At 32.9% G+C, this 115,343-nt stretch carries 122 protein-coding genes, 2 tRNA genes, 1 pseudogene and 2 other annotated features (1 of these 127 running past the window's edge); of the genes and pseudogenes, 111 read left to right on the top strand and 14 right to left on the bottom strand.

Going from position 1 to position 115,343, the window contains the following annotated elements:
- From nrdD to CBF36_RS05005, 6 genes are all read left to right on the top strand, one after another.
- Positions 1-1,203 carry the 3' portion of an anaerobic ribonucleoside-triphosphate reductase gene (gene nrdD / locus CBF36_RS05030; protein ID WP_416340694.1) on the top strand. It extends 960 nt beyond the left edge of the window, so only the last 1,203 of its 2,163 coding nucleotides appear in the window; its start codon lies off the left edge, out of view; it ends in the stop codon at positions 1,201-1,203.
- Between the two features lie 49 nt (positions 1,204-1,252).
- Positions 1,253-1,831 (top strand): anaerobic ribonucleoside-triphosphate reductase activating protein, encoded by a 579-nt coding sequence (gene nrdG, locus CBF36_RS05025; protein ID WP_125957157.1) that lies wholly within the window; start codon positions 1,253-1,255, stop codon positions 1,829-1,831.
- A gap of 105 nt (positions 1,832-1,936) precedes the next feature.
- Positions 1,937-2,707 (top strand): hypothetical protein, encoded by a 771-nt coding sequence (locus CBF36_RS05020; RefSeq protein WP_125957156.1) that lies wholly within the window; start codon positions 1,937-1,939, stop codon positions 2,705-2,707.
- Between the two features lie 490 nt (positions 2,708-3,197).
- Positions 3,198-4,283, top strand: a complete 1,086-nt coding sequence (locus CBF36_RS05015) for a M42 family metallopeptidase (protein WP_125957154.1) — start codon at positions 3,198-3,200, stop codon at positions 4,281-4,283.
- A gap of 173 nt (positions 4,284-4,456) precedes the next feature.
- Positions 4,457-5,191 carry an MBL fold metallo-hydrolase gene (locus tag CBF36_RS05010; protein ID WP_125957153.1) on the top strand — a complete coding sequence of 245 codons (735 nt, stop codon included), beginning with the start codon at positions 4,457-4,459 and terminating at the stop codon, positions 5,189-5,191.
- A gap of 12 nt (positions 5,192-5,203) precedes the next feature.
- Positions 5,204-6,211, top strand: coding sequence for a lipoate--protein ligase (locus CBF36_RS05005; RefSeq protein WP_125957151.1), 1,008 nt, complete (start codon positions 5,204-5,206; stop codon positions 6,209-6,211).
- Positions 6,212-6,255: 44 nt separating this feature from the next.
- On the opposite strand, the gene CBF36_RS05000 is transcribed toward CBF36_RS05005, so the two are convergent.
- The 3 genes from CBF36_RS05000 to CBF36_RS04990 all read right to left on the bottom strand — a co-directional run bounded on the left by CBF36_RS05000 (position 6,256) and on the right by CBF36_RS04990 (position 8,200).
- Positions 6,256-7,263 carry a peptidylprolyl isomerase gene (locus CBF36_RS05000; RefSeq protein ID WP_125957149.1) on the bottom strand — a complete coding sequence of 336 codons (1,008 nt, stop codon included), beginning with the start codon at positions 7,261-7,263 and terminating at the stop codon, positions 6,256-6,258.
- Between the two features lie 131 nt (positions 7,264-7,394).
- A complete protein-coding gene (locus tag CBF36_RS04995) occupies positions 7,395-7,775 on the bottom strand; it encodes a YtxH domain-containing protein (RefSeq protein ID WP_125957147.1) in 381 nt (126 codons plus the stop codon).
- The gene (locus CBF36_RS04990; protein WP_125957145.1) at positions 7,772-8,200 is read right to left on the bottom strand and encodes an HIT family protein; all 429 of its coding nucleotides are present in this window, start codon (positions 8,198-8,200) and stop codon (positions 7,772-7,774) included. The genes CBF36_RS04995 and CBF36_RS04990 overlap by 4 nt, the downstream gene beginning before the upstream one ends.
- Positions 8,201-8,347: 147 nt before the next feature.
- Between CBF36_RS04990 and CBF36_RS04985 the strand changes: the two genes are divergently transcribed.
- The 4 genes from CBF36_RS04985 to trmB all read left to right on the top strand — a co-directional run bounded on the left by CBF36_RS04985 (position 8,348) and on the right by trmB (position 11,894).
- On the top strand, positions 8,348-9,082 hold the full coding sequence (locus CBF36_RS04985) for an ABC transporter ATP-binding protein (RefSeq protein WP_125957143.1): 735 nt from the start codon (positions 8,348-8,350) through the stop codon (positions 9,080-9,082).
- Positions 9,082-10,311, top strand: a complete 1,230-nt coding sequence (locus tag CBF36_RS04980) for an ABC transporter permease (protein ID WP_125957141.1) — start codon at positions 9,082-9,084, stop codon at positions 10,309-10,311. Before CBF36_RS04985 ends, CBF36_RS04980 begins: the two co-directional genes overlap by 1 nt.
- Positions 10,312-10,415: 104 nt before the next feature.
- Positions 10,416-11,195, top strand: coding sequence for a phosphotransferase family protein (locus CBF36_RS04975; RefSeq protein WP_125957139.1), 780 nt, complete (start codon positions 10,416-10,418; stop codon positions 11,193-11,195).
- 54 nt (positions 11,196-11,249) lie between these two features.
- Positions 11,250-11,894: a tRNA (guanosine(46)-N7)-methyltransferase TrmB gene (trmB, locus tag CBF36_RS04970; protein WP_125957137.1), complete on the top strand. Its 645-nt coding sequence runs from the start codon at positions 11,250-11,252 to the stop codon at positions 11,892-11,894.
- 39 nt (positions 11,895-11,933) lie between these two features.
- Here trmB and dhaS read toward each other — a convergent pair whose 3' ends face one another.
- Positions 11,934-12,473, bottom strand: coding sequence for a dihydroxyacetone kinase transcriptional activator DhaS (gene dhaS / locus CBF36_RS04965; RefSeq protein WP_125957136.1), 540 nt, complete (start codon positions 12,471-12,473; stop codon positions 11,934-11,936).
- Positions 12,474-12,638: 165 nt separating this feature from the next.
- Here dhaS and dhaK point away from each other — a divergent pair, with 165 nt between their 5' ends.
- The 6 genes from dhaK (at position 12,639) to CBF36_RS04935 (ending at position 17,238) form a co-directional block, all read left to right on the top strand.
- On the top strand, positions 12,639-13,628 hold the full coding sequence (dhaK, locus tag CBF36_RS04960; RefSeq protein ID WP_125957134.1) for a dihydroxyacetone kinase subunit DhaK: 990 nt from the start codon (positions 12,639-12,641) through the stop codon (positions 13,626-13,628).
- A gap of 16 nt (positions 13,629-13,644) precedes the next feature.
- The gene (gene dhaL, locus CBF36_RS04955; protein ID WP_125957132.1) at positions 13,645-14,223 is read left to right on the top strand and encodes a dihydroxyacetone kinase subunit DhaL; all 579 of its coding nucleotides are present in this window, start codon (positions 13,645-13,647) and stop codon (positions 14,221-14,223) included.
- Positions 14,224-14,592, top strand: coding sequence for a dihydroxyacetone kinase phosphoryl donor subunit DhaM (dhaM, locus tag CBF36_RS04950; RefSeq protein ID WP_125957131.1), 369 nt, complete (start codon positions 14,224-14,226; stop codon positions 14,590-14,592). It abuts the gene before it with no gap.
- A 15-nt stretch (positions 14,593-14,607) separates the two neighbouring features.
- The gene (locus CBF36_RS04945) at positions 14,608-15,741 is read left to right on the top strand and encodes a glycerol dehydrogenase (protein WP_125957129.1); all 1,134 of its coding nucleotides are present in this window, start codon (positions 14,608-14,610) and stop codon (positions 15,739-15,741) included.
- Between the two features lie 101 nt (positions 15,742-15,842).
- Positions 15,843-16,835: a DhaKLM operon coactivator DhaQ gene (dhaQ, locus tag CBF36_RS04940; protein WP_125957127.1), complete on the top strand. Its 993-nt coding sequence runs from the start codon at positions 15,843-15,845 to the stop codon at positions 16,833-16,835.
- 202 nt (positions 16,836-17,037) lie between these two features.
- Positions 17,038-17,238, top strand: a complete 201-nt coding sequence (locus CBF36_RS04935; protein ID WP_125957125.1) for a cold-shock protein — start codon at positions 17,038-17,040, stop codon at positions 17,236-17,238.
- 36 nt (positions 17,239-17,274) lie between these two features.
- On the opposite strand, the gene CBF36_RS04930 is transcribed toward CBF36_RS04935, so the two are convergent.
- A complete protein-coding gene (locus CBF36_RS04930) occupies positions 17,275-17,946 on the bottom strand; it encodes a pentapeptide repeat-containing protein (RefSeq protein WP_165865385.1) in 672 nt (223 codons plus the stop codon).
- Between the two features lie 132 nt (positions 17,947-18,078).
- Positions 18,079-18,215, top strand: a sequence feature (ribosomal protein L20 leader region).
- Between the two features lie 25 nt (positions 18,216-18,240).
- Between CBF36_RS04930 and infC the strand changes: the two genes are divergently transcribed.
- The 3 genes from infC (at position 18,241) to rplT (ending at position 19,414) form a co-directional block, all read left to right on the top strand.
- Positions 18,241-18,762, top strand: coding sequence for a translation initiation factor IF-3 (gene infC / locus CBF36_RS04925; protein WP_071456383.1), 522 nt, complete (start codon positions 18,241-18,243; stop codon positions 18,760-18,762).
- 25 nt (positions 18,763-18,787) lie between these two features.
- The gene (rpmI, locus tag CBF36_RS04920; protein WP_071456384.1) at positions 18,788-18,988 is read left to right on the top strand and encodes a 50S ribosomal protein L35; all 201 of its coding nucleotides are present in this window, start codon (positions 18,788-18,790) and stop codon (positions 18,986-18,988) included.
- 66 nt (positions 18,989-19,054) lie between these two features.
- Complete coding sequence (gene rplT, locus CBF36_RS04915) at positions 19,055-19,414, top strand: 50S ribosomal protein L20 (protein ID WP_071456385.1); 360 nt, start codon at positions 19,055-19,057, stop codon at positions 19,412-19,414.
- A gap of 108 nt (positions 19,415-19,522) precedes the next feature.
- Here rplT and CBF36_RS04910 read toward each other — a convergent pair whose 3' ends face one another.
- Positions 19,523-21,442, bottom strand: a complete 1,920-nt coding sequence (locus CBF36_RS04910; RefSeq protein ID WP_125957121.1) for a fructose-1,6-bisphosphatase — start codon at positions 21,440-21,442, stop codon at positions 19,523-19,525.
- A gap of 140 nt (positions 21,443-21,582) precedes the next feature.
- On the opposite strand from CBF36_RS04910, the gene CBF36_RS04905 reads away from it, so the two are divergent.
- On the top strand, positions 21,583-22,284 hold the full coding sequence (locus CBF36_RS04905) for an O-methyltransferase (protein ID WP_125957120.1): 702 nt from the start codon (positions 21,583-21,585) through the stop codon (positions 22,282-22,284).
- A gap of 72 nt (positions 22,285-22,356) precedes the next feature.
- Here the strand turns inward: CBF36_RS04905 and CBF36_RS04900 are convergent.
- Positions 22,357-22,430, bottom strand: a tRNA-Arg gene (locus CBF36_RS04900).
- 272 nt (positions 22,431-22,702) lie between these two features.
- Here CBF36_RS04900 and CBF36_RS04895 point away from each other — a divergent pair.
- The 15 genes from CBF36_RS04895 (at position 22,703) to recN (ending at position 33,760) form a co-directional block, all read left to right on the top strand.
- On the top strand, positions 22,703-23,317 hold the full coding sequence (locus tag CBF36_RS04895; RefSeq protein WP_165865384.1) for a TetR/AcrR family transcriptional regulator: 615 nt from the start codon (positions 22,703-22,705) through the stop codon (positions 23,315-23,317).
- A 76-nt stretch (positions 23,318-23,393) separates the two neighbouring features.
- Positions 23,394-23,464: a sequence feature (ribosomal protein L21 leader region), on the top strand.
- Between the two features lie 20 nt (positions 23,465-23,484).
- Positions 23,485-23,793: a 50S ribosomal protein L21 gene (gene rplU, locus CBF36_RS04890; protein WP_071456389.1), complete on the top strand. Its 309-nt coding sequence runs from the start codon at positions 23,485-23,487 to the stop codon at positions 23,791-23,793.
- A 22-nt stretch (positions 23,794-23,815) separates the two neighbouring features.
- On the top strand, positions 23,816-24,163 hold the full coding sequence (locus CBF36_RS04885) for a ribosomal-processing cysteine protease Prp (RefSeq protein ID WP_125957117.1): 348 nt from the start codon (positions 23,816-23,818) through the stop codon (positions 24,161-24,163).
- The gene (gene rpmA, locus CBF36_RS04880) at positions 24,157-24,441 is read left to right on the top strand and encodes a 50S ribosomal protein L27 (RefSeq protein WP_071456391.1); all 285 of its coding nucleotides are present in this window, start codon (positions 24,157-24,159) and stop codon (positions 24,439-24,441) included. Before CBF36_RS04885 ends, rpmA begins: the two co-directional genes overlap by 7 nt.
- 118 nt (positions 24,442-24,559) lie before the next feature.
- Positions 24,560-25,624 (top strand): M24 family metallopeptidase, encoded by a 1,065-nt coding sequence (locus CBF36_RS04875; protein ID WP_125957115.1) that lies wholly within the window; start codon positions 24,560-24,562, stop codon positions 25,622-25,624.
- A 37-nt stretch (positions 25,625-25,661) separates the two neighbouring features.
- Positions 25,662-26,219, top strand: a complete 558-nt coding sequence (gene efp / locus CBF36_RS04870) for an elongation factor P (RefSeq protein WP_125957114.1) — start codon at positions 25,662-25,664, stop codon at positions 26,217-26,219.
- 24 nt (positions 26,220-26,243) lie between these two features.
- Positions 26,244-26,672, top strand: a complete 429-nt coding sequence (locus CBF36_RS04865; RefSeq protein ID WP_125957112.1) for an Asp23/Gls24 family envelope stress response protein — start codon at positions 26,244-26,246, stop codon at positions 26,670-26,672.
- 1 nt (position 26,673) lies between these two features.
- The gene (gene nusB, locus CBF36_RS04860) at positions 26,674-27,117 is read left to right on the top strand and encodes a transcription antitermination factor NusB (protein WP_243637978.1); all 444 of its coding nucleotides are present in this window, start codon (positions 26,674-26,676) and stop codon (positions 27,115-27,117) included.
- 331 nt (positions 27,118-27,448) lie between these two features.
- Entirely contained in the window at positions 27,449-28,303 is an 855-nt protein-coding gene (gene folD / locus CBF36_RS04855) for a bifunctional methylenetetrahydrofolate dehydrogenase/methenyltetrahydrofolate cyclohydrolase FolD (protein ID WP_125957110.1), read from the top strand.
- An 8-nt stretch (positions 28,304-28,311) separates the two neighbouring features.
- On the top strand, positions 28,312-29,658 hold the full coding sequence (xseA, locus tag CBF36_RS04850) for an exodeoxyribonuclease VII large subunit (RefSeq protein ID WP_125957184.1): 1,347 nt from the start codon (positions 28,312-28,314) through the stop codon (positions 29,656-29,658).
- Complete coding sequence (locus CBF36_RS04845; RefSeq protein WP_125957108.1) at positions 29,655-29,882, top strand: exodeoxyribonuclease VII small subunit; 228 nt, start codon at positions 29,655-29,657, stop codon at positions 29,880-29,882. Before xseA ends, CBF36_RS04845 begins: the two co-directional genes overlap by 4 nt.
- Positions 29,883-29,884: 2 nt before the next feature.
- On the top strand, positions 29,885-30,784 hold the full coding sequence (locus CBF36_RS04840) for a polyprenyl synthetase family protein (RefSeq protein ID WP_207854465.1): 900 nt from the start codon (positions 29,885-29,887) through the stop codon (positions 30,782-30,784).
- Positions 30,781-31,608 carry a TlyA family RNA methyltransferase gene (locus CBF36_RS04835; RefSeq protein ID WP_125957107.1) on the top strand — a complete coding sequence of 276 codons (828 nt, stop codon included), beginning with the start codon at positions 30,781-30,783 and terminating at the stop codon, positions 31,606-31,608. The genes CBF36_RS04840 and CBF36_RS04835 overlap by 4 nt, the downstream gene beginning before the upstream one ends.
- A 12-nt stretch (positions 31,609-31,620) precedes the next feature.
- The gene (locus CBF36_RS04830; protein ID WP_125957105.1) at positions 31,621-32,067 is read left to right on the top strand and encodes an arginine repressor; all 447 of its coding nucleotides are present in this window, start codon (positions 31,621-31,623) and stop codon (positions 32,065-32,067) included.
- A 16-nt stretch (positions 32,068-32,083) separates the two neighbouring features.
- The gene (gene recN / locus CBF36_RS04825; protein WP_125957103.1) at positions 32,084-33,760 is read left to right on the top strand and encodes a DNA repair protein RecN; all 1,677 of its coding nucleotides are present in this window, start codon (positions 32,084-32,086) and stop codon (positions 33,758-33,760) included.
- A gap of 28 nt (positions 33,761-33,788) precedes the next feature.
- Here recN and CBF36_RS04820 read toward each other — a convergent pair whose 3' ends face one another.
- Positions 33,789-33,908: a DUF4044 domain-containing protein gene (locus CBF36_RS04820; protein WP_125957102.1), complete on the bottom strand. Its 120-nt coding sequence runs from the start codon at positions 33,906-33,908 to the stop codon at positions 33,789-33,791.
- Positions 33,909-34,077: 169 nt separating this feature from the next.
- Between CBF36_RS04820 and CBF36_RS04815 the strand changes: the two genes are divergently transcribed.
- The 20 genes and pseudogenes from CBF36_RS04815 to CBF36_RS04720 all read left to right on the top strand — a co-directional run bounded on the left by CBF36_RS04815 (position 34,078) and on the right by CBF36_RS04720 (position 54,423).
- Positions 34,078-34,452 carry a DUF3397 domain-containing protein gene (locus CBF36_RS04815; RefSeq protein ID WP_125957100.1) on the top strand — a complete coding sequence of 125 codons (375 nt, stop codon included), beginning with the start codon at positions 34,078-34,080 and terminating at the stop codon, positions 34,450-34,452.
- Between the two features lie 146 nt (positions 34,453-34,598).
- Positions 34,599-35,030 (top strand): division/cell wall cluster transcriptional repressor MraZ, encoded by a 432-nt coding sequence (gene mraZ / locus CBF36_RS04810; protein ID WP_125957098.1) that lies wholly within the window; start codon positions 34,599-34,601, stop codon positions 35,028-35,030.
- Positions 35,031-35,050: 20 nt separating this feature from the next.
- A complete protein-coding gene (gene rsmH / locus CBF36_RS04805; protein WP_125957096.1) occupies positions 35,051-36,016 on the top strand; it encodes a 16S rRNA (cytosine(1402)-N(4))-methyltransferase RsmH in 966 nt (321 codons plus the stop codon).
- Position 36,017: 1 nt separating this feature from the next.
- Complete coding sequence (locus CBF36_RS04800) at positions 36,018-36,407, top strand: cell division protein FtsL (protein WP_125957094.1); 390 nt, start codon at positions 36,018-36,020, stop codon at positions 36,405-36,407.
- Complete coding sequence (locus CBF36_RS04795) at positions 36,407-38,299, top strand: penicillin-binding transpeptidase domain-containing protein (protein ID WP_125957092.1); 1,893 nt, start codon at positions 36,407-36,409, stop codon at positions 38,297-38,299. The genes CBF36_RS04800 and CBF36_RS04795 overlap by 1 nt, the downstream gene beginning before the upstream one ends.
- Before the next feature lies 1 nt (position 38,300).
- Positions 38,301-39,269 (top strand): phospho-N-acetylmuramoyl-pentapeptide-transferase, encoded by a 969-nt coding sequence (gene mraY / locus CBF36_RS04790; RefSeq protein ID WP_125957090.1) that lies wholly within the window; start codon positions 38,301-38,303, stop codon positions 39,267-39,269.
- Positions 39,270-39,282: 13 nt separating this feature from the next.
- A complete protein-coding gene (gene murD, locus CBF36_RS04785; protein WP_125957088.1) occupies positions 39,283-40,644 on the top strand; it encodes a UDP-N-acetylmuramoyl-L-alanine--D-glutamate ligase in 1,362 nt (453 codons plus the stop codon).
- A gap of 2 nt (positions 40,645-40,646) precedes the next feature.
- Complete coding sequence (gene murG / locus CBF36_RS04780) at positions 40,647-41,735, top strand: undecaprenyldiphospho-muramoylpentapeptide beta-N-acetylglucosaminyltransferase (RefSeq protein ID WP_125957087.1); 1,089 nt, start codon at positions 40,647-40,649, stop codon at positions 41,733-41,735.
- A 21-nt stretch (positions 41,736-41,756) separates the two neighbouring features.
- A complete protein-coding gene (locus tag CBF36_RS04775) occupies positions 41,757-42,683 on the top strand; it encodes a cell division protein FtsQ/DivIB (protein ID WP_125957085.1) in 927 nt (308 codons plus the stop codon).
- A 131-nt stretch (positions 42,684-42,814) separates the two neighbouring features.
- Entirely contained in the window at positions 42,815-44,155 is a 1,341-nt protein-coding gene (gene ftsA, locus CBF36_RS04770) for a cell division protein FtsA (protein WP_125957083.1), read from the top strand.
- A gap of 21 nt (positions 44,156-44,176) precedes the next feature.
- A pseudogene (gene ftsZ / locus CBF36_RS04765) lies at positions 44,177-45,151 on the top strand (cell division protein FtsZ); the annotation flags it as partial.
- Between the two features lie 307 nt (positions 45,152-45,458).
- Positions 45,459-46,145, top strand: coding sequence for a YggS family pyridoxal phosphate-dependent enzyme (locus tag CBF36_RS04760; RefSeq protein ID WP_243637977.1), 687 nt, complete (start codon positions 45,459-45,461; stop codon positions 46,143-46,145).
- Positions 46,146-46,160: 15 nt separating this feature from the next.
- Positions 46,161-46,772, top strand: a complete 612-nt coding sequence (locus CBF36_RS04755; protein WP_125957080.1) for a cell division protein SepF — start codon at positions 46,161-46,163, stop codon at positions 46,770-46,772.
- Positions 46,773-46,790: 18 nt separating this feature from the next.
- Positions 46,791-47,054, top strand: a complete 264-nt coding sequence (locus CBF36_RS04750) for a YggT family protein (RefSeq protein ID WP_243637979.1) — start codon at positions 46,791-46,793, stop codon at positions 47,052-47,054.
- 18 nt (positions 47,055-47,072) lie between these two features.
- Entirely contained in the window at positions 47,073-47,855 is a 783-nt protein-coding gene (locus CBF36_RS04745; protein ID WP_125957078.1) for a YlmH family RNA-binding protein, read from the top strand.
- Positions 47,856-47,869: 14 nt separating this feature from the next.
- On the top strand, positions 47,870-48,688 hold the full coding sequence (locus CBF36_RS04740; protein ID WP_125957077.1) for a DivIVA domain-containing protein: 819 nt from the start codon (positions 47,870-47,872) through the stop codon (positions 48,686-48,688).
- Positions 48,689-48,955: 267 nt separating this feature from the next.
- Positions 48,956-51,742, top strand: a complete 2,787-nt coding sequence (ileS, locus tag CBF36_RS04735) for an isoleucine--tRNA ligase (protein ID WP_125957075.1) — start codon at positions 48,956-48,958, stop codon at positions 51,740-51,742.
- A gap of 88 nt (positions 51,743-51,830) precedes the next feature.
- Positions 51,831-52,214: a DUF4430 domain-containing protein gene (locus CBF36_RS04730; RefSeq protein WP_165865383.1), complete on the top strand. Its 384-nt coding sequence runs from the start codon at positions 51,831-51,833 to the stop codon at positions 52,212-52,214.
- A 13-nt stretch (positions 52,215-52,227) separates the two neighbouring features.
- Positions 52,228-52,743 (top strand): ECF transporter S component, encoded by a 516-nt coding sequence (locus CBF36_RS04725; protein ID WP_243637976.1) that lies wholly within the window; start codon positions 52,228-52,230, stop codon positions 52,741-52,743.
- 246 nt (positions 52,744-52,989) lie between these two features.
- A complete protein-coding gene (locus tag CBF36_RS04720; protein ID WP_125957072.1) occupies positions 52,990-54,423 on the top strand; it encodes a 6-phospho-beta-glucosidase in 1,434 nt (477 codons plus the stop codon).
- Positions 54,424-54,520: 97 nt separating this feature from the next.
- Here CBF36_RS04720 and CBF36_RS04715 read toward each other — a convergent pair whose 3' ends face one another.
- Positions 54,521-55,495, bottom strand: coding sequence for a LacI family DNA-binding transcriptional regulator (locus CBF36_RS04715; protein WP_165865382.1), 975 nt, complete (start codon positions 55,493-55,495; stop codon positions 54,521-54,523).
- Between the two features lie 101 nt (positions 55,496-55,596).
- Between CBF36_RS04715 and CBF36_RS04710 the strand changes: the two genes are divergently transcribed.
- The 17 genes from CBF36_RS04710 (at position 55,597) to CBF36_RS04640 (ending at position 70,585) form a co-directional block, all read left to right on the top strand.
- Positions 55,597-57,027 (top strand): 6-phospho-beta-glucosidase, encoded by a 1,431-nt coding sequence (locus CBF36_RS04710; protein ID WP_125957068.1) that lies wholly within the window; start codon positions 55,597-55,599, stop codon positions 57,025-57,027.
- Between the two features lie 257 nt (positions 57,028-57,284).
- Positions 57,285-59,159, top strand: a complete 1,875-nt coding sequence (locus CBF36_RS04705; RefSeq protein WP_125957067.1) for a beta-glucoside-specific PTS transporter subunit IIABC — start codon at positions 57,285-57,287, stop codon at positions 59,157-59,159.
- 112 nt (positions 59,160-59,271) lie between these two features.
- Complete coding sequence (gene licT, locus CBF36_RS04700) at positions 59,272-60,108, top strand: BglG family transcription antiterminator LicT (RefSeq protein ID WP_125957065.1); 837 nt, start codon at positions 59,272-59,274, stop codon at positions 60,106-60,108.
- A 78-nt stretch (positions 60,109-60,186) separates the two neighbouring features.
- Positions 60,187-61,815, top strand: a complete 1,629-nt coding sequence (locus tag CBF36_RS04695) for a sensor histidine kinase (protein WP_125957063.1) — start codon at positions 60,187-60,189, stop codon at positions 61,813-61,815.
- Positions 61,793-62,551, top strand: coding sequence for a response regulator transcription factor (locus tag CBF36_RS04690; RefSeq protein WP_125957061.1), 759 nt, complete (start codon positions 61,793-61,795; stop codon positions 62,549-62,551). The genes CBF36_RS04695 and CBF36_RS04690 overlap by 23 nt, the downstream gene beginning before the upstream one ends.
- A 94-nt stretch (positions 62,552-62,645) precedes the next feature.
- Positions 62,646-63,677 (top strand): ABC transporter substrate-binding protein, encoded by a 1,032-nt coding sequence (locus CBF36_RS04685; RefSeq protein ID WP_125957059.1) that lies wholly within the window; start codon positions 62,646-62,648, stop codon positions 63,675-63,677.
- 10 nt (positions 63,678-63,687) lie between these two features.
- Entirely contained in the window at positions 63,688-64,767 is a 1,080-nt protein-coding gene (locus CBF36_RS04680) for an ABC transporter ATP-binding protein (protein WP_125957057.1), read from the top strand.
- Between the two features lies 1 nt (position 64,768).
- Complete coding sequence (locus tag CBF36_RS04675) at positions 64,769-66,430, top strand: ABC transporter permease (protein ID WP_125957055.1); 1,662 nt, start codon at positions 64,769-64,771, stop codon at positions 66,428-66,430.
- A gap of 239 nt (positions 66,431-66,669) precedes the next feature.
- Positions 66,670-66,879: a hypothetical protein gene (locus CBF36_RS12365; RefSeq protein ID WP_207854464.1), complete on the top strand. Its 210-nt coding sequence runs from the start codon at positions 66,670-66,672 to the stop codon at positions 66,877-66,879.
- Positions 66,843-67,124, top strand: coding sequence for a biotin-independent malonate decarboxylase subunit gamma (locus CBF36_RS12360; RefSeq protein ID WP_207854462.1), 282 nt, complete (start codon positions 66,843-66,845; stop codon positions 67,122-67,124). Before CBF36_RS12365 ends, CBF36_RS12360 begins: the two co-directional genes overlap by 37 nt.
- A 9-nt stretch (positions 67,125-67,133) precedes the next feature.
- Positions 67,134-67,382: a hypothetical protein gene (locus tag CBF36_RS12355; RefSeq protein ID WP_207854460.1), complete on the top strand. Its 249-nt coding sequence runs from the start codon at positions 67,134-67,136 to the stop codon at positions 67,380-67,382.
- Positions 67,370-67,771 (top strand): phosphoribosyl-dephospho-CoA transferase MdcG domain-containing protein, encoded by a 402-nt coding sequence (locus CBF36_RS04665; RefSeq protein WP_125957053.1) that lies wholly within the window; start codon positions 67,370-67,372, stop codon positions 67,769-67,771. Before CBF36_RS12355 ends, CBF36_RS04665 begins: the two co-directional genes overlap by 13 nt.
- 395 nt (positions 67,772-68,166) lie before the next feature.
- Positions 68,167-68,922: a cytochrome c biogenesis CcdA family protein gene (locus CBF36_RS04660; RefSeq protein ID WP_207854457.1), complete on the top strand. Its 756-nt coding sequence runs from the start codon at positions 68,167-68,169 to the stop codon at positions 68,920-68,922.
- 10 nt (positions 68,923-68,932) lie between these two features.
- Positions 68,933-69,502, top strand: a complete 570-nt coding sequence (locus CBF36_RS04655; protein WP_125957050.1) for a TlpA family protein disulfide reductase — start codon at positions 68,933-68,935, stop codon at positions 69,500-69,502.
- Positions 69,499-69,957 (top strand): hypothetical protein, encoded by a 459-nt coding sequence (locus CBF36_RS04650; protein WP_125957048.1) that lies wholly within the window; start codon positions 69,499-69,501, stop codon positions 69,955-69,957. The genes CBF36_RS04655 and CBF36_RS04650 overlap by 4 nt, the downstream gene beginning before the upstream one ends.
- A gap of 137 nt (positions 69,958-70,094) precedes the next feature.
- Positions 70,095-70,382 carry a hypothetical protein gene (locus CBF36_RS04645; RefSeq protein ID WP_207854455.1) on the top strand — a complete coding sequence of 96 codons (288 nt, stop codon included), beginning with the start codon at positions 70,095-70,097 and terminating at the stop codon, positions 70,380-70,382.
- A gap of 2 nt (positions 70,383-70,384) precedes the next feature.
- Positions 70,385-70,585 carry a helix-turn-helix transcriptional regulator gene (locus CBF36_RS04640; RefSeq protein WP_125957045.1) on the top strand — a complete coding sequence of 67 codons (201 nt, stop codon included), beginning with the start codon at positions 70,385-70,387 and terminating at the stop codon, positions 70,583-70,585.
- A gap of 189 nt (positions 70,586-70,774) precedes the next feature.
- Here CBF36_RS04640 and CBF36_RS04635 read toward each other — a convergent pair whose 3' ends face one another.
- Entirely contained in the window at positions 70,775-71,380 is a 606-nt protein-coding gene (locus CBF36_RS04635; protein WP_125957043.1) for an FUSC family protein, read from the bottom strand.
- A gap of 15 nt (positions 71,381-71,395) precedes the next feature.
- On the bottom strand, positions 71,396-72,025 hold the full coding sequence (locus tag CBF36_RS04630; protein WP_125957041.1) for a lipoprotein: 630 nt from the start codon (positions 72,023-72,025) through the stop codon (positions 71,396-71,398).
- Positions 72,026-72,145: 120 nt separating this feature from the next.
- Between CBF36_RS04630 and CBF36_RS04625 the strand changes: the two genes are divergently transcribed.
- From CBF36_RS04625 to thiI, 18 genes are all read left to right on the top strand, one after another.
- Positions 72,146-73,108, top strand: coding sequence for an aromatic acid exporter family protein (locus tag CBF36_RS04625; RefSeq protein ID WP_125957040.1), 963 nt, complete (start codon positions 72,146-72,148; stop codon positions 73,106-73,108).
- A gap of 124 nt (positions 73,109-73,232) precedes the next feature.
- Entirely contained in the window at positions 73,233-73,793 is a 561-nt protein-coding gene (locus CBF36_RS04620; protein ID WP_125957038.1) for a hypothetical protein, read from the top strand.
- A 5-nt stretch (positions 73,794-73,798) separates the two neighbouring features.
- Positions 73,799-74,536, top strand: a complete 738-nt coding sequence (locus CBF36_RS04615) for a M15 family metallopeptidase (protein ID WP_125957036.1) — start codon at positions 73,799-73,801, stop codon at positions 74,534-74,536.
- 7 nt (positions 74,537-74,543) lie between these two features.
- Positions 74,544-75,173: a glycoside hydrolase family 73 protein gene (locus CBF36_RS04610; protein WP_125957034.1), complete on the top strand. Its 630-nt coding sequence runs from the start codon at positions 74,544-74,546 to the stop codon at positions 75,171-75,173.
- Between the two features lie 55 nt (positions 75,174-75,228).
- The gene (locus CBF36_RS04605; RefSeq protein WP_125957033.1) at positions 75,229-75,924 is read left to right on the top strand and encodes a beta/alpha barrel domain-containing protein; all 696 of its coding nucleotides are present in this window, start codon (positions 75,229-75,231) and stop codon (positions 75,922-75,924) included.
- Positions 75,925-76,060: 136 nt separating this feature from the next.
- Complete coding sequence (locus tag CBF36_RS04600; protein ID WP_125957031.1) at positions 76,061-76,450, top strand: DUF1149 family protein; 390 nt, start codon at positions 76,061-76,063, stop codon at positions 76,448-76,450.
- Positions 76,451-76,604: 154 nt separating this feature from the next.
- Entirely contained in the window at positions 76,605-77,921 is a 1,317-nt protein-coding gene (locus CBF36_RS04595; protein ID WP_125957029.1) for a coiled-coil domain-containing protein, read from the top strand.
- Positions 77,922-77,952: 31 nt separating this feature from the next.
- Positions 77,953-80,127, top strand: coding sequence for a Tex family protein (locus CBF36_RS04590; protein WP_125957028.1), 2,175 nt, complete (start codon positions 77,953-77,955; stop codon positions 80,125-80,127).
- 13 nt (positions 80,128-80,140) lie between these two features.
- Entirely contained in the window at positions 80,141-80,587 is a 447-nt protein-coding gene (locus tag CBF36_RS04585; RefSeq protein ID WP_125957026.1) for a SprT family protein, read from the top strand.
- A gap of 54 nt (positions 80,588-80,641) precedes the next feature.
- A tRNA-Leu gene (locus CBF36_RS04580) sits at positions 80,642-80,727 on the top strand.
- A 65-nt stretch (positions 80,728-80,792) separates the two neighbouring features.
- Entirely contained in the window at positions 80,793-81,620 is an 828-nt protein-coding gene (locus tag CBF36_RS04575; RefSeq protein ID WP_125957025.1) for a DUF72 domain-containing protein, read from the top strand.
- 159 nt (positions 81,621-81,779) lie between these two features.
- Positions 81,780-82,547, top strand: coding sequence for an ABC transporter ATP-binding protein (locus tag CBF36_RS04570; protein ID WP_165865381.1), 768 nt, complete (start codon positions 81,780-81,782; stop codon positions 82,545-82,547).
- Positions 82,544-83,221, top strand: coding sequence for a methionine ABC transporter permease (locus tag CBF36_RS04565; RefSeq protein WP_125957021.1), 678 nt, complete (start codon positions 82,544-82,546; stop codon positions 83,219-83,221). The genes CBF36_RS04570 and CBF36_RS04565 overlap by 4 nt, the downstream gene beginning before the upstream one ends.
- Positions 83,221-84,048: a MetQ/NlpA family ABC transporter substrate-binding protein gene (locus CBF36_RS04560; protein WP_125957019.1), complete on the top strand. Its 828-nt coding sequence runs from the start codon at positions 83,221-83,223 to the stop codon at positions 84,046-84,048. The genes CBF36_RS04565 and CBF36_RS04560 overlap by 1 nt, the downstream gene beginning before the upstream one ends.
- Before the next feature lie 72 nt (positions 84,049-84,120).
- Positions 84,121-84,513: an OsmC family protein gene (locus CBF36_RS04555; RefSeq protein WP_125957017.1), complete on the top strand. Its 393-nt coding sequence runs from the start codon at positions 84,121-84,123 to the stop codon at positions 84,511-84,513.
- Between the two features lie 351 nt (positions 84,514-84,864).
- On the top strand, positions 84,865-86,589 hold the full coding sequence (locus CBF36_RS04550) for a septation ring formation regulator EzrA (RefSeq protein ID WP_125957015.1): 1,725 nt from the start codon (positions 84,865-84,867) through the stop codon (positions 86,587-86,589).
- A gap of 122 nt (positions 86,590-86,711) precedes the next feature.
- A complete protein-coding gene (locus tag CBF36_RS04545) occupies positions 86,712-87,863 on the top strand; it encodes a cysteine desulfurase family protein (RefSeq protein WP_125957014.1) in 1,152 nt (383 codons plus the stop codon).
- A 12-nt stretch (positions 87,864-87,875) separates the two neighbouring features.
- The gene (thiI, locus tag CBF36_RS04540) at positions 87,876-89,093 is read left to right on the top strand and encodes a tRNA uracil 4-sulfurtransferase ThiI (protein ID WP_125957012.1); all 1,218 of its coding nucleotides are present in this window, start codon (positions 87,876-87,878) and stop codon (positions 89,091-89,093) included.
- A gap of 40 nt (positions 89,094-89,133) precedes the next feature.
- Here thiI and CBF36_RS04535 read toward each other — a convergent pair whose 3' ends face one another.
- Positions 89,134-90,372, bottom strand: a complete 1,239-nt coding sequence (locus CBF36_RS04535; RefSeq protein ID WP_125957011.1) for an aminopeptidase — start codon at positions 90,370-90,372, stop codon at positions 89,134-89,136.
- A gap of 262 nt (positions 90,373-90,634) precedes the next feature.
- Here CBF36_RS04535 and CBF36_RS04530 point away from each other — a divergent pair, with 262 nt between their 5' ends.
- Positions 90,635-91,204 carry a TetR/AcrR family transcriptional regulator gene (locus CBF36_RS04530; protein WP_165865380.1) on the top strand — a complete coding sequence of 190 codons (570 nt, stop codon included), beginning with the start codon at positions 90,635-90,637 and terminating at the stop codon, positions 91,202-91,204.
- 32 nt (positions 91,205-91,236) lie between these two features.
- On the opposite strand, the gene CBF36_RS04525 is transcribed toward CBF36_RS04530, so the two are convergent.
- Positions 91,237-91,683, bottom strand: coding sequence for a flavodoxin (locus tag CBF36_RS04525; RefSeq protein WP_125957007.1), 447 nt, complete (start codon positions 91,681-91,683; stop codon positions 91,237-91,239).
- A 151-nt stretch (positions 91,684-91,834) separates the two neighbouring features.
- On the opposite strand from CBF36_RS04525, the gene map reads away from it, so the two are divergent.
- Together map and CBF36_RS04515 are read left to right on the top strand one after the other, a co-directional pair.
- Positions 91,835-92,587: a type I methionyl aminopeptidase gene (gene map / locus CBF36_RS04520; protein WP_125957005.1), complete on the top strand. Its 753-nt coding sequence runs from the start codon at positions 91,835-91,837 to the stop codon at positions 92,585-92,587.
- Between the two features lie 14 nt (positions 92,588-92,601).
- The gene (locus tag CBF36_RS04515) at positions 92,602-93,543 is read left to right on the top strand and encodes a YihY/virulence factor BrkB family protein (protein WP_125957004.1); all 942 of its coding nucleotides are present in this window, start codon (positions 92,602-92,604) and stop codon (positions 93,541-93,543) included.
- 4 nt (positions 93,544-93,547) lie between these two features.
- Here CBF36_RS04515 and CBF36_RS04510 read toward each other — a convergent pair whose 3' ends face one another.
- Positions 93,548-94,678, bottom strand: coding sequence for a glycosyltransferase family 4 protein (locus CBF36_RS04510; protein WP_125957002.1), 1,131 nt, complete (start codon positions 94,676-94,678; stop codon positions 93,548-93,550).
- A 194-nt stretch (positions 94,679-94,872) separates the two neighbouring features.
- Between CBF36_RS04510 and CBF36_RS04505 the strand changes: the two genes are divergently transcribed.
- The 18 genes from CBF36_RS04505 (at position 94,873) to CBF36_RS04420 (ending at position 115,266) form a co-directional block, all read left to right on the top strand.
- Positions 94,873-96,018, top strand: coding sequence for an LCP family protein (locus tag CBF36_RS04505; RefSeq protein ID WP_125957000.1), 1,146 nt, complete (start codon positions 94,873-94,875; stop codon positions 96,016-96,018).
- A 178-nt stretch (positions 96,019-96,196) separates the two neighbouring features.
- Positions 96,197-97,225, top strand: a complete 1,029-nt coding sequence (locus CBF36_RS04500; RefSeq protein WP_125957174.1) for an ABC transporter ATP-binding protein — start codon at positions 96,197-96,199, stop codon at positions 97,223-97,225.
- Complete coding sequence (locus CBF36_RS04495) at positions 97,206-98,339, top strand: CDP-glycerol glycerophosphotransferase family protein (RefSeq protein ID WP_125956999.1); 1,134 nt, start codon at positions 97,206-97,208, stop codon at positions 98,337-98,339. The genes CBF36_RS04500 and CBF36_RS04495 overlap by 20 nt, the downstream gene beginning before the upstream one ends.
- Positions 98,336-99,076 carry a WecB/TagA/CpsF family glycosyltransferase gene (locus CBF36_RS04490; protein WP_125956997.1) on the top strand — a complete coding sequence of 247 codons (741 nt, stop codon included), beginning with the start codon at positions 98,336-98,338 and terminating at the stop codon, positions 99,074-99,076. The genes CBF36_RS04495 and CBF36_RS04490 overlap by 4 nt, the downstream gene beginning before the upstream one ends.
- A gap of 13 nt (positions 99,077-99,089) precedes the next feature.
- Positions 99,090-99,905 (top strand): ABC transporter permease, encoded by an 816-nt coding sequence (locus CBF36_RS04485; RefSeq protein ID WP_125956996.1) that lies wholly within the window; start codon positions 99,090-99,092, stop codon positions 99,903-99,905.
- Between the two features lie 12 nt (positions 99,906-99,917).
- The gene (locus CBF36_RS04480; protein WP_125956994.1) at positions 99,918-101,093 is read left to right on the top strand and encodes a CDP-glycerol glycerophosphotransferase family protein; all 1,176 of its coding nucleotides are present in this window, start codon (positions 99,918-99,920) and stop codon (positions 101,091-101,093) included.
- The gene (locus tag CBF36_RS04475) at positions 101,090-104,611 is read left to right on the top strand and encodes a CDP-glycerol glycerophosphotransferase family protein (RefSeq protein WP_125956993.1); all 3,522 of its coding nucleotides are present in this window, start codon (positions 101,090-101,092) and stop codon (positions 104,609-104,611) included. The genes CBF36_RS04480 and CBF36_RS04475 overlap by 4 nt, the downstream gene beginning before the upstream one ends.
- Before the next feature lie 111 nt (positions 104,612-104,722).
- Entirely contained in the window at positions 104,723-105,595 is an 873-nt protein-coding gene (locus tag CBF36_RS04470; protein WP_125956991.1) for a YveK family protein, read from the top strand.
- A gap of 22 nt (positions 105,596-105,617) precedes the next feature.
- Positions 105,618-106,334, top strand: a complete 717-nt coding sequence (locus CBF36_RS04465) for a CpsD/CapB family tyrosine-protein kinase (RefSeq protein WP_125956989.1) — start codon at positions 105,618-105,620, stop codon at positions 106,332-106,334.
- A gap of 16 nt (positions 106,335-106,350) precedes the next feature.
- Entirely contained in the window at positions 106,351-107,115 is a 765-nt protein-coding gene (locus CBF36_RS04460; RefSeq protein WP_333502253.1) for a tyrosine-protein phosphatase, read from the top strand.
- A gap of 36 nt (positions 107,116-107,151) precedes the next feature.
- Positions 107,152-108,951 (top strand): polysaccharide biosynthesis protein, encoded by a 1,800-nt coding sequence (locus CBF36_RS04455; RefSeq protein ID WP_125957171.1) that lies wholly within the window; start codon positions 107,152-107,154, stop codon positions 108,949-108,951.
- Between the two features lie 2 nt (positions 108,952-108,953).
- Positions 108,954-109,571, top strand: a complete 618-nt coding sequence (locus CBF36_RS04450; protein WP_125956988.1) for a sugar transferase — start codon at positions 108,954-108,956, stop codon at positions 109,569-109,571.
- Positions 109,571-110,452 carry an NAD-dependent epimerase/dehydratase family protein gene (locus CBF36_RS04445; RefSeq protein ID WP_125956986.1) on the top strand — a complete coding sequence of 294 codons (882 nt, stop codon included), beginning with the start codon at positions 109,571-109,573 and terminating at the stop codon, positions 110,450-110,452. The genes CBF36_RS04450 and CBF36_RS04445 overlap by 1 nt, the downstream gene beginning before the upstream one ends.
- 1 nt (position 110,453) lies before the next feature.
- The gene (locus tag CBF36_RS04440) at positions 110,454-111,578 is read left to right on the top strand and encodes a glycosyltransferase (protein WP_125956984.1); all 1,125 of its coding nucleotides are present in this window, start codon (positions 110,454-110,456) and stop codon (positions 111,576-111,578) included.
- A 105-nt stretch (positions 111,579-111,683) separates the two neighbouring features.
- Positions 111,684-112,607: a glycosyltransferase family 2 protein gene (locus CBF36_RS04435; protein ID WP_165865379.1), complete on the top strand. Its 924-nt coding sequence runs from the start codon at positions 111,684-111,686 to the stop codon at positions 112,605-112,607.
- Positions 112,607-113,641, top strand: coding sequence for an EpsG family protein (locus CBF36_RS04430; RefSeq protein ID WP_125956981.1), 1,035 nt, complete (start codon positions 112,607-112,609; stop codon positions 113,639-113,641). Before CBF36_RS04435 ends, CBF36_RS04430 begins: the two co-directional genes overlap by 1 nt.
- A gap of 19 nt (positions 113,642-113,660) precedes the next feature.
- On the top strand, positions 113,661-114,710 hold the full coding sequence (locus tag CBF36_RS04425; RefSeq protein ID WP_125956979.1) for a hypothetical protein: 1,050 nt from the start codon (positions 113,661-113,663) through the stop codon (positions 114,708-114,710).
- Between the two features lie 19 nt (positions 114,711-114,729).
- On the top strand, positions 114,730-115,266 hold the full coding sequence (locus CBF36_RS04420) for an oligosaccharide flippase family protein (protein ID WP_125956978.1): 537 nt from the start codon (positions 114,730-114,732) through the stop codon (positions 115,264-115,266).
- The last annotated feature ends 77 nt before the right edge of the window (positions 115,267-115,343 follow it).

Here is a 115,343-nt window from a genome sequence, read left to right as displayed (position 1 = left end):
CAACGAGCTATTTTCTTAAATCGTATTAAAGGTCTTGGGGGAGAACATCGTACAGCGATTTTTCCAAAATTAATTTTTACGATTAAAGATGGTGTTAACTTGAAACCAAGTGATCCAAATTATGATATTAAAGAGTTAGCATTAGAATGTGCGACTAAAAGAATGTATCCTGATGTATTGAATTACGATAAAATTGTTGAATTAACTGGTAGTTTTAAAGTACCAATGGGATGTCGATCATTTTTACAAGGATGGAAAGATGAGACAGGTAAAGAAGTTAATGCTGGACGTATGAATCTAGGAGTAGTCACATTGAATTTACCACGTATCGCATTGGAAGCTGATGGTGACATAGAAAAATTTTGGTCATTATTAGATGAGCGTTTATCTATTGCCAAAGATGCGTTAGTTTTTCGTGTGAAACGATGCAAAGAAGCAACACCAGCAAATGCGCCTATTTTATATATGTATGGTGCTTTTGGAGAACGTTTAAATAAAGATGAATCTGTCGATGAGTTATTTAAAAATAAACGTGCGACAGTGTCATTGGGTTATATTGGATTATATGAGGTAGCATCTTCATTCTTTGGTGGTCAGTGGGAAAATAATAAAGAGGCCAAGGAATTTACTTTAGATATTTTAAAATGTTTGAAACAGCATACAGATGACTGGGGAGATGAGTATGGATACCATTTTAGTGTTTATTCAACACCTAGTGAAAGTTTAACAGATCGTTTTTGCAGTTTAGATAAGAAAAAATTTGGTGAGATTGAAAACATTACAGACAAAGAATACTATACAAATAGTTTTCATTATGATGTGAGAAAAAATCCTACGCCATTTGAAAAATTAGATTTTGAAAAAGATTACCCTAAATATTGTTCAGGTGGATTTATTCATTACTGTGAATATCCGGTCTTGCAACAAAATAGAAAAGCATTAGAAGCTGTGTGGGACTATGCTTATGATAAAGTTGGCTACCTTGGAACAAATACCCCTATTGATCATTGTTATGAGTGTGGATTTGAAGGAGATTTTAATCCAACTGAACGAGGATTTGAATGTCCACAATGTCACAATAATGACCCTAAAACGTGTGATGTGGTTAAGCGAACTTGCGGTTATCTTGGAAATCCACAAGCAAGACCAATGGTACATGGTAGACACAAAGAGATATCATCACGAGTAAAACACATGAAATAAAAAAGAGTACCTAACTCTTTTTTATTTTGTTAAAGGAGTTTAGTAGGTAATGAAAAATCCAAAACCAAAAGAGTGGACCTCAAAAGACTACAGTCAAGGATATGTTGCAGACTATAAGCCATTTATGTTTGTAGATGGGGAAGGGGTTCGCTGTAGTATTTATGTTAGTGGGTGTTTATTTGCCTGCAAAGGATGTTTTAACAGAGCCATTCAAAATTTTAAATACGGCACACCTTATACCAAAGAGTTAGAAGATAAAATAATCGATGATTTGTCTCATGACTATGTACAAGGTTTGACCTTGCTTGGAGGAGAACCTTTTTTAAATACAGAGGTTTGCCTATCATTAGTTAGACGGGTTAGACGTGAATTTGGTGATACAAAAGATATTTGGTCATGGACAGGCTATACATATGAAGAACTTTTAGAAGAAACGGATGATAAGTTAGAGCTTTTAAATTATATCGATGTATTAGTTGATGGTCGATTTGAGTTGGAAAAACGGGATTTAACTTTGCAATTTCGTGGAAGTAGTAATCAACGAATTATCGATGTCCCACAATCCTTGGTTGAATCTAATGTGGTTATTTGGGAAAAATGTTTAGATAAAGAAGCTTATTTTCGTTGAAATGGATGAATGCGCATAGTATTCATCTTTTTTTTACGATTTTATCCTTAAAAAGTTAAAAGTATTTGTGATAATAAACCTATTAAACCATTAGGAGTGGGTCAAATGATTGTCACAATTAACCTATATTCAGAAATATCTCAAGAGCTGCAAGCGAAAATAACATTAGAACAAGAAATTATCAACCAATTAAAACCGGCTATTGGTGAAGTTAAGACACTTATTTTATTTGATAACAAGACCATTCACACAGAGTCCTTGTTTCAACAAGCGTTTAGTAGTCTATCGAACATATTATATAGTCAGGATATAAATGATTACAAAAAGGTTATTGAAGGTAGTGACTCGATTATTTTGTTTTCTGATTTATTAACCAATAAAAAAAATAGTTATCAGCCTTTTTTTCATCAAGTGAGTGAAAATCAAAGAATCATTTTTGACGGAAGTGTGGAAACCATAAAAATAGCCCTAAGTGGTGATGATAAACCTTATGCTATTTGTCTTAAGGAAACGCAATTACCTGATTTATTATCTTTACCTCAAACAGTTGTCTCTAATATGTTACCTTCAGAAATTCTCACTGACCCTTTATTTGAAGAGGTTCCAATGGTCATTGTTTATCGTGAGACAGGTGCAGGATATGTTTATCATAATGAAGAATTATTCAGTTTAACCACAAATGAATTAGATGTGACAAAATTAAGTCATGAAGGATTTTTATTTGGCTTAGCAAGAGGGATTTCTGATAAAGAAAACACAACGGAATTTATTGTAAAGCAGGGGCTAATTTGCGCTATATCTTCTATTGGTAAACAAGATGTTGTATTTGATGAACATTATTTCGATGATAAAATTAATGTGATAAAAATAGCATAAAAAAGGGGCAATAAGCCTCTTTTTTTATGCATTAAGGGATAGAGTAACCTTGTTTTACTTTGGTTAGAATATAATGATGATCACCTAAAGATTAAATTTATTCAAATATTAGATTGTTTCCTAATTTATCGATACTAATCCGTTTATATGGTTAAAAAGCATGTATCGCAGTGAAATCAGTTTTTTCTTCAGTAATACTATCAAATAAAAAATGATTTTAAGTAGCTGATACGATCGTTATATCTTTATTAATTAATAGTAAATGTAATACATGATGGAGTGATTTATCTGGTTCAATCAACATAATCTTCATATTTTTATCTCCTTGCTTTTATGATTATATGAGTAGTATAAATAAAAATAATAAGTTTCACATAGGGCTAGAGTTGGAAAAAATGTCAGACTTTAAAAGAACAGTTATCGTTCTTTTTATATTTCGGTTAAAAATGTTATACTAAAGTTAGTGAAAAAATAAAATGAGGTGACTGGTTTGTTAGATAAACAAGAAGAATTATTTTTAAAAGAATTAACAGATGCAAAAGGCGTACCTGGTAATGAAACACAGGTGACAGAACTATTTAAAAAATATGCTGAGCCATATGCTGATAAATTATTGTTTGATGGATTAGGTGGGATTAATGCACGCCACATTGGTGATAAAGAAGGCCCACGTGTGTTAATTTCTGGACATATGGATGAAGTTGGATTTATGGTGACTAAAGTTACTGATAAAGGCTTTATCGAATTCCAAACATTAGGTGGTTGGTGGGGTCAAGTAATGTTGGCTCAACAAGTGACTATCACAACGTCTAATGGAAAAGAAATTCATGGTGTGATTGGTTCAAAACCACCGCATGTTTTGTCTGCTGAAGCGAGAAAACAACCATACGATATTGCAGATATGTTTATAGATATTGGCGCAACAAGTAAAGAAGAAGCAAGTGAGTGGGGAATTAAACCAGGAGATATGATTACTCCTTACATTGAGTACAAACGATTAAATGACTCAAAATATTTATTAGCAAAAGCATGGGACAATCGTATCGGAACTGCTGTCTCATTAAAAGTATTAGAAAATTTGGCTAAAGAAGGTCATCCAAATATTTTATTTGCTGGTAGCAATGTGCAAGAGGAAGTTGGGTTACGTGGTGCTAGAACAAGTACTCATTTAGTCAATCCTGATATTGCGTTTGCTCTTGATACAGGGACTGCTGGAGACACACCAGGTATGACACCAAAAGAAGCAGATTCTGTATTAGGTGAAGGCCCACAGATTTTAATTTTTGATGCATCAATGATTCCACATAGAAAACTACGTGATTTTGTCATTGAGGTGGCAGAAGAGCTTGATATTCCATTCCAATACACTGTTATCACAGGTGGAGGAACTGATGCTGGAATGCAACATTTAACACGTAATGGTGTGCCATCACTTGCTATTACAGTGGCAACTCGTTACTTACATTCACACACATCTATTATTCATGAAGATGATTATTTGAATACAGTGAAATTAGTGACTGAAGTGGTAAGACGATTAGACGCTGATAAAGTAAAAGAATTAACATCTTACTAAATGAAATAAACAGGTACATAAAAGTATCTGTTTATTTTTTATAAAGAACAAAATTGTTTTAAAAAATGATTTATATCGAATGATTTTAGGAATTAGTTGATAATATTATCAAAGTATTTGTATCTTTTATTGACTAGTCGTAGGATAATATTGTATGGAAAGGAAGTTGTATTATGGATATCACTGTATTAGGCTATTGGGGAGGTTATCCCTATCAAGGAGAAGGAACAACATCGTACCTTATCCAATCAGATGATTTTTCATTGTTATTAGATGCTGGAAGTTCAACACTTGTTAGGTTAGAGGAAAAGTTAGATCCTTTGACGTTAGATGTTGTTCTCTTGACTCATTACCATCATGACCACATGGCAGATTTAGGTGTTTTACAATATTTACGTCAATTAAAACCGACAAACCCTGTGGAAGAATTGCCAATATATGGTCATACTGAAAACATGGAAAAATTTAACGAGTTAACCATGACAGGTATTTCAAAGGGAATTGCCTATCACGAAACGCAAGAGCTTGAACTTGGTCCATTTTTAATAACGTTTAAACGTACGATTCACCCTGTTCCTTGTTTTGCAACAAGAATTGTCGAAAAAAGTACAGGTAAAGTATTTGTATTTACAGCAGATACAGGCTATTTTGAAGGGTTATCTGATTTTTGTCATGAGGCTGATTTGTTAATTACTGATACCTATTTTTTAGAAGGTAATGAACATCATAAAGCACACTTAACAACTAAAGAAACTGGCGAATTAGCCAAACAAGCCGACGTAAAACAAGTGGTTATTAGCCATTTAAATCAATCACTTGATTTAAATGAAGTCTTAAAACAGACGCAATATTATGCTGAAGATATTCCAATTCAACTTGCAAAAATTAACTTAAACATAACATTATAAGGAGATGTACCGATGATCTATGTATCAAATGAAGAAATAACAGACCCACGAATTAACTTAGCGATTGAAACATTTTTATTACAAGAGATGCCTGTAGATGAGCCAATTTTATTATTTTATATCAACGAGCCATCTATTATTATCGGACGTAATCAAAATACGATTGAAGAAATTAATATGGATTACGTTGAAGATAATGGTATTCATGTGGTTCGTCGTTTAAGTGGTGGTGGAGCAGTTTATCACGATGAAGGAAATTTAAACTTTAGTTTTATTATGCCAGATGATGGCGAATCATTCAGAAATTTTGCTAAAGTGACTCAACCGATTATTGACGCACTTCATGAGCTAGGAGTTGAAGGAGCAGAATTAAAAGGAAGAAATGATTTAGTGATTGATGATAAAAAATTCTCTGGAAATGCGATGTATGCAACGAATGGTCGTATGTTTGCTCATGGGACCTTGATGTTCGATAGTGATGTGAATGAAGTTGTAAATGCACTAAAGGTGAGAAAAGATAAGATTGAGTCAAAAGGAATTAAATCAATTCGTTCTCGTGTGACTAATATTAAGCCCTTTTTATCTGATGACTATCAATATATGTCAACAAAAGATTTTAGAAAAGAAATTTTATTAAAAATCTTTGAAACAACCGATATTAATGATGTAAATGAATACAAATTAACAGAAGAAGATTGGAAAAAAATCAATGCTATCTCTGATAAATTATATCGTAATTGGGATTGGAACTATGGTCGTTCGCCTGAATTTGACATTGTACGTCGTAAGAGATACCCAATTGGTTCAATTGAAGCAAAGATGAATGTATCAGATGGTGAAATTAAAGACATTCGTATCTTTGGCGATTTCTTCGGTTTAGGTCAGATTGCTGATGTAGAAGACATTCTTACAGGAATAAAATATGATAAAGAGTCTATTACAAAAGCTGTTGAAAAAATTGATGTTAAAAAATATTTTGGAAATATTGAATCAAGTGATTTAATTGAATTATTATATTAATAAAAAAACGTACTCCTCAAAAATGAGAGAGTACGCTTTTTTTGTTATTTAGTTGATTCAGTTGTTTCTTCTTTGCTAGAATCAGTTGATTTAGTTTCTTTAGAATCAGATGTCTTGCTGTCACTTGTTTTTGTTTCTTTTTGTGGTAAGTATGGTGTTAAAATATTTTTGTATTGTTCATCTTTAATGTTAACATTTGCTTTTTCTAACTCTTTACCGATAACTTCTTGTTGGAAAGTAGGATCAGACATTTTAGTTTGTTCAAAAATTTCTTTTAATTCTTTTTCATAAGGTTTATAGTCGTTACCTTTTTGTTTGTTTTTCACCATCTTCACGATGTAATAAGAATCAGCACCAGTTTGTTGGTTTTGAACGGTGATTAAATCAGATATTTTACCATCTTCTAATTTGTAAGCTGCTTCTTTTACTTCTGTAGGAACAGTTACACCAGTAGGTTCAGTTGTAGCAGTTGAGTCAAATTTCACTTTTCCGCCATCTTCTTTAGTCACAGTATCTTGTGAATCACTTTTAGCTACTTTAGCAAAGTCTTCACCATCATTCACTTTTTTCAACGCTTTTTCAGCACTTTCTTTAGAATCAAATGCCATGATTTGTGTTTCTACTTGTGGATGATATGTTTTCCAAGTTTCTTTAAGATCAGCATCTGTTACTTTGATGTGAGATTTTAACATTTCTTGGAAAGCTAAACTTTGTTTAATATTATCTTTAAATTGATTAGCTGTCATATTATTTTGTTTAAGTAATGCTTCAAAGGCTTTTTTTCCACCGTTTTGTTTTTCATAAGATGCGTATTGTTTATCAATTTCTTTTTGATCAACTTTACTACCATAATCATCTAAAGTAATTTTTTGAATAATCATGTTAACCAATGTTTCAGATGAAGTAGAACTTTTTTTCAATTCATCGAAAAATTGAGTATCAGTAATTTTTCCACCTTTCATTGTTACAATATCTTTACCGCCAGAACAACCTGCTAAAGTAACCATACTTAATAGTGCAACAGCGGCTAATTTGAATTTTTTGTTTTTCATTTTGAGTCTCCAATCTAATTTTCAGTAAATATTATGAATCTTCATAAACATGTTTATTATTATACCATAAAAAGAATTAAACGAAACGGTTATATAAAAAGTTAATAAGAATTTATAAATAATTTAAGACTTTATTGTTCAAGAGCATCTCGAAATTCGGTGATATCTTGTTCAATTTTAGCTAATTGTTCTTTGATTTGGTCAATTCTTGGTTTAGCTTTAAACTCAAACTTTTTAAGACTTTTTGTTGTTTCTTTTTCGAAAACAGGTAATAATTCTTGTGACAAGGCTGTTAATTGATTAGCTTGTATCTTTGTGGTATCAATTTGATTACTTAATGATAGAAGAAAGTTTATATCTGCTTCAATTTTATTAGTGATTAATCGTTGTGTTTCTTTCCCAGATCGTGGGGCTAGTAAAAGGGCTGTACCACCACAAATAGCGCCTCCAACTAAAAATCCTTTAATAAATTTTTTTCCTGAAAAAGAGTTGTTCTTCTCTTTCTTTTTCATTTTATAATCTCCTTGTTAATGGAATGCGCAATTGAAGCCATCTCTTCTTTTGAGTATTTTGCACCGTTGTCTGCAAAAGTCATTGAAAAATCATCTTCTTTTCCGTATCTTGGAATAAGATGAACATGCGAGTGAAACACGCTTTGATAAGCAGCTTCTTTGTTATTATTAACCATATTTAATCCAACCATATCAGGAAAGGCTTTTTCAAGAGCGCGTGCGATTTTAGGGATTCTAGTAAAAACGTCTGATGCTAATGTTTCATCATATTCAAAAATGTCAGTGACATGTTTTTTAGGAATCACTAAAGTGTGTCCTTTTGTGGTTTGAGTAATGTCTAAAAAGGCATATACCAAATCGTCTTCATATACAGGGTAACTAGGTATTTCTTTTTCTATTATTTTGCAAAAAATACAATCAGTCATACTTTATTCCTCCTATGTTTATCAGCTTTCTGTTCTAGTGTACCATTATCACAATTGAATGAAAAGTTAGGACAATGAATATTAAAATAAGTAAGTAAACGAACGATATATGATATAATCAGTCTAGTATGTATTGGAGGAAAAATAATGAGTTTAAAAATAGAAAATTTAACAGGAGGCTATGGCCATGTTCCTGTTTTAAAATCAGTCAATTTTGAAGTGAAATCTGGTGAAATGGTTGGATTAATTGGTCTTAATGGTGCAGGTAAAAGTACGACCATAAAACATATTATTGGTTTACTTAATGCACAAAAAGGAAAAATTACCATTGATGATGAGACCATTTTTAATGCCCCAGAATCCTATCGAAAAAAAATAGGCTTTATACCAGAAAGTCCAATATTGTATGATGAATTGACATTAAGAGAACATATTGAAGTAACGGCGATGGCGTATGATATTCCAAAAGAGGAAGCCTTAAAACGTGCGGAGTACTTATTAAAATTATTTCGGTTAGAGAATAAACTGGACTGGTTTCCAACGCATTTTTCAAAAGGGATGAAACAAAAAGTCATGGTATTGTGTGCTTTTTTGACAGAGCCAAGTTTGTATATCATAGATGAACCATTTTTAGGATTAGATCCTTTAGCCATTAATGCCCTACTTGAATTGATGAATGAAATGAAACAACAAGGTGCAGCTATTTTGATGTCTACTCATATTTTAGCTACGGCTGAAATATATTGTGATCGTTTTGTTGTCTTACATAATGGTGAGGTTAGAGCCAATGGGACAATGGAGGAATTACGTGAAGAGTTTCATCTCCCGGACTCTTCTTTAGATGACATTTATTTATCTCTTACTAAAGAGGAGGGAAAATAATGTCAGAGTTTTATAAACTACGTCTAGCCAAGCATCAAAAGCGAATGCTTCGTTATTTAAAATATGTGATGAATGATCATTTTATCTTAATTTGTATGGTGGGACTAGGTGGTTTTGGATACTATTATTCCGAATATTTGAAAACATTAACACCCAAAATTTCTTGGATGCCTTTTGTTGTAATCGCACTTTGGTTTGTCAGTCTATTTTTAGGGCAATTGAGTACTTTAATGCAAGAAGCAGATATGGTATTTTTACTACCAAAAGAAAGAGCGATGACAAGCTATTTAAAAAAGAGTTTGAACTACTCAACGATTTTGCCAGTGATTAGTTTGTCTTTAATAGTTGGAGTGACGTTTCCTTTAGTGGTTGCAACAAGATCAGTGACGTTTTCTATGGCTTTATTCATTATTGCGAGTTTGATTGCATTAAAATATGCTGATTTATGGATACAGTTGGAGTCGCTCTATCTTAATACAGAAAAAAAAGTGACAACGCATCGATTAGTATGGTGTGTAGGTGCTTTACTGGGGCTTTTTTCGAGTTTATTTTTATCATTTTATATCGGAACAGCCATTTCAATTATTGTGAGTATCGTGTTAGTTATATTAGCAAAGCAGACTTTGAAAACAAGTCAGTTGAATTGGGAAAAGAGTGTTCATATAGAAAGAAAAAGAATGAAACGAATCTATTCGTTCTTTAATTTATTTACAGATGTTCCAGGGTTATCATCAGACGTTAGGAGAAGAAAGTATTTAGATGGTTTGTTAAATAAAATTAAGAAGATCTCAGAGAATACGTATCTTTATCTATATGCAAGAGTTGCTTCTAGAAGTTCAGAATATAGTAGCCTGACATTACGTTTAGTTGTTGTGGGCGCCATCCTGTTATTTTTTACTCAGTCATTTTGGCTAATGGCTATACTAGGAAGTTTGTTTATCTATCTATTAGGATTTCAATTAATTCCAATGTATCATGCATTTGACTATATGTTGATGACTCAGCTATATCCCATTTCGCCTAAACAAAAATCAGGTGCGGTTTTATCCATAATAAGAAGTGTGCTGATTATCATGACAATTATTTATGGCGTGATTGTCTTGATTGCACTACCTAATAAACTAGATGCAATGAAATTATTTGGGGTATTTGTTGTGGTTTGTTTCGTGTTATCGTGGGGCTATCTTCCTATGAGACTAAAAAAAATTGAAAAAAATGCAAATAGATGAAAAACTTCAATAGAAATGTGTTATACTAAATTTTCGTAATCCCGTAGTGGAACAGTGGAATGATGGTAAAGGTGAGTAAAGGACAGTTATGGAGAGTAATAAACATGTTTAATTTTGATAAAAACTGGAATCTCCAACCAATAAAAGGAGATACCGGAAAAGCTTATAAAGGTATGAAAGAAAATGAGAGAGTCTTTATTAAGCGTAATTCTACTCCTTTTTTAGCCGCTTTATCTCGTGAAGGATTAACGCCAAAATTACTTTGGACTAAAAGAACAAGTAATGGGGACATATTAACTGCACAAGAATGGTTAGAAGGACGACAATTAGAGATAGAAGAGCTCTCTAATAATGAAGATGTAGCACATATGTTGCGGTATCTTCATCAATCAGAGTCGTTGAAGTCAATGCTTAAAAGAATGGATGGTGCAGAAAAATCAGCTTTTGATTTTTTGAAAGACTATGTAACTGATTTACCTAAAGAGTTGAAAAATGATGAATATTTAATGCGTGTTTTTCGCTATCTAGAGAATCACTTACCATCTTATGCATCAATTGGATTTGTTGCGTGTCATGGTGACGCTATCCATAATAATTGGATGCTTGCGTCAAATGGAGAATTGTACTTAGTTGATTGGGATTACTCTGTTTTATCTGATCCAGCTTATGATTTGGGAACCATATTAGGTCAATATGTTTCTAAAAAAGAATGGGCAGAGTGGTTGGAAATGTATGGTACACCAGTTGATGATGAGTTATTGGAGCGGGTCAATTGGTATGCAGGAATGAATTTACTGCAACAAATTAAGAGAAGTTATTACCGAGAAGAATATAAACAAATGTCAAACTATGTTTCATTATTAAAAAAATTATATGATGTATAAGTAGCTCTTTGACTTAAAAGTCAAGGGGCTATTTTATAGAGAAAGGAATCCGTTATGCGATTAAGAAACAAACCAGGTGCAATGGAGACAATTAAAGACAATTCACAGTATATTTTAACAGATGGCAGCTTGTGGAAAGGTAAATGGCAAGAACGTTTTGCAAAAGAACAACCCATTCATATAGAAGTGGGGAGTGGAAAAGGGCAATTTATTGTCGAAATGGCAAAAGCTCATCCTGATATTAACTATGTGAGTATTGAACTTCAAACAAACGCCATGATTTCAGTATTAGAAAAACAATTGGTTGAGCAGTTACCTAATTTGCAATTATTATTAGTCAATGGAGCAGATTTAACTGATTTTTTTGCAGAAGGTGAAGTTTCTCAAATTTATTTGAATTTCTCTGATCCTTGGCCAAAGAAAAAGCATGCTAAAAGACGACTAACTTATAAAACATTTTTAAAAACCTATGAAACTATCTCAAAATCAGGTGCACAACTTCACTTTAAAACGGATAATCAAGGTTTATTTGAATACTCATTAGCTAGTTTGTCTCAATATGGTATGGTTTTAAATCAAGTGTGGCTTGACTTACATGGTAGCGATTATGAAGGCAATATTATGACAGAGTATGAGGAAAAGTTTTCTGCTAAGGGGCAACCAATTTATCGATTAGAAGCAACCTTTAAAGAGAAATAGTAAAAACATCTTTGCGGATAAAAAACGCAAAGATGTTTTTTAGTTATCTCTGATGAGAAAAGATAATTGAGTAGTAATAGATGAAGTGAGTTGTTCTTTTGGTGTTTGACAATCATGAAACAACCAATTTTTAATGACACCTGTCACAGCAAATGCATAAAAATCAGCCGTTTCTTCGGATTGGGTTTGTTTCACCGTTTCTTTTTTTGGATGGGTGATTAAGTATAAAATAAATTGTTGTAGTTGAATCGATAATTGAGCATCAAAAACATAGGACTCCAGTAACGTCTTTTGGTAAAACAATTTATTTTTTTTGAAATAATCAACCAATCGTTTAATAATCACTGTCCAGTGATCATAGTTGATAAAATGTTCCACAATTTCAGTGAGTTCTTGTTGATAAATCCAAATAATCAAATCTTCTTTGTCTGTAAAATGATCGTAAAAGGTTTGTCTACGATATTCAGCGTTAGACATGATATCTTTTATGGATATTTTTTGATAGGGAGTCGTCTTTAATAAATCTTTTAATGAATAGGCGATGACTTTTTTTGTGATTAAAGAACCCGTTGACGCCATGAGAGACCTCCTTTAGTTGACCTTGTCTATAGAATAACAAGCTAAAACGAAAAAGACAAATGCGATTTATTTTTGAAAGCGGACACATTTTTAAAACTGTCCATTACGAAGAAAGCCTTTTCTTTATATAATACAGACATAGATAAGAAAACGGAGGAAGCGACGATGAAAAAAATAATTAATCAAACAGATGACATATTAAATGAAATGCTTGAAGGACTCTCTTACGCTTATAGTGATTTAGTCACACGAGTTCCAGGAACAAACGTTATTGCTAAAAAGACTATTTCTGGTAACAAAGTCGGTGTCGTAAGTGGTGGAGGAAGTGGTCATGAGCCTGCACATGCTGGATTTGTTGGAAAAGGGATGTTAAGTGCCGCTGTTTGTGGAGAAATTTTCACATCGCCTACCCCAGACCAAGTACTGGAAGGAATTAAAGCAGCTGATGATGGTGCTGGAGTATTACTCGTCATTAAAAATTATTCTGGTGACGTGATGAATTTTGAAATGGCAAAAGATTTAGCTGAAATGGAAGGTATTGAAGTTGAAACAGTTTTAGTAGATGACGACATTGCGGTTGAAGACAGCACATACACAGCTGGAAGACGTGGTGTGGCAGGAACTATTTTTGTTCATAAAATTTTAGGGCATGCGGCTGAAAGTGGTAAAACATTAGCTGAGATAAAAGAAATTGGGGACAAATTAGTCAAAGAAATTAAAACACTAGGTGTTGCATTAACTGGTGCAACAGTTCCTGCAGTAGGAAAACCTGGATTTGTTTTAGAAGAAGATGAAATTGAATTTGGAGTTGGTATTCATGGTGAACCTGGATATCGTAAAGAAAAATTACAATCATCAAGAAAATTAGCTGAAGAATTAGTTGGGAAATTAAAAGATGAATTTAACTGGAAGTCTGGAGATAAATACGGTGTGTTAGTGAATGGCTTAGGTGGAACACCATTAATGGAACAATTTGTTTTCATGAATGATGTAAAGGCTTTACTTGAAGAAGATGGTTTAGTAGTTGATTTCAAAAAAGTGGGCGATGTGATGACATCAATTGATATGGAAGGTTTGTCGTTAACCATGATTCACTTAGATACACCAGAATGGACAGAAGCTTTGAAAGCACCTGTTACAACTATTGCGTGGTAAAAAAGGAGAGACATATATGGAAACAAAACAAGTGATAAATTGGTTACAACTATTTACAGATAAAGTAGGTGAAAATAAAGCTTATTTAAGTGAGTTAGATACACCTATTGGAGATGGTGATCACGGAGCTAATATGGCTCGTGGGACAAGCGAAATGATGAAAGCTATCGAAGAAAAAAATCCCGAAACACCAACAGAGGTTTTTAAGTTAGCAGCGATGACATTAATCAGTAAAGTTGGTGGAGCTTCTGGTCCGTTATATGGTTCAGCTTTTATGGGAATGACAAAAGCCTCAATGAAATCGGATGATTTAGTGACGATTTTAGAAGGTGGCATGAGTGAGATTCAAAAACGAGGAAAAAGTGAGCCAGGTGAAAAAACAATGCTTGATACTTGGTCACGTGTTATTGAGTCACTTAAAGAAGGCTCTTTAACAGAAGAGAAAATTAAAGAAATTTCTGAAATCACAAAAGAAATGAAAGCAACAAAAGGACGTGCCTCTTATTTAGGTGAGCGTTCTATCGGTCACATTGATCCAGGAGCTATGTCAAGTAGTTACCTATTTGAAGCTATGATAGAAGCAGGAGTGAAATAGATGAGTTTAGGAATCGTATTAGTCTCACATGTAGCAGAGATTACAACGGGTATTACACGTTTAATCAGAGAAGTAGCGAAAGATGTCTCGATTACGACAGCTGGTGGTTTGGAAGATAATGGTATTGGAACAAGTTTTGATACGATTATGTCAGCGTTTGAAGAAAATGAGGCAGACACTATTCTAGCGTTTTACGATCTAGGAAGTGCCAAAATGAATTTAGAATTAGCAATGGACATGACAGATAAAAATGTCATTTTATATGATACAGCATTAGTTGAAAGTAGTTATACAGCGGCCGCGTTAATACAAGCTGGTGCTGATCTAAAAACCATTGAAGAACAATTAAGCGAATTAAAGGTAAAATAACTAGGGGGAAAAATCATGAGAAAAGCATTTATTAGTCCATCAAAATATGTACAAGGCGAAGATGAATTACTGAACTTAGGTTATTATGTTAAAACATATGGAAAGACAGCTCTTTTAATCGCACATCAAGACGATATTAATCGTGTGCAAGAAAAATTAGACAAAACAGCAGAAAAATTTGGTATTACATTTATTCCAAGTCATTTCAACGGTGAATGTTCACGCAAAGAAGTAGCGAGATTACAGGCGTTTGCTAAAGAAAATGAAGCAGATTGTGTGATTGGTTTAGGTGGAGGAAAAGCCATTGATACCTCAAAATGTGTGGCTGAAGGAGATAACTTAATTATCGTGCCAACAATTGCCGCAACTGATGCGCCAACAAGCCATTCAGCTGTTTTATACACTGAAGATGGTGAGTTTGATGATTATGCTTACTTTAAACAAAGTCCAAGTGTGGTAATGGTTGATACAACTATTATTGCAAACGCACCAACAAGATTTTTAGTATCAGGTATGGGAGATGCGTTATCGACATTATTTGAAGCACGTGCAACAGCTAATTCATTTTCAAATGTTAATGCCGGCTTACCAAATGGTTATGTGACAAAAGAAACAGCACCTGCTAAAAATACAATTGCAGCCTATACATTAGCTAAAGTATGTTACGAAACATTACTTGAAAATGGCTACAGTGCCAAAATAGCCTGTGATAATAATGTAGTAACACCAGCATTAGAAAACATTGTTGAAACAAATATCTTGTTATCTGGTTTAGGATTTGAAAGTAGTGGTTTAGCAGCAGTACATGCAATTCATGATGGATTAACTGCTTTAGAAGGAACTCATTCATATTTCCATGGTGAAAAAGTTGCTTTTAGTGTGATTTGCCAATTAGTATTAGAAAATGCGTCACAAAAAGAATTACATGAAGTGCTTGATTTTAGTTTGTCAATTGGTTTACCAGTTTGTTTAGAAGACATTGGAGTAGAAAGCATTACGTTTGAAGAAGCAATGGAAGTAGCTGAAAAAGCGTGCATCCCAGAAGAATCAATTCATTCTATGCCTTTCCCTATTGTTGAAGAAGAAGTCGCTGCAGCGATTATTGCGGCAGATAAAATTGGTCGTGATTACAAAGCAAAACATAAATAATAATAAAAAATGATTGAAACAGTCAGAATGCCCTATATTCTGGCTGTTTATTTTATATACTTGTGATAGACTAGGAAAGGAAAAAAGAAAAGGGGGATGTTATGACACGAATTATTAATAAGCCAAAAGATACTGTCTCGCAAGTTTTGAATGGTGTGGCATACATTCATCAAGATATCTTACAAAGAGTTCCTAAGACAGGTATATTATTACGTAAAGATAAAACCTCAAATAAAGTGTCGATCATTAGTGGTGGAGGAAGTGGACATGAGCCAGCTCATTTTGGCTATATTGGAGAAAATATGTTAGATGCTTCAGTTAGTGGTCCTTTATTTATTCCACCAACAGCTGAAGAAGTATTTGAAGCTATTAAAAAAACAGATCAAGGGTTAGGCGTTTTACTGATTATTAAAAACTTTGAAGCTGATGTAACCAATTTTTTGAAAGCAAAAGAGATGGCAGTAAAAGCAGGTCATAAAGTGGGGCATGTAATTGTTAACGATGATTGTTCTGTTGAAACAGGTAGTTTTGAAAAAAGACGGCGTGGTGTCGCAGGGACTGTGTTTGTTCATAAAATACTTGGTGCAGCGGCAAGTGAAGGGAAAAGTATTGCCGAGTTAGTTAAGTTAGGAGAAACAGTTGTTCAATCGATGAATAGCTTAGGTGTTGCCCTATCCAGTGGAACAAGCTTAACGGGTGATAAAATTAATTTTGATTTGGAAAAGGATATGATTTCTTTTGGAATCGGAATACATGGAGAGAAAGGCTATCGAAGTGAACCATTCTATTCATCAGAACATTTAGCTAACGAATTAATTAATAAATTACTTGTTCAGTATGAGGATTACACGGATAAAAAGTTTGCTATATTAATTAACGGATTAGGTACGACAACGATTATGGAGCAATATGTCTTCTCTAATGATGTGAGACGATTACTTGATTTGGAAGATGTCGAAATTGTATTTGCCAAGACAGGTAATTATATGACATCAACAGATATGGCTGGTATATCTTTAACCTTTTTAGAAATAGTTGAGGAAAAATGGTTAGATTACTTAAAAATGACAACGAATGCCTTTGCTTGGTCATAATTTAGAAAAAACATCTAAAATCATACGATTAATTAAAAAAAGAGTTGTATTATTTAAAAGTCTATGTTATATTAATAAGCGTAGTATATTTGATTCGTTTTAGGAAAATTAACATTCTGTTTACATTTCTCCTATTAAGCGTCACATTTATTGCAATAAAATATGCGTACATGATTACGCGATAATAAGGAGGAAACACAACATGGCAAACGGAACTGTAAAATGGTTTAACGCTGAAAAAGGTTTTGGTTTTATCACTCAAGAAGGTGGAGAAGATGTATTTGCACATTTCTCAGCTATCCAAGGTGAAGGATTCAAAACTTTAGAAGAAGGTCAAGAAGTGACTTTTGATGTTGAAGAAGGTCAACGTGGACTTCAAGCAACTAACATCGTTAAAGCTTAATTCTAACTTTAAAAGACAAAACCACTTAAGGTAAACTTAAGTGGTTTTTTTATTGTCAACTGTATCTAAGGGTTCGTCTAGTACAAGGCCAAGTGCCAACCCAATATTAATAATTTGATCAAGGTTAATAATCAAACCACGTATTTTATCAGGAGAAAAGTAAAGTTGTTCAAACTGACAACTTGATAGATTTAATGTAGTGAGTGATGTATTTACCCAAGTCGTTTTATTTAAAAAACAATGGGATAATTCTAAGTGTTTCCAATCCATATCTGAAAACTCAGAAGAAATCAAATCACATTGAGTAAGAGATGTGTATCTGATTTTAGCAAAATTAAAAGAAGCGTAGTGCATAGAGCAATCAATAAACTGGCAATGGTTTATATAAGAATCAGCAAAATTGACACCAGTCAGTCGACAATTTTTAAATACGACACGGTGGAACGAACTATTTATCCATTCCGTGTTTGAAAAATCACAGCCATCAAATACAGTGTCGCTTATTTCGATGGCATCACATACTTGATTAGAAAAATAAACTTTGTTCCAAATATTTTTATCAATAATTAATCGATTAATTTGATCATGCTGTTCATAGGTTGTGTCTTCAAACCATAATTTTTCTAATAAAATGTCAGATAAATTAGGTGGAAATGTCGTTGCTTGAGTCAACTGTGTTTCTTGTATCATCGGTTGTTTTATTTTCATACAGTACATCCTTTCTATTCTCTAATAGATATCATACAATATTTAAATTAAAAGTATAGAATAGACGACTAATAATTAATCAAAAAAGTTGTTGACTTTTATATTTGATTCTTATACAATAAAGAAGTTGAGAAATTAAAGCAGAAGCACCCGCTTCTCGCCTGAACAATAAAAAGTTGTTGGGCTAGATAACGTTTAGTTTTGATATGATATCAAATACTATTTTGGTGCGGGGTCTTTATTTATAAAGAACTCGTTTTTTTCTGTGTTTTTCTCTAAAAAATTCGGAGGTGAATGACCATAGCTAAAGATAATATGGTGAATGACGGCATTCGTGCAAGAGAACTACGTTTAATTGCAGTAGACGGAGAACAGCTAGGTGTTAAATCTAAAGTAGAAGCTTTAAGAATTGCTCAAGAGGCAAATCTTGATCTAGTTTTAGTATCACCAAACGCTAAACCACCAGTTGCAAAAATCATGGATTATGGAAAATTCCGTTTTGAGCAACAGAAAAAGGAACGCGAAGCCCGTAAAAAACAAAAAGTCATTAATGTGAAAGAGGTTCGTTTGAGCCCAACAATCGATGTCAATGATTTTAATACCAAATTGCGTAACGCGCGTAAATTCCTTGAAAAAGGTGATAAAGTGAAAGCTTCTATCCGATTTAAAGGTCGTGCGATTACCCATAAAGAAATTGGTCAGAACGTCTTAAATCGCTTAGCAGATGAAACAAATGATATTTCAGTTGTGGAACAAAAAGCGAAAATGGATGGTAGAAGTATGTTTATCATGCTTGCACCAAAAACAGATAAGTAGGTAAAAATCTGAGGAGGAAAATAACATGCCAAAAATGAAAACACACCGTGGATTAGCAAAACGTGTAAAACGTACTGGTGGTGGAGGTCTTAAAAGACATCGCGCATTTACTAGTCACCGTTTCCATGGAAAAACTAAAAAACAACGTCGTCAATTACGCCGTCCAGCAATGGTATCAAAAGGCGACTACAAACGTATTCGTCAACAATTGACTCGCATGAAATAATTTTTAGTTCCTGATAATAGCTAAAAATATATACTGAAATAATGAACAACTCAAGGAGGAATTATCATGGCACGTGTAAAAGGTGGAACAGTAACTCGCCAACGTCGTAAAAAAGTGCTTAAGTTAGCTAAAGGCTACTATGGCTCAAAACATACATTATATAAAACAGCAAAAGAACAAGTGATGACTTCTTATACATACGCATTTAGAGATCGTCGTCAAACAAAACGTAACTTCCGTAAATTATGGATTGCTCGTATTAACGCAGCAGCTCGTATGAATGGTTTAAGTTACTCTAAATTCATGCATGGTTTAAAATTAGCAAACATTGATATGAACCGTAAAATGTTAGCTGATATTGCTATCCATGATGCAGAAGCATTTACAACATTAGCTGACCAAGCAAAAGCAGCATTAGCTAAATAATAATGATTATTAATCTAGAAGATGTATATTTTCTAGATTTTTTTATATGAAAAGCACATACTTTTTTTAGGTGAAATAACCTTAAAGAAGTATGTGCTTGTTTTTTTATTAATAAGTTAAGTAATTCAATAATTTGTTTAAGTCATTAATTTGCTCTTGTAAGCTTGCTCCGATTGTAGTATCTCTTACGTATTTTCTTTCCACAGGTCTATCCACAATTCGTTTGATTGAAGCAATATCATCGTTTTGTAAAATAACATCTTCTATAGAAGAAAAAGGCTTATGGGCAACCAGCTGCATACCATAAGAATTATATAAAAGAGTATAGCCGGCGATACCAGTTGTTTTTTGATAAGGTTTTGAAAAGCCACCATCAATTACCAACATCTTTCCGCCTGCTTTAATAGGCGTTTCTCCTTTAATCTCTTTTACAGGAGTATGACCATTTATAAGGTGGCTATCTTCCTTGTGAAGACCAAATTCAGAAAGGATAAAAGCAATCGTTTCTTGACGCTCTCTCAGCTTATAATAAGCATTTTTTTCTTCTACGTGAGTTTCTTTGTCTTCGATAAAATACCGTTCAAAAGTTGTCATTTCTTTTTTTCCAAATAATGACGAATTTTCTCCTGACCATAAATACCAAAGTAAATCTGTGTCGATATCGTTATGACTATGTGGATTAGCGTAAGCTCTTCTTAAGCTGGTTTCAAAAAAATCTAATAGATATTTCCCTTTATACGAATGTCCGTTGATATGGAACGCTTTTAATGAACCGTCTTGATTTAAAGGGACGCATCCATGAATAAGTAAATTGTCGTTGTAAACAAGATACATATTGCCTTTTTTTACTAGAAAATCAGTGTGCCGTTTTAGTTTTTCAGAATGAATAAAATTTTGCATTAATCGCTCGATAATTTCTTCTTCTTCAACTGTTAATTTAGCGGGATTATTAGGATCCACTGTCATAAAACAGGTATTAGTTAAAGCATACTTTTTCCCTTTTAAATGAATGGATAAATCAGTGTAGTCGACAGTTGTTAAAAGTTTTCTATGATCCATATTAAACTCTTGTCGCCTAGAAACTAATTGTTCTTCCAATTTAAATTGTAAAATCGCAGCAGCTTGGTGCATTTTTGTTGTTTCTAATATCTCTTCGTTTGATGAGGTGGTTTCAGGTGTTGTCTTAGGTCGAAACATAGGGTTATCTAGATAATATTTTTCCGCATAGGTTAGTAATGGTCGTAAGTTAATGCCGTAAGTATCCTCAATAATATCTAAATTATTATATCTTGCAGAAATACGAATGATGTTCATCATACAAAGAGGAGAGCCTGCTGCAGCCCCAATCCAAATGATATCATGGTTTCCCCATTGGATATCGACTGAATGGTAATTAATTAAAGCATCAATAATTTTATCTGGTTCTGGTCCTCTATCATAAATGTCACCAACAACGTGTAAATGGTCTACCACTAAACGTTGGATGGTGTAACATAAATCAATAATTAAAGCATTTCCTTGTTTAAGAGTTAAGACATCAGAAATAATTTGGTTATAGTATTCTTCTTTATCTGCATTTGATTTTACTTGATAAAGTAATTCTTCAATGATATATGAAAAACGTTTTGGTAAAGATTTCCTTAATTTAGAGCGAGTGTATTTACTCGCACTAAATTTTATTAAGCGAACGAGTTGGTCGATTGTCTGTCTATACCAATCAGTGTTGATTTGTTTTTCAATATGTTTCAATTTTTGTTCAGGATAATAAATAAGAGAAGCAAGTGTTTGCTTTTCATCATGAGTTAATTCGTTATTAAATACTTCATTAATTTTTTCCTTAACGTTACCCGATCCATTTCTTAATAGATGTTGGAAGGCATTAAATTCCCCATGTAAATCACTAACAAAGTGCTCCGTTCCTTTAGGTAAATTTTGAATCGCTTTCAAATTTATGATTTCGCTAATGATGTTTTCTTTGCTACCGTGTTGTTTATAAAGTAAATCAAGATATTTGTTTTGTTCTATCATATAACCTAAACCTTTTCTTTTTTAATTAATAGTAGTCTATCATACACTATTAGTCAATGTATACCAATTGGTAAAAAACACCTAATTGTCAAATGATAAAAAAATTTGTATAATTTGAAAGGATTGGATAGGTGATAAAAATGAGAAATGAAATGATGTATCGTCCGGTATTAAAAGATGAAATAATCGAGTTAATTCGACATAGACAACCAGAAATTGGTGGTAAAGTAGGCGATATTCAAACTGAAGCTAAAGAAACAGGTGTTCCGGTCATTCCTAATGAAACAGCCACGTTTTTACGTTTTTTCTTAAAACAAATTAAAGCAAAAAATGTTTTAGAAATAGGCACAGCTATCGGCTTTTCTGCTAGTTTGATGATAGAGGCGATGGGAAAAGATAGTCATGTGACAACGATTGATCGATTTGATGTCATGATTAGGCGAGCAAAAAATACCTTTGAAAAATTAGAAATTGAAGACCAAGTGACGTTACTAGAAGGTGACGCAAAAGATATATTAGGAACACTTGATGGACCATACGATTTTATTTTTATGGATAGCGCAAAGTCGAAGTATATTGAGTTTTTACCAGAATGTTTAAGGCTAGTAAAAACAGGTGGGGTCATTATGATTGATGACGTGTTTCAAGCTGGAACAGTCATGCATGATATAAAAGATATCCCTAAGAGTCAGCGAACGATTTATCGAAAATTGAATAAATTATACGATGCTGTACTAGGGAATGATGATTTATCTGTCACGATTCTTCCTTTAGGGGATGGTGTATTGATGATTTCAAAAGAAGTGGATGACGTACAATTAACGATTGATGAAGGAATGTGATATAGGCACATTCTTTTTTATTGTTCTCAAAAAAAACCAACTGATAAACAAATTATCAGTTGGTTTAAATAACGTCGCAGGAGGGATTCGAACCCCCGACCGTTCGCTTAGAAGGCGAATGCTCTATCCAGCTGAGCTACTGCGACTGGATGTATAAGTAGTATTGGTTGTTTTAAACAACAGAATAATCATAAACAATTTTTAAAGAATAGTCAACTGTTTTTTTAATAAAATTTTATGTTATAAAAAAACCCTGTCTAAAAGGAAAATTAAAAGAAAAAATGGATGATAAACAAACGAAAATTAAAAATACTAGACAAAAAGTAGAAGTATGATGTATACTTACAAAAGTATTGTTGATATTATGGGGAAATTAAACAATATAACAATTAATTTAGGTGTAAGGGGAATATACAATATGGGGAAAATTGATCCACGAGTCATTAAAACTCGTAAAAAACTAAGACAAGCTTTTTTAGATTTGTTAAAAACACGTAGTTTAAGTGAAATGAACATTAAAGATTTAACAAATCAAGCAGGTGTTACCAGAGGGACTTTTTATTTACATTACCGAGATAAAGATACTTTTATCGAAACAATCATGGAAGAAATTATTGAAGATTTCTATGAATCAGTAGTGGAATACGTTCCTTACCAAGGTGATGAAGAGAAACAAATTCCACGAATCGTTTTAGATCGTGTGTTTGCTTATATTGGTAATTCACCAGAATTCTTTGTAACGTTACTAAATGAGAACGATGCAGAAGACTACCGAGTATTGTTTAGTGAGCGTTTATACGACTATGTATTAGCTCATGTGAACTATGGTAACTCTATCCCAGTTAGAAAAATGCCAAAAGAATTAGTGAATAACTTCGTCGTTTACTCATTACTAGGTATTTCGAATGCATGGGTGAGTGAAGGTCAAATTTATGCTAATCATTATATTGCAGCGATGGTATCAAAAATGTATCGCTCGGAATTGTTTATTGAAGTTGGGTTATCTGACTTTTTTGTATCTGAAACAATCTAATATTACGGAGAATGGTCAAAAGTTATTGACTATTCTCTTTTTTTTTGGTAGGATGTTAATGTTGTATTTGTGTGCACCACAACTACAACCGCACGAAACAAGTATTAAGAACATTAGTCGCTTGTGACGGCGAGTCTAAGTAAAGAAGAAGGAGGTGCGGAACAAACATGTACGCTATTGTAAAAACTGGTGGAAAACAAGTTAAAGTAGAAGTAGGTCAAGCAATTTACGTTGAAAAATTAGACGTAGAAGCTGGCGGTAAAGTTGTGTTTGATGAAGTCGTTTTAGTAGGTGGAGAATCAACAAAAGTTGGAACACCACTTGTTGAAGGAGCAACTGTTGAAGGAACTGTTGAAAAACAAGGAAAACAAAAGAAAGTTGTAACTTACAAATATAAACCTAAAAAAGACAGTCATCGTAAACAAGGTCATCGTCAACCTTATACAAAAGTTATGATTGAAGCAATTAATGCCTAATTTTTAGAAAGTAGGTATGCTTGTGATACAGGCTAAATTTAAGCAAACTGAGACCGGTGACTTTTTATCATTTGAAATGGATGGACATGCTGAATCAGGTCCTTATGGATACGATATAGTGTGTGCAGCAGCATCTGCTTTGTCAATTAATACCATAAACAGTATTAACGAACTAGCAGACTATACGCCCATTTACGAAATGGAGTCAGGATATCTTTATTTTGAAAGATTGGATTCTTTATCAGATAAACAAATTGATATAACAAATTTATTGGTTCACAGTTTATTAATTGGGCTACGCTCAATTAAAGCTGATAATCAAGCATTTATACAAGTTAAACTCAGTCAAGGAGGTGCAAATCCATGTTAAAAATGAATTTACAATTATTCGCCCATAAAAAAGGTGGAGGTTCTACTACTAACGGTCGTGACTCAAGATCAAAACGTTTAGGTGCTAAACGTGCTGATGGTCAAACTGTATCAGGTGGATCAATTTTATACCGTCAACGCGGAACAAAAATTTATCCAGGTGAAAACGTTGGTCGTGGTGGAGATGATACATTGTATGCAAAAGTAGACGGTGTGGTTCGTTTCGAACGCAAAGGTCGCGAAAAAACACAAGTATCAGTTTATCCAGTGGCTAAATAATTAAACTATTGAGCAGCTTATTCGTTGGAATAGGCTGCTTTTTTTGTTTCGTTTGATTTTATTTCCTTAATAAGTTTGTTATAATAAAAAGTAGCATAATGAAAAGAGGGCGACGTAAATGATGGAACGTGTAGAAAAATTACGAAGTAAAATGGTGGAACGTGGAATAGATAGTTTTTTAATTACTAATTCATATAATTTGAGATATTTAACAGGCTTTACAGGGACAACAGGTATTGCTTTGATTACATTAGATCAAGCGTATTTTATTACAGATTTTAGATACACTGAACAAGCGGCTGAGCAATGTGTAGGATATGAGATTGTTAAAAATGTTGAACCTGCTTTTAACGTTGCTGCTGATTTAGTGAATCAATCTAAAGTTCAAAATATGGCTTTTGAAGAACAAACAGTATCGTTTTTCCAATATACTGTGTTAGAAGAATTAGTAGACGTTGATTTAATACCTGTAACAGGCGTAATCGAAACATTACGTGAAGTAAAAGACATTGCTGAAATTGAAACCATTCGTAAAGCGTGTCAAATCGCAGACGCTGCGTTTGAACATATTTTAACTTACATCAAACCAGGAATGACTGAAATACAAGTAGCGAATGAATTAGACTTTTATATGAGAAGTTTAGGAGCAAGTGGTGTGTCATTTGATACAATTGTTGCAAGTGGATTACGTTCAGCTATGCCACATGGTGTTGCAAGTGATAAAGTTATCGAAGTTGGCGATTTTATTACGATTGATTTTGGTTGCTACTATAATGGATATGTTTCTGATATGACAAGAACGATTTCTTTAGGTGAACCAAGCGAAAAATTGAAAGAAATTTATCAAATTGTCAAAGAAGCGCAACAATTGGTTTTAGATACAGCTAAGCCAGGTATGACGGGTATTGAATTAGATGCAGTCGCAAGAGATTATATTAGTGAAAAAGGATATGGCGAAGCTTTTGGTCACTCAACAGGACATGGTATTGGGTTAGAAATTCATGAAGGACCAAATGTCTCTAAATTAGCTGAAAAAGCGTTTGTTCCAGGAAATGTTATCACAAATGAACCAGGAATTTATTTACCAGGAATTGGTGGGGTTCGAATTGAAGATGATATGTTAGTGACAGAAGATGGCATTGACCGATTGACACACTCTCCAAAAGAGCTTATTATTTTATAGATAATTCATGTGAAAAACAATATTTTAGGAGGCCGTTATGATATCAGTTAATGATTTAAAAACAGGCTTAACGATTGAAGTAGATGGTAATATTTATCGTGTCATTGAATTTCAACATGTTAAACCAGGAAAAGGTGCAGCGTTTGTTCGAACAAAATTAAAAAATTTACGAAATGGAAGTACTGCTGAGAAAACATTTCGTGGTGGAGAAAAAGTAGCTAAAGCGCAAATAGATAACAAAAAAATGCAGTATCTTTATGAATCTGGAGGCAGTTATGTCTTTATGGATATGGATACTTATGAGCAATTAGAATTACCACACGAACAAATAGCAGAAGAATTAAATTACTTATTAGAAAATAGCGAATGTCATATTATGATGTATGGAACAGAAACTATTGGAATTAATCTTCCAAATACGGTAGAATTAGAAGTCAAAGAAACAGAACCAGGAATTAAAGGGGACACATCATCAGGAGGGTCAAAACCTGCTGTTATGGAAACAGACCTTGTTGTCCAAGTGCCATTCTTTATTAATGCTGGGGACCGTTTGATTATTAATACATCCGATGGGTCATATGTTTCTCGTGCATAGTGATAAAGTAAAGGAGGAAGTTTAATGTCAGAAAATAAAAATTTGGTATTAAGTAACCAAAATCAAGCGATTGACGGAGAAATTGTTGTTGCTCCTGAAGTAATAGAAGTTATTGTAGGTATTGCTGCATCAAAAGTATCTGGTGTTTATGGCATGCGCGGTAACTTAGCATCTAATGTTGCAGAACTTTTTGGAAGTTCCGTTCATGATAAAGGTGTCTATCTAACAAACGATGAGGGCAAAATAAAAATTGATTTATATTGTTTCTTAAATTATGGCGTATCTGTACCTAAAACAGCGATTGATATGCAAGAAAAAGTGAAACAACAAGTCCTTTATATGACAGATTTGGAAATAGAAGAAGTAAACGTGCATGTTGTTGGGGTAGTACCTGAAAAAACAACATTGCCAGATTTAAATGAATTATTCGATTCAGAAGATGAGGAAGATTAGAGTGGGATTAACAAGACACCAATTAAGAGAAGTAGCTTTTCAAACGATTTTTTCAATGATGTATCAAGAAGATGCTGCGATTATTGATTCAATCAGTTATACATTATCACTAATGGATGAGAGTTTTGAGTTAGAGGAAGAAGATTTAGTGATTCCAACTTATTTAGAAGTGGTAGTAACTGGAATTATGGAGAAACAAAGCTCACTTGATGAAGTGATTGAAAAACATTTAAAAGGATGGAAAATTAATCGTTTAGCTAAAGCTGATTTGATTATTTTACGTCTAGCGATTTTTGAAATGCTATATTTAAAAGATATACCTAACAAAGTATCATTGAATGAGGCGCTTGAATTAGCTAAAACGTACAGCGATGACGAATCGAAACGTTTTATTAATGGTGTTTTGTCATCAGTATTAGAAGATATAGAAACAGAAACGGTTTAAGCATAACAGACAAAAAGATTAATTTCTTTTTGTCTTTTTAAATAAGCTATCATGAATTGTTGTAAGTAAATGTTAATAGCTAGTGTAATATGCTTCAGTGTAAAATAAAGTAGATAATATTTTTATCTAACGTAAATAGAAATGAAAGTATTCAGTAATTTTTATTGTTGAAATATAAATTCATAGTATAATAAGAACTAATTATGATAAGATGACTTTTAACTAAGGAATGTTATCATAATTAGTTTTTTTATTAAACGAGATGATATTTTCTATTAAAAAAAGCTTATGATACAATAAAATGAAATGAAAAAATGAGGGGATGGAGACTATGGCAGTAATTTTAGACGGGAAAGCATTAGCAAACAAAATGCAAGAAGATTTAGCCAATGAAGTGACAGAATGGAAAAATAAAGGTTATCGTATACCAACACTTGTGGTCATTTTAATCGGAGAAGATAGTGCAAGCAAGGTATATGTTAAAAATAAAGAGAAATCAGCACAAAAAATAGGATTTAATTCAATTGTGAGACGATTAGATGACTCAATTAAGGAAGAAGAGCTTTTATTAATTATTGAATCATACAATCAAGATGATTCAGTAGATGGTATTTTAGTTCAGCTACCATTACCAAAACATATAGATGAAGAAAAAGTATTATTAGCCATTGATCCTAGAAAGGATGTTGATGGATTCCATCCATTAAATGTTGGTAAGTTATTTGTGGGAGATCCAGACATGCATCCATGTACTCCATACGGCATTATTACGTTATTAAAAGAACACCAGATTGACTTAGTTGGTAAAAAAGTTGTGATTATCGGTCGAAGTAATATCGTCGGTAAACCTTTGATGCATATGATGTTAAATGAAGATGCGACTGTGACAATTGCCCATTCAAAAACAAAAAATTTGAAAGATGAAACGCTAACGGCAGACGTGTTGGTAGCAGCAATTGGACAAGCCGAATTTATCACATCAGATTATGTGAAAGAAGGAGCTGTTGTGGTTGATGTTGGAATGAATCGTAATAGTGAGGGCAAATTAGTAGGAGACGTTGATTACCAAGATGTATTGCCAAAAGTTAGTGCCATCACACCTGTTCCAGGAGGGGTTGGACCGATGACTATTACGATGTTAATGGAACAAACCATGAACCAAGGAAGAAAGCATTGTGGTGAATAAAAAGAATGATAGAAAAGAATTACTTAACAGTAACAGCATTAACAAAATATTTAAAACGAAAATTTGAAGCAGATCCTTATTTGGAGCAAGTTTATTTAACTGGTGAGGTCTCGAATTTTAGACCTAGAGCAAACAGTCATCAATATTTTAGTTTGAAGGATGAAAAAGCTAAATTATCTGCGGTGATGTTTAAAGGTGCTTATCAAAAATTAAAATTTCAACCAGAAGAAGGTATGAAAGTTTTAGTAGTTGGTCGAATTTCGCTTTATGAAGCGTCAGGAAATTATCAAATTTATATCGATCATATGGAGCCAGATGGTGTAGGAGCACTTTATCAAGCTTATGAACAGCTTAAAAATTCGCTAAATCAAGAAGGGTTATTTAAAGAAAGTCATAAACAACCGCTAGTTAAATATCCTAAACGTATAGCAGTTGTCACTAGCCCTAGCGGTGCGGTGATTAAAGATATTATGACAACTGTTCAAAGACGTTATCCGATTGCACAACTTGTTCTATTTCCAACAAAAGTTCAAGGGGACGATGCCTCTAAGGAAATTGCTCAACGGATTAGGGAAATCAATGAGATAGGAAATTTTGATACCATGATTGTTGGTCGTGGTGGAGGTTCTATTGAGGATTTATGGTCTTTTAATACGGAGGAGGTTGTAAGAGCGGTATTTGAATCAAGAACGCCTGTTATTTCATCTGTCGGGCATGAAACAGATACGACACTGACTGATTTAGTGGCCGATGTTAGAGCTGCAACACCCACTGCAGCTGCCGAATTAGCAGTTCCTGTATTAAAAGAAGAGCTAATAAAAATTCGCGAAAAACAAATGCGTTTATACAATGCATTAAATAATCAGTTGAAACATAAACGGGCTAACTACGATAAATTAAGTCAGTCAGTGATGTTTAAGCAACCGAATAGATTATACGAAGCCTTTTACTTACAATTAGATGGTTTAGACAGACGTTTGAAACAAACCATCACAAATACATTGCATGAAAAACAAACACAGTGGCAAAAGCAATCTGAAAAATTAATGCTTAAAAATCCTTCAGAACAAATAAAAAGACGTCATCAAGAGCTTACTTTTTTTGAGCAAACACTTAATCGTTCGATGCAACAGCTGTTACTTAATAAAGAAAAGCATTTTTATCAAGCGGCTGAATCACTTGATTTATTAAGTCCTTTAAAAACAATGAGCAGAGGATATAGTTATGTTACGAAACAACAACATATTGTAAAAAGCGTATCAGATGTTAAAATTGAAGATGAAGTGACGTTAAATGTGTCAGATGGTAAAATAATAACAATTGTAAAAGAAATAGAAAGCGATGGGATGATATGACCAAAGAAAAACAAACGTTTGAAGAATCAATGGAAGAGTTAGAAACGATTATTAAAGGACTTGAATCAGGAGATGTTCCATTAGAAATAGCTTTAGAAAAATTTCAACGTGGTGTAGAATTAAGTAAGCAGTGCCAAGAAACATTAGCTAATGCCGAAAAGACCTTAACAAAAGTCATGAGTCATGATGGTCAAGAAATAGAGTTTGAAGCTAAAGGAGAGTAATGATGACAAATTATTCTAATTTTGTCGCAATGAATGCACCAAAGATTGAACAAAGCATCTGTGAGTTTCTTCAGGAAGAAACGATTGGAGAAGAATTAACTAAGTCAATGATTTATTCTATTAAAGCGGGTGGGAAAAAGTTTCGACCACTTCTTTTTTTAGCAACGTTAGATGTATTTGATTACTCTATTACACAAGCTGAGTACAATGTGGCGAGTTCACTTGAAATGATTCATACCTATTCGTTGATTCATGATGATTTGCCAGCGATGGATGATGATGACTTACGTCGCGGAATGCCGACAAACCATATTGAATTTGGAGAAGCACTGGCTATCTTGGCAGGAGACGGGTTGTTAACTGAAGCGTTTCACTTATTATCTTTGGCTGATATTGAGCCTAAAAAGCTAGTTAACATCATGGGGATATTATCTGCTAGTGCTGGTACAAAAGGGATGATTGCAGGACAAGTAGAAGATATACAGGCTGAAAATAGGCAAGTTTCTTTGGAAGAGTTACAGCAAATTCATGAGAAAAAAACAGGAGCGCTAATAAAAAGTGCTGTTGAAATGGCTTGTATTATAGCGGACGTTAACATCTTTGTTCAAGGCAAACTAGAACAGTATGCAACATCTTTAGGAATTGCCTTTCAAATTCGTGATGATTTACTCGATGTTATTGGAGATGAAACGTTAATCGGTAAACACACAGGTAGTGATGAAAAGCTAAACAAATCAACCTATGTATCATTATTGGGATTATCTGGTGCTAAAGAAGCTTTTTATGAGCAATGTGATAAGGCACAAGAAGCGTTGAACCAAGTAAAATTAGAACTAAATCAATCGATAAATAGTTTGACGTTATTAGATGAAATACTAAAAGAATTGAAGGAAATAGCATGAAAGAAAAAGTAGGTAAAGAACGTGTCGATGTTCTTTTAGTGCAACAAGGACTATGTGAAACAAGAGAAAAAGCAAAACGGACAGTCATGGCTGGTTTAGTTTGCGATGAAAAAAATATCCGCTATGATAAACCTGGAGAAAAAATTCCGACTACAACGGAGCTTAGGTTAAAGGGCCAAGTATTGAAGTATGTGTCTCGAGGTGGTTTGAAATTAGAAAAAGCAATCGAAGTGTTTGATATTGATTTTTCAAATCGAATCTTATTGGATATTGGTTCCTCAACAGGAGGATTCACTGATGTTGCCTTACAAAACGGAGCAATGATGAGTTACGCTCTAGATGTTGGTTCTAACCAACTTGCGTGGAAGCTAAGACAAGATGAACGCGTTGAGGTCATGGAGAAAACGAACTTTAGGTATTCTAAGTTATCTGACTTTAAGTTAGGTCAGCCAAACATTGCAACCATTGACGTGTCATTTATTTCATTAAAACTGATTATTCCGGTTTTACGTGATATTATTTCTTCAAACGGAGAAGTTGTGGCATTGATTAAACCACAATTCGAAGCTGGAAAAGAGCAAGTAGGGAAAAAAGGGATTGTTCGAGATAAAAAGGTGCATGTCGATGTATTAAATACTATGATAAACATGATGACTGAGTCAAAATTTGATGTTTTACAATTAGATTATTCTCCAATTACTGGTGGGGAAGGAAATATAGAGTTTCTAGCCTATTTGAAACCTTGTGAAAAAACTGGTGAATATCTAGGCAATGAAACACCAATAGAATTAGTTGAAAGAGCCCACAATCACTTGAATGGATAAGAGAGGTCGATTATGAGAAAGTCTGAACGACAAAAACTAATTAAAAAAATAATATTCGAAGAAAACGTTGGAAAACAAGAAGAATTGGTTATGTTGCTAAAGGAAAGAGGTATCCCTGTGACTCAAGCAACCGTTTCACGTGATATTAAAGAACTTAATTTGATTAAACAAGTTGATGATCAAGGGGAATTTAAATATATTTTACCCAAAAATGACACAACAGAGAAACGTCGATTAGAAAAAATGATGGAGACGTCTTTTATCAAAATTGATACAATGGATAATTTAGTTAACCTACAATTGGAACCAGGTGTGGGGGTTATTATTGGAAAATTAGTAGAATTTGTTTATGAAGACAGCTTGTTTACAGTTGTTGCAAATGACGATAAATTATTGATTATTACTCGAACCAACGAGCAAGCACGTATGTTAGAAAGAGAAATTTTATCTATGACATAATGAGGTGATTAGTGACATGATTCAAGAATTAACTGTTCAAGATTTTGCCATCATTTCTAATTTGACGATTCCTTTTAAAGAAGGTATGACTGTTTTGACAGGGGAAACGGGTGCTGGTAAATCTATTATAATTGATGCTATGGGACTGATAGTTGGTGGCCGTGGATCGGCTGATTATATAAGAGATGGGGCAGAAAAATGTCGCATCGAGGGATCGTTTTTTGTTTCGGATAATCAACAAGTCTCTTTGTTTTTAGAAAATAATGGCATAGAACCATCTGATGGGCAATTAGTGATTCAACGTGAGATTTATCGCTCAGGTAGAAATAACTGTCGCATTAATGGGCAGCTAGTCACAACGAAAACGTTAAGAGAGATTGGCCCTTATATTGTAGATATTCATGGTCAAAATGAACACCAAGAATTAATGCAAGTTCAAAATCATTTACATTTATTAGATCAATATGCTCCAGAAGATCTTAGAGTGAATTTAATAAGTTATCAGGAAAAATTTCGTCAGTATGTGTCGTTGAAAGAACAGGTTACAAATATGTTGAATAATGAGAAAGAATTTGTTCAGCGAATGGATATGTTAACCTTTCAGTATAAAGAGATAGAGTCTGCTCAGTTAATGGTGGGTGAAGAAGAATCATTAATTGAAGAACGACGTAAATTAATGAACTTTCAAAAAATTATGGATTCATTAAAAAAAGCCCATCAATACCTTGATAATGATGAGTTAAATGCTGTAACACTTAGTGGGTCTGCAATGAGTGAGATGGAGCAAATTGAATCGATTGATGATGAGTATGCTGAAACAACAGAATTATTAAGAACAGCTTATTACTCATTACAAGAAGCAACTGGACGAGTGAGCAATTCTTTGGAACAATTAGAGATGGATGATGAACGCTTAATTGTGGTTGAAAACCGCTTGGATATTATTAGGCAATTAAAAAGAAAATATGGGGAAACAGTTGAAGAGATTATTTCCTATTTTAATGATATTTCTGAAGAGTTATCAACAAAATTAAACAGCACAACAGATGTTTCAAAGCTACAAGAAGAACTTATTATAATGAAGAATGAATTGGATTGTTTAGCTGATAGCTTAAGTCAACAGCGTCATGAAGTTGCTAAACAATTAGAAAAAAACATTATGAAGCAATTAGCCAGTCTTTATATGGAGCAAGCTGTATTTAAAGTAAACTTTTCTGCAACAGATTTAACGATAAATGGAAAAGATCGAATTGAATTTTACATGTCTACTAACGTTGGGGAATCGTTGAAACCGTTAGCTAAAATCGTATCAGGTGGAGAGTTATCGCGTATTATGTTGGCTTTGAAGACTATTTTTTCTGCAACGCAATCAATTACAAGTATTGTCTTTGATGAAGTCGATACAGGAGTAAGTGGACGCGTTGCTCAAGCCATTGCAGAAAAAATTCATCAGATAGGTGAACAGTCGCAAGTACTATGTATTACTCACTTACCACAAGTCGCAGCCATAGCAGATACGCAATATTTTATTCGAAAATTAGTAAAAGATAATCGAACTCAAACCAAAGTAAGTGAATTATCAGAAGATGAACGAATTGATGAGATAGCTAGAATGCTATCTGGCGCAGATGTAACAGATTTAACAAGGGAACACGCTAAAGAACTATTATCCTTAGCTAAAAAAGACCACTAACTAATGAAAAAGTTAGTGGTTTTTCTGTTTAAATAAGTCCTAAAGCGGCTAAAGAGGATAATACAATTCCTCCGACAGTTACAATAAGCATAATCCATATTACAACTTTAGTGACTTTACTGAATGTTGATTTTGGTTTTTTATCCATTGTTTAGTATTCACTCCAATTTTATAGTCATTACAGTATATTTTACAATGAGGTTTATAAAAATAGCAAGAAAATCAATAAAATGTAAAAAAATGCTTAAATAAATTGAAAGACTGGGATGTAATGCTTATAATGGAGGTATTATAATGTCGATGAAGGGATAAAAAACATGCCAAATTTCACAGTAGCGCTATTTTTTTGGTACTTATTTCCAGTGATAGTGATGATTGCAAGTAATTTACTTGTAAAAAAAACAAATATTGATAAAAAATATGGTATAAAAGCACCTGATATAGCAACACCATTCTTTTTTGTGGGCATTCACTTTGTATCAAAAGGAACATTGGGAAGTAGCTTTTTAGCGTACGTCTTTTTAATGATCTTTTTTATCGGAATGTTTGTTGCGATAATGTTTGCTTATTATTTTCATGATATTAATTATAAACGCTATTTTAAAATATTATGGCGTATTTCTTTTTTAGTAACGTTAATGATTTATGTTGTATTAATTATCGGTAGTATTATTCTGTTTTTAAAACGGTAGAGTGCGTCTTCTTTAGTTAGAAGATGCTTTTTTTATAATTATTTAAAATCTATGATAAATTATAATTTTTTTTATAAGAATGTGGTAGAAAGTGGGGTAATGTGGTAGACTGAAACTATTGAGTGGCAGTGTGAGGTGACCAAGTTATGTTTATGGGAGAATTCCAGCATAATATTGACTCAAAAGGACGTCTAATCGTACCCTCTAAACTTAGAGATTCTCTTGGTGAAAGGTTTATTGTAACCAGAGGAATGGATGGATGTCTATTTGGCTATACGTTAGAGTCATGGGAAACCTTAGAAGAAAGTATGAAAAACATGCCACTTACTAAAAAAGATGCTAGGACATTCGTTCGATTCTTTTATTCCGCTGCTACTGAGTGTGAAATAGATAAACAAGGACGTATAAATATCCCTGCTAAATTAAGAGAATTTGCAGGACTGGAAAAACCTTGTGTCATTATTGGTGTATCCGATCGAATCGAAATTTGGAGCGAAGAACGCTGGAGTGCTTTTTCTAAAGAAGCTGAAGAAAATTTTGATGACATTGCGGAAGGGCTAATTGATTTTGGAATATAAGCAAATAATGGAGAATGAATATGTCAGAAACATTTAAACATGTCACAGTTTTATTAAAAGAAACAGTGGATGGATTAAACATAAAATCTAATGGAATATATATAGACTGCACGTTGGGAGGTGCTGGACACAGCCAGTATCTGTTGTCTCAGCTATCTAATGAAGGACATTTATTTGCCTTCGACCAAGATGAGCGTGCTATTGAACATGCACAAAAATTTTTATCAGATGAAATTGAACAGGGAAAAGTGACGTTTGTAAAAAGTAATTTTCGTTATCTAAAAGAAAAAATGAATGAACTAGGTGTGACTCAAGTAGATGGAATATTATATGATTTAGGAGTATCTTCTCCGCAATTAGATGAAGCTGAAAGAGGATTTAGCTATCATCAAGATGCACCACTGGATATGCGGATGGATCAAACTAGTTCATTAACAGCTAGAGAAGTCGTGAACGAGTACACGTATGAGCAACTAGTTAAAATATTTTTCCGATATGGTGAAGAAAAATTCTCAAAACAAGTCGCACGATTGATTGAGAAAAAGCGAGTAGAACAGCCGATTGAAACAACTGGTGAGTTAGTTGATATTATTAAAGATGCCATACCAGCTCCTGCCAGACGAAAAGGTGGGCATCCTGCTAAACGTATTTTTCAAGCCATTCGTATAGAAGTCAATAGTGAATTGGATGTTATAGGAGAAACACTTGAACAGGCCATTGATTTATTAAAACCAGCTGGTCGCATTAGTGTGATTACGTTCCATTCATTGGAAGATAAATTAGTTAAGAATATTTTTAAAGAATATAGTACCCCTCAAGATTTACCACCTGGACTGCCAATTGTACCAGTTGAGTATCAACCAGACATTAAGTTGGTTAATAGAAAACCCATTGTGGCATCAGAAGAGGAACTTGAAATGAACAATCGATCACGTAGTGCTAAGTTGCGTATTATCGAAAAAATAACTCCTGAAAGGGTGGATTAACATGTCTCTGCCAGAAAAGCAAAGTCCAATTACATATGATAATTCTCCAGTTAACTCACCTAAAGAGGAGAATAAGACATTGGAAGAATATCAAGCACCCATACTTCCACAAAGTAAATTAAAAAAAGTGACGAAATTAGAAAAATTTATTTTTACCGTATTTATTGCGACATTTTTATGTTTAGCCGTTGCCACAATTCGTATGACAACCTATATTAATCGAGAAGAAGAAGCTATATCTTCTATTCAAGCTGAAAAAAAACAAATGCAACAAGACATTGATACGCTTGATCAAGAAAGAAATGAATTACAACGAACTGAGCGTTTGAAGAAAGTTGCTGAGTCTGCAGGAATGCAAATGCATGATGAGAATATAAGGAAAATCAAATGATGAAAAAAATTAAACAGTTTTTTATAACGATAAACAAAAAAATACAAGAAAAGAGTTTAACACCAGCAGGCAATAGAAAAAAAGTGGGGGTTATCCTGTTTTATACTTCTATTGCCGTTTTTGTTTTGATATCTTTACGTTTCGTTTATATCATAACAGTTGGTAAAGTGGGTTCGCAAAGTCTTGATTCGGAAAGACAAAAAATATATCAAGGAAGTAGCGTTATAAAGGCAAAACGTGGAACCATTTTCGATCGTAATGGGCTACCACTTGCTGAAGATGCTACTTCTTATTCGTTATATGCTGAACTTGATAAAGACTATAAAGGGATTAATAATGTTGAGTTGTTTGTCCATGAAAAAGACCACGATAAAATTGCTGATATTTTAAATAAATATACAGGGATTGATAAAGAGTTAGTCTTAGAGCAGTTAACACCTAAGAAAAACAAAAGTGGAAAGTTAATAACGAATGTAGAATTTGGCTCTAAAGGAAAGAATCTCAGTTTAGAAACCAAAAATAATATTGAAGAAGCACTAAAAAAAGAAAATATTACTGGTATTTACTTTAAAGAACATCCAGATAGACTCTATCCTAACGGCAAATTTGCGTCTTACTTTATCGGTTATGCACAACCAGAAGATACGGATAAAGAAAACAGCAAATTAAGTGGAAAAAATGGATTAGGTATTGAGAATGCATATGATAATATTTTAAAAGGAGAAGATGGGTTTAAATATTATCAAAAAGACAGTAAAGGAAATGAGCTTCCTGGAACTGAAGTGATAGATAAACAAGCAAAAGATGGACAAGATATCTACACAACGTTAGATACTAATTTACAAACACGATTAGAAGATGTAATGGACAGTGTTAATGAAAAGGCGCACCCAGAAGATATGACCGCTATTTTAATGGATGCTAAAACAGGAGATATTTTAGCAGCATCACAACGTCCAACCTTTGATCCACAAACAAAAGAAGGCTTATATAAAGAAAAAGGTCAGCCAGATCCTGTTTGGGAAAATCTACTTGTTCAACGTCCATATGAGCCAGGTTCAACGATGAAAGTATTTACTGTCGCTGCTGCCATTGATTCAGGAAAATTTCCGTACAATGAAACTTTTAATTCTGGTCGAACTCAATTATATGATGCGACAATTAGTGACTGGATTCCAACCGGGAAAGGACCTTTAACTTACAGACAAGCTTTAGCTTGGTCAAGTAACGTTGGGATGGTTAATTTGGAGCAAAAAATGGGCTCGATTTGGCCAGAGTATTTAGAGCGTTTTGGTTTTGGTCATTCAACAGAGTCTGGATTGCCACTTGAAGCAGCTGGGAGTATTAGTGATAGTAACCCAGTAGATATGGCGATGACAGCGTTTGGTCAAGCAATATCTGTAACCAATATTCAAATGATGCAAGCTTATACAGCCATCACAAATGAAGGTAAAATGTTAAAACCAAGATATATAAAAAAAATAGTGGATAAAAATGGAAAAGAAAAAGAAACGAAAGTACAAGTTGTTGGAGAACCAATCAAAGCTGCAACGGCGAAAACAGTTCTTGAGTACATGCAAGATACGGTAAATGATGAAATATATGGAACAGGTTATGGTATTTATAATATTGATGGGGTGAACGTTTCTGCCAAAACAGGGACAGCCCAAATATTTGAAAATGGTCAACTTCTAACAGGAGCAAATGATTACATTTATTCAGTGGTTCAAATTGCACCAACAGAAAATCCTGAATACATTATGTACGTCACAATGAAAAAACCAGTGATTACAGGAGAATTTGGTTCACCGTCAGAATTAATTGCAGAAATATCAAACGGTATGCTAAAACATGCATTTAAAGTAGATACCACAACGGATAAAGGAGAGTAACATGAACGGAGTAGAAATATTAATACCACTGTCATTGGCTATAGCTTTTGTATTTATGGTTATGCCACTATTTATAGGGTATTTTAAAATGAAAAAAATGGGGCAAGCCATTCGTGAAGAAGGACCTGAAGGACATCTTGCTAAATCAGGAACACCAACTATGGGAGGAGTTGTTTTTCTAACAAGTATTCTATTAACTTCTCTCATTGTGGGCGCTTGGCAAAAAGAAATGACTTTTTCTTTTTGGAGTATATTATTTATTATGTTTTTATATGGATTACTAGGTTTTTTAGATGATTTTATTAAAGTTTTCAAAAAAAGAAATTTAGGGTTAAATTCAAAACAGAAATTGATTGGCCAAATTGTTGGAGGAATCATTCTTTATGCTGTAATGAAGTCGAATGGTGTAACAGATGAATTATTTATCCCACTGATTGGCAATGTTAATTTTGGCTTTTTATATGGATTGTTTGCTGTGATTTGGTTGGTCGGGTTTTCCAATGCAGTGAATTTAACAGATGGTATTGATGGTTTAGTATCTGGTTTAGGGATGATTTCTTTTGGAACTTATGCCATTATTGCATACAAGCAAGAACAATTTGCTATTGAATTAATCTGTTTAGCAACAGTTGGTGCATTATTTGGCTTTTTAGTCTTTAATAAAAAACCAGCCAAGATATTTATGGGAGATGTAGGCTCTCTTGCACTAGGTGGAATGCTAGCAACTATTTCTATCTTATTGCATCAAGAATGGACATTATTATTGGTTGGTTTAGTTTATGTGTTGGAAACATTAAGTGTGATGATGCAAGTCACATCATTTAAATTAACAGGGAAACGTATCTTTAAAATGTCTCCTATTCACCATCATTTTGAATTAAGTGGTTGGTCTGAATGGAAAATAGATATTGTTTTTTGGATAGTAGGATTAGTGATGTCAGCTTTGACATTAGGCATTTTATATAATTAAGGAGATAGCAAGGATGAAACAGTCAAAACGTTATGCAAATGAAAAGATATTAGTGTTAGGTCTAGCTAGAAGTGGTGTTGCAGCAGCAAAATTATTACACGAGCTAGGAGCATTTGTTACTGTCAATGATGCGAAAAAATTAGAAGATAATAAAGAAGCACAAGAATTATTAGAGGCAGGTATAACAGTCATTACTGATGGTCATCCTTTAGACCTTCTTGATGAAGGGTTCTCTCTTATTGTAAAAAACCCAGGGATTCCTTATACGAATCCTATTCTCGAAAAAGCAATAAAGAAACATATTCCAATTATTACTGAAGTGGAGTTAGCTTATCAAGTATCAGAAGCACCATTTATAGGAATTACAGGAACAAATGGTAAGACAACAACGACGACAATGATTAAACAAATCATTGATACATATCAACCGAATAAAGCACTATTAGCTGGAAATATTGGGTTTCCTGCTAGTGATGTGGTTGTAAAGGCAACAAAGAACAATGTGCTAGTAACAGAGCTATCAAGTTTTCAATTAATGGGAATTGATGAGTTTCGACCTAGAATAGCTGTCATAACCAATATTTATGAAGCGCATATTGACTATCATGGAACGCGTGATGAATACGTTAAAGCCAAGTGGCGTATACAAAGAAATATGACAAAAGATGATACGTTGATTTTAAATGGAGATTTACCAGAGTTAGTGTCATTATCACAAGAATCAAACGCCTCTATTGTTTATTTTTCTGTTACAAAAAAAGTCAATGGTGCGTATCTAGAAAATGGTTGTCTAATGTATCAAGATGACAAAATAATGGAAGCAAGTGAATTAGGTGTTCCCGGCTCGCATAATGTTGAGAATGCTCTAGCAGCAATTTGTGTGACAAAAGTCTCGGGCGTTGATAATGAATCAATCAAAAAAAGTTTGTCACTTTTCTCAGGTGTTCCTCATCGAACAGAATATATCGGAACATATGATGGAGTCAAAGTGTATAATGACTCAAAAGCAACGAATATTTTAGCAGCAAAAAAAGCTATTAGTGGGTTTGATAATGAACAATTAGTATTGATTGCTGGAGGGCTTGATAGAGGAAATTCTTTTGATGAATTTATTCCAACGATTGAGCGACTAAAAGCCATAATATTATTAGGCGAAACAAAAGAGAAACTAAAAGAAGCTGCTGAAAAAGCACAAGTATCAGAAATTATTTGTGTTAATAACATGAAAGAAGCAGTGAAAGAAGCGTTAAAAGTGGCACAGTCAGAGGATACGATTCTTTTGTCACCGGCATGTGCTAGTTGGGATATGTATCCTAACTTTGAAACTCGTGGGGAAGAATTTGTAGCAGAAATAACTAAGCAAGTAGGGAAATAATAATGAAAGTATTAGTATCAGGTGGAGGAACAGGTGGACATATTTATCCAGCTATTTCTATTGTTCGCTATATTAAAGAAAAATACCCAGATTCAGAATTTTTATATATTGGAACAGAAAAAGGTTTAGAAAGTAAGTTAGTACCTAATCAACATATTCCATTTAAAACAATTGAAATTCAAGGGTTTTATAGAACGTTAACGTTAAAAAATTTTAAAACAGTGTATTTATTTTTAACAAGTATTAAACAAGCTAAAAAATATATTAAAGAATTTCAACCTGATATTGTGATTGGAACAGGCGGATATGTTTGTGGATCGGTTGTTTATGCAGCGAGTAAATTAAATATTCCAACAATTATTCATGAACAAAATAGCGTTGCAGGTATGACGAATAAGTTTTTATCAAAATATGTTGATAAAGTAGGGATTTGTTTTACTGATGCTGCCGAGTATTTTCCAAAAGAAAAAGTTGCACTAGTAGGGAATCCTCGAGCTCAAGAAGTGATGATGGTAGACAAAAAAGAGGTATTAGAGGAATATGGTTTGGATTCTGATAAACCTACTATCGTTATTTTTGGTGGCAGCCGTGGAGCTCAAACTATTAATAACGCGATGAAAGAAGCATTACCATTATTTAAAGGAAAACCATATCAGGTATTATATGCTTCTGGGACTATTTATTTTGATGAATTTAAAGAAAAAGAAGAGCTAATTAAGCAATTAACTAATGTAACAGTAGTGCCATATATTGATAATATGATTGACGTTTTAATCAATGTAGAAGCATTAGTCGGAAGAGCCGGTGCGACTAGTATGGCAGAAATTACAGCGTTAGGATTACCTTCTATATTAGTTCCTAGTCCTAATGTTACAGATGATCATCAAACAAAAAATGCTAAAAGTCTTGTTGATAAGCAAGCAGCATTGATGATTAAAGATAGTGAACTGACAGGTAAATCGTTGGTTGAGCAAGTAGACAAGTTAATGTTAGATGATAATTATAGACAAACTATGGCAAAAGCATCAAAGGCTGAAGGGATTCCTGATGCGATGGATCGATTGTATGGTTTGATTCAGGAACTAACCTAATTTAAGGAGGGCTAGTAAGGGATGTCAAACAAAAAAGAGGATGATAAAGGGGAAAATCAAACTAATCATAATTTGATAAAATCATCCAAAACGGAAATAAGCAAAAAGCAAGAAAATAGATTACCAGCCAAAACAAAACCTATTAATAAGTTATCTCCATTTCAAGGTTTAACACCTAAAGAAGAAAAACGATTAACGAGAAGATTAACAACTATTTTGGTAACTTTGACCATAGGAATATTAATTACACTGTATATCATTTCACCATTAAGTAAGCTTCAAGGAATTACGATTCAAGGTGTTGATAAAGCAGATACTCAGTCGATTGTGAAGTCTAGTCAATTAACTGTAGGAGATAATTTATGGTCACAGTATTTTAATAAATCTGAAGATATGAAACGCATCGTGAAAGACAATCCAAGAGTAAAAACAGCAAGTTTAAAAATCACACAATTTAATCATTTTTATATTAAAGTGACAGAATATGATGTTGTAGCTGTTTTATCAAAGGACAATCAAATGTATCCTGTTTTATCAAATGGGAAAATATTATCCGAAGTAGCACAAGAATCTGAAAAAAACTTACCTCAATTAATTAATTTTAAAGAAGGCGAAGGATTAGATTCGTTATTAAAATCTTACGAAAAATTTACACCAAAAATGAAATCAGAAATAATGTCAATTGAATCACAAGCAACTAAAACAAATCCATTTAGAATCAAGTTAAATATGAAAGATGGTAATCAAGTAATCGGATTATCAACAACAATAGCAGATAAATTGGTTTTTTATGATAAAATTGTAGCAGAAATGAAAACAAAAGGCGTTATTGATATGGAAGCAGGGAAAACAGGCGTCTTTTCCTATCCATTTGAGACGCAAGATAGTAGTGTAAGTGATGGTTTATCGGACGAAAATTCCAGTGAAAGTACAAATAATGGTTTTTAACGTTCAGAAAAAAAACTAGCAAATGTGGTATTCTTCTTTATTTCATAGTACTATTTATGATAGAATGGTGTGAGGTATTATGCATATAATAAAGGAAGACTTTGTTAGAATTATAGGAGGGAAGACCTTTCATGGCAAAAACAGGAATATATGTAAGTCTTGACATCGGAACAACATCAATAAAAGTTGTTGTTGCTGAGTACATAGAAAATCAAATTAACATTATTGGTGTAGGAAATGCTAAATCAAAAGGGTTGGATCGTGGTATCGTTATTGATATTGATAAAGCTGTCCAATCAGTTCAACGAGCAATTAAACAAGCAGAAGAAAAATCAGGTGTTCAAATTAAGAGTGTTAGCGTTGGGATACCAGCTAATCTTTTAGAAGTAGAAAAATGTGAAGGCATGATTGCTGTAAACAGTGAGTCAAAAGAAATAACAGACAAAGATGTAAAAAATGTTGCATCAGCAGCAGTTGTTAGATCAACACCGCCTGAAAGACAAGTAATCACTTTGATTCCACAAGAATTTAAAGTTGATGGTTTTGAAGGAATTAAAGACCCAAGAGGCATGATTGGTGTTCGTTTAGATATGAAGGGACTTCTTTATACTGGTCCTAAAACGATTGTTCATAACATCCAAAAATGTGTAGAAAAAGCTGGATTAGTCATTGATGAAATGGTTATTACACCTCTTGCTTTAGCTTCATCTATTCTTTCAGATGGAGAAAAAGATTTCGGAACAACTATTATTGACATGGGTGGTGGACAAACAACTACCTCTGTAATGTACGAACGTGAATTAAAATTCTCACACGTTGAACAAGAAGGTGGAGAATTTGTAACAAAAGATATTTCTGTTGTTTTAAACACATCATTAACTAATGCAGAAGCATTAAAAATCAACTATGGGTATGCCTATCCAGAAAGAACTTCACCAAATGAAGAATTTCCTGTTGATGTAATTGGTAAAAATGAACCGGTAAAAATTGATGAACGTTATTTATCAGAAATTATAGAAGCACGTGTTGAACAAATTTTTTCAAAATCAAAAATGATGTTAGATAGCATTGATGCTCTTAATTTACCTGGTGGTGTTATTTTAACTGGTGGGGCAGCAAGCTTACCTGGCGTAGTAGAATTAGCAGCAGATATGTTTGGAACAAACGTTAAATTATATGTGCCAAACCATATGGGATTACGTAATCCAGTTTACGCTAACGCTATTGCTATTGTTGAGTATGTCGCACAACTTGATGAAGTTTATCATGTAACTAAATTAGCCGTTACTGGTGGTAAAAAAAGAACAGCTAAACCTGTTCGCGAAACATCAGTAGAAACTAAACAACATGAGAAAACTGTACAACAAGCACAAGAACCTGTTACAGAAATGCCAGCTAATGAACCTGTTAAAGAAAAAGAAGAAGGTTTTGGCGGTAAAGTAAAAGGTTTCTTATCCAATATATTTGACTAATAGTCTAGGAGGAAGCAAATAATGGAATTTTCATTAGATAATACTGTAAATACTGGCGCGGTAATTAAAGTTATCGGTGTTGGTGGCGGTGGCGGTAACGCTGTAAACCGTATGATTGACGAGGGAGTAAAGGGCGTTGAGTTTATTGTAGCAAACACAGACGTTCAAGCATTACAACATTCTAAAGCAGAAACTGTTATCCAATTAGGACCTAAATTTACAAAAGGTTTAGGTGCTGGATCTTTACCAGATATTGGTGAAAAAGCTGCATCTGAAAGTGAAGATTTAATTGCAGAAGCTTTAAAAGGCGCGGATTTAGTGTTTATTACTGCCGGAATGGGTGGCGGAACAGGTACAGGAGCTGCTCCAGTAGTAGCTGGAATTGCTAAAGAACAAGGTGCTTTGACTGTAGGTGTTGTGACACGTCCATTTAGTTTTGAAGGACCAAAACGTAGTCGTTTTGCAGCTGAAGGAATTTCTGCGTTGAAAGAAAATGTTGATACGTTGGTTATTATTTCTAATAACCGTTTATTAGAAATCGTAGACAAACGTACACCAATGTTAGAAGCGTTTAGAGAAGCTGATAACGTGTTACGCCAAGGCGTACAAGGGATTTCTGATTTAATTACATCACCAGGATATGTTAACTTGGACTTTGCTGATGTTAAAACAGTGATGGAAGATCAAGGAACTGCTCTTATGGGAATTGGTGTAGCAAATGGTGAAGATCGTGTAATTGAAGCAACAAGAAAAGCTATCGCATCTCCATTGCTTGAAACATCGATTGAAGGAGCAGAACAAGTATTATTAAATATTACTGGTGGCGCTGATATGACTTTATTTGAAGCACAAGATGCTTCTGAAATTGTTGCAAGTGCAACTGGTGGAGAAGTTAATATTATCTTAGGAACTTCTGTAAATGACCAATTAGGTGATGAAATCGTTGTAACAGTTATTGCAACAGGTATTGACCCTGGAAAAAAAGAGCGTCAACCAATGGGAAGAAATAATGTAGCAACTCAAAACGGAATGGTTCAACAACGTCAAGCGCGTCCAGTTCAAGAACCAATGCGTGAAGTACCTGAAATGGATTCAACACGTACTACTCAATCAAGTGCGTTTGGAGACTGGGATTTAAAACGTGAACCATCAACACGTCAAGTGCCTGATGAAACACAATTTGAAGCCATTGATAGAAAAGATTATGATACACCAAGTCAAGAAGCTGAACATCCGTTAGAATCTGAAGATGAGTTAAGTACCCCACCTTTTTTTAGAAGAAAAAAATAAGGGGTGACTTAGATTGATCCTGCAAAAACTGCAACAAAATGTTGAATCAATTCAGCAAGATGTTGAAAAAGCTTGTCAAATCAGTCAAAGACCAATTGATAGTGTTACTATTATCTGTGTCACTAAATCAGTCGATAATGAAACAACAAAACAAGTTGTTGATTTAGGGTTTAGTCATTTAGCTGAAAACAGAATGGAAAAGCTATTAGAAAAGCAAGCATATCTTGCAAATTATAAAACAATAAAATGGCATTTTATCGGTAATCTACAGCGTCGAAAAGTTAAAACAGTGATTAATCAAATAGACTATTTTCACGCATTAGATAAAATATCATTAGCAGAAGAAATACAAAAACGAGCACTAAGTAAAATTAAATGTTTTGTGCAAGTAAATGTTTCTGGAGAAATGACTAAACAAGGTATTTCTCCAGATGATTTATTGCATTTCATAAAGGATTTAAAAGATTTTGATAGAATTGAAGTTGTTGGTTTGATGACCATGGCTCCTATTGATTCAAATCTTGACGAATTATCTCATTATTTTAATCAATTAAAAAAATTGCAACAAGAAATAGCATCGAAAAATTTAGACTATGCTCCTTGTACTGAATTAAGTATGGGAATGAGTCAGGATTTTATGCCGGCTATTGAAAGTGGCGCAACTTTTGTAAGGATTGGTTCGAGATTTTTCGAATCTTAGGGGAGAGGTGATAGAGTGAAGATATTCAATAAAGCTGGCGAAAGATTTTCTGGTTTTTTTGGTGTGGCAGATGACGAGTTATATGATGATAATGAACCTTTTGTAGATGAAGAAGTAATAGATGAACAACCTGTTATTGAAACAACACCAGAGCAAACGGAAATGAATAATGTTAGTCGTCATATAGAAAAAGACGAAGAAATACAAGAACCTGTTGAAAACGATAGTCATTCAACAGAAAATATTAAAATTTCCGAACCAGAAAACCAATATATAAATGAAAAAGTCGTTGAAATGAATACCTATCAACCTACCTCAAATGGAAATAAACGTATGGTGGTTGCTAGACAACATAATAGAAAAGTAACAGTATATGAGCCACGGGATTACATGGATTGTAAGCAAATTGCTCAAGCTCTTTTCAAAAAAGAGATAGTTATTTTATCATTCAGGTTAATGGCAGAGAAATCGGCAAGAAGAGTTGTTGACTTTATGACAGGTGTCGTGTATTCAATTGATGGAGATATTCAGCGTTTGGGTGATGATATTTTTATCTGTACACCTGCAAATGTTGATGTGGACTCAAGTTTTACACGTAACATAATAGCTACTCATATACCCAAATAATAAGGATGTGTTAATTTGATTATAGCTTTAATTTCTAAAGCAATAACAATATATACTTATGTTTTAGTTATTTATGCATTACTTTCATGGTTTCCTGGAGCGTATGATTCAAAAATTGGCCAATTTATTATACGTATTTCAAGACCGTATTTAAGTATGTTTGATCGCTTGAACTTAAGTGTTGGTCCAATTGATTTTACAATTATTGTCGCAATATTTGTTTTACAATTAGCTGGGCAAGGTTTGATTTTAATACTAGCAAGATTAATTTATATGATTTAAAGAAAGGATGTGAGTTTTTTGCAAGCTAATGTGTATCAGCATTTTCGCAAGGACGAGCATCCTTTTATTGATACAGTTGGTAATTGGGTGGAGCAGGTAGAAATGCAATACGCCCCTGTTGTAACGGAATTTTTAAACCCTCGAGAAATGTTTATTTTGAAAACACTAGTGGGTAAGAGGGATGATGTATTATTATCTTTTTTTGGAGGATTTGAGGGTTCTGAAAGAAAATGTGCCGTGTTGTATCCAAGTTATTACGAGCCAAATGAATCGGATTATGAAATCCAAGTTTACCAGATAAAATATCCAGTTAAATTTGGAAGTTTAACTCATGGAAAAATCTTAGGAACACTGATGAGTACTGGTATTAAACGAGAATTTATTGGTGATATTATAACGGATGGAGAGCATTGGCAAGTTTTTATTAAAAAGTCTATTTCTAATTATATTACTCAACAAGTTGACAAAATTGGTTCGTTTGGAGTAAAATTTGACGAAGTAGGTTGGCAAGATATTTTGCATCCGACTGATGAGTGGTTAGAGGAGACGTTAACAATCTCTTCACTTAGAATTGATAATATTATTTCGACAGTATATAATGTATCTAGACAACGTGCAAAACTCATTGTTGAGTCCAAAAAAGCAAAAGTAAATTGGACTGAGGTTGAGCGTGTTGATTTTCCAGTAGATTACTTAGATATTGTGTCAGTTCGTGGACTAGGTAGAGTTCAATTACTTGAAACATTAGGAAACACCAAAAAAGATAAAATACGATTAAAAATTCGAGTTTTAAGAAAGTAGCAAGGAGTGTAAAAATGGGAATTAAACCAATCGATATTACAAATAAAAGTTTTAATAGCAAATTTAAAGGGTATGATCGTGATGAGGTAGATGACTTTTTAGATCAAATCGCTTTAGAGGTTGAAAAATTAACACAAGAAAACCGTTCTTTAGAAAAAGAAGTGAAACAAGCGAATGATAAATTGAGTTACTTTAATGAATTAAAAGATTCATTAAATCAATCAATTATCGTAGCGCAAGACACTGCTGATAAATTAAAAGAAAATGCTATTAAAGAATCTGATTTAGCTATTCAACAGTCTCAAGCACAATCAGAAGATATACTAGCTCATGCTAACAAAATGTCAGATGAGTTAATAACAGGTGCGACAAATAAAGCTAACCAAATTTTATCTGAAGCAAGTGAACGTGCGCGTCAATTAGCTGTTGAGACAGACGATTTGAAGAAAAAAACTCGTATTTTCCACAGAAACTTATCTGTGTTATTAGAATCTCAATTACAAATTGTACAAAGTGACGAGTGGGATGAAATTCTTAAACCATTTGGTGCTTATGTTGATAGTAGTCATCAAGCATTTAGACAAGTATTAGATGCTGTTGAAGCAGCAAACGGACTAGAATCAACTTCTCCAGCGGTAAATGTTAAACCAAATTTTGATAATTTACCTAAAGCTAAAGCAAATATTAAACAACCAGAAATTAAAGTAAGTACAACTCGTGAAATGCCTAATAAACCTGTTAATCCAACAGAAAATGAGGAAAAGCATGAGAAAAATGAAGAAACAAAAAAGTTAAATAAAGTGGAACGTGCGGCACGTCCAAAAGTTAAATAATAAATAAGTCATATACAAAACAGAAAAGCCTAATTTATTCTTATAGTGAGCTGGGGATAGTGGAAACCTAGTAAGACACTAAATCAGGAAAGATCCTTTGTATACTAGATGTCTGAATTTCAGTAGGATATCTCGGTTGGAACCGATACATTCTACAAGAGAGTATAGAAATATACTGAATTTTGGGTGGTAACACGGATAGCTTCGTCCCTTTTTTAGGGATGAGGCTTTTTTTATATATAAAAATAAGTGAGGATGATAGATAAGATGAAAATGAAAGAAACGCTTCATTTAGGAAAAACAAGCTTTCCAATGCGTGGAAACTTACCAGTAAGGGAAGTTGAATGGCAAAAAGAATGGGAAGAAAAAGATATTTATGGTCAAAGACAAAAATTGAATGAAGGAAAACCAACGTTCATTTTACATGATGGCCCCCCATATGCGAACGGAAACATTCATTTAGGTCATGCTTTAAATAAAGTAAGTAAAGATATTATCGTTCGTTTTAAATCAATGTCTGGTTTTCGTGCGCCATATGTTCCTGGTTGGGACACACATGGCTTACCAATTGAACAAGTATTAACTAAAAAAGGTGTTAAACGTAAAGAAATGCCTAGAGCAGAATACCTTGAAATGTGTAAAGACTATGCCTTAAGTCAAGTGGATAAACAGCGTGATGATTTCAAACGACTAGGAGTATCTGGTGATTGGAATAACCCTTATATAACATTAACACCCGATTATGAAGCAGCTCAAATCAGAGTGTTTGGTAAAATGGCTGAAAAAGGTTATATCTATAAAGGATTAAAACCTATTTATTGGTCACCATCTAGTGAATCTTCTTTAGCAGAAGCAGAAATTGAATACAAAGATGTAAAATCAGCCTCTATTTATGTTGCATTTGATGTGAAAGATGGAAAAGATGTATTAGATAATGATACTAGTTTTGTTATTTGGACAACAACACCTTGGACACTGCCTTCAAACTTAGCAATCAGTGTTAACCCAGAATATATTTATGTGGTTGTTGAGGCAGATGGCAAAAAGTTTGTTGTGGCAAAAGAATTACTAGAAACTGTTACAAAAGAGATTGGTTGGGAAAATGTATCAGTTATTAAAGAAGTTAAAGGAACAGAGTTAGAAAATTTAACTGCCCAACACCCATTTTATGATAGAGAATCACGTTTGATTTTAGGTGATCATGTTACCCTTGATGCAGGGACTGGTTTAGTTCATACCGCTCCAGGACACGGGGAAGATGACTACATTGTTTGTCGCAAATACGGAATTGATGTTATCTCTCCAGTAGACTCTCGTGGTTGTTATACAGATGAAGCTCCAGGATTTGAAGGGGTATTTTATGATAAAGCAAATCCAATGATTACTAAAATGTTAGAAGAAAGTGGTCATTTATTGAAACTAGATTTCTTCATGCATAGTTACCCACATGATTGGCGTACAAAAAAACCTGTTATTTATCGTGCAACGCCACAATGGTTTGCATCAATTGATAAATTTAGAGGAGATATTTTATCAGAAATTGAAAAAGTAGATTGGATTATTCCTTGGGGTAGAACTCGTCTATATAATATGGTTCGTGACCGTGGTGATTGGGTTATTTCTAGACAACGTGCATGGGGTGTACCATTACCAGTCTTTTATGCAGAAAATGGTGAAGCCATCATTACACCAGAAACAACAGAACATGTGGCGAATTTATTTGCAGAACATGGTTCAAAAATCTGGTTTGAAAAAGAAGCAAAAGAATTATTACCAGAAGGATTTACTCATCCAGGTAGTCCAAATGGTGAGTTTACAAAAGAGACTGACATCATGGATGTGTGGTTTGACTCTGGTTCATCACATGAAGCAGTATTACGTGGCAGAAGTGACTTATCATTCCCAGCAGATTTATATTTAGAAGGATCTGACCAATATCGTGGCTGGTTTAACTCTAGTATCACAACAAGTGTAGCTATCAATGGTGTAGCTCCATACAAAGCTGTGTTGTCTCAAGGATTTACATTAGACCCACAAGGACGTAAACAAAGTAAATCTTTAGGAAATACAATTGAGCCTAATAAAGTGACAAATCAAATGGGTGCAGATATTTTAAGACTTTGGGTATCAAGTGTGGATTATGAATCAGATGTTAAAGTAGATATGAATACATTAAATCAAATTGCAGAAGTGTATCGTAAAATCCGTAATACAATGCGTTTCTTATTAGCTAATACATCAGACTTTGATGCGAAAAAAGATCGTGTTGAATATGATAAATTACGTTCAGTTGATAAATATATGATGATTCGCTTAAATGATACAATCAAAACTATTCGTGATAAAGGGTATGAAAATTATTCATTCTCGACTGTGTATAAGAGTCTAGTTAACTTCTGTACAAATGACTTGTCAGCATTCTATTTAGATTTTGCAAAAGATGTTGTGTACATTGAATCAGGAGATAATCATGAGCGTCGTGCAATGCAAACAGTCTTCTATGATATTTTAGTCGCTTTAACAAAATTAATGACACCAATTTTACCATTTACATCAGAAGAAATTTGGTCTCATTTACAAGAGGAAGAAGAATTTGTACAGTTATCTGAACTTCCAGGATATGATACTTATCCAGACCAAGATTCAATCATGGAATTATGGGATGGGTTCATGGAAGTGAGAACACATGTCTTAAAAGCTTTAGAAGAAGCTAGAAATAATAAATTAATTGGTAAATCGTTTGAAGCAAAAGTGACAATCTATCCAAACGAACCAATGGCAATGCTATTAGATGCATTAAATACTAATTTAGCACAAGTATTGATTGTTTCAGATTTAGTTGTTGAAAAACCAACAGCAGATGTACCAGAAAATGCGGTACAATTCAATGATGTGGCTATCTTAGTAGAGCCAGCACAAGGTGAAACATGTCAACGTTGTCGTGCGATTAAAGAAGATGTGGGAAGCCATAAAGACTTACCAACATTATGTGATCGTTGTGCAGAAATTGTTGAAAAAAACTATCCTGAAGCTGTAGCTGAAGGCTTAGAGTAAAATTAAATAAATGAGCCTCAAATTATCAGTAGATAGTTTGAGGTTTCTTTATGAAAAAGTTAGGGAATTTAAATAAAGGAGAAGTATGATGAAAAAATTAAATCGCTTAGTGTTAGGTGCAACGATTTTAGTGACATTAACAGGTTGTGGAAGTGGTAAAAAGAACCAAACAGTAGAGTCAACACAATCAAGTGCAACAGTTAATATCACACTAAAGGAAGACCATAAAGAGATTGATTCAAAAGAAGTTAGTGTGAAAGACGAGGCTGTTTTATATGACGTATTGAAAGATAATTATGATATTGAAGATACGAAAGGGTTTATTACATCAATTGACGGCCATAAACAAGATGAAAAAGAAAATAAGTATTGGATGTACACTATCAATGGCAAACAAGCTGAAAAAGGGGTTCAAGAAACAAACGTATCTGATGGTGATAACATTGAGTTTGACTTATCTAAATTAGATTAGGTAGGTCATTTTAGTGAAACACATTCGAACAAAAGATTTAACCATGATGGCTTTACTGACAGCTTTTTGTGTAGTTGGCAGATTATTAATGGCTTTTATACCAAACGTACAACCTATTACAGCCACGCTTATTTTGGTCACACTTTATATGGGAAGTTTTCAAGCAATAGTGATTAGTTCATTATCTATTTTAATTACCAATTTTTATTTAGGTATGGGAATTTGGACCATTGCTCAAATTTTATCTTTTTGGTGTGTCATTTTATTAGTAGTTAGTTTAGATAAATTGACTAATTTAAAAAATAATACAGTCTTACAACTTATAGTGTGTATGCTATCTGGTTTAGGATATGGTTTTTTAATATCTGTTATGCTAGCTCCTTTTTTTGGAGTTACTAATTTTTGGGCTTATTATGTGACGGGAGTAAGTTTTGATATGATGCATGCATTTGGGACTATGTCCTTTTATATACTATTAAAAAAGCCATTTGTTTATATTATAAATAAAGAAGTAAATGCCAAAAAATAAGTGTCATACATTAGAATTGATTTGTTAAAGAGTGGATTTGTCCACTCTTTTTTATAATCTTGAAACCAAGTGAATGAGGTAAATAAATAAAATGTAGCGAGTTTTTCTAGCATTGACTAAGACGATGTAAAGTATTTAGATGAGTTGGCATCACACTCTGTACAAAAAACATACGATATGATACTTGACATGGGAATGTTCCCATAAGATAAACTTTAAGTATGAAAAATATAAGGAGGCAATATAATGGGATTTAGAAAAGACTTTTTATGGGGTGGCGCAACAGCAGCTAATCAATGTGAAGGGGCATATAATGAAGATGGGCGTGGATTAGCCAATGTTGACTTAGCACCAGTTGGTAAAGATCGTGCTGCAGTAATAAATGGTGACATGAAGATGTTTGACTTTGATGATAATCATTTTTATCCAGCTAGAGATGCTATTGATATGTATCACCGCTATAAAGAAGATATAGCATTATTTGCAGAAATGGGATTTAAAACATATCGTTTATCGATTGCATGGTCTCGTATTTTTCCAAAAGGTGATGAAACAGAACCAAATGAAGCTGGGTTGAAGTATTATGAAGATTTATTTAAAGAGTGTAAAAAGTATGGGATGGAACCATTAGTAACAATTACTCATTTTGATTGTCCAATGCATTTAGTAGAAAAATATGGCGCATGGAGAAGTCGTGAACTTGTTGGATTTTATGAAAATCTATGTCATGTGATTTTTAATCGTTACAAAGGATTAGTAAAATATTGGTTAACATTTAATGAGATTAACGTGCTTCTTCATGCACCGTTTATGGGAGCTGGTCTGTATTTTGAAGAAGGAGAAGATAAGGATCAAGTTAAGTACCAAGCAGCCCATCATGAATTATTAGCAAGTGCAATAGCAACTAAAATTGCGCATGAAGTAGATCCTGAAAATAAAGTAGGGTGTATGTTAGCGGGTGGCTCAAATTATGCTTATACCCCTAAACCTGAAGATGTATGGGCATCTAGAAAAGCAGATAGAGAAAACTACTTCTTTATTGATGTGCAATCTAGGGGAGAATATCCTACTTATGCACTAAAAGAGATGGAGAGAAAAGGGATTGAATTACCAATTCAAGAAGGGGATTTAGAGTTATTAAAAGAACATACTGTAGATTTTGTTTCATTTTCTTATTATGCTTCCAGAGTTCAATCAACTGATCCAGAAATAAATGAAAAAGCTCCAGGAAATTTAATGGGTGGAGTGATAAATCCATACTTAGAATCAAGTGAATGGGGTTGGCAAATTGATCCATTGGGCTTACGTATTACATTGAATGATTTATATGACCGCTATCAAAAGCCACTGTTTATTGTTGAAAATGGGTTAGGCGCGATTGATACACCAGATGAAAATGGTTATGTGGAAGATGATTATCGCATAGAATATTTAGCAGAACATATTAAAGCGATGAAAGATGCCGTCGAAATTGATGGTGTTGAATTATTAGGCTATACAACTTGGGGATGTATTGACTTAGTTAGTGCTGGAACTGGTGAAATGAAAAAACGTTATGGCTTTATCTATGTTGATCGTGATAATGATGGAAATGGAACACTAAAAAGAACAAAGAAAAAATCATTTGATTGGTATAAACAAGTGATTGCATCAAATGGGGAAGATTTAAGTAATAACTAAAATAAAAAGAGTACTGCTGATGAGTCAGTACTCTTTTTATGTTATCTCCAAACGTTGAAAGTTAGGATGTTTATATGGAATCAGGTTTTGTGACCAGTTATTTTGTTGACGAACGGATGACTAAGTCTTGTGTGATTTCTATTGGTGTAAATTCGGTTTTTTTCAATTCACTATAAAGGTAATTAAAACAGTTAAATGCTTGGGTCTCTAAGTGACAATCCACTGTTGTTAAGTGGATAATCTCACTGATAGCATTATTATCAAACCCCATAATTCCAACATTTTCAGGGATAGAGTATCCTAAGAGTTGTAATTCAGAGATACACTCAGCAGCAATGAAATCAGTATAAAAAACAAGACAGTCAGGTTTATTTGGTGCTTTATGCCATTTTCTTGCGATGTTTCTTCCTGTTTGACGATGTTTCGAGTTTAAAAAAATCCATTCCTCTTTTTTTTCTAGCTCTGGGTGTTGCTCATAAAAGTAATCAAGAGCATTGATTCGGGCAAGGGTATTTTTATTATTATCAAATCCTAGAATGTGACCAATAGTTCTATATCCGCGATTTGCTAAAAATTCAAGAGACATTAGATAGCTATCGTACTGATTGACATAAGATGAATAAATATCAGGAGAGTCAATTCTGTGCCAAGTAGAAATAGGACCGTATTTTCTATAAGGTTTAATATCATCCCATGAGTTGCTTCTAGTGAATATGAATACAGCATCAACTTGTTTGTATTTCATAAGATTTAAAGCATCCAGTTCTTTTTCTTTATCACCACCTGTAACATATAAGTTGACATAGAAATCATGTTTTAACGCCGTTTTTGTGAAAGCGTTTAAAAAGATACTAGTATATTGATTAAAATCGTGAGAGATAAATGCAATCGTTTTTGTTAAACCTGATTGTAAGTTTCTCGCTAACATATTTGGAATATATCCTAAGTCATCCATTGCTTGTTCAATTTTTTGTCTAGTTGCATCACTAACGTATCCATTTTTTGAAACAACTCGAGAAACAGTTGATTTTGATACACCAGCTTTTTTTGCTACATCAATAATTGTTGTCATAAATAGACCTCCATTTATAAAAATTATACCAAAAAAAACTTGACATGGGAATGTTCCCATAAGTTAGAATAACAGTATGAAAAATATAAGGAGGCAATACAATGGGATTTAGAAAAGATTTTTTATGGGGTGGCGCAACGGCTGCTAACCAATGTGAAGGCGCTTATAATTTAGATGGACGAGGATTAGCTAACGTTGATTTAGCTCCAGTTGGACAAGATCGTGGTGCTGTGATTACTGGTGAAATGAAGATGTTTGATTTTGATGACAACCATTTTTATCCAGCAAAAGAAGCCATTGATATGTATCATCGTTATAAAGAAGATATTGCTTTATTTGCAGAGATGGGATTTAAAACATATCGCTTATCCATCGCATGGTCTCGTATTTTTCCAAAAGGTGACGAAACAGAACCAAATGAAGCAGGTTTAAAATATTATGAAGATTTATTTAAAGAATGTAAAAAATATGGTATTGAACCACTGGTGACGATTACTCATTTTGATTGCCCAATGCATTTAGTAGAAAAATATGGGGCATGGAGAAGTCGTGAATTAGTTGGATTTTATGAGAATTTATGTCATGTGATTTTTAATCGTTATAAAGGATTAGTTAAATATTGGTTAACCTTTAATGAAATTAATATGATTTTACATGCTCCGTTTATGGGTGCCGGTCTTTATTTTGAAGAAGGAGAAAATAAAGAGCAAATTAAATACCAAGCAGCTCATCATGAGTTATTAGCAAGTGCGATAGCAACCAAAATTGCACATGAAGTCGATCCTGAAAATCAAGTAGGATGTATGTTAGCAGCAGGAGCTAATTATGCTTATACAAGTAAGCCAGAAGATGTTTGGGCGTCAAGAAAAGCGGACAGAGAAAATTATTTCTTCATTGACGTTCAATCTCGTGGGGAATACCCAGCCTATGCATTAAAAGAGATGGAACGAAAAGGAATTAAGCTACCTATAGAAGAGGGTGATTTAGAACTCTTAAAAGAACATACTGTAGACTTTGTCTCATTTTCTTATTATTCATCACGAGTACAATCAACTGATCCTTCTATTAATGAGCAAACAAGTGGCAATATTTTTGAATCATTAAAAAATCCATACTTAGAAGCGAGTGAATGGGGATGGCAAATTGATCCACTTGGATTACGCATTACGTTAAATGATTTATATGATCGTTATCAAAAACCATTATTTATTGTTGAAAATGGCTTAGGTGCGATTGATACACCTGATGAGAATGGTTATGTAGTAGACGATTATCGCATAGAATATTTAGCAGAACATATTAAAGCGATGAAAGATGCCGTCGAAATTGATGGTGTTGATTTATTAGGCTATACAACTTGGGGATGTATTGATTTAGTCAGTGCAGGGACAGGTGAGATGAAAAAACGTTACGGATTTATTTATGTTGATCGTGATAATGAAGGAAACGGAACGCTTAAACGTAGTAAGAAAAAATCATTTGATTGGTATAAAAAAGTGATTGAAACAAATGGTGAAGATTTGAGTAACTAATGAGACTAGGTAAAGATTTCAGATTTTTTCTGGAATCTTTTTTTATAAAAAAAGCACGGTTATTATTTACAAGAAAGCGCAAACATGTTATTATCTTTACATAAAGGATTGTAACTGCTAGGCAGGCAAGACCTAAATTGAATGAAATAGTGTATGAATCGAATATTTCAGATTATATTCTGAAATAATCTTCGTTGTACTCTTTTTTCAATCAGTTTAGGTCTTTTTTGCATTCAAAAATGTAAGGAGGAATTATCATGGCAAAGCTTTCAAATAGAGAGTTAGCAACACAAGTTTTAGAATTAGTTGGAGGAAAAGAGAACGTTAACAGCGTGGTCCATTGTGCGACTCGTTTACGTTTTAAGTTAAAGGATGAATCAATTGCCAAAACGGAAGAGATAAAAAATAATCCTGATGTCATACAAGTTGTGGAAAGTGGTGGACAATATCAAGTTGTTATCGGAAGTCGAGTGTCTGATGTTTACAATGAATTATTAGAAGTATCTGGTTTAGGTGAGTCAACAGATGAAGAGAAGAAAGATAATAATCTATTTAACAAATTTGTTGATATTATTTCAGGTGTCTTTACACCATTTTTAGGAGCTTTAGCAGGTACAGGGGTTTTAAAAGGGCTATTATCTATTTTAATTTTAACAGGTGTATTGACTGATAAGTCAGGTACTTACCAAATTTTATATGCAGCGTCTGATGGATTAATGCAATTTTTACCGTTTGCTGTAGCATTTACTGCAGCTAAGAAATTTAAAACGGATCCGTTTATAGCACTATCTATCGCTGGAGCATTATTGTATCCTTCAATTACACAAATGGCAGCAGAGCAAGCTCCATTAAACTTTTTAGGAATTCCAGTTATTATTAGTCCAACAGGATACATGCAAACAGTGATTCCAATTATTTTATTTGTTTGGTTACAAAAATATGTTGAGAGATTTATGAAAAAAATTGTTCCAGAATTTCTAAAAATTATTTTAGTACCAATGTTTACGATTATGATTATGGTACCATTGACATTTTTAGCTATTGGACCTTTAGGAACGATTATTGGGACAGGATTAGGAGCAGCCTATACAGCAGTATTTAATTTCAGTCCAATTTTAGCCGGGGCAGTAATGGGTGGATTCTGGCAAGTATTTGTTATGTTTGGTATGCATTGGGGATTGGTACCAATTGCATTAAACAACTTAACACAATATGGATTTGATACATTAACACCAATGTTATTAGGAGCAGTATTAGCTCAAGCAGGAGCAGCATTTGCAGTATTTTTAAAAACTAAGAATGAAAAAAGAAAAGCTTTGGCATTATCAGGGACTTTAACCGCAATCTTTGGTATTACTGAACCTACTGTTTATGGGGTTACTTTACCGCTTAAAAAACCATTTATCTCAGCTTGTATTGGTGGAGCAGTTGGTGGAGCGATTATCGGTGGAGCAGGAGTTAAATTATTTGGTAGTGGATTGATTAGTATTTTGTCAATACCAGGATTTGTTAGTGTAGTTGATGGAGTAGAGTCTAATGTTATGGCAGGTATTATTGGTAGTATTGTATCTATTGTAGTGGCTTTTGTATTAACATTAATTTTAGGCTTTGATAAAGAAGAACAAACATCTGATAGTCAAAATACAGAAAAAACAGGAAATAATCATAAAGCTGGAACAAGAGAAGAATTAGTCTCTCCAGTATCTGGTGAAATTGTACCATTATCTGAAGTTAAAGATGAAGTGTTCTCTTCAGGGGCATTAGGAAAAGGTATTGCAGTTAATCCGACAATTGGTGAATTATATGCACCCGCAACAGGTGAGATTACAACAGTTTTTCCAACAGGACATGCCATTGGAATGACAACAAGTGAAGGAACAGAAATTTTAATTCATATTGGGATGGATACAGTGGAGCTTGAAGGTAAAGGTTTTGATATAAAAGTAAAACAGGGTGATAAGGTAAAACAAGGCGATTTATTAGGTTATTTTGATATCGACTATATTAAAGAATCAGGAAAACCTGTTGTAACCCCAATTGTTGTTACAAATTCAGATCAGTGCTTAGATGTTTTAACATTAGATCAGTCAGATATAGTAGCAGGTGAAGAATTATTAGTTGTAGTAAAATAACATCGTTCTTTAAAGGTGTGGTAAATAAATCTATTAAAATTCGTTTATTAGATGTATAATGTAATAAAGGTTTATTTATCCAATCAAAGCTTTATAGAAAAGGACACTAGCGATGATTATAAAAAAAGTTTTAAATAATAACGTGGTTATATCTGAAAACACGGATTTTCAAGAAGTAATCGTAATGGGAAAAGGTATAGCTTTTAATAAAAAAGTTGGTGATACCATTGCTGTCACATCTGTTGAAAAAATGTTTGTCAACCATTCTGAAAATGAGCGGCAAGAGATGGAAAAGTTAGTCGAAAAAATACCAACAGAAATCATTGAAATATCAAAAGAAATCATGTTGCTAGCAGAAAAAGAAATAGGATACAATTATTCTGAAAAGTCTTATTTAAGTTTAACAGATCATTTGTATTATGCGATTGAACGGGCTAAAGAGAACATTTCCTTACCTAATCCGTTGTTATTTGATATTAAAAAATTTTATTCAAAAGAATTTAATGTTTCTTTAAAAGCAATTGGGATGGTAGAGGATAAGCTATGTGTAAACATGACTGAGGAAGAGGCAGGTGTGATTGCACTACATTTAGCTAATAGTGTGACAGATTATCAAGATATGGCAACAACAATGAAAAATACTGAGATAGTAAAAAATATACTTAATATTGTTCGACGTTATTTTGGATGCGAGTTTGATGAGAGTTCAACAAATTATCAAAGAATGGTGACTCATATTCAGTTTTTTGTTCAACGAATAATGAACAATGAGTTAAGTGAGGAAACAGATGATTTTCTTTACGAACTAGTGCAGTCTAAGTATCCTGAGGCGTTTCAGTGTAGTTTAAGAGTGAGAGATTATTTATTGACTAAGCGAGATATTTCAATCAGTCATTCAGAGATAATCTATTTAACAATTCATATAAACCGAGTAGTCAATAATAAATAATATGGAAAAGAGTGCTGATATATTTCGGCACTCTTTTTGTTATGTTATACTTTATAATGCATAAAAGGGGTTGGGGTATTGGTAACATATAAAGAGGAGTTATATACAGAAATAAGAAAACGCTTAACTAAATTGGCGGTATTTGTCTCACTATTGATTGTTTTTTTATTAGCGTCTTTATTCTTATTTATAGAGAATTATCAATTAAAATATGATACGCAACAAGTATTGAATTTTTTTGATGAACTCGACAAAAAGGGAGAAAGATTATTAACCGAATTAAATGAATCAGTTATTCCGAAATATGTTTCAAATGAAAAAAAAGAACGACAATTTTATACGGATTACTATCAAGAGATGAACAGCATGGGAATATCTGCTGACTTAATGGTTATAACTAAACAGGGTGATGTGACGTTATCAGTAGGACAGGCTTCTATTGGCTTATCTCCCTATTATCTTAAATCAATGTGTCAAGAAAATGGCCGAATGACGCGAAAAATTCAGCGTGATATAAATGGGATGATGTATGTCATTATGTGCAGTCGAGTCAAAAATAGCGATTACTATAGTTTATTGATTATAAATAGTACGGTGTTCAATCAAATGGGAATTGAATTTGGAACAAAATATGTTATCTCAGATAATTTAGACAATATTTTAGTGAAAAATTCATCTAATTTTGTAACAGGTCATAAGATTAATCACAAAAAACTACTGTCTCCCCTTTTTTTAGAAAACGGAAATTTATATTTGAGCCAAGTGACTAAAATAAATAAAGAGACAACTCTTTATACGTATCTTATGACATTTCCTTTAATCTATTTTCTTTTATTTAGTCTAGTTGTGACTAGTGCATTATTATATTTACTCTGGCATCAATCTGAGCGTTTGGCACAAGGGATTTCTAATAAACAAACGAAAGAAATTAACCAACTAGTAGCCGAAACGAAACGATTGAAAGAAGGTCAAAGTCATAATATATCATTAAAAACCAACCAAGAATTTCAATTTTTAATTGATAATATCAATAATATGATTGAAGAACGAGATAAACTTGTTCAACAACAATTAGTTCTAGAACGACAAAATTTTCATTATGAAAGAAAGGTACTGGAAGCGCAGTTTAATCCACATTTTATTTATAATACGCTTGAAGCCATTCGTGTCACCAGTCATTTTGATCCGGGAATCGCTGATCGTCTTATATTATCATTGAATAGGGTCTTACGTTATTCAGTTGACTTTTCAAAAGAATTTGCTTGTTTAGGTAAAGATAGTCAAATTATAAAAGATTTTTTAGAAGTGAATAAGATTAGATTTGATAAGTTTTCATATGATATAGAAATAGACCAAGAACTAGAAGCGTTTCCAGTACCAAAACTTTTTTTATTACCTTTAGTCGAAAATGCGATTAAGTATGGAATGAAAGTCAGACAAGACTTGTTTATCACAATTCATTGTTATAAGGAAGATGACGTGATTCATTTTGAAGTAGGAGATAATGGACCAGGATTTAAAGAGGAACAGCTCAATCGTGTGAACTACCTTAGTGAAGATGAAACACATCATGGACTTATAAACAGTTATCGAAGATTGAAACATTCTTATCCTAATTCAAGTATGTCAGTATGTAATCAAAAAGAAGGGGCTATGGTTAAGTTTAGTGTTTGGGGGATAGAAGATGATAAAAATAGTTGTAGCTGAAGATGAGCATTTGATTCGTAAATGGCTTCTAACAGCACTTGACTTTCAAGAACTTAATATGGAAATAGTTGGAGTTGCAGAAGACGGAGAAGAAGCAGTAGCGCTGATAAAGAAAATGCAACCTGATATCGTATTGACTGATATCAACATGCCAAAGAAAAATGCCTTCGAACTGTTTGAAGAAACGAAAGAAATAGAGTATCGAAAAATTATACTATCAGGTTACGATGAATTCAATAATGCTAAAAAAGCGATGCAATATGGTGTGATTGATTTTTTAGTGAAGCCAATTAATATAGTCGAGTTACGGACATGTCTTGTTAATGTGAGTTATTCGATTCAAAAAGAAAATAGACCGACTAATTTTGTTCCAATGACTCAATTTGATGTACTTAAAGATGTCAGATATTCAAGGGACCAGGTCGTAACTCAGGTATTGGCTTGGATAAAAGACCACTATGCTGAAAAATTTACTATTGCTGAATTAGCACAAGAATTGAATTACAGCGAGAGCTACATTTATCAAAAAGTAAAGAAACATTTAGAGATGACGCTTAATGAATACTTGAATCGTTACCGAATAAAAATGGCAGTGAACCATTTGATTAAAAAACCGCATCTTTTAGTATATGAAGTGGCAGAGTTAGTTGGATTTAATGATTATAAATATTTTAATCAAGTATTTAAAAAGTTTGTGGGTATGTCAGTAACAGAATTTAAGGAGGAAATTCTATAGTATATAGGATTTTCTCCTTTTTGTAGAGAATACTCTCTTTTGAAAGCGTTATATTTGAACTATAGTGAGAATAGATAAAACGAGGAGGATTAAGATGAAAAAGTGGATGAAAGTAGCGTTAGTGGGGTTATCATTAACAACGTTAGTGGCTTGTAGCAACAAAGAAGATAGTAAAGAAGAAGGAAAGAAAGACTCTGATAAATTAGTGGTCTATTCGCCAAACTCAGAAGGGTTGATTAATGCAACTATACCAGCGTTTGAAGATAAATACGGTGTGAAAGTTGAGTTGATTCAAGCTGGAACAGGGGAATTATTTAAAAAGCTTGAAAGTGAAAAAGATGCACCAGTAGCGGACGTTATTTTTGGTGGATCATATACTCAATATGAACAAAATGGAGAATTATTTGAGAAATATGTTGCTAAAGAGAATGATGAAGTAGTGAAGGAATATCAGAATACAACAGGATACTCAACTCCATACACACTAGATGGTAGTGTGTTAGTCGTCAATCCAGATTTAACTAAAGGAATGAAAATCGAAGGATACAAAGATTTATTAAATGATGAATTAAAAGGAAAAATTTCGACTGCCGATCCTGCAAACTCATCAAGTGCATTTGCTCAGTTAACGAATATGTTAGCAGTAAATGGTGATTTTGATGATACTTCTTGGGAATATGTGAAAGAATTATTTACTCTAGTTGATGGAAAAATCAGCTCAAGTTCTTCAAATGTTTACAAAACAGTAGCAGATGGGGAAATGGCTGTAGGATTATCTTATGAAGACCCAACAGTTAAATTATTAAATGATGGGGCAAATGTTAAAATTGTTTACCCTAAAGAGGGCACAGTTTTCTTACCAGCAAGTGCAGCTGTTATTAAAAATGCAAAAAATATGGACAATGCTAAAAAATTCATGGATTTCATCATTTCTAAAGATGTACAAGACACATTAGGAACAAAAACAACTAACCGTCCAGTTAGAAAAGACGCTAAAACAAGTGATAATATGAAACCATTAGATGAAATCAAATCAGTAACGGAAAACTATGACTACGTGATAAAAAATAAAGACAAAATAGTAGATAAATACAACGAAATTTTCGTTGAAACACAATCTAAATAGGAGTAAACACATGAGTGAAATTAGAATTAATCATGCCAAGAAAATGTATGATGATGTGACAGTCATCGAAGATTTAAATGTCACAATTCCTGATGGGACCCTGTTTACTCTTTTGGGCCCATCTGGTTGTGGTAAAACAACGTTATTAAGAATGATTGCTGGCTTTAATAGTATTGAGGGTGGCGATTTTTACTTTGGCGATACACGCATCAATGATATGGAACCTAGTAAACGAAATATCGGAATGGTTTTTCAAAATTATGCGATTTTTCCCCATTTAACAGTCAAAGAAAATGTGGCGTTTGGACTAAAACAAAGAAAAGTATCATCAAATACATTAAAAAAGGAAACACAAAAATATTTAGAATTAATGCAAATAGCTGATTTTCAAGATAGGAAACCCTCTCAACTAAGTGGTGGACAACAACAACGTGTAGCGTTAGCTAGAGCATTAGCTATTACACCTGATGTATTATTAATGGATGAGCCATTAAGTAATCTCGATGCTAAATTACGTGTCGATATGAGACAAGCCATTCGTGATATTCAACATGAGGTTGGTATTACAACAGTTTATGTCACCCATGATCAAGAAGAAGCTATGGCAATCTCAGATAAAATTGCGGTAATGAATCTAGGTAAAATCCAACAAATTGGGACACCAAAAGAGTTGTATCATAGACCTAGTAACGAATTTGTCGCAACATTTATTGGACGAACAAATGTCCTAGAAGCACAACTAATACATGTAGAGGGTAAAACGTATCTAAAATTTAATGATGAGTATCAATTAGAATTCCCATTGTTATCTGATATCCAGGAGCAAAAAGTTCGTGTAAGTATTCGTCCTGAAGAATTTTACCGCACAGATGATGGCGAGATAGAAGCAGTAATTGAGGATAGTCTATATCTTGGTCAAACAACAGAGTATATATTATCAACACCACTGGGAGAAAGAATCCAAATGAGTGAAGAATCAACCTTTTTAGAAGATTTGGGTAAAGGTGATAAAATAAAAATTAGTATTAATGCACAAAAAATAAATGTTTTTACCTCAGATGGAGAGAAAAATCTGTTGGAGGGGAAATAATATGATAAAACACAAAAAGTTAAATATATGGACTGTATCTGCTATCATTATTTTTATCACGTATTTACTATTTTTAGTCTATCCGATTATTACAGTACTTAGTCAATCTATGATTGAAGATGGTCATTTTTCTTTAACGCAATTTAAAACATTTTTTTCGAAAAAATACTATTTCTCTACTTTAGTAAATAGTTTTAAAGTATCGTTAACAGCAACATTTTTTTCATTAATCATTGGAACGTTATTAGCTTATCTATTTAATATGTATCATTTTAAAGGTAAAAAAGTTCTTCAGATTTTTATCATTATCGCCTCCATGTCAGCACCATTTGTTGGAGCGTATTCTTGGATTTTATTATTGGGTAGAAATGGTGTGATAACTAAATTTTTAATGAATGTTTTGCATTTTCCACAAGTTGACATCTATGGTTTTTTTGGCATAGTGTTAGTCTTTACACTGCAATTATTTCCATTAGTCTTTTTATATGTGAATGGAGCATTTAAAAGTATCGATCAATCTGTACTAGAAGCAGCAGAAAGTATGGGCTGTCGAGGCATTAATCGTGTCTTTAAAGTAGTTCTTCCACTACTTACTCCGACATTGTTAGCAGCAGCTTTACTTGTTTTTATGCGTGCTTTTTCTGATTTTGGGACGCCTATGTTAATTGGAGAGGGATACAGAACATTTCCAGTTTTGATTTATACACAGTTTATTAGTGAAGTTGGTGGCAATGCAGCGTTTGCTTCATCTCTTGCAGTCATTGCGATTATTATTGCCTTAACCATCTTTTTAGTCCAAAAAGCAATTGCCAGACAATATAGTTTTAGTATGAACTCATTGCATCCAATTGTTGCTAAAAAGCCAACAGGCGGTAAAAAAGTTGGTATCTATGCAACTGTCTACGGGATTATCTTTTTATCTGTGTTACCCCAAATGTATTTAATTTATACGTCATTTTTGAAGACATCAGGTATGGTTTTTGTTCCTGGGTATTCATTAGATAGTTATCGAAATGCATTTGATCGTATGGGGTCTGCTATTTTCAATACGATAAGAATTCCGTTAATGGCTTTAGTAGTGGTCGTAATTCTAGCCATTTTTATTTCTTATCTAACAGTAAGAAAACCAAACTTTTTTACAAATGTGATTGATAGTTTAAGTATGATTCCTTATATCGTTCCAGGAACAGTACTTGGTATTGCATTTATCACATCATTCAATACAGGAATTGGTGGATCAGGATTTTTGGCTATAACAGGAACAGTCGGTATTATGGTTATTTCACTATCTGTTAGACGATTGCCTTATACCATTCGTTCATCTGTTGCGAGTTTGCAACAAGTCTCACCGAGTATAGAAGAAGCAGCTGAAAGTTTAGGTAGTTCTAAAATGAATACCTTTTTCAAAATTACGGTCCCTATGATGATGTCAGGGATTATATCTGGTGCTATTTTATCATGGATTACGATGATTTCAGAATTATCAACATCTATTTTACTATATAATATTCGCACTAGAACCATGACTGTTGCGATTTATACTGAAGTAATTCGTGGTAATTATGGAATTGCGGCAGCATTATCAACCATACTCACTGTTATTACCGTTCTTTCGTTATTATTATTTATGAAAGTATCAGGTAGTGATGACATATCATTATAAATAAAAAAGTAGTCTCTCTTTTTTTTGAGAGGCTACTTTTTATCTTACTTCAATATTTCTCCATAAAACTGTGGGATGATCTGGATTAATTCTTCATGTTCTTCTAAGTATTCGTTTGTATCAGTCCAACAAAGATATATTGTACGGTTTAGAGATAATTCTGTTAAGGGTTTTAATACAATAAGAATCCTGTTAATTCATCTCTTTCAACAATATTAAGTCAAGTTGTCGAAAGAGATGTGAAAAAGTATGGTTATATTTCAGTTGTGCCAGATTCTAACAATTCTTTTTATCGTGTGCGAAATGGAGAAATGGGATTAGTTGAAGGGGTTGAGATTGCAAAAAAAGTCAATGAATGGATAGATGAAGATAAAGAAAAAGAACAAAACGTCCAATTGCTTTTGTCATTGATGTGCCTAGCCAGGCTTACGGTTATAATGAAGAGTTAGTTGGGATTCATTTATCACTTGCTTCAAGCGCGCAAAGTTATGCGACTGCAAGACAAAATGGTCACCCGGTGATTGGTGTGATTGTCTGGAATGCTATATTAGGCGCCTTTTTAGCGCACGGACTTCAATCAAATCGTTTGATTGCCTTGAATGGTTCAGCAATCAATGTACAGGCAATGTCTAAAGAAAGTGCTGCTCGTATCACAAATAGAACGCTTGAAGAACTAGAAAAAGCAACCGAATAAGTTCCTGCCATGGCTTATGATATAGGAAATTTCAATAAGTTAGGTGCTTTATACAAGTTAGTTGATGGCATAAATGGTGACGACTTTACCAGTGAAGATGTCAAACGCATGGAAGAAATCATTGATGAAGCAATCAATAGCACAGTTGATAAGTCAAACGCTTTATCTTTCAGATATCAAACGAAAGAAGCCATTGAAGAAGGACGTGTGGCAATAAATAAAGTGAGAAAAGCTATGGTAGAGCAATGGAATCTATAACCTCACATGACTTACTTTATGTAAAACTAGAGGATTTAATCCATTTAAATGATATCCCAGATTGGTTTGATGAAAAAAATGACTGGGATTGGGTCGTTGTCAGACGAGCTTCTTTATCTGATGAGACAATTCCAGTTGGTGTTAGAGGAAACGAACGAAATAAACGTCACAGCTGTTTCGTAAAAGAAAGTGTGATTAATCAAGTTGTCAGACCAACTCAATTGATAAAGAATGAGTTTTTAGAAGGCATTTCTATGTATAGACAACAATCGTTTAAGATTTTCCAATCATTTGATTTGTTAAAAAGATTATTAAAAGATTATGTTTGGGGAATTGGTGGGAGTTTGGCATATGAGTTAGTCAGTAAAGAGCCAACTGTAAAAAAGTAGCGATCTAGATGAGTTAGTTTATGTAGAGAGTGAGATGAATAAACAACAAATAGATTATCTGTATGAAGTATGCCAGCAACTTGAAACCAGAGTAGACATCCAAATTATGACACCATTTGGTTGATGCTCACTATTAGAGTTACATCAAGGTAGAAAAAAATCCTATTAAAAACTATCAATGGACCAGTGTTAGTTGAAAATCCCTGGATGGAAGTAAAACCATTAATAAAGACATTTTAGATAAATAAATTAGAGATATCTTTTGAAAAAGAGATGTCTCTTTTATCGTAATAAATGACCAGGATTCATTAATTTGAAAAAGAACAGTAAAAATGATATGTTTAATTTGGTAGATATTATATAACGATTTAAAAACGATTTTACTGAATGACAAAATGAAAGTGATAAATTTTTATCGATTAATTCAGTATGAAAGTGAGGAAAATATGACCGCGACATTTGCGATTATTTTATTTTTAGAAGGTATTCTAACATTTATTTCACCTTGTATTTTACCGCTACTACCTGTTTACGTGTCTTATTTTTTAGGAGACCAAACAGCTCAAGAGGAAAACAAGCAAAAAGAAGCACTTATAAGAGTAACCGCTTTTATTTTAGGCTTTTCTATTGTGTTTGTTTCGATGGGATTGTTGTCAGGTTTTATTGCTCAAACACTCGTTCAGTATAAACGGGTAATTCAGCTAGTTGCTGGTGGATTTGTCGTAATTACAGGATTAAACATGCTAGGTGTATTTGATAAATTGAAATCAGGAATGACATTAATAAAAGGACCTAACATAAATTTAAAACTACACAGCAATTCTAGTAGAGGATATTTGGTATTGTTTGGTGCCGTATTTGCACTCGGCTGGACTCCTTGTTTAAGTGCATATTTAGGGACAGCTTTAATGATGGCATCTCAATCAGGATCATCTCTTCAAGGGGGCCTGTTATTATTAGTTTACTCTTTAGGATTAGCCTTACCATTTATTCTGAGTACTTATTTATTAAATTCATTGAAGAGCACGTTTTCTTGGATTAAAAATCATTTTAGGGAAATTAATATTTTTTCAGCCATTCTGATGATTATTGTGGGAATTGCGATGATGACTGGTTGGGTTGATTACTTACAATTATTAGTTCAAAGATAGGGGAGACAAAATGAATAAGAAGTTAATCTTTAGTTTAGTGGGATTGGTTGTGTTAATAGGTGGCAGTTATGTATTATATCAAAATTTAACAGCCAACGAAGAAGAGCCAAGTGCATTAGTTGATGAAGCACAGCAAAATGATGAGACTGTACTTAATAATATAGCTGATGAAGCATTTGATTTTACTTTTGAGAATGAAAAGGGAGAGAAAGTCATGCTGAGTTCTTATAAAGGAAAACCAATTGTCCTTAATTTTTGGGCTAGTTGGTGTCCACCATGCAGAGAAGAAATGCCTATTTTTCAAGAATTCCAAAAAAATAATCCTGATGTGACGTTTCTTTTTATGAACCAAGCAGATGGTCGACGAGAGACAAAACAAAAAGCACATGAATTTCTTAAAAATGAAGGATTGGATATGCCAATTCAATTTGATGAAACACAAGCAAGCACCATTAAATTTGCTTTAAATGGATTGCCGACCACGTATTTTATAGATGCTGAGGGAAATATTCATAACCGAGCAATTGGTGGGATTAATGCTGAAACACTTAAAATGGCGATTGAGGGTATTTCAAAATGAGTTTATTTAATAAAAAAAGTCGTGTTGTCTTAGTGGTGATAAATCTAGTTGTTTGGAGTGTCATATTAGGAGGATTTGTCAGAAATAAATGGGTTGAAAAATCAAATGAAGGCCTGATAGCATCACATCATGAATTGTTAAAAGAGGTTAATAGTTTTAGTAATTATGAAGACTATAAAGCAAGTATTCCGTTTATGGAAACAAAAATGACTGAAAGTGTAATGAAAGCAGTTTGTCCCATTATTCCTGAAGCAATGCTAGGTGAGTTCCCTAAACCAAAAGTAACAAAACTGCACACGACAGATATTCAAAAAATTGGTGGTAATAAAAAGAAACTTATTACTCAGTTTTCTTTATCTATTAATGATGGTGCCCCGTTTATTCAGAAAACTGAATCGGTATATGAAAAACAAGACAATAAATGGATGATGATTTCTTATCGGATGATTTTTTAAAACAAAAGTAAACCTCTATCATGATACGGTGATAGAGGTTTTTTGATTTGTATATGTAAAAAGGTTTTGACATTTCATTTAAGGTTGTTTAAAATAAAAATGTAAAGAAGTTTTGACATATTAAGGAGGATTTAATAATGGATTTTGGATTAATGATGTTTATTTTGTTTATATTAGGTATAGTTTCGTTAGATGTTTCAATGGTTGTTTCTCTTATTAAAAAAAATGATGAACGTCAACAAATGATTATTTGGAAAGCTAGTACTTATACTTTATTGATTGTGGTATTGACGTTGATTGGTGACGTGTTAAGGAATTTATTTTCTAATTCATATACTGGAACAAATCCATTAACATTTCTAACAGTAGTCGCTATTATTTACTTTATAACCCTTTTGTATTATAAGAAAAAGTATGGTAATTAGTAATGGAAAATCGAATTAAAGAAAAGAGAAAGGAACTAAAAATTTCTCAAGCAGATTTAGCAAAGAAAACAGGTGTCACTAGACAAACAATCAATGCGATCGAAAATAATAAATATGATCCAACCCTTTCTCTAGCGTTTAAATTATCTGCTGAATTGGATATAACAGTAGATGAACTATTTCAACATCACTATAATGAATAATATTATTTTCATCCTATTCAGTAATATCAAAAATACTGATAAATAAAAAAACATAGCGAAGGGGACTGAACCCCTAAAATGAGACAGTAATAAAAAGACCTATGCGATTACTTTTTTCTGATATTCAACAAGGGTGTTTTTATATTTGTCTTCCCTTTTGGGGTCAGTTCCGATTGTGAGCGTGTTTTTTTAGTCTAATGGTGTACCTGGTGGAATATTTTTTTCTAGTGTTTGAATTTCTTGTTCCAAGGTTTTGATTTCTTCTTTCTTTTGAGCTAAAGCTTCTTTTTTTTCTTCTAAGGTTTCTTCCTTATCTTCTAATGGCGATTTAATTAAGTAATTCCATAAAATAGCAAAGAGTGTTCCGATAAACGTATCGATTACACGATCAATTGCATAGGTAAAAGAACTTGTTTTAGGAATTGAGAAACATAAAAATAACAAGGTTGCAACGCCGCCAATAATTCCCTTTTGATTATTTAAACGGGTCGAAACAGTGATAGTAACTAAAACAAAAAAAGGAACAAGAAAGATTTCACCAATGGATTGATTCGGAAGTTTGAGTAAACAAATGTAGTATAAAATACCAGCAATCCCACCAATAGTGTTACCTAATATTCTTGATTTACCAAAACTCATAGTAGTTGACATGTCTTCGCGTAAAGCAAAAACAGCTGCTAGCGTTGCCACCATTGGGGAACCGCGATGTGTTAGGTGAAAGAAGATAATACAACACATAACAGCAACTGAGGTTTTCAGTGTTCGTAAGCCAATTCGATATTTTCCAATAACCATCTGATAAACATTCTCCTATTTATTATTTGATGGAACTGATTTTTGATAGTCAGTTATTAAATTTGTGGTATAAGAAATATTTTGTAAGGTTTCATTTGTCACTAGGAGCATAGCACCATTTGCTCTATCAATAGCAGAAAATAGGGCATCCGCTGTATCACTTGAGACATCATCATATAGCTCTTTTTCTTGTGAGAGACCTGTTTCAATATAAAGTTGAAGAGATTCAATATTATTGATGATAATGTCTAAACTTCCTTGAATGGAAACTAATTTCGTATTATCCACATCAACTGCCTTTTTAGATATAATACTTTTTAGTTCTTTATTATAGGATTTGATGAGTTTATTATCTTTTTTTAGAGTGGATAATAATGCTTCACGTTCTTCATAACTTTTATTTAAACTGCTTGTTTCATTACCTAAAATATCGGTTATTTTTTTTTCATGGACATCTTTGTCATAGGTTGTTGAAAAATTTTCAAGAAGTGTATTTAAAGAGGAAATCGTTGTTTTTTCTTCTTTTAATTGTTGATTGATGTTTTTTGTGACTGTGACTGATTGATCTAATTCTTGTGTGATACCACACCCACTTAAAGTGAACAGAAGCACAAATACAGCTAAAACTGGTTTAATACGTGTCATAAAGTAACCCCCTCGATATATTCCTATGATAAACGAAAGAGACGTATTTTTCTAGTATTTGACGAGAAACAAATTTTGACTTTAAATAGAGTAAGGAGAAATTGTGAAAAGAGGAATATTATGAAAATTGGATTACGTACCATAAAAACGGCATTAACAGCATCTATTGGTATATGGTTGGCAACATATCTGGGATTTAAATATGCCTCAACAGCTGGGGTTGTTGCCATTTTAAGTGTGACAAATACGAAACGTTCATCTGTCAAAATAGGGGTTGGAAGAATTTTAGCTTTTATGTTAGCAACCATCATGGCTTATTTTTGGTATCACGTGATAGGATATAATCCATTGGCTTATTGTTTGTTGTTATTATTTTATATACCAATTGCTGGTAAGTGGAAAATGCCTGAAATTGTGCCAATCAATTCAGTTTTGATGACGCATTTTTTAAATGAAAAATCAATGGCACCATGGTTAGTCTTAAATGCTTTTGGTTTATTACTGATAGGAATCACATTGGCTCTAATTGCTAATTTACATATGCCAAGTGTCAAGGAAGACATTGAAGAAAATAAACAAGTCGTTGACGGGACCATTCAAAAACTATTGTTGCAGTTTTCAGAATTACTTTACAGAAAAGATGTAGCAAATGAGTGTAATGCCTTACTAGAAGGATTATCTAAATCGATTAAACAGGGAAAGCAATTATCAAAACGTCATATGGAAAATCAGTTGTTATCACAAGATGAATATTATTTAAGTTATTTCAATATGAGATTACGTCAATTTGAAACACTAGAAGATATGAATGATTTAATTAAACAAATAGATGTTGATAAAGATGTGGCAGAAAGTGTTGAAACATTATTATTAAATATTGCTGAAACATATGCTGAAGATAACAATGCGTTGTCTTTAAAAGAAAATGTGTTAGAAGTCTTTCAAATGTATGAAACAAAACCATTACCAAAATCACGAACAGAATTTGAAAATCGTGCGAAATTGTATCAATTATTACTACAAATTCAAACATTCATTGATATAAAAGTAAACTTTAGCCAAATGAATGAAAAAATGTTGTAGTTTTTTTAAACTTATTTGACCAATCGGTGTATTTGATTCAAAAGTTTTGCTAAATATAGTAAAATGGAAAGGGATATTATATTGTTTAGTTGATTTAATAGATAAGAAAAGAGGATGACGTATTATGCATCAAGCAATGGTTAATATTATGTTAGACCGTATCAGAGATCAATTTATTAGTGAAGACACATTTTGTAAGAATATTTTAGAATTACCAATAGAGATATGGTCAGACTGGAAAAAAGGGTTAGTACAATTACCAAATGATAAAATGCAAAAGATTAAAAATTTATTTTCTGATTATGAGTGGATGCTGATTCAAAAAATCGTGAGTCAAACCATTATGTTTCCAGAAAAAAGAAATTATGCAGGTGTCGAGTATAAACGTTTAAAAACAGTCATAGCTAACACTTGGATTAAATCAGGTGTTGCCAATGTTGAATTAATTACCCAACAACGTTTTAGTAATCAAGAATTATTAAACGTTCCGCAAAAACATGTGGTCGTTTTACGTGTGGTCATGAACTATGGAGAATGGGGATATGATGATATATTAGAATTCTTTATGCCAGGAGTTGTTCAACAACAAATTGAAGAATCAAAAGTCGATTTGCTTGAATGGTTAGATGAAAACTTAACAGACACTTATGCAGAAGAAAATGGACAAAATAAAGGGAATGACTAGTCATCATGGCTAAAAAAATATTTATTGGTATTATCTGTTGTTTTATCGCACTAGGACTATGGTTTAAAGTTGGGAAAAGCCAGGAAGCAGTGGAACAAACAACACAGTCAGCTAAGACAGGTGAGACCTCAGCAATAGAAACAAAAGAAATCTATCCTGGAAAAGCGACTGATTGGAATCTGATTTTAGTTAATCAAGATAATAAGATTGAAAAAGAACCAACTAATTTAAAAGAGTTACCAAATGGAGAAAAAATAGACAGTCGGATTTTTGACTCATTTAATAAAATGGTTGACGCAGCAGATAAAAAAGGATTTAAAATCGTAACTATTTCAGGTTACCGGTCTGTAGCAGAACAAACTGCCATTGTAGAACGAGATGTTTCAAGTTATAAAGCACAAGGGTTATCAGATGAAGAAGCCAAGAAAAAAGCTATGGAATATCTAACAGAACCAGGACTAAGTGAGCATCATACAGGGTTAGCTATTGATATTTTAGAGCAAGAATGGTATAACCAAGGCAATATGCTTGAAGGCGAATTTGGAGAAACAGAAGCTGGAAAATGGATTGAAGAAAATGCTTGTCAGTATGGCTTTATTGTTCGATATGAAAAAGGAAAAGAATCATTAACAGGTATTAATTATGAGCCTTGGCACATTCGATATGTTGGTAAAGCCAATGCCTTATATATGAAAAAACACAATTTGTCGCTAGAAGAATATGTAGAAATGATTAAAAAGTAGGTAATTTATGGCGAAAAAATATACAAGAAGATATGGTTACCAACGTAAATTAACGTTACCCGTATTTTTAGGAGCAGTGCTTTTAGTTGTTGGGCTAATTGTTTTTTTATTAAGTTTGGGAGGGTTAAGTGACACAACACCAGTAGCTCAGTCTGATGCGGATAATTCAATAGATAAGCAAGCGTTTATTGCTGAAATTGTACCTGTTGCTAAAGAAATGCAAGCAAGTCATGGCATTATGCCAAGCATTATACTAGCACAAGCAATTTTAGAATCAGATTGGGGTACAAGTGAGTTGAGTGCTAAATACAATAATTTATTTGGTATTAAGTCATTTAGCTCAAATGATCATTCAGTAAAACTTGAAACCAAAGAATATAAAGATGGTAAGTGGGAGACAATCAAGGCTAATTTTAAAGTATACGCAAGTTGGTCAGATTGTATTAGAGATCACACGTTACTATTTGTTCAAGGTGTGGACTGGGATCCGTATCTATATCAAGGTGTGTTGTTAGCAGATGATTATCAAACTGCAGCAAAAGCCTTACAAGTTGCTGGATACGCAACAGACCCAGGTTATGCTGAAAAGTTAGTGTCATTAATTAAAGAATATAATCTAGATCAATATGATCAATAAAATTGAACTTTAATGGCGTAATTAAAGTTCAATTTGTTTATGGAGGAGAAATAAAATGCATCGAGAAAAACGAATTGCCCCTGAAATTGTGACAAATCTAAGAAAAGATTTGATTCATGTACCAAGTGTTATAAGAAATTGTTCAGGAATAAAAATTTATGGAAAGCGAATTAAATCAATTTGCTATTCAACAGACATCGCAATTATTCGAAATATTGATGCGGATGCGGTTATTGCAGTATATCCTTTTACACCACATCCAACTATTACAAAAGCAATTATCGAGTCAGCAGATGTTCCAGTATTCTCTGGTGTAGGTGGCGGGTTAACGCAAGGAAATCGTTCAGTGAATATGAGCATGTTCGCAGAAGCAAATGGCTCATTGGGAGTTGTAGTCAATGCACCAACACCTAAAGAGACAATTTATGATATTTCGCAGACAATTGATATTCCAATTATTGGGACAGTGACTTCTGAGTTTACTGATATTGATGAAAAAATTGCGGCAGGAGTTCAAATTTTGAATGTCAGTGGTGGAAAACACACCGCACATATTGTTCGAACGATTCGTGAAAGATATCCATTGTTTCCAATTATGGCAACAGGTGGTCCAACAGAAGAGTCTATTATGGAAACCATTGAAGCAGGAGCTAATGCCATTACATATACGCCACCTTCAAACGGTATGCTTTTTAGCAAAAAGATGCAAAATTATCGAGCAGTTGAACGTGAAGAAAATAATGAAAATTAATATTTTAGTCAATTAATTGAATCATTGTACAAAAAAACGTAGATTTACATTTAAATCTACAAAATTTTCGTGTAGAATATAAAAGGTAGAGAATTAAAATAAATTTAAAGTTATAACATATTTAGGAGAGAATAAAATGGAATTAATCAGACAACAAGAATTTGTACAAACATATCATTATGACGCCTTAGCACAAGGACATAATGAGGAAACATCTATTAGTGTAAGTTTAAATCCTTTTGAAATTACTGAGGAAATGAATATTGACGCAAGTAATAATTCAATTTTAGGATTAAGAGTAGAATTTAAAATTGTATTAGAAAATAATATTGCTGTTAGTGGTGATGTGGCACAATTTGTCCAAACTGTGGGAAGAAAAGTGGATAAAATTGAAGATTTAACACAAGAAGAGGTAAATACACTGGTTCGACCATTGTTTTTACTTATCGAGCGATTAACTTTTGAAGTAACAGAGATTGCTTTAGACAAACCAGGTGTACAACTTAACTTCTCTCAAGAGGGATAACAAATATTAAAAAAAGTGTTGTTGTTAAACAACACTTTTTTAGTATAATGACATTGTCTGACAAATAAGTTTAGCCTTTAGTTTTTTTAACGAACATTTAAAAGTATTTGTTGTAAAGAAAGATGTCATAAAGCCAAATAAATGAGGTATAAGAATGAATAGACAAACAGAAAAATACGATGAGATAATAAGTAGTTTACAACGAGAATTCATTGAACAAGATTTAATCATGCAAAAATGGGGTGAAAACCAAGAAAAAGAGCAAATGGTATTGATGAATCAGCTAAGTTTAATTGAACAAGAAAACAAGCAACTTCAAGAGCATCTAAATAAAATAAATCAAAATAAACGACAGATGGAAGAATTAAATGTTTATCTATCACGTGAAATAGAGCAAAAAGAACAATTTATGCAAAAAATAAATGAGTATGAAAACCAAATGTTAGTTTATACAGACATGATAGAAAAAGCTAATGTGCAAATTGAAGTATTAAGCTCAGATAATACCAAAACCAAACATAATTTGAAATCAGCCTTGAGAGAAAAAAAGAAAATTTCTGGAAAATATGAGAAGAAAAAGGAAGAATACAAGTTTTTAGAAAAGGAATTAATTAAAACCAAAGAGCTATTTCAAATATTAGAAAAAGAAAAGCAATCACTTTTGCAAGATATGAATATAAAAGTAGAAGAATTTATTACATTAGAAAATAAAGTAAAAGAGTTAGAAAAATTAAATAATAAAATGTTGGTGTTGTTTGAAGAAGATCAGAAAAAAAATGAACAATTAGTACAAGATAAAGTAAGTGAATTAGCTTCTGCAGAACAAAAAATTCAAGAGCTTGAGAAAAAAAATAAAGAGTTAATTACCATTATAGAAAATGAGCGAAAAGAAAAAACAAGAATTATTAAAAGTTTGCAGAGTAAAGAACCTGAAGAAGTAATAAGTCAAAGTGTTGTGACAGAAATAAGTGATTCGCCTATGTTAAGGAATAACTTAACAGAATATGATGATCCTAAAGAGAAAAAAAATACAACACCAATCGCTGAGCCAATAGTAAAAAAAGAAGCCAACTCAGTAATAAATGATCCTAAAGAGAAAGTTAAAACTAAAAATCTTAACAAAGAACAATTAGAGATAGTTAATTTATTTGTGTCAGCTGATCGAACTGAAAGAATGGAAGTTAGGGTACCAGTAGATAAGTATAAAGAATACTGCTTAGCCTTAAAATTTTTAGAATATCGATGGTATCAAGCAAACACGAATCAAATAGAGACTAAAGGCGAAAGTGATTTGGCATGGAGTGAAATCTATGTTGAAGAGTCAGCAGAATTCTTTGAAGAATTAGAAAAAATCGTCAAGATACCAATGTTATCAAAAAAATATGTTATGATGGATAAGGAAGTAATGTTACGTTTGAAAGCTTATAAAGCATTAGCTGACTATATAGAAAGACATTATTTTAAAAGTTAAGATATATTTATAGGGAGACGGCAGAATAATTATGCAAGACACACAAGTTTTTGATATTTTAGAAAAAGAGTTACCAAACATAAAAAGAAAACAAATAGATACCGTATTACACTTATTAAGTGAAGGAAATACGGTTCCTTTTATTGCGCGCTATCGTAAAGAGCAAACGGGAAGTCTTGATGAAGTTGAGATTCGAGAAATTGAAGAACGTCATGCTTATATCGAGGGACTGGTTAAACGTAAAGAAGAAGTGATTCGTTTAATTAGTGAACAAGGAAAATTAACGAAAGATTTAGAAAAAAAAATCAATGCTGCGAAAAAAATGCAACGAGTAGAAGATTTGTATCGACCATTTAAGCAAAAGAGACGTACTAAAGCGACTATTGCTAAAGAAAATGGGTTAGAGCCTTTTGCAAATTGGTTGCTAACTTTTCCTAAAGAAGGAAGCATTGATGAGGAAGCTACAAAATATATTAATGAAGAACATCATATTTTAACAACAGAAGATGTATTAATGGGAGCACATGAAATTATCGCAGAAGTGATTAGTGATGAGCCGTCTTACCGTGAATGGTTACGGGATATGACGAAACAAACAGGTCTTTATACTACAAAAGTAAAAGATAAATCATTGGATGAGAAAAGCGTGTATGAAATGTATTATGACTTTTCAGAACCTATGAAAAAAATGGTGTCACATAGAGTGCTTGCGACAAACCGTGGCGAAAAAGAGGGCGTGCTGAAAGTTGCGATTGAAATAGATAGCAACCGTGTGTATCAGTATTTTGAACGTCATTTAATTAAGAGTGACACAAGTATTGCGACACCTTATATTCGTGCAGCTTATGAAGATAGCTATAAACGATTTATAGGACCAGCAATTGAGCGAGAAATCCGGAATGAATTGACTGAAAAAGCAGATGAACAAGCTATTACTATTTTTGGCGAAAATTTAAAAAATTTATTATTACAACCGCCTTTAAAAGGAAAAGTTGTATTAGGGTTTGATCCAGCTTATCGAACAGGATGTAAATTAGCGATTGTTGATCAAACAGGTAAATTATTAGCTGTGCATGTCATTTATCCACATAAACCAGCAAATGCAAAAAAACGCGAAGAAGCTAAACCAGAGTTTATTAAATTATTAGAGGAATACCAAGTTGAAATGGTTGCAATCGGTAATGGAACAGCTAGCCGTGAATCAGAAGCATTTGTATCAGATTGCCTAAAAGAAATGAAACGTCCAGTTTTTTATGTAATCGTCAATGAAGCAGGTGCGTCAGTTTATTCAGCCAGTGATACGGCACGAGAAGAGTTTCCTGACTTACAAGTTGAAGAACGAAGTGCTGTTAGTATTGGTCGCCGCTTGCAAGATCCGTTAGCAGAATTAGTGAAAATTGATCCAAAAGCAGTTGGAGTGGGGCAATACCAACATGATGTGTCACAAAAACGCTTAGGAGAAAAACTTGATTTCGTCATTGAAATGGTCGTTAACCAAGTCGGAGTAAATGTTAACACAGCAAGTGCTCAACTACTACAACATGTGGCTGGATTAAATAAAACAACAGCGAAAAACATTGTGATTTATCGCGAAGAAAACGGTGAATTTACTAGCCGTACTAACTTGAAAAAAGTACCACGCTTAGGACCAAAAGCCTACGAGCAATCAATCGGATTTTTACGTATTCCAAATGCTAAAAATATTTTAGATACAACGGGAATTCATCCTGAAAGTTATGGATTAGTAAAACAGTTGCTAGAAGAATTAGCGATTGATATATCTGAAATTGGCACAGATGAAACAAATGAAAAATTAGAAAAAGTATCAGTTGATAAAATGAGTGAGACGTTATCGATTGGTAAAGAAACACTAGAAGATGTAATTAAGGCTTTAAGACAACCAGGACGAGATATGCGTGATGATTTAGCAGCGCCAATTTTAAGAAAAGATATTCTTAAAATGGAAGATTTAAAACCTGGGATGCAATTAGAAGGAACAGTCCGAAATGTGGTCGATTTTGGTGCGTTTGTGGATATTGGGGTGAAGCAAGATGGATTGGTTCATATCTCAAAATTAAGTCAATCTTATATTAAACACCCAACAGATGCTGTTGCAGTCGGAGACGTGGTAACGGTATGGATTGTTGACGTAGATGTCCAAAAACAACGTATTACGTTAACGATGATTGAACCAACGAAAAAATAAGGAGAGAGTATCGATGAATGAGGTGGCGTTACAAACATTAGTAGAAGATGTTTCTCTTACATATTTTGGTAAACCATTTCTTCATCAAGCTTCTTTCAATAAGCGATTGAAAACAACTGGTGGAAGGTATCATTTAGCCTCCCATCAGTTAGATTTTAATCCTAAAATATTAGCGGTTTATGATGAACACGTACTGATAGGGATTATTAAGCACGAACTCTGTCATTATCATCTTCATTTAGAAAATAAGGGTTATCAACATAAAGACAAAGAGTTTAAAGAGTTACTCAAACAAGTTGATGGGTTACGATTTACACCACCACTTTGTGAAAAGAAACAATCAAAGCTTTACATGATTGAATGTTGTCAGTGTCATAAACAGTTTCAACGAAAGAAACGTTTGAATTTAGCAAAGTATCGTTGTCAGTGTGGTGGAAAATTAGTCTATTTAACAAAATAATGAAAATATAGTGGCAACCACTAAGTATTATATGGTAAAATAACACTACGATTAGCGAGAATGTCGGAATTGGCAGACGAGCAAGACTAAGGATCTTGTGAAGAGTATTCTTCGTGAGGGTTCAAGTCCCTTTTCTCGCATATTGATTGGGTATCAGGTCTATTGATCTGGTACTTTTTTTATAGACGAAAAGGAATGAGAAAAGTTGATAGAAATAGGTCTAACAACATTTAAAGAGCATGGTAAATTATTGAACAAATCATTTTTAACGCTATCTGACTATGCCTCTTTATTTCCAGTGGTAGAAATGAATACCTCTTTTTATGGGATTAAACAATCAACTGTTAGCCAAAAATGGGTAGAGGAAACACCTGAAAGTTTTTCATTTAGTGTTAAAGCGTTCAAAGTCATGACGAAACACGCCAAGCTAGAAGAGTTTTATCAAAGTGAAGAAGAGATGGATGACGCATTTAAATTGTTTTTAACGCCTTTGATTCAACAAAATCGCTTATCAACGATACTGTGTCAATTTCCAAGTTTCTTTATTTGTAATAAACAAAACGTGGAATATCTTCGTAAGTTAAGGTTACGTTTCAAAGAATTTCCCATGGCAATTGAATTTCGAAGTGGAACATGGTACAACGAATCTGTCAAACAAGATATGATTGAGTTTATGAAACAATATCACTACACATTAGTGACAGTAGATGAACCACAAGTCGCTCATCATTCGGTGCCATTTTTACCTAAAGTAACCACAGAAGATTATGCTTATTTGAGATTACATGGAAGAAATAAACGCTACTGGACAGAAAAATCAGGAGATTGGCGAAAAAAGCGAACACTCTATCGTTATTCAGATTTGGAGTTAAATGAATTGGCAAAGGACATCAAACAAATAGAAGCTGAAAAAACAGTGGTTGTGTTTAATAATAATTCAGGTGGCGATGCAGGTGAAAATGCCCTAACTTTAAAAAATAAGTTAGCAATTGATTATAAAGGGTTGAATCCGACTCAATTAAATTTATTTTAAAAATATTTCACAAAAAGACAAAATTGTTTGCTAAATAAATGAATACCTTAAATGAACATGCTATAATATCAATGCTTTTTATCGATATAGGAGAGTAATCAAATGGTTACTCTCTTTTTTTGTTTCATAATTTTGCGTTTTTCTGTGAGAGCCTTTACTATGTGTGATGTCGATAAGCAGTACCGTATACGTAAAGGAGTCGAAAAAGTGATTCAATTAAAAAAAGTGAGAAAATCTTATGGTGACTTTCATTTAAGAGATATCACTTTAACAATAAATGAAGGCGTTATTTATGGAATAGTGGGAGAAAGTGGTTCGGGAAAGTCTACACTATTAAGTATCTTAAATTTAACCACACCAATTGATGAGGGAGAACTAGTTATTGATGGGGTACACTGTGAAACATTGACTAAAAGTCAGCAACGCGCGTTAAAACAAGAAATGGGTATGATTTTTCAGGAGTATCACTTATTAAACAATTTGACCGTACTTGAAAATGTTCATCTGCCATTAAAATTAAAAGGGATAAAAGATATTACGAAGGCTATCTATTGGTTAGAAAAAGTAGGTCTTTCAGGGTATCACACAAGCTATCCTTCTCAATTAAGTGGTGGGCAAAAACAACGAGTAGCGTTAGCCAGAGCATTAGTGACAAAACCTAAATACATTTTACTAGATGAAGCAACCAGTGCACTAGATGAGTATAACGCACAGTTGATTTTACAAGTATTGACGGAAGTTCACACTGAGTATCAACCTACCATTATTTTTGTTAGTCACGATTTGGATAAAATTAAAACATTTTGCCAGGAGTGTTTGATTTTAGATAAAGGAAATATTAGTCATATTGTAAATGTGACTCATCATAGAAAAGATGAATTGTTGGCATCTTATCCTGAAAAAGCATTCAGGAGGTTAACAACATGACATCTATAACGCATGCGATGATTTATTTTCCAGAACTGATGTTAGCTCTTAAACAAACATTGTATATGATTGGTGTCAGTATGATGATTGGTTCATTAGTAGGTTTAATAATCGGAACGAGTTTATTTTTATGTCGAGGAAAAGAAACATGGCAAAAAAAGTTGGTATATAATATGGCATCCAGTTATGTCAATATTATTCGTTCATTTCCTTTTCTATTATTGGTCGTGATGTTAATTCCACTTACTAGAGTAATTGTGGGAACAGGATTTGGTCCAAAGTCAGCTTCTGTATCGTTAAGTTTAGTTGCGATTGCCATCTTTGCTAGACTTTGCGAACAAGTGCTACTAGATATTCCAAATAGTGTGTTGATTTTATCTGATTCACTAGGCGTGAGTTTATGGCAAAAAGTGATTCATTTTTTATGGTTAGAAGCAAGAAGTGGTCTTGTATTAAGTGCCACATCCATGTTAATTAGTTTGGTATCTTATTCGACTGTAATGGGGGTAGTCGGTGGTGGAGGAATTGGAGACTTCGCCATTCGATATGGCTACCAACGTTATGAATATACGGTCATGATGATGGCTATTGTGATGATGATTGTATTGGTTGGATTAATTCAGTTAGTAGGGTATAAAATAGCAAAAAAATTAGATAAAAGGACGTTGTCATAATGAAAAAAAGTTTAAAGTATTCAGTATTATTAGGGTTAACATTAGGGTTAGTGGCGTGTGGAAAAGCTCAAGAAAGTAAAAAAGAAGACACACCAAAAGAAGATAAAATCATTAAAGTGGCTTCTCAAGCACCACCAATGACTGACATTGTAACTGTTGCAAAAGAAGAAGCGAAAAAAGATGGTTGGGATATTGAATTGGTACAAGTGACAGATAACATTCAATACAATGAAATGTTAAAAAGTAAAGAAGTGGATGCGAACTTTGCTCAACATAAACCATATATGATGAAATTTAATCAAGAAAAAGATGCAAACTTAGTCGTGATTCAACCAATCTATAATGCAAAAGTTGGTTATTATTCAAAAGATTATAAATCAGTAGAGGAAATACCAAATAACGCTAAAATTGCGATACCAAGTGATGTGTCTAATGAAGGTCGTGCGTTAGCTATCTTAAATGAAAAAGGCTTAATCACGCTAAAAGAGGGGGTTGGATTTAACGGGACACTTAAAGATATTGAACAAAATCCAAAAGAATTAGAGTTTTTATCAGTTGATTTATTAAACTTAGCAGAAGCTTATAATGAAAAAGATGTTGCGATGGTATACAATTACCCAGCTTATATCGCAAAAGTTGGATTAACACCAGATGATGCCATTTTATTAGAAAATACAGTGGATGAAAGATTTGCGATTTCTTTAGTTGCCAGAGAAGATAATGAAAAATCTGAAAAAATTCAAGCACTGAAAAAAGCGATGACAAGTAAAGCGGTAAAAGATTACATAGAAAAAGAGCATAGTAAAACAGCCATTCCAGCATTTTAATATGTCCCCACCTTTTATATGATAAGAGGTGGGGTATTTTCTAGTTAAAAACTTGATAAGGAGAGAAAAGCTATGACAAGTGAAACCATCGAATTAATCCAAGGAAAAAAGGGAATAGAACTACCAGTTGAAACAGGGAACTGGGTATTACTAAAAGAAGAAGGGTATTCACCTATTCAGACATTGGTAGCTTCTGTTGGGAGCTGTGGCGCTTATGTGTACCAATCCATTTTGAATAAATCACATATTCCTTTTACGTTTGAAAAGACAATCGTGACATATACAAGAGATAGTGAACGACAAAGTCATCCAGTTAATTCGATTGCCATTCATTTTGAATTAAGTGTTCCTCTTGAGTTTCAAGAACGTGCCAATCGAAGTTTAAAACTAATTAAAAAGAATTGCCCTGTCATTCAGTCACTTGGTACCGAAATAAATATTGTCGAAACAGCAACATTTAAATAAAAAGACAGTTACAACTGGCAAATTTGTCAAAGTTGTAACTTTTTTTATACTACTGGATAAAAAAACATCTTTTTAATTGCTAAAGTTGAAATAGATAAGTTATACTTAAACAGGAACATGAATCATTAGTAGGCACTTTAAAGGTCAAAGAATGAAAAAATGACTTTTTTAGAATAAACTAGTGATAGAAAGTAGTGAATGTGCTATAATCTTTCTTAGATGTAAATTTTCTAATATATTGATCAATTGTATGAAAAAGAGGTTTTAAGTGTACTTAAAACAGACATTTAGTCCTCGTATTTCTGGTGAGTCGAAAGGGTAGTGGTCACAAACATATATGGAGGAAATTTCATGAATACTAAAACCTGGTTGTGGGTATTACTTTTTGTAATTATCCTAGCAGTAGCTGCTTACCTAGTTGCGTTCTTTATGAAACGCAGAAATCAAGACAAATTGGAGGAGTTGGAGCAACGTAAAATCGCGTTATTCGACCTACCAGTGATTGAAGAAGTGGATGAAGTAAAGAAAATGCACTTAGTAGGCCAAAGCCAAAATACATTTAGGGAATGGAACCAAAAATGGATTGATATATCTACCATATCTTTTGCTGAACTAGAAAGCCTAATTTTTGAAATTGAAAACTTAAATGAGACCTATCGCTTAATGAAGGTTAAAGAAGCCATTGTAGAAGCTAATGACACGTTGACTGGAATGGAAAAAGAAGTTGAAGAAATTCGTCAAGGGCTAAAGGAATTACGTGAAAGTGAAGAACGTAACTCCGAAGCAGTCCAAAAAGCACTAGATGCTTATGAGTCAATTAGTGATACAGTATCTGAAAATCCTGAAAAATACGGTGTCTCTTATAGTGAACTAGAAAAACAAATTCAAAATGTTGAACGTGATTTTACTCAATTTGTTGCATTAAATACAGCAGGTGATCCAATGGAAGCACGTACTGTATTAGAAAATGCTGAAAAGAGAACGTATGAAATCCAAACAATTGTAGAGCAAATTCCACCTTTAGTTGACACATTAACTAATGTGTTTCCAAAACAATTAAAGGAAATAAAAGAAGGCTATGAAACATTGAAAAAAGACCACTATGTATTTGAAAACGATGTGGTGGCTGTGAATGTTGAAAAACTAGAAACCAAAGTTGATTCAACATTATCTAATTTAGAAAAATTAGAAATTGAAAATGTTTCAAAATTAAACACTGAAATTGCTAAAGAAATTGATCATTTGTATGACATTATGGAGAAAGAGATTTCTTCAAGAGTGTATGTTAATGATAATAAAGCAAAACTAAAAAGCCTATTGGAACATGCCGACAAAAACAATCATTTATTAATGATTGAATTGGATCATGTCTCTCAAAGTTATATTTTAAATAACAACGAATTGGGAAGCGTCAGAGGTTTCCAAGCTCAGATGGAAGAAATACAAAAAGAATTTGACGAAACTGAAGAAAAAATGAAAAATAAAGATGCAATTTTCTCACAAGTTGCTTCTTTTTACCGCGAGAGTCTAGCCCAATTGAAAGATATCGAAAATGGGCAAGTTGAGATAGGCCGTTCGATTAAGGACTTTGCTCCTAGAGAACGTCAAGCTATCGAAAAAATTGATGACTATGAATTAGAATTGCGTATGTTAAAACGCTATGTTGAAAAACAACGCTTACCTGGAATACCAAGCAGTTATTTAGAATTTTTCTTTGTAACTGGAGAACGAATCGAAGAACTAAGCCAAGAGCTTAATAAAATTAGAATAGATATGAATCATATCGATCGCTTAGTTGATGTATGTGATGAAGACATGCGCACGCTTCGTGAAAAAACGAATGAGTTGATTGATAGTGCTGCTTTAACAGAGCAAATGATTCAGTACGCTAACCGTTTCCGTTTCTCTCATCCAGATATAAAACACGCAATTGATCGCAGTTTGAGTTTATTCTCAAGAGAGCATCAATACAAAGATGCTTTAGATGTTATTTCTGAAGCGATTGAACGAATCGAACCAGGAGCAACAGAACGTATTAGAAAATATTATTTTGATAATAAAGAGACAACAGTCTAAGAATAAAAGTCCAAGAAAGCCAAATGTGTTTTCTTGGTTTTTTATTTTGTCATTAGGTAAAGTTGATGATTTAATAGTAGCACGTTATAATGAGTAAGGAATTTTTAAGAAAGAGTGACGATATGATATATTTTGATAATAGTGCCACAACCATGATTCATCCACAAGTATTAGATACCTATAATAAAGTGAGTCAGCGTTTTATAGGAAATCCATCAAGTTTACACCGTTTAGGTCAACAAGCGTCCGTGTTATTAGAGAAATCACGCACTCAAATAGCAGAGTTACTGGGAGTCAATGCGTCCGAAATATTTTTTACCAGTGGTGGGACAGAAGGAAATAATTGGGTTTTAAAAGGAACTGCGATAGAAAAACGTCCTTTTGGCAATCACATTATTGTGTCAAGTGTGGAACATCCATCTGTTTCTAATACAGCGAAACAACTAGAAGAACTTGGGTTTAAAGTGTCTTTTTGTCCCGTTGATAGAAATGGAATGATTGATTGCAATGACTTAAAACAATTAATCACTGAAGAAACTATTTTAGTGTCAACCGTTGTAGTGAATAGTGAAGTAGGTATGGTTCAACCGATTAAAGAGATTAGTACATTATTGGAAAATTATCCATCGATTCATTATCATGTGGATGCTGTTCAAGCCATCACTAAATTACCTGTTGATAAATTTTTAACTCCCCGTGTGGATTTCATGACGTGTTCTGCTCACAAATTTCAAGGACCAAGAGGGATTGGATTTGTTTATTGGCGAAGTGGAGCAAAGTTATCTCCTTTATTGACTGGTGGAGGACAAGAACATAATAAACGCAGTGGAACAGAAAATACACCAGCAATTGTTGCCATGGCAAAAGCGATGCGTATTGCGACAGATGATCAAGAGATGAAAGAACAAAAAATTCGTCATCTAAAAAATGCCTTAGCAACAGGATTGCAACAGTACAAACATGTGACGATTTTTTCTTCATTAGATGATGAGTCATCAGCCCCTCATATTCTGACATTTGGGTTAAAAAAAGTTCGCGGTGAAGTATTAGTTCACGCATTTGAAGACAAAGATATTTATATTTCGACAACGAGTGCCTGTTCAAGTCGTCAAAAAACTGATAGTAGCACACTTCATGCAATGGGCGTTACGCATCAATATGCAGAAACGGCCGTTCGTGTCAGTTTAAATCATCAAAATACCATGGCGGAAGTGGAACAATTTTTAGTGATTTTTAATCAATTATACAAAAAGTTTTCGAAAATCTATTTGTAAGAGGAGCCCCAAATGAAAGCAACAGAAATTATGATTCGTTATGGCGAGTTATCAACAAAAGGAAAAAACAGACGTATTTTTATTAATCAATTAGCCTATAATGTGAAACAAAGTTTGCATGCTTACCCAAATGTAAAAGTAAGAGCAGATAGAGACAGGATGCATTTGATTTTAAATGGCGAAGATGATCGATTGGTTATGAAACAATTAAAACCTATTTTTGGTATTCAAAGTTTTTCACCAGTAGTTCGGTTAGAAAAAGACACTGAGTTAATTTGTCAAACAGCAGTCGAGATGGTAAAAGATATTTGGAAACCAGGAAAAACGTTTAAAGTACAAAGTAGACGCTCAGATAAGGGATTTATTTGGGATAGTAATGATATCAATAAAGAAGTAGGAGCTGCTATTTTTCATGGCATTGATGGTATTGAGGTCAAAATGGTTCAGCCAGATATTCGTATGGAAGTAGAAGTTCGTAATGAAGCAGCGTATTTATCTTGTGAAACGATTTATGGCGCTGCTGGGTTACCAGTTGGTTCAAGTGGTAAAGGCATGTTGATGCTATCAGGAGGGATTGATTCACCAGTTGCTGGCTATTTAGCAATGAAACGTGGGGTAGAAATAGAAGCAGTCCATTTTTATAGTCCTCCATATACAAGTGAGCAATCATTAAATAAAGCCAAAGACTTAGCCGTTAAATTAACGCCATATGTTGGTCAAATAGAATTTATTACAGTACCATTCACGGAAATTCAAGAAGAAATTAAAAGAGGGATTCCACAAGGCTATTGGATGACTGTGACAAGACGTTTTATGTTACGATTAACTGATAAAATCAGAGAAAAGCGTCAAGGTTTGGCGATTGTCAATGGGGAGTCATTAGGACAAGTTGCCTCTCAAACAATGTACAGTATGTTAGCAATTAACGATGTGACAACAACCCCAATTATTCGTCCAGTTATTACAATGGATAAATCTGAAATCATTGACATTGCTGAAAAAATTGATACATTCACGTTAGCAACACAGCCATTTGAAGATTGCTGTACGATTTTTGCCCCACCAGAGCCAAAAACCAAACCAAAAGTGGATAAAGTTCGTCAGTACGAAGAAAGATTGGATATTGATGGGTTAGTTGAAAGAGCATTAGAAGGAATTATTGTTGAAGAAGTTAAATCAAGTGATACCTTTTTACAAACAAGTACACAAGAGATGGATGATCTATTTTAAAAGTAAAAAAAGAAGTGGAATCGTCCACTTCTTTTTTGTATTATGCCCATTCGCCATTTCTAAATACAGGAACGCGTGAGCCATCTTTTTTAATCCCATCAATATTCATTTTATTTGAACCAACCATAAAATCAACATGGGTTTGACTACGATTTAATCCAGCTTCAGCTAATTCATCTTCAGTCATGTCAGTACCACCTTCAATATTAAAAGCGTAAGCACTACCTAAAGCTAAATGATTTGAAGCATTCTCGTCGAATAATGTGTTAAAGAATGTAATACCTGATTGAGAAATTGGAGAGCTATCAGGCACAAGAGCCACTTCACCTAAACTTTTAGCTCCTTCATCTGTTTCTAATAATTTTTTCAAGACATCTTCGCCTTTTTCAGCAGTCACATCAACAACTTTTCCCTCTTTAAAAGTAAATACCATGTTTTCAATTGTATTTCCAGCATAACTTAATGGTTTAGTGCTTGAAACAACGCCGTCAATTCTGCGACGATCAGGTGCAGTAAACACTTCTTCAGTAGGCATATTCGCCATGAAACGTTCGCCACGTGCGTTTTTACTACCAGCACCTTCCCAATGATGATGTTCTGGAAGACCAATCACTAAGTCAGTTCCTGGAGCAGTGTAATGTAGAGCGTCAAATTGTTGGGCATTTAATTCAGCTGCTTTTGTTTCCAACGTTTTATCATGCTTATGCCAAGCTTCGATTGGATCAGCTTCGTACATACGACATGCTTTGAAAATAGCATCCCATAAAGCATCGACTTGTTCTTCGTTAGAAGACAACTCTGGGAAAACTTTTTTAGCCCAGTCACTACCAGCGGCTGCAACAACAGTCCAACTTAATTTATTTGCTTGAGTAGCTTGTCTAAGTGGCATCATCGCTTTTCCGTTAACTGATTGGAAAGTAGCTAAACGTTCTCCATCCACACCAGAAAAAGCGTCCGGATTTTGAGAAACCACACTAATACGACTTGCCCCTTTTTCTACCCAATCATTTGCTTCTTCTATCTTATAGTGAGGCACAGTTGAAATGACTTCATCATCAGCATGTAAGAAAAATTCTCTGTTGATTGTATCGTCAGACCATTGCACAACAACTTGTTTAGCTCCTAATTTATAAGCTTCTTTTACAATATAACGAGCTAATGGTGCTTGCTCTACTTGTATATTTAATACTACTGTGTGTGAATCAGAGACATTGACACCCACTTTAGTAATTAATTCGGCATATTTTTGTAATAAATGATCAAAATTATTTAAAACCATCGTATCATCCTCCAAGTACATTAATAGTATTATCTTAGCATAGGAAGGTGTTTCGGACAAACGAAATCAAGTATGAAACTTGTTTTTGTAATCGTATTCACTAGTTATTTTGTAAAATGTGATTTTTTTATCAAAAAAATCTATGTTTTTTGATAGATACTCTTGTTTGATGAGTAGTTCGTGTTATAATGTAATTAAATAACTATAGCGTGGCATGCAATGTTCGTATTATAAACATTTTAAGAACAAAGGGGAGATTTTTATGGCAAGAAAGAAAACAATTACACGAGAACACATATTAGCTGCCGTGTATGAAGTTGTTTCAACAGAAGGGTTCAGTGGCTTTACTGCAAGAAATATTGCGAATAAAATGAAAACATCCACTCAACCAATTTATTTAGAGTTTAAAAATATGGATGAGCTAAGAAATGTTTTTATTGATAGAGTGACTGCAGGTCTTAGAAATGAAGTATACGAACGTAGATTTACAGATGATTGTATCGTGGATTTAACGATTAACTATGTTAAATTTGCTTCAGAGAATAGTGTGTTTTATAAATCATTATTTGTTGATAATCATGAAAGTGGAGAAAAATTAAATAAATTTAGTCATGATTTGTTTTTTGAAAAAGTTAACAGTGATGAAAAATATAGCAAATTAAGCACTGAAGTAAAAGAAGCTATTTTTACTAATTGTTGGGTAATGAGTGTTGGGTTATCTTCTCTTGCTGCATCTAAAAGAGCTAATCCGACAAATGAAGAGTTAGAACACATGATTAAAAATATGATTAATATGTCTATCGAGCATCCTGATGTGACGTTAACTAGATAAACAAAAACAGGAAATGTTATTTCCTGTTTTTGTTAGTTATCTAAATGTTGGATTAAGGAATCAGCAAAAGCTTCAAGAGCAACAATGTCCTCTTCTTCGGCGGCTAAGTCGACCTTAACAGACTCAGCGCCTTTTTTTGCGCCTGTTGATTGAAAGGCTTTATCAAATTGATCCACGACTTGGCAAAAGCACGGATAAAAGGTATCCCCAGAACCAACAACACCATATATTTTACCTGATAAGTCTAGTTCCAATAAATCTTCGTAAAAATCAGCGATTTCATCTGGAACAAGTAAATCATCATAAGTGTAACTTCCGACAATGCAAATATCAGCATCTAAAAAATCATCAGCGTCTACTTGTGTGCATTCATTTATTTCAACATCTATTCCTTTTTCTTCTAATTGTTCAGCGACAATATCAGCAATTTCTTCTGTGTTTCCCGTCAGACTTGCATAAACTATTTTTGCAACAGCCATTTTTTTCCTCTTTCCTGTGAATTAATCATCTAGAGAAATTATAACAAATACAAGATAGTTTTCAATACCTTTATCTGTCTGGAATTTTGTCGAATGCTTGCCTTTATGCTAGAATAGGGGAGCAAAGAATGAAAGGGAGCGAAAAAGAAAAATGATTACATTAAAATCAGCACGAGAAATAGATGAGATGGAAAAATCAGGGCAACTATTAGCAAGCGTTCATGAAGCGTTACGTGATTTTATTAAACCAGGTGTTACAAGTTGGGATATCGAAGTATTTGTTCGAGATATGATTGAAAAAAATGGTGGTATCGCGGCACAAATTGGCTATGAAGGATATGAGTATGCAACATGTTGCAGTATTAATGATGAAATTTGTCATGGATTCCCTAGAAAAACACCACTTAAAGACGGTGATTTAATCAAAGTGGATATGTGTATTGACTTAAAAGGGGCAATGTCTGATTCATGTTGGGCATATGTTGTAGGAGAGTCAACACCTGAGATTGATAAATTAATGGAAGTAACAAAAAAAGCATTGTATTTAGGAATTGAACAAGCCAAAGTTGGCAATCGTATTGGCGACATTGGTCATGCCATTCAAACATATGTTGAAGGTGAAGACTTGTCTGTAGTACGTGATTTTATAGGTCATGGTATTGGACCAACAATTCATGAAGCACCATCTGTTCCTCACTACGGCCAAGCAGGAAAAGGACCACGTTTGAAAGAAGGCATGGTGATTACGATTGAGCCTATGGTAAATACAGGAACTTGGCAAATGAAAATGGATAATAATGGTTGGACTGCTAGAACAAAAGATGGTGGATTAAGTTGCCAGTATGAGCATACTATCGCTATAACAGAAGATGGACCAAGAATTTTAACTTTACAAGATGAATAGGAGCGCTTAAAAGAATGGGAAAAACAAAAGAAAAGAGGGATTGGCGATCGTTTCTTAAAGATTTTTTACTAACATTGAAACAATCTGATGTGAGAATCTATTCGATTGTTGTGACATATTATATGTTACTTTCTTTTTTCCCACTTCTTATTGTAATCGGGAACACATTACCCTATTTAAATATTGATGATGCCGCGTTGTATCCGTACATTCAAGAACTATTGCCACCTGATATATATCGGATTCTAAAAGATACCATACAAGATTTACTGAGTAATAGTAATGGTGGATTGTTATCAATATCAGCATTAGGAACATTTTGGGCAATTAGTAAGGGGATTAACGCGATTCGTATCAGCCTAGATAATGCTTACGGTGTCTCAAAAGGGAAAGTTCAGATTGTTAGACGAGTATTGTCGTTTTTTATGATATTTCTTCTAATGTTAGCTTTAGTAATCTTGATGTTTGTGATGGGATTTGGTCAAGTGATAATAGAACATGTCATACCTATACTAGGATTACCGGATGATAATATTTTAGCGACATTCCAAACACTTCGTTGGCCAGTGACGATTTCAGTATTGTTTGTAGTCATGACATGCATTTATTATTTTTTACCAAGTGCGAAGATTCATTTTACAACTATATTATATGGAGCAGTTTTTACATCCATAGCATGGATGGCTGTGACGCAACTATTTAGTCTCTACGTGACTCATTTTTCAGGTCGATTATCTAGTTATGGTATTATTGGTGGGTTTATCTTATTTATGTTTTGGTTAAATATTGCAGCTTCAGTTATCATAATTGGTGGAGTATTAAATGTAACCATTGAGCGATTACGTTATGGACGAATTCAACCAAGAGAAAGTTTCGTTGGAAATTATGTTGAAAGTACTATGCAAAAAGTAAAAGAAAAAAGAGATGAAAAAAAGAAAGACAACTCTGTTAATTAACGAGTTACTCTTTCTTTTTTTTTCTCTCTAATAACTTTTTTTGCCGATACGCTTTGTTTCCTACAAATTTTAAAGCGTGCAATAAAGGCTGTCTGTTTTCACCACTTAGTTCGATTAATTCAATAAATAGTTGCAAACCAAGAATCGACGCAATCGTCAAGAAGATTGTCCCCCAAGTATTGGTAAATAAATATAGAAATGAAATAAGTGAAAAAATCAGAGACATACAATAAATCATCAGAACAGCTCCCCGGTGGGTAAAGCCTAACGAGATAAGGCGATGATGCAAATGCATTTTGTCAGCTGATGAAATAGGTTTTTTATTTAATAATCGTCTGATCATGGCAAAAACCGTATCAGTTAATGGGACACCTAAAATAATTAAAGGCGTAATCAGTGAGATAAATGTTGCATTTTTAAGTCCTTGTAAGGATAATAAAGAAATTAAAAACCCTAAAAATAAAGCCCCAGTATCTCCTAAATAAAGTTTGGCTGGGTAAAAATTAAAAGGGAAAAACCCAAGTGTGCTCATTAGTAAAATAAAAATACTAAGAGGCACAACTATATTTACTGCACCAGTTGATGCTCCAATATATCCAATAATTCCAATAGTTGTTAAGGCAATGATTGATACGCCAGATGCTAATCCATCTAAGCCATCGATTAAATTAATGGCGTTTGTCAATCCAGAAATCCATAAAATTGTAATGGGATAACTTAGCCAACCAAATTGAATCGTGCCAATATAAGGCAATGTGATAGAATGCATAATAATGTCAAACACAAAACAAACATATAAAGCTGCTAAAAGAATACCAATCATTTTTTGTCTAGGTGATATCTCGAAAATATCATCAATTAATCCAGTAATCACAATAATTCCAGAAGGTATAATTAAATGTAGGGCATAGCTTGTTGGAATAATATCATCAAACAAAAACAAGATAGATAAAGAAAAAGAAATAAAAATAGCAAGCCCGCCAGCAGTTGGCATAGGTTTGGTGTTGATTCGTCTTTTATTAGGTTGATCAACTGCGCCAATAATAAAGGCTAATTTGCGAATTAAAGGTGTTATAAGGAAAGCAAAGAGCATCGTTAAAATTAAACGAAAAGATATTTCTAACATAAAGTCCATTCTCTTACCTACTTTCAGAATTCAAAACATATTATAACACGTTCCTTATTTAATAAACAATTTAATTCTAACTATAAGATTTCTTTAAAAAAGTCTAAATCTCCTGATTAGTTTTTCTAAAAAATTAAGATTATGTTATACTGTCTAAGATTGAAATTATTTTTTATTTTAAATATGTTTAGGAGAATGATAGAGTGAAAAGAAAAAAAGAAAAAAAAACTCCAACAAAAAAATATAAGCCAGATGAACAATTTACGCCTCTTAATACTAGAAAAGCGAATAGAAAAAAGCGATCAGGCTTTAAGAGAGCAATGATTAATTTAGGGAAAATTTTAGGTGTTCTATTACTGATTAGTCTTTTGGGTGTAGTGGTATATGGTGTTAAGATGGTGCTTGATGGCAATAAATTTTTAAATGATGCATACAAACCTAGAGAAACCATGCAAGCTGAAAATGACAAAATCGATGTCCAAAAAGACCCTATTTCTATTTTATTACTGGGATTAGATGATGACGCAGAGGATACTAGAGGGACAGGAGGAGCTAGAACAGACTCCATGATTTTACTGACTATTAATCCTTCTGAAGAGTTGGTTAGTATGGTCAGCATCCCAAGAGATACCTACACATATATTCAGACGAAAAATTTTGATGGTAACGATAAAATTAATGCTGCTTATGCTCATGGTGGAATCGAAGGCTCAATTACAGCAGTGGAAACATTATTAAATATTCCGATTAATTATTATGCAACAGCTGATTTTAAAGCGTTCGAAGATGTGGTTAATGCAGTAGGTGGAGTAGAAATTGATGTACCATTTACTCTAACAGAACAAAATGCACAAGGTAAAAAAGTTGTTGAATTAAAAGAAGGTAAACATAATTTAAATGGTGAAGAAGCCTTGGCATTTGCTAGAACACGTTATGTCGATAACGATGTGGAACGTGGAAAAAGGCAGCAGGAAGTATTAGAAGCTATTGCCAAAAAGGCGATGGAAGTTGGCTCAATTGCTAAGTACAAAAGTATTTTAAACGCACTAGATGGACATATTACAACAGATATGCCACCTAATCGTATTTTAGCAGTTGCTCAATCGGGTTTAACAAAAGATTATAAATTTAATTCCTATGTTTTTTCTTGGATGAGTTATACATATGGTGATCAAAGTATGGTTGGGTTGCACAAAGATAGCATTGATTATATCTCGCATAAATTACGCCTATCACTTAATTTAGAATCAACAGATAATCGTGATGATGCAAGTTATGTCTTTGAAACAGATGGCATTGTCGATCCAAGAACTTATCCACAAGACGGATATGCAATAGATGACTATTAAGAGTTTAGGGGAGTCTCCCTTAAACTCTTTTTTTAAATTAATGAAGAATGGCTTAAGTTTATAATGAAACTTTGATAAAATACTTATAATAGTGTAAAATGGTGTAGTTTTAATGAACTGAAAAAGAATAGGATGGGTCAACGTGAATCAAAAAGAAAATCCAAAAGTAGAATTAGCGATGATTACCAAAGAATATGATTTATATAAGAAAAAATCAGATAAAATCAAAGCATTATTTAAATTTTCAGAAAAAAGCATTCCTCATTTTTGGGGACTTAGAGGGATTGATTTAAAAGTCTATCCAGGTGAAGCAGTTGGTTTGATTGGAATCAACGGTTCAGGAAAATCAACTTTATCAAATATTTTAGCAGGAATTATCCCACAAACAACAGGTCAAATGACGATACAAGGTGAAACCTCAATTATTGCCATTGGGGCAGGATTGAAACCTCAACTAACAGGATTGGAAAATATCCGTTTAAAATGTCTTATGACTGGTTTAACCAATGAACAAGTAGATGAGATTTTACCAGATATTACAGAATTTGCTGATATTGGGGATTTTGTGAATCAACCTGTAAAAAATTATTCTAGTGGGATGCGTTCAAGATTAGGTTTTGCGATTGCTGTTCATAACAATCCAGATGTCTTAATCATTGATGAGGCTTTGTCAGTAGGGGATGACACCTTTTATCAAAAGTGTGTTGACCGTATTTTACAATTTAAAGCAGAGGGAAAAACCATCTTCTTTGTGTCACACTCTTTAAACCAAGTAAAAAAACTGTGTGATAAAGTTGCCTGGATTCATTATGGTGAATTACGTGAATACGGGGAAACGGAAGAAGTTGTTGAACATTACAATGAATTCATTAAGTGGTTTAGAGCGTTACCTGAACAAGAGAAAAAAGAATACCAGAATGGCTATAAAGAAAAACAAAAAGAGTTTAGCGTGGATGATTTAAAAGAAATCGCGTCTGAGCGTGGACATGGAAAATCAGCCTTAAGGGGACCATCTATTGGGACTATGTCACTTTTTACTAAGATTGCCCTACTGTTTATGATTGTCGCACTTGTGGTATTTGGAACAATTCATGTTAAGGGGCGTTCGTTTAAATCCTACTTTGCAGAGGAAGAAACATCTAAACTAGATAAGCAGATAGGTCACAATCTTTCATCGGAACAAATTTATGAAACATTTATTGGTTAGTTTCTTGAAAGAAAGATACAGTTGGTTCATACGCCAACTATCAAAAAAAAACCAACACTGTGACGTACTAAAACAAGTGTGCTATTTAATGAGTTTTCCTAATAATAATCATGGACTGATTGAAGCATTAAAAAATGAGTATGATGTTGTTGTATTGTATACTAAAAGTTGCGAAGAAGAAGCGAGGTATTTACAGAATATAGGAGTGTCGATTTATTGTTTAGACACGATGAGTGGTTTAGTTCGTGGAGTGAGACAATTATCTCAAAGTAAAGTTGTGATAGCAGATAACTATTTTGCTTGTTTGGGTGATATATCGTTTAAAGAGACACAGACCGTGTATCAACTATGGCATGCGACTGGAGCTATCAAGCAATTTGGGTTAGAAGATAAAACGGCGATGAAGCGTTCGAAAAAAGATAAAGAACGATTTAGACGAGTTTATGATGCATTTGACTATGTGTTTGTGGCGTCAGAGAGAATGGGTGACGTATTTAAACGTAGTTATGGTTTTTCTGATGAACAAATTCTTTTGACAGGATTTGCTCGGACAGATTATTTAGTTAATCAAATGGAACAAACACAACAAACAGATAAACGACATATTTTATATTTACCAACTTACCGAGAAAATAGTTCATTAGAAAATTGGCTATTGGATATAGAGTATTTATCAGGGCAGTTAAGTCAACAGGATCTTTTGCAAGTCAAATTGCATCCACATGTGACGATGACACAAAAATTCGCTGCTAAAAACGTTGAATGGATTGTATCGACTCAATCGGCTGATGATTATATCAAGCAAGCAGATGTGTTAATTACAGACTATTCTTCGGTTGCGTTTGATTTTACGCTAGCTAATCCAGAAAAACAATTAATCATGTATTGGCCTGATGAGATGATTTATAACAAAACAACTGGTATACAACAAGCGATTAAACAAGATTTTCCACAGCCGGTTGCGTATACAACATTAGAAATATTAAACCAGTTAAATGACACTCAAAAAATAGATAATCAAAAATTTAATCAATTATGGAATACATACAATGATGGTAAAGCAACAAGTCGGGTAGTAAGAGAGATAAAAGAAGTAATGGATGGAGAAAAATGACTAAAAAGGTAGAATATATTTTAGATACACCGGTTGACCATTTAATGATGTCTGATATTGAACAGGATTTGTCTTGGTATTTTGAGCACCATCAAAAAATGGTGTTAGCAAGTATCAACCCACAAATTATTTTAATGTCTGAAAAAAATAAATGCGTGAAATCATTTATTGAACACGCGACACACCGCTTTGCTGATGGAATTGGTGTGGTTAAGATGTCAAAATGGACAAAAGGAAGTATCAAAGAACGGGTTGCAGGTATTGATGTGATGGCAAGTGTGTTGGAATTTTGTGCGACTAACAAAAAATCTATTTTTTTATATGGTGCTAAACCAGCGATTGTGGCACAAGCTGCGAGAAATATTCAAACTGATTATCCAGGTGTCGTCATTGCTGGGTGGTTGGATGGCTATCAGAAAAAAAGCAGTGGTGAAGTGATTGACATGATTAATAAGGCACATACAGATGTGTTATTTGTTGCTCTTGGCTCACCTAAACAAGAAGAATGGTTACAACGCTACATGCCACAACTAAATGCTACCGTCTTTCAAACAGTCGGAGGGAGTTTTGATGTTTATAGTGGTGCAGTCAAACGAGCGCCAGAATTATTTATCAAAACTAATTTAGAATGGTTATATCGCTCAGTGAGTAACCCAAAACGCCTAAATCGTATTTTTCAAGTACCTTTGTTTGTCACTAAAGGATTAGTGTGGCATTTAAAACAAAGTAAACAGTAAGGAGAGCAAAAACGTGAATGACGTAAAGACCGTAATTACAGAACAATTTAAAAATTTTGGGATTATTCGTCGTATTTCTAAATATGAAGAAAAAGCGACTTATCAAAGTCACTATCTAGGGTTATTGTGGCAAGTGTTAAATCCAGCGATTCAAATAGGCATTTATTACCTAGTATTTGGCCTAGGTATGAAGCGAAAAGACATAGATGGTGTTCCTTATATTATTTGGATGCTTGTTGGGATTATTGCTTGGTTCTTTATCAATAGCTCAATATTAGGGGAATCCAACAGTATTTATAAACAAATTGGTATGGTATCAAAAATGAAGTTCCCGGTTAGTATTTTGCCAACTGTCAATATGGCAAGTAACTTTAAAAGTTATCGCTGGATGATGTTGATTTTATTTGTTTCAATGTTTGCTGTAGGAATTTATCCTAATGTTTATTGGGTTCAATATTTCTATTACCTATTTTGCATGTTTGCCTTTTTATTTGCGTTTGGTATTTTGAATTCGACGATTTCAGTATTAGTGCGAGATTATCATATTATGCTTCAGTCAATTTTACGATTGCTATTTTATTTATCAGGCCCTATTTGGGAATTTCAACGTATTTTTGCTGGAACAAGACATGCTTGGATGACACGATTGCTAGAGTTAAATCCTATTTATTATATTATTGATGGGTTTAGAGATTCATTGTTATATGGAAAATGGTTCTGGGAAAAGGGTGTTCAAACTATCTTTTTCTGGTTAGTTGTTGGGGTATTACTTATCTTAGGATCACATATCCATATGAAATTCAGAGCACGATTTATGGACTTTATGTAAAAGGAGATTACCATGAAAAAAATAATAGAAACAGTGATTTCAATCTGGTTTAAACTATTGGGCCAATTGCCGAAAAAAAATCTTGTCTACTTTGAAAGTTTTCATGGTAAGCAGTTTAGTGATAATCCTAAAGCGATTTATGATTATCTAAAAAAAGAAGACACAACACTTGAACTAGTGTGGGGAGTAACGCGTGGATACGAGGAGACCTTTATCGAAAAAAAGGTTCCTTATATCTCACGTTTTTCTTTACGCTGGTTTTTTGTTATGCCACGAGCAAAATACTGGGTGATTAATACCAGAACACCATTATGGCTAAGTAAAAATAAACACACAACCTATATACAAACTTGGCACGGAACCCCGTTAAAACGTATTGGAGTGGATATCGAAGAAGTGAATATTCCCGGTTATACAAAAGAGAGTTATGATCAAGAGTTCTTAGAAGAGAGTAAACGTTGGGATTACTTAACTTCTTCAAGTGACTATACCACACAACACTTTAATCAGGCTTTTGGGTATACAGGTCAGATGATTTCAAAAGGGTTCCCAAGAAATGATCAATTGGTTAATAGAGAGCAATACAAAGAAAAAATAGGGAAATTAAGAGCTAGCTTAGGAATTAAAACAGATAAAAAAATCATCTTATATGCACCAACTTGGCGTGAAACAGACCATAAAACAGCTGACGGATACGAATTTAGTATTGATTTTCCTTATGAGGAGTTTTTAAAAACATGTGGCGAAGAAATGGTTTTACTTGTTAGGATGCATTATTTAGTGGCTCAGACATTAGACACCTCAACATGGCCGAAAGATAAATTGATAGATGTTTCTTTAGGTTATGATATGAGTGATTTGTTGCTGATGAGTGATGTGTTAATAACAGATTATTCATCATGTATGTTTGATTTTAGTTTAACCAATCGCCCAATGCTATTTTTTATGCCTGATTCGACACAGTATGAAGAAGATATCCGAGGATTTTATCAACCCATTCAATCGTTATTGCCAGGACCAGTGATAAAAGAACAACACAAAGTCATTGAGCAGTTACAAAACTTGGATACATTGGACTATGAAAAAGAGTATCAACAGTTTAAACAAACATTTTGTAACAATGAAACAGGAACTTCAGCGCAAGTAGTTGCCGAGATAATAAAAAAAGAAATGAGTGAACAAACATGAGTATACTATCACCCGTAAAAAGGATAGCTCAACCTTTCGTTAAAACAAAGCTATCTCCTACTGGAAAACGAGTGGAAACATACACCCATTATTTCATTAATGAATCAGTCGAAAAAAAGACGATTTTTTATGAAAGTCGTGATGGAAAGTCTTTTACTGACTCGCCGTTATGGATGTGCTTGTATCTATTAAAAAAAGATGTGGATAAGCAATACACACATATATGGAGTATTCAGTCATCTGAAGAGATGACTTATTTTATGACTCGATTTAAAGAGTATGACAATGTCTTATTTGTTGAGCGAAATTCTGATGAGTATTTAAAGTGGCTAACAAAAGCTGAAGTATTAATTAATAATGCCACGTTTCAGTCATTTGTGACGATTAAAAAAGAACAAACGTATATTAATACATGGCATGGGACACCATTAAAAACGATGGGATTTGATATACCTGGAAATCCTAGCGATGCTCGTAATGTGGTTCGTAATTTTTTTATGGCCGATGTTTTACTTAGCCCAAATGCTCACACAACGAATATGTTTTTGGACAGTTTTAGATTAAGAAATAATTATCAAGGCGTAATTTTAGAGGGTGGTTACCCTAGAATGGATGCGACCTTTAGTCATAATCACGATACGCTGATTCGTTCACTCCACGAAAGAGGTATCAAGCTTGATTTAAGCAAGCAGTTATTACTATATACCCCAACGTGTAAAAGTGGGGAGGCATCTTATACCGAACAAGAGATTCGTCAAATGATTAGTGAAACAACTGTGTTAAGAAAGAAATTTGGCGATACATACAATATCTTGATTAAGGTCCATCCTTTTATCTATGACAAAGCAAAAAAAGAAGAAGAACTGAATTCTTACTTAATTCCTGATGGGATTGATACAAATGAACTATTAGCAATGGTTGATGTATTAGTAACTGATTATTCGAGTATCTTTTTTGATTTTTTAGTGACGGATAAGCCGATTATTTTTTATTGTTGGGATGATGACTTATATAGTCATGAGCGTGGAAAGTATTTTGACTATGATGAATTACCAGGACCAGTTGCATTTAACTTGGATGAGTTGATCGATATTTTACAACACCTTAAAAAAAGAATCGAAGAAACACATTGGAATTACGAAAGGTTTAAACGATTGTACATCCCATATGACGATGGTAATGTCACACAGCGTTATGTGGATTATTTATTGTTTAATCAACCACTATCAGAAAAAATCAAAGAAATTCGCCAGAATCCAGATAAGAAAAAATTACTTATTTATCCGGGTGGACTAAGAAAAAATGGGATTACCACAAGCTTTTTAAATTTATTATCGAACATTGATTATGAAAAATATGCTGTGACGTGTTTATTGGATAACCCAAAATCACAAGAACAAATAGACTCCATCCAATCCATCCCAAAAGAAGCGTCTTTATTATTTAATTTTGGGCAACCGGTATATACTTTTAGCGAGAGTTATCAAGATTTGTATTATCATATACGTGGAGTGAATCAAGATAAAAAAGAAAAATTTCCCTTAAACATTTATCAAAGAGATGCCAAACGACTACTAGGTAAAACAACTTTTGATGTGAGTATCGACTTTAGTGGATATAGTTTGTATTGGACTAAAACGATTTTAGGGACCAATTCAGCCATGAGAATATGTTATTTACATAGTGATATGTTGGCGGATATGGATCGTGAGGTAAATGGCAAAAAAATCCATCGTATGAATGTTAAGGGTATTATTAGTGTGTATGATTTTTATGATAAGTTAGTGTCTGTTTCGAGTGTCATATGCGATATTAATAAGAAAAACTTATCCAACTATGCAGAGGACTCAAAATTTGTTTATGCAGAAAATTTATTAAATATTCCACAAATTTTATCCACTGAAACAAAGCAAGAAGTCAGTCAAACAAAACCAACCCAACGCTTATTTAGAGAAGCACGATTAATCAACCCACAAAAGACAGTGTCGGTCTTTGATACACGTCCTGATAGTCGATACGCAAAAGATACCACTAAAATACTATCTGAAGAAGCCATAACTGTGCTAGGTCGATTTATTTATCAAGAAGAAAGTTATGTGAAAATCAGTCAGAATGGTTGTTATATCGGTTGGATTAAAGAAAAGTCTGTGACGTTGTTGCCGGATAGTATTCAATCAGAAGAAGCTATCTACGAGCTATCTAAATTACAAGTTGGTAAAAATAGTCAATTATATAGCCAACCATTAGGATTAGAAGAAAGCAAAGTGATTTGCTCGCTTGATGGATTTGATGAGTTATATGTACTGCTCACAAAAAAAGTTGTCACACATACAGGAACGAGCTATGAAGTATCTAATGGCAAAGAACCGCTTGGGTGGATAAAGCCATCAACCATTAGAGAGATGAGTTCTGTTGCGATGTTCCATCAAAAACCAGTAAAAAAACTGTTAAATACGATATTTTCAGCTACTAATCGAAAAAGATTGGATAAGTTGAGCATATTGTCTAGACAACACCCAATCAATGAACTAGCAAGATTGACTCAACCAGTAAGTGTTTTTGATAAACCTAGTCAGGATGCTGTGACCAAAACATTATCAGCGAATAATAACGTGATACTACTATCAAAAAATATCACAACAGATTGGTTAAAATTACAAACAAAAGATGATAAACAGTGGTATACAAAACAATCTAATCTATCATTAGACATCTTGGATGAGCCATTTATTTTGTCAAAAGAGAAGATGAATTTTTCGGCGATTTTTGTTCAATCTGAAGTCATGATTTATGCCTCTATAGAAGATATTTTTGATCACAAAGGGTTACTATCAAGAGTTCCTAAAGAGATGAAAGTACGACAAAAAATTCAAACGAATTCTGCTAAAGTATTTTACCAAGTTCAACTACAAAATAAACAAGTATGGGTTAGTGAAGAGAGTTTAACTTATGATTTATCAAAAGGTGTCATGAATAGTGAGGGAGTCTTTTTTGATTACCCAGAAACAACAGAGCCAACTTTTGTGACAGTAGGTAGACTCTCAGAAGAAAAAAATCAAGCGCTATTGATTGATGCTTTTAAGTTATATTATGAAACATATAAACAAGGGCATTTATATATTATCGGCGATGGCCCTGAACGAAACCATTTACGAAAAAAAATAGAAACATACGCTTTAGAAAAAGAAATAACGATGCTTGGTCAAGTGTCAAATCCTTATCACTTTATGAAGAAATGCCAAGTATTTGTTCTAACGTCGGATTATGAAGGGCAGTCTTTAGTGTTATTAGAGGCGCTAACTCTTAAAATGAAAGTTATTTCAACAGATATTCCAGCTTGTCGCAATGTATTAGATGGTGGAAAATATGGGATGTTGACTAAAACAAACGATGCACATGGCGTGTTCAAATCAATGGAAGCCATACTAAATAAGAAAAAAGAATTTAAAACGTTTAAACCTTATAGATACAATGAAAAAGCACTGCAACAGTTTTGTGATAATCTTGTGAAAGAATAAGACTTAAAAAAATCTAACTCACCTCCATATATCGTACCTTTTATGTTATAATAATGTGATACATTATCTCGATACGAGTTTAAAAGAAACGATAGTTAATTGGAGGATGAGATGGAAGAGACAATTAGTTTAGATGAAATACTGCAGCTTTTGAAAAAAAAGTGGGTATTAATTGTTAGTATGTTAGTTTTTGGAACAGTTATATCTAGCATAATGACTTTTTTTATTTTGACACCAAAGTATGCTGCGACAACCCAACTTGTTGTTCAAACAAAAGGATCAGATTCAAATATTAATACGGATAATATCAATTCAAACTTACTACTAATCAATACATATAAAGATTTAGTAAAAAGTGATGCCGTAACAGAAAAAGCAAAAGATAAATTAGTAAAAGATGGTATGACCAATATGACAGAAGATTATTTGAAGAGTGTTATCTCTGTCGAACAAAGTCAAAATTCACAGTTATTTTCCATTAAAGCTGTGACACCAAATGCGATTGAATCCGCAACAATAGCCAATACGATATCTAAGTTTTTCCAAGAAGAAGCGGTAAAAATGACGGATACAGATAAGATATCAATCGCCTCTAAGGCAACACCTAATGAGAAACCTGTCTCACCTAATAAAAAAGTGAACATCGCTATTGGGGCTATGTTAGGATTAATTGCAGGATTGATCGTAGCGTTAGTAACAGAACTATTTAATAAAAGTGTGAAATCAGAAGAATTTATCACAGAGAAATTAGGTTTGTCATTATTAGGGACTATCCCAATAGTAGACGAAAGAGAAATGAGAGAAGTAATGAAAATTCAACAAAACCCACTGATTGACGAGGACTTTTTCTATGATGTGACGTTAGATAATGATCTAGATAACATGAATTTATCGATTGATAACCTCTCTGATAAAGCAGATGGTCTTGATATGGATTTGATGGTCAATGAAAAAAGAAAACGTCATAGAGTAAATAGAAACTAATATTGGAAATGGAGAAGGATATATGAAAGCTAGAATAAAAGATAAAAAGAAACCTAACAGATTATCTCCGACAAAACCAGTATCGTTATTTACAGTGGTTGAATCTAACTCTCAAATTTCAGAGCAATTTCGGACGATTAGAACCAATATTCAATACGCTCAAAGTGAAAAAAAAGTGCAAGGGATTGCTGTGACGTCATCAGGACCTAGTGAAGGAAAATCGACAACAGCAGCAAACCTTGCTGTTATGTTTGCCAAATTAGGATTAAAAACATTACTAGTTGATGTTGATATGAGAAGACCAACAGCTCACTTAACATTTGAGTTAAATAATCGGACAGGTTTAAGTAATATTTTGAGTATAAAGAAAATGTCGGTTAAAGAAGTGATACAAAAAACAAATATTCCGCATCTTGATGTGATGACAAGTGGTTTTAAAGTGCCCAATCCTTCAGAGTTACTAGCAAGTAATCGAATGAAAAAATTAATAAAAGTACTTTATCAAATGTATGATTTTATCATTTTTGATATGCCACCTGTTACAGCGGTGACAGATGTTCAGTTGATTTCAGGGTATCTAGATGGTGTTGTTGTCGTGGTAAGAGAAAATGTAACAGATAAAAAAATGTTACTTCGAACCATTGATTTATTAAATAAAGTAGATGCGAATATTTTAGGTTGTGTGTATATGGAGGAGAAGAAAAACTCGAAAAATTATCAAGATTACTATTATAGTTAAGAAAGGGGAGAGTATCGTGTTTGTTGATTTACATTGTCATATATTACCAGGTGTAGATGATGGTGCAAGAACAGTTGACGATTCGATTTACATGGCACGTACAGCTGTTTCAGAAGGGATATCTCACATACTCTGTACTCCTCATTATAATAATGGTCACTACACCAATAAAAAAGAAGATATAATAGAAGAAGTTGCAAAACTTCAACGAGTGTTAGACCACCATCGAATCCCATTGACTTTATTTGAAGGACAAGAAGTACGTATTTCTGATGATTTGTTCGATCGAATGAATAATGGCGATATTTTGTTTGCTGATTTAAAAGATAAATATTTAATGGTCGAGTTTCCGACAACAGTGGTACCAGAATATAGTGAAGCAATGTTGTTGGAGTTATGTCGTAAAGGACACACACCAATTATTGTTCATCCAGAAAGAAACAATGTTTTTTTAGAACGACCTAGAAAATTACAACCATTTGTTAATATGGGGTGCTTAACGCAAATAACGAATGGTAGTTACTTAGGTCAGTTTGGTAAAAAAATTCAAAAAGCGAGTCAGAAGATGATTAAATACAATTATGCGCATATGTTATCATCTGATGCACATAATATATCAAGCCGAGGTTTTTATACAAGGGCAGCTTATGACAAGTTAGAAAAAGAGTTTGGTAGTGAAAAAAGACAACGGTTTGAACAAATAACAAAAGATATTGTTAATGGGGATAATGTCGTTGTAGAACCCATCACAAATAATAAAAAAATATGGGTATTCTATTAGAGATTGGGTGTTTTGTTAGTGAGTCGCAAAGTGAAAATGTCAATTTTAATGACAGTCGATATTAGCATTATTATACTTGCGAATATCGTTGTCACAATATATATTAATTTTTTATATAATATAGATAATCCTATAAATCAGTTGTTTATAGGATTACAAATTTGTTTGTATTTAGTATTTGGTATGTTTTTTAAAGTCTTTAATCGTTTAACTAGATATACCAGTATCACTGCTATTACGTCTATTTTTTTTGCGGTTAGTTCATCAAGTATTTTAGAGTATATTATTTTAGGTTTTTTCTTTAAAGAGCCTTACATGAATTTACATGTTATGTTAACGTATTTTATAGTGTTGATTGTCATAATTAGCTCTCGTATTACTTGGCGACTAATATTTGATTATATAAATATGTATCATAGTAAGACCAATAAAAAATGCCACAATGCTTTTATTATAGGGGCTGGTGATGGTGGCGAGTTGCTTTATAATACGGTGAAATACAAATCGTCTCAACTTGGACTAAATTTTAAAGGGTTTATTGATGATGATATTAATAAAAGAAATACTTATCTATCTGGGTTGAAAGTCGTTGGCTCAATTGATGAATTATCAGAGTTAGTAGCAGTCTATGATGTGGATGTGTTGACTGTTGCCATTCCCTCCATGACGGCAGAGGAGTATGAACGATTACTAGATATAACCAGAGAATTAGATGTTAAAATAAACTCTATTCCTTCAATAGAAGATTTAGCCACAGGTGAAGTCGCTGTAACAAAACTTCGAGAGATTGATGTGGTTGACTTACTTGGTAGGGAAGAAGTCAAGCTAGATATGGATATGATTAAAAATCAATTAACCAATAAAACTATTTTAGTTACCGGTGCTGGTGGTTCAATCGGATCAGAAATTTGCCGCCAAGTCATGACGTTCTCCCCTAAAAAAATTATTTTGCTAGGACATGGAGAAAATTCAATTTATTTAATTGAAAAAGAATTAAGACAAACGTTTATTGATAAAAATACAGAAATCATCCCAGTCATTGCAGATGTTCGGGATGCAAAACGAATTTTTGAAGTGATGAGTGTTCATAAACCGACTGTTTTGTACCATACCGCAGCTCATAAACATGTCCCTTTGATGGAATATAATCCATCTGAAGCTCTAAAAAATAATATTTATGGAACAAAAAATGTGGCAGAAGCCGCTCTTGCCAATGATGTGGAAAGCTTTGTCATGATATCTTCTGATAAGGCAGTGAATCCGCCAAACGTTATGGGAGCGACCAAACGCATTGCTGAAATGATTGTAACAGGGTTAAATGGTAGAGGAAAAACAAAATTCTCTGCGGTGCGTTTTGGAAATGTATTAGGAAGTCGGGGAAGTGTTGTTCCTTTATTTAAAGAACAAGTTGAGCGTGGTGGTCCATTAACAGTGACAGATTTTCGAATGACACGGTATTTTATGACGATACCTGAAGCGAGTCGATTAGTCATCCAATCAGGTGCGTTAGCTAGGGGTGGCGAAATCTTTATTTTAGATATGGGAGAGCCCGTTAAAATTATTGATTTGGCTAAAAAAGTGATTAAATTAAGTGGCTATAGTGAAGAAGACATTGAAATTATTGAAACTGGTATTAGACCAGGTGAAAAATTATATGAAGAGCTGCTTGTTGATAAAGAACGATCAAAAGAGCAAGTCCATGACAAGATTTTTGTGGGAAATGTGAATGGATTTGCTTATGATGAAGTAATGGAAAAATTAGAGGAGTTGCCAGAAGACCATAGTGAATTAGCAAAAGAGTTGGTACTATTTGCTAATTTATCAAGTGAGGAGTAGACATGTATAAGACATTTTTAAAAAGGGGATTGGATTTTTGTTTATCATTACTTGGCATTATTGTGTTGTCACCACTACTGATCTTATTAGTAGTTGTGATTAAGCTAGATTCTAAAGGACCAGTGATTTTTGTTCAAAAAAGAGTCGGTAAAAACAAAGAGTTGTTTTTTATTTATAAGTTTCGCACGATGAGAATTGATACACCAAAAGAGATGCCAACACACCTATTAGAAAATCCTGATATGTTTATAACACCAGTTGGAAAGCTATTGAGAAAAACAAGCCTAGATGAATTGCCCCAATTATTTAATATTTTAAGAGGGGATATGGCAGTTATTGGACCGAGACCTGCATTATGGAATCAATATGACTTGATAGAAGAGAGAGATAAATATGGCGCTAATAATATCAGACCGGGACTGACTGGATGGGCTCAAATAAATGGGCGAGATGAGCTGGATATAGATGTCAAAGCATCATTAGATGGTTATTATGTGGAACATGAATGTTTTTTGATGGATGTCAAATGTTTTATTGGGACAATTATTTCAGTCTTTAAATCAGATGGAGTAGTTGAAGGTGGCACAGGAGTGATGACAAAGGTAGAGGAGCGTAAATGATGAAACGAATTTTAGTGACTGGAAAAACAAGCTATATTGGTTCATCATTTGTTTCTCATATAGAAAAAAATCCTGAGTATCAAGTCGACACTATCTCTGTTAGAGGAGATGACTGGAAGACTCAGGACTTTTCTGTGTATGATGTAGTCCTACATTGTGCCGGTATTGCACATGCTGATGTTGGAAAAGTTAGTAAAGAAGAACAACAAAAATACTATGACATTAATTGTGATTTGTCATATGACATTGCTAATAAATATAAAGAAGATAGAAAAGAAAAGAAGTCACAGTTTATCTATTTAAGTTCGATTATTGTTTATGGAGAAGCGATTAGTATAAGAAAAAAAAGAGTGATCACTGCTAAGACACTTCCTACACCGAGTAATTTTTATGGAGATAGTAAATGGTGTGCTGAAAAAAAATTAAAAACATTAGAAACAGAAACATTTTTACTTTCCATTATCAGACCACCAATGGTATATGGAAAAGGGAGTAAAGGGAATTATCCTTTACTAAGAAAAATAGCCTTAACTCTACCAGTGTTTCCAGATATACCAAATGAGCGATCCATGATTTTTATAGGTAATCTTAATTTGTTTATAGAGGAATTAATTAGAGAAACTAAGACTGGCATTTTTTTTCCACAAAACAACGATTATATCCGCACTAGTTACATGGTTAAAGAGATAGCCAAAGCAAATGGAAAAAACATCAAGCTGTTTAGCTTTATGAACTGGTCAGTTTATCTTTTATCTTATATCCCTGGAAAAATTGGAGATTTAACTAATAAAGCGTTTGGAAACTTGGTGTATGAAAAAAAGAATAAAACTTTTTACTTAAACTTTGAAAAAACAATTTCAGAAACAGAAAAAGGTGGATAAAATGAAGGTTGCTATTATCAGTGCATTTGAAACATATAATAATAGAATACAAGATATGGCTATTTATTATGAAACTAGAGGTTATCAAGTCACTATTGTTAAGTCCAGTTTTCTGCATATGTCCAAAGAAAAGTATAGTAAAGAACGTCAAAATGAAATAATTATTGATGTGCCAACCTATAATAAAAATTTAAGTATAAAACGTATCTATTCACATATACTATTTTCAAAAAGAGTAAAAGAATTTATAGAAACTAATTCTTTTGACTTATTGCATGTCATTATTCCTCCTAATAAATTGTGTAAGGACTTGGTTCGATTAAAGAATAAACCTAAAATCATATTCGATGTGATGGATTTTTGGCCTGAAACATTACCAATTCCCTATGTTAATAAGATAAAACTGATTAATAGATGGAGTGGTATGCGAAATAAATATATAAGTAATGCAGATTATGTTATTACTGAATGTAAATTATTTGAGAATGAACTTGTAAAAATAGGCAATGTAAAAAATATTGAGACCGTATATTTTACTCGTAATAAATTAAATAGTTGTGAGATTTCTAAAATAAATCAAAATGATATTCATATTTGTTATTTAGGTTCTATTAATAACATTATAGATATCAAGTATATTGTAAGTTTAATTACAGAGTTAAATAAATATAAAAAAGTTCATTTACATATTATAGGTGATGGCGAGAAAAAAGAACAATTATTAACAATGTTAGTTAAAAATCAAATCAATTACCAGTTTTATGGGAAGATATATGATATTCAAGATAAGCAAATCATATTGAAAAAATGTCATTTCGGTTTAAACATAATGAAACAAGATATTTTTGTCGGCTTAACGATGAAATCTATAGATTACTTTCAGTTTGGGTTACCAGTTATTAATAATATTTCTTATGATACAAAGGATATGGTTGAAACATATTTTGCTGGAGTGAATGTAACTGAAGATATTAATAAATCCGTTAATAAAATATTGGAAGTTTATAATTTAGAAGATTTAAGAAAAATGCAACAGGGTGTTGAACTATTATTTGATGAAATGTTTTCGATAGACAATTTTACAAATAAAATGGATAAAATTTTGAGGGAACTTAATTACGATTAATATTATCATTTCTATTTATAATTAAAATCTAAAAAATATTTGTAAATAGAATTTTAGAAAATTATATATATAAACATTTTAGTGAAAAAGAAATGAGAGATGGTAGTGAATTTAAAGGAAAAAAATAGAACATCAGTAGTAATAGTAACGTATAATCCAGACCAATCTACATTGAATAGTATAAAAAAAATGTTAGAGATGGATGTGTATTTAATAGTAGTTGATAATGGTACAAAAAATACAAATAAAGTGATATTACAAATTGAACGCATGTTAGTAGGAACTGAGAGTAAATATGTCAAGTTTGATACAAATAAAGGTTTAGGAACAGCACAAAACAAAGGGATTGAAATAAGTAAAAGACTTGGGAAAGAATACATATTTTTCTTTGATCAAGACACTATTATCCCTGATGGTTATATTGGTAGTATGATAAATTTATTTACTCAATATGAAGAATTATATCCTGAAAATAAGTTGGGAATACTAGCGCCAAACTATTTTGATAGAAATACTAAAGAATATGCTCATTATGCTCTTTTAACTGATAGAGGTTATGAGGATAAAAAATTTAAAAATGAACTATATTTAGAGGTGTCATTTGCAATATCTTCTGGTAGCTTAATAAAAATTGAAGTAATAAATATAGTCGGATTATTTAGAGAAGATTTTTTTATAGATCAAATTGATACAGAGTATTGTTTAAGGATGAGGGAAAATGGATATAAGGTTGTAGCTACTTCAGGGGTTTTGTTAAATCATACAATTGGGAATAGAGAAAAAAAGTTTTTTTTAGGATTAACAATTAAACCTAATCATCACTCAGAGGTAAGAAAATATTATATTTTTAGAAATGGTATGTATACAGTTAGAACATATGGAAAAAATTATCCAGGACTTAAAGTATTAATGTATAAAAGATTTATTCATGATATTTTAGGTGTTTGTCTATATGAAACAAATAAAAAAAGAAAGTTATCTAGTATGTATAGAGGTATTAGAGATTCTAAAAAAAGTTGGGTGGATTAATGGAGATTAAAAATACAAATAAAAATATTATTTTTAAGTCAATGCTGATTACTATTTTTATTATTTTTGGTTTAAGTAAAAGCAATCCAGACATTCAAAATTATTTACAAATATTTGATTATTTGAATAATAGTAATACATTTTTTTATCCTTATATAGAACCAGGCTTTTCATTATTAATAAAATGTTTCAGTATTATTGGGTTAGATTATTTTAACTTAATTTTATTTATAGCGCTGATTTTTTGTATATTTTTGTATAAATATATTAAGCGGTATTCAGTTAATCCGTCTATAGTTCTAGTATTTTATATTTTTTTCCCCTTTTTTTTAGATATTGTCCAAATTAGAAATTCAATAGCGATGTTATTAATTTTATATGGAGTAGGTTTATTATCAGAAAAAAAATACTTGAGATACGTAGTTTTAGTTTTGATAGCAACTTCTTTTCATAATACATCTATTTTTTATTTATCTTTTTTACTAGTTTGTATAAATAATAAACAGAATTTAATTCGATTAGTCTTATTGATTGTTTCAGTTTCATTTTTATTTAAAGATGCTATTATAAACTTTATTGTTCGTATAATTCCACTAGGAAGTAAATATATTAGATATTTAGAGGGAAGTAAACCGAGCACAGTAGTTCTTTTTATATTTTTCTTTATGTTGAATATTTTTATAATTAATATGATGGTTACAGGTATAATAAAATATAATGAAAATTGGAATTATTTATCAGAAAGTCAAATACAATTTGTAGAGGTTGTTTATAAAATAAACATTATTATATTCTTATCATTTATGTTTATATCAATGGATGTTGATTTTTTTAGATTATATAGAAATATAATAATCATGAATTATATTTTATTTTCAAATACTTTTTATAATAGGAAAACATTACTTTGTCCTGAATTGAATATTTCACAAATTTTATTTTTTATATTTAGCTTAGCAATAGGATTTGCATTTTTATACAATAACCAATTTAATCATGTAGTTATTCAGATTATAAAATCAGTTCAACTATAGAACTGAAAAAGGAGATATTATGAAAAAAATATATAAACGAGTATATATAGTATCTGTTAATTCGATTGTTACAGGAGGGCCAGAAAGCTTGCACCAATTAGCTTCTGAAATAATGAAAAAAGGATATGAAACATTTATATATTATATTGATACGAAAACATTATCAGTACCTGAAAAATTTAAAAAATATGGTGTTAAAGTATGCACTGAAATAGAAGACTCTAGTGATAATATAATAATAACACCTGAAGTTCATACTGAAATATTTAATAAATTTAAAAATATAAATAAAGTTATATGGTGGTTGTCATTAGATTATTATTTAGATCAGAAAGTAAGTAGAAGAACTAAGAATTTTTCTGAAAGTAGAAAAATCCCGACTATCCCTTCATATATTATTTTATTTATTTGTAGAAAATACAAATTAAGATATTTTAAATTTAAAGAAAAAAATATATATCATTTATTTAATTGTAAATATGTAGAAAATTATTTAAATGAAAATGAAGTTTCAAATAGAGGAAAGCAGTTTCTTTGTGGACCTATTAGTAAGAAATTTTATGAAAAGTGGATTAATTTAGATAAAAAACAAGACATAATAATTTATAATCCTAAAAAAGATAATACTTTTATACATCACATTATAAATGAAATGAAAAAAATTAATCAAAATGTGAAATTTATACCATTAAAAAATTTGACAGAGGATGAGTGTATGGATTTAATGGATATTTCTAAAATTTATATTGATTTTGGAAATTTTCCTGGTCCTGAAAGACTACCAAGAGAAGCTGTGTTAAGATATTGTACAATAATTACAGGGTTGGAAGGTAGTGCTGGTAATGAATATGATGTCCCAATAAATAAAAATTTTAAGATAGAAAAAAAATTAGAAAATGTATTGGAAATATGTTTACTTATCAACGATATAATTAATAATTATGAAGACTATATAGAGGAGTTTAGCTTTTATAGAGATCATGTTATTAATCAAATAGAAAGATTTCCATTTGATGTGGATTATTTTTTAGAAAAATCAAATATTTTTTTTAATTCAGAAATTAAATAGAATGTTAATGGAGGATTAAATGAATAAAATAATAAGTAACTTTATGTATCAATTAATTTATCAAATTACCATAATTATTTTACCTATTATAACTATACCCATTGTTTCTAAAAATTTAGGTGTAGAAGGTTTGGGTGTATATAATTATGTTAGTTCTATTGTTAATTATTTTGTTCTTTTTGCAGGACTTGGTTTGGCAAATTATGGGATAAGGGAGATTTCTATAGTAAGGAATAATAAAAAAAATTTATCAAAAAAATTTTGGGAGTTAGAATTATTTAATATTATAATTGCTATATCAATTCTATTTATATATATATTATTTTTAATACTTTTAAATGATAGATTATTTTTTTTAATTTCAGGTATAACTTTGTTAGCAACTTTGTTTGATATAAGCTGGTTTTATTACGGTATTGAAGACTTTAAGATAATATCATTAATTAATTTTATAATAAAAATCATATCTTTTTTATGTATTTTATTTTTTATAAAAAATACTGATGGGTTGCGTCAAGAATTATGTGTAAATGGAAAAAACCATTCTGTCGGTTAAGTTAAAACATTGATTCTAATGTATCTTGTATTTCTTTAAAACCTTTATGAATCCGACACAAAAATTTCTGATTATAG

The organism is Vagococcus bubulae, from assembly GCF_003950315.1.
In the GTDB taxonomy this organism is placed as follows: domain Bacteria; phylum Bacillota; class Bacilli; order Lactobacillales; family Vagococcaceae; genus Vagococcus; species Vagococcus bubulae.
This window is presented reverse-complemented; position numbering and strand designations above follow the sequence as displayed.

What these genes read in the sequence shown, in the direction of transcription:
- CBF36_RS04510 (WP_125957002.1), bottom strand. Translation starts at nt 94,678, where the DNA reads ATGGACTTTATGTTAGAAATATCTTTTCGTTTAATTTTAACGATGCTC.
- CBF36_RS04515 (WP_125957004.1), top strand. Translation starts at nt 92,602, where the DNA reads ATGGGAAAAACAAAAGAAAAGAGGGATTGGCGATCGTTTCTTAAAGAT.
- nrdG (WP_125957157.1), top strand. Translation starts at nt 1,253, where the DNA reads ATGAAAAATCCAAAACCAAAAGAGTGGACCTCAAAAGACTACAGTCAA.
- rpmI (WP_071456384.1), top strand. Translation starts at nt 18,788, where the DNA reads ATGCCAAAAATGAAAACACACCGTGGATTAGCAAAACGTGTAAAACGT.
- CBF36_RS04990 (WP_125957145.1), bottom strand. Translation starts at nt 8,200, where the DNA reads ATGACTGATTGTATTTTTTGCAAAATAATAGAAAAAGAAATACCTAGT.
- CBF36_RS04660 (WP_207854457.1), top strand. Translation starts at nt 68,167, where the DNA reads ATGAAAGTGATAAATTTTTATCGATTAATTCAGTATGAAAGTGAGGAA.
- CBF36_RS04690 (WP_125957061.1), top strand. Translation starts at nt 61,793, where the DNA reads ATGATAAAAATAGTTGTAGCTGAAGATGAGCATTTGATTCGTAAATGG.
- dhaQ (WP_125957127.1), top strand. Translation starts at nt 15,843, where the DNA reads ATGACACGAATTATTAATAAGCCAAAAGATACTGTCTCGCAAGTTTTG.
- CBF36_RS04720 (WP_125957072.1), top strand. Translation starts at nt 52,990, where the DNA reads ATGGGATTTAGAAAAGACTTTTTATGGGGTGGCGCAACAGCAGCTAAT.
- CBF36_RS04975 (WP_125957139.1), top strand. Translation starts at nt 10,416, where the DNA reads ATGTTTAATTTTGATAAAAACTGGAATCTCCAACCAATAAAAGGAGAT.
- CBF36_RS04440 (WP_125956984.1), top strand. Translation starts at nt 110,454, where the DNA reads ATGAAGGTTGCTATTATCAGTGCATTTGAAACATATAATAATAGAATA.
- CBF36_RS04980 (WP_125957141.1), top strand. Translation starts at nt 9,082, where the DNA reads ATGTCAGAGTTTTATAAACTACGTCTAGCCAAGCATCAAAAGCGAATG.
- CBF36_RS04475 (WP_125956993.1), top strand. Translation starts at nt 101,090, where the DNA reads ATGAGTATACTATCACCCGTAAAAAGGATAGCTCAACCTTTCGTTAAA.
- dhaS (WP_125957136.1), bottom strand. Translation starts at nt 12,473, where the DNA reads ATGGCGTCAACGGGTTCTTTAATCACAAAAAAAGTCATCGCCTATTCA.
- CBF36_RS12355 (WP_207854460.1), top strand. Translation starts at nt 67,134, where the DNA reads ATGGCTTATGATATAGGAAATTTCAATAAGTTAGGTGCTTTATACAAG.
- CBF36_RS04565 (WP_125957021.1), top strand. Translation starts at nt 82,544, where the DNA reads ATGACATCTATAACGCATGCGATGATTTATTTTCCAGAACTGATGTTA.
- murG (WP_125957087.1), top strand. Translation starts at nt 40,647, where the DNA reads ATGAAAGTATTAGTATCAGGTGGAGGAACAGGTGGACATATTTATCCA.
- efp (WP_125957114.1), top strand. Translation starts at nt 25,662, where the DNA reads ATGATATCAGTTAATGATTTAAAAACAGGCTTAACGATTGAAGTAGAT.
- CBF36_RS04500 (WP_125957174.1), top strand. Translation starts at nt 96,197, where the DNA reads ATGATTACCAAAGAATATGATTTATATAAGAAAAAATCAGATAAAATC.
- dhaL (WP_125957132.1), top strand. Translation starts at nt 13,645, where the DNA reads ATGGAAACAAAACAAGTGATAAATTGGTTACAACTATTTACAGATAAA.
- CBF36_RS04905 (WP_125957120.1), top strand. Translation starts at nt 21,583, where the DNA reads ATGAGAAATGAAATGATGTATCGTCCGGTATTAAAAGATGAAATAATC.
- CBF36_RS04775 (WP_125957085.1), top strand. Translation starts at nt 41,757, where the DNA reads ATGTCAAACAAAAAAGAGGATGATAAAGGGGAAAATCAAACTAATCAT.
- CBF36_RS04495 (WP_125956999.1), top strand. Translation starts at nt 97,206, where the DNA reads ATGAAACATTTATTGGTTAGTTTCTTGAAAGAAAGATACAGTTGGTTC.
- dhaM (WP_125957131.1), top strand. Translation starts at nt 14,224, where the DNA reads ATGAGTTTAGGAATCGTATTAGTCTCACATGTAGCAGAGATTACAACG.
- CBF36_RS04545 (WP_125957014.1), top strand. Translation starts at nt 86,712, where the DNA reads ATGATATATTTTGATAATAGTGCCACAACCATGATTCATCCACAAGTA.
- CBF36_RS04665 (WP_125957053.1), top strand. Translation starts at nt 67,370, where the DNA reads ATGGAATCTATAACCTCACATGACTTACTTTATGTAAAACTAGAGGAT.
- CBF36_RS04625 (WP_125957040.1), top strand. Translation starts at nt 72,146, where the DNA reads ATGAAAATTGGATTACGTACCATAAAAACGGCATTAACAGCATCTATT.
- CBF36_RS04465 (WP_125956989.1), top strand. Translation starts at nt 105,618, where the DNA reads ATGAAAGCTAGAATAAAAGATAAAAAGAAACCTAACAGATTATCTCCG.
- CBF36_RS04985 (WP_125957143.1), top strand. Translation starts at nt 8,348, where the DNA reads ATGAGTTTAAAAATAGAAAATTTAACAGGAGGCTATGGCCATGTTCCT.
- CBF36_RS04420 (WP_125956978.1), top strand. Translation starts at nt 114,730, where the DNA reads ATGAATAAAATAATAAGTAACTTTATGTATCAATTAATTTATCAAATT.
- CBF36_RS04705 (WP_125957067.1), top strand. Translation starts at nt 57,285, where the DNA reads ATGGCAAAGCTTTCAAATAGAGAGTTAGCAACACAAGTTTTAGAATTA.
- CBF36_RS04630 (WP_125957041.1), bottom strand. Translation starts at nt 72,025, where the DNA reads ATGACACGTATTAAACCAGTTTTAGCTGTATTTGTGCTTCTGTTCACT.
- CBF36_RS04635 (WP_125957043.1), bottom strand. Translation starts at nt 71,380, where the DNA reads ATGGTTATTGGAAAATATCGAATTGGCTTACGAACACTGAAAACCTCA.
- CBF36_RS04945 (WP_125957129.1), top strand. Translation starts at nt 14,608, where the DNA reads ATGAGAAAAGCATTTATTAGTCCATCAAAATATGTACAAGGCGAAGAT.
- CBF36_RS04430 (WP_125956981.1), top strand. Translation starts at nt 112,607, where the DNA reads ATGGAGATTAAAAATACAAATAAAAATATTATTTTTAAGTCAATGCTG.
- CBF36_RS04590 (WP_125957028.1), top strand. Translation starts at nt 77,953, where the DNA reads ATGCAAGACACACAAGTTTTTGATATTTTAGAAAAAGAGTTACCAAAC.
- CBF36_RS04560 (WP_125957019.1), top strand. Translation starts at nt 83,221, where the DNA reads ATGAAAAAAAGTTTAAAGTATTCAGTATTATTAGGGTTAACATTAGGG.
- CBF36_RS04875 (WP_125957115.1), top strand. Translation starts at nt 24,560, where the DNA reads ATGATGGAACGTGTAGAAAAATTACGAAGTAAAATGGTGGAACGTGGA.
- CBF36_RS04740 (WP_125957077.1), top strand. Translation starts at nt 47,870, where the DNA reads ATGGGAATTAAACCAATCGATATTACAAATAAAAGTTTTAATAGCAAA.
- ileS (WP_125957075.1), top strand. Translation starts at nt 48,956, where the DNA reads ATGAAAATGAAAGAAACGCTTCATTTAGGAAAAACAAGCTTTCCAATG.
- CBF36_RS05010 (WP_125957153.1), top strand. Translation starts at nt 4,457, where the DNA reads ATGGATATCACTGTATTAGGCTATTGGGGAGGTTATCCCTATCAAGGA.
- rsmH (WP_125957096.1), top strand. Translation starts at nt 35,051, where the DNA reads ATGTCAGAAACATTTAAACATGTCACAGTTTTATTAAAAGAAACAGTG.
- CBF36_RS04645 (WP_207854455.1), top strand. Translation starts at nt 70,095, where the DNA reads ATGGATTTTGGATTAATGATGTTTATTTTGTTTATATTAGGTATAGTT.
- CBF36_RS04615 (WP_125957036.1), top strand. Translation starts at nt 73,799, where the DNA reads ATGGCTAAAAAAATATTTATTGGTATTATCTGTTGTTTTATCGCACTA.
- CBF36_RS04535 (WP_125957011.1), bottom strand. Translation starts at nt 90,372, where the DNA reads ATGGTTTTAAATAATTTTGATCATTTATTACAAAAATATGCCGAATTA.
- CBF36_RS04865 (WP_125957112.1), top strand. Translation starts at nt 26,244, where the DNA reads ATGTCAGAAAATAAAAATTTGGTATTAAGTAACCAAAATCAAGCGATT.
- mraZ (WP_125957098.1), top strand. Translation starts at nt 34,599, where the DNA reads ATGTTTATGGGAGAATTCCAGCATAATATTGACTCAAAAGGACGTCTA.
- murD (WP_125957088.1), top strand. Translation starts at nt 39,283, where the DNA reads ATGAAACAGTCAAAACGTTATGCAAATGAAAAGATATTAGTGTTAGGT.
- CBF36_RS04840 (WP_207854465.1), top strand. Translation starts at nt 29,885, where the DNA reads ATGACAAATTATTCTAATTTTGTCGCAATGAATGCACCAAAGATTGAA.
- CBF36_RS04445 (WP_125956986.1), top strand. Translation starts at nt 109,571, where the DNA reads ATGAAACGAATTTTAGTGACTGGAAAAACAAGCTATATTGGTTCATCA.
- CBF36_RS04550 (WP_125957015.1), top strand. Translation starts at nt 84,865, where the DNA reads ATGAATACTAAAACCTGGTTGTGGGTATTACTTTTTGTAATTATCCTA.
- infC (WP_071456383.1), top strand. Translation starts at nt 18,241, where the DNA reads ATGACCATAGCTAAAGATAATATGGTGAATGACGGCATTCGTGCAAGA.
- trmB (WP_125957137.1), top strand. Translation starts at nt 11,250, where the DNA reads ATGCGATTAAGAAACAAACCAGGTGCAATGGAGACAATTAAAGACAAT.
- CBF36_RS04570 (WP_165865381.1), top strand. Translation starts at nt 81,780, where the DNA reads ATGTGTGATGTCGATAAGCAGTACCGTATACGTAAAGGAGTCGAAAAA.
- CBF36_RS04620 (WP_125957038.1), top strand. Translation starts at nt 73,233, where the DNA reads ATGCATCAAGCAATGGTTAATATTATGTTAGACCGTATCAGAGATCAA.
- CBF36_RS04680 (WP_125957057.1), top strand. Translation starts at nt 63,688, where the DNA reads ATGAGTGAAATTAGAATTAATCATGCCAAGAAAATGTATGATGATGTG.
- CBF36_RS04425 (WP_125956979.1), top strand. Translation starts at nt 113,661, where the DNA reads ATGAAAAAAATATATAAACGAGTATATATAGTATCTGTTAATTCGATT.
- CBF36_RS04930 (WP_165865385.1), bottom strand. Translation starts at nt 17,946, where the DNA reads ATGAAAATAAAACAACCGATGATACAAGAAACACAGTTGACTCAAGCA.
- CBF36_RS04555 (WP_125957017.1), top strand. Translation starts at nt 84,121, where the DNA reads ATGACAAGTGAAACCATCGAATTAATCCAAGGAAAAAAGGGAATAGAA.
- CBF36_RS04610 (WP_125957034.1), top strand. Translation starts at nt 74,544, where the DNA reads ATGGCGAAAAAATATACAAGAAGATATGGTTACCAACGTAAATTAACG.
- map (WP_125957005.1), top strand. Translation starts at nt 91,835, where the DNA reads ATGATTACATTAAAATCAGCACGAGAAATAGATGAGATGGAAAAATCA.
- CBF36_RS04830 (WP_125957105.1), top strand. Translation starts at nt 31,621, where the DNA reads ATGAGAAAGTCTGAACGACAAAAACTAATTAAAAAAATAATATTCGAA.
- CBF36_RS04710 (WP_125957068.1), top strand. Translation starts at nt 55,597, where the DNA reads ATGGGATTTAGAAAAGATTTTTTATGGGGTGGCGCAACGGCTGCTAAC.
- mraY (WP_125957090.1), top strand. Translation starts at nt 38,301, where the DNA reads ATGAACGGAGTAGAAATATTAATACCACTGTCATTGGCTATAGCTTTT.
- CBF36_RS05020 (WP_125957156.1), top strand. Translation starts at nt 1,937, where the DNA reads ATGATTGTCACAATTAACCTATATTCAGAAATATCTCAAGAGCTGCAA.
- recN (WP_125957103.1), top strand. Translation starts at nt 32,084, where the DNA reads ATGATTCAAGAATTAACTGTTCAAGATTTTGCCATCATTTCTAATTTG.
- CBF36_RS04995 (WP_125957147.1), bottom strand. Translation starts at nt 7,775, where the DNA reads ATGAAAAAGAAAGAGAAGAACAACTCTTTTTCAGGAAAAAAATTTATT.
- ftsA (WP_125957083.1), top strand. Translation starts at nt 42,815, where the DNA reads ATGGCAAAAACAGGAATATATGTAAGTCTTGACATCGGAACAACATCA.
- CBF36_RS04470 (WP_125956991.1), top strand. Translation starts at nt 104,723, where the DNA reads ATGGAAGAGACAATTAGTTTAGATGAAATACTGCAGCTTTTGAAAAAA.
- rpmA (WP_071456391.1), top strand. Translation starts at nt 24,157, where the DNA reads ATGTTAAAAATGAATTTACAATTATTCGCCCATAAAAAAGGTGGAGGT.
- CBF36_RS04935 (WP_125957125.1), top strand. Translation starts at nt 17,038, where the DNA reads ATGGCAAACGGAACTGTAAAATGGTTTAACGCTGAAAAAGGTTTTGGT.
- CBF36_RS04490 (WP_125956997.1), top strand. Translation starts at nt 98,336, where the DNA reads ATGACTAAAAAGGTAGAATATATTTTAGATACACCGGTTGACCATTTA.
- CBF36_RS04730 (WP_165865383.1), top strand. Translation starts at nt 51,831, where the DNA reads ATGAAAAAATTAAATCGCTTAGTGTTAGGTGCAACGATTTTAGTGACA.
- CBF36_RS04675 (WP_125957055.1), top strand. Translation starts at nt 64,769, where the DNA reads ATGATAAAACACAAAAAGTTAAATATATGGACTGTATCTGCTATCATT.
- CBF36_RS04800 (WP_125957094.1), top strand. Translation starts at nt 36,018, where the DNA reads ATGTCTCTGCCAGAAAAGCAAAGTCCAATTACATATGATAATTCTCCA.
- CBF36_RS04480 (WP_125956994.1), top strand. Translation starts at nt 99,918, where the DNA reads ATGAAAAAAATAATAGAAACAGTGATTTCAATCTGGTTTAAACTATTG.
- dhaK (WP_125957134.1), top strand. Translation starts at nt 12,639, where the DNA reads ATGAAAAAAATAATTAATCAAACAGATGACATATTAAATGAAATGCTT.
- CBF36_RS04600 (WP_125957031.1), top strand. Translation starts at nt 76,061, where the DNA reads ATGGAATTAATCAGACAACAAGAATTTGTACAAACATATCATTATGAC.
- CBF36_RS04815 (WP_125957100.1), top strand. Translation starts at nt 34,078, where the DNA reads ATGCCAAATTTCACAGTAGCGCTATTTTTTTGGTACTTATTTCCAGTG.
- CBF36_RS04530 (WP_165865380.1), top strand. Translation starts at nt 90,635, where the DNA reads ATGGCAAGAAAGAAAACAATTACACGAGAACACATATTAGCTGCCGTG.
- CBF36_RS04845 (WP_125957108.1), top strand. Translation starts at nt 29,655, where the DNA reads ATGACCAAAGAAAAACAAACGTTTGAAGAATCAATGGAAGAGTTAGAA.
- folD (WP_125957110.1), top strand. Translation starts at nt 27,449, where the DNA reads ATGGCAGTAATTTTAGACGGGAAAGCATTAGCAAACAAAATGCAAGAA.
- CBF36_RS04650 (WP_125957048.1), top strand. Translation starts at nt 69,499, where the DNA reads ATGAGTTTATTTAATAAAAAAAGTCGTGTTGTCTTAGTGGTGATAAAT.
- CBF36_RS05005 (WP_125957151.1), top strand. Translation starts at nt 5,204, where the DNA reads ATGATCTATGTATCAAATGAAGAAATAACAGACCCACGAATTAACTTA.
- CBF36_RS04450 (WP_125956988.1), top strand. Translation starts at nt 108,954, where the DNA reads ATGTATAAGACATTTTTAAAAAGGGGATTGGATTTTTGTTTATCATTA.
- CBF36_RS04795 (WP_125957092.1), top strand. Translation starts at nt 36,407, where the DNA reads ATGAAAAAAATTAAACAGTTTTTTATAACGATAAACAAAAAAATACAA.
- CBF36_RS04715 (WP_165865382.1), bottom strand. Translation starts at nt 55,495, where the DNA reads ATGACAACAATTATTGATGTAGCAAAAAAAGCTGGTGTATCAAAATCA.
- CBF36_RS04605 (WP_125957033.1), top strand. Translation starts at nt 75,229, where the DNA reads ATGCATCGAGAAAAACGAATTGCCCCTGAAATTGTGACAAATCTAAGA.
- CBF36_RS04525 (WP_125957007.1), bottom strand. Translation starts at nt 91,683, where the DNA reads ATGGCTGTTGCAAAAATAGTTTATGCAAGTCTGACGGGAAACACAGAA.
- rplT (WP_071456385.1), top strand. Translation starts at nt 19,055, where the DNA reads ATGGCACGTGTAAAAGGTGGAACAGTAACTCGCCAACGTCGTAAAAAA.
- CBF36_RS04835 (WP_125957107.1), top strand. Translation starts at nt 30,781, where the DNA reads ATGAAAGAAAAAGTAGGTAAAGAACGTGTCGATGTTCTTTTAGTGCAA.
- CBF36_RS05000 (WP_125957149.1), bottom strand. Translation starts at nt 7,263, where the DNA reads ATGAAAAACAAAAAATTCAAATTAGCCGCTGTTGCACTATTAAGTATG.
- thiI (WP_125957012.1), top strand. Translation starts at nt 87,876, where the DNA reads ATGAAAGCAACAGAAATTATGATTCGTTATGGCGAGTTATCAACAAAA.
- licT (WP_125957065.1), top strand. Translation starts at nt 59,272, where the DNA reads ATGATTATAAAAAAAGTTTTAAATAATAACGTGGTTATATCTGAAAAC.
- CBF36_RS04655 (WP_125957050.1), top strand. Translation starts at nt 68,933, where the DNA reads ATGAATAAGAAGTTAATCTTTAGTTTAGTGGGATTGGTTGTGTTAATA.
- CBF36_RS04585 (WP_125957026.1), top strand. Translation starts at nt 80,141, where the DNA reads ATGAATGAGGTGGCGTTACAAACATTAGTAGAAGATGTTTCTCTTACA.
- CBF36_RS04455 (WP_125957171.1), top strand. Translation starts at nt 107,152, where the DNA reads ATGTCAATTTTAATGACAGTCGATATTAGCATTATTATACTTGCGAAT.
- rplU (WP_071456389.1), top strand. Translation starts at nt 23,485, where the DNA reads ATGTACGCTATTGTAAAAACTGGTGGAAAACAAGTTAAAGTAGAAGTA.
- CBF36_RS04910 (WP_125957121.1), bottom strand. Translation starts at nt 21,442, where the DNA reads ATGATAGAACAAAACAAATATCTTGATTTACTTTATAAACAACACGGT.
- CBF36_RS04820 (WP_125957102.1), bottom strand. Translation starts at nt 33,908, where the DNA reads ATGGATAAAAAACCAAAATCAACATTCAGTAAAGTCACTAAAGTTGTA.
- CBF36_RS04895 (WP_165865384.1), top strand. Translation starts at nt 22,703, where the DNA reads ATGGGGAAAATTGATCCACGAGTCATTAAAACTCGTAAAAAACTAAGA.
- CBF36_RS04595 (WP_125957029.1), top strand. Translation starts at nt 76,605, where the DNA reads ATGAATAGACAAACAGAAAAATACGATGAGATAATAAGTAGTTTACAA.
- CBF36_RS04685 (WP_125957059.1), top strand. Translation starts at nt 62,646, where the DNA reads ATGAAAAAGTGGATGAAAGTAGCGTTAGTGGGGTTATCATTAACAACG.
- CBF36_RS04640 (WP_125957045.1), top strand. Translation starts at nt 70,385, where the DNA reads ATGGAAAATCGAATTAAAGAAAAGAGAAAGGAACTAAAAATTTCTCAA.